This is a genomic window from Granulicella sp. WH15 (genome assembly GCF_009914315.1).
In the GTDB taxonomy this organism is placed as follows: domain Bacteria; phylum Acidobacteriota; class Terriglobia; order Terriglobales; family Acidobacteriaceae; genus Edaphobacter.
This window is the reverse complement of the sequence record NZ_CP042596.1, coordinates 1,493,558-1,608,900: the sequence shown is the minus strand read 5'-3', so window position 1 is coordinate 1,608,900 and position 115,343 is coordinate 1,493,558. Positions and strand designations below refer to the sequence as shown.

At 57.7% G+C, this 115,343-nt stretch carries 87 protein-coding genes (2 of these 87 running past the window's edge); 52 read left to right on the top strand and 35 right to left on the bottom strand.

Features of this window, described 5'->3' with window-relative positions; translation table 11 throughout:
- A protein-coding gene (locus FTO74_RS06730; RefSeq protein ID WP_162537453.1) for a hypothetical protein crosses the window boundary here: on the top strand, nucleotides 1-118 show its end. 704 nt of this gene lie to the left of the window's left edge; the window shows 118 of its 822 coding nt (coding positions 705-822); its start codon lies off the left edge, out of view; the stop codon is at nucleotides 116-118.
- 348 nt (nucleotides 119-466) lie between these two features.
- Here FTO74_RS06730 and FTO74_RS06725 read toward each other — a convergent pair whose 3' ends face one another.
- Together FTO74_RS06725 and FTO74_RS06720 are read right to left on the bottom strand one after the other, a co-directional pair.
- A complete protein-coding gene (locus tag FTO74_RS06725; RefSeq protein WP_162537452.1) occupies nucleotides 467-1,525 on the bottom strand; it encodes a TIR domain-containing protein in 1,059 nt (352 codons plus the stop codon).
- A 125-nt stretch (nucleotides 1,526-1,650) separates the two neighbouring features.
- Nucleotides 1,651-1,968 (bottom strand): hypothetical protein, encoded by a 318-nt coding sequence (locus FTO74_RS06720; protein ID WP_162537451.1) that lies wholly within the window; start codon nucleotides 1,966-1,968, stop codon nucleotides 1,651-1,653.
- Nucleotides 1,969-2,516: 548 nt separating this feature from the next.
- On the opposite strand from FTO74_RS06720, the gene FTO74_RS06715 reads away from it, so the two are divergent.
- The 9 genes from FTO74_RS06715 to FTO74_RS06675 all read left to right on the top strand — a co-directional run bounded on the left by FTO74_RS06715 (nucleotide 2,517) and on the right by FTO74_RS06675 (nucleotide 12,189).
- Complete coding sequence (locus tag FTO74_RS06715; RefSeq protein WP_220399101.1) at nucleotides 2,517-2,786, top strand: helix-turn-helix transcriptional regulator; 270 nt, start codon at nucleotides 2,517-2,519, stop codon at nucleotides 2,784-2,786.
- 525 nt (nucleotides 2,787-3,311) lie between these two features.
- A complete protein-coding gene (locus FTO74_RS06710) occupies nucleotides 3,312-3,911 on the top strand; it encodes a nucleotidyltransferase domain-containing protein (protein ID WP_162537450.1) in 600 nt (199 codons plus the stop codon).
- The gene (locus FTO74_RS06705; protein ID WP_162537449.1) at nucleotides 3,880-4,332 is read left to right on the top strand and encodes a hypothetical protein; all 453 of its coding nucleotides are present in this window, start codon (nucleotides 3,880-3,882) and stop codon (nucleotides 4,330-4,332) included. Before FTO74_RS06710 ends, FTO74_RS06705 begins: the two co-directional genes overlap by 32 nt.
- Nucleotides 4,333-4,428: 96 nt before the next feature.
- Nucleotides 4,429-5,325 (top strand): hypothetical protein, encoded by an 897-nt coding sequence (locus FTO74_RS06700; protein WP_162537448.1) that lies wholly within the window; start codon nucleotides 4,429-4,431, stop codon nucleotides 5,323-5,325.
- A complete protein-coding gene (locus tag FTO74_RS06695; protein ID WP_162537447.1) occupies nucleotides 5,322-5,939 on the top strand; it encodes a hypothetical protein in 618 nt (205 codons plus the stop codon). The genes FTO74_RS06700 and FTO74_RS06695 overlap by 4 nt, the downstream gene beginning before the upstream one ends.
- Nucleotides 5,940-6,006: 67 nt before the next feature.
- The gene (locus FTO74_RS06690) at nucleotides 6,007-8,403 is read left to right on the top strand and encodes a DEAD/DEAH box helicase family protein (protein ID WP_220399100.1); all 2,397 of its coding nucleotides are present in this window, start codon (nucleotides 6,007-6,009) and stop codon (nucleotides 8,401-8,403) included.
- A gap of 6 nt (nucleotides 8,404-8,409) precedes the next feature.
- Nucleotides 8,410-9,951 (top strand): N-6 DNA methylase, encoded by a 1,542-nt coding sequence (locus FTO74_RS06685; RefSeq protein WP_220399099.1) that lies wholly within the window; start codon nucleotides 8,410-8,412, stop codon nucleotides 9,949-9,951.
- Nucleotides 9,952-11,157: a hypothetical protein gene (locus FTO74_RS06680; protein ID WP_162537446.1), complete on the top strand. Its 1,206-nt coding sequence runs from the start codon at nucleotides 9,952-9,954 to the stop codon at nucleotides 11,155-11,157.
- 15 nt (nucleotides 11,158-11,172) lie between these two features.
- A complete protein-coding gene (locus FTO74_RS06675) occupies nucleotides 11,173-12,189 on the top strand; it encodes a restriction endonuclease (RefSeq protein ID WP_162537445.1) in 1,017 nt (338 codons plus the stop codon).
- A gap of 44 nt (nucleotides 12,190-12,233) precedes the next feature.
- Here the strand turns inward: FTO74_RS06675 and FTO74_RS06670 are convergent, their stop codons facing one another.
- From FTO74_RS06670 to FTO74_RS06650, 5 genes are all read right to left on the bottom strand, one after another.
- A complete protein-coding gene (locus FTO74_RS06670) occupies nucleotides 12,234-12,443 on the bottom strand; it encodes a nucleotidyl transferase AbiEii/AbiGii toxin family protein (protein ID WP_255462540.1) in 210 nt (69 codons plus the stop codon).
- Nucleotides 12,436-13,032 carry a DUF6088 family protein gene (locus tag FTO74_RS06665; RefSeq protein ID WP_162537444.1) on the bottom strand — a complete coding sequence of 199 codons (597 nt, stop codon included), beginning with the start codon at nucleotides 13,030-13,032 and terminating at the stop codon, nucleotides 12,436-12,438. Before FTO74_RS06665 ends, FTO74_RS06670 begins: the two co-directional genes overlap by 8 nt.
- Before the next feature lie 95 nt (nucleotides 13,033-13,127).
- Nucleotides 13,128-13,841 (bottom strand): hypothetical protein, encoded by a 714-nt coding sequence (locus tag FTO74_RS06660; protein ID WP_162537443.1) that lies wholly within the window; start codon nucleotides 13,839-13,841, stop codon nucleotides 13,128-13,130.
- Nucleotides 13,834-14,343 (bottom strand): helix-turn-helix domain-containing protein, encoded by a 510-nt coding sequence (locus tag FTO74_RS06655; protein WP_162537442.1) that lies wholly within the window; start codon nucleotides 14,341-14,343, stop codon nucleotides 13,834-13,836. The genes FTO74_RS06660 and FTO74_RS06655 overlap by 8 nt, the downstream gene beginning before the upstream one ends.
- 206 nt (nucleotides 14,344-14,549) lie before the next feature.
- Nucleotides 14,550-16,232 carry a recombinase family protein gene (locus FTO74_RS06650; RefSeq protein WP_162537441.1) on the bottom strand — a complete coding sequence of 561 codons (1,683 nt, stop codon included), beginning with the start codon at nucleotides 16,230-16,232 and terminating at the stop codon, nucleotides 14,550-14,552.
- Between the two features lie 414 nt (nucleotides 16,233-16,646).
- Between FTO74_RS06650 and FTO74_RS06645 the strand changes: the two genes are divergently transcribed.
- Together FTO74_RS06645 and FTO74_RS06640 are read left to right on the top strand one after the other, a co-directional pair.
- Nucleotides 16,647-17,246, top strand: a complete 600-nt coding sequence (locus FTO74_RS06645; protein WP_162537440.1) for a transcriptional regulator — start codon at nucleotides 16,647-16,649, stop codon at nucleotides 17,244-17,246.
- Nucleotides 17,243-18,196, top strand: a complete 954-nt coding sequence (locus FTO74_RS06640) for a nucleotidyl transferase AbiEii/AbiGii toxin family protein (protein ID WP_162537439.1) — start codon at nucleotides 17,243-17,245, stop codon at nucleotides 18,194-18,196. Before FTO74_RS06645 ends, FTO74_RS06640 begins: the two co-directional genes overlap by 4 nt.
- 403 nt (nucleotides 18,197-18,599) lie before the next feature.
- Here FTO74_RS06640 and FTO74_RS06635 read toward each other — a convergent pair whose 3' ends face one another.
- The gene (locus FTO74_RS06635) at nucleotides 18,600-18,848 is read right to left on the bottom strand and encodes a hypothetical protein (RefSeq protein WP_162537438.1); all 249 of its coding nucleotides are present in this window, start codon (nucleotides 18,846-18,848) and stop codon (nucleotides 18,600-18,602) included.
- A gap of 155 nt (nucleotides 18,849-19,003) precedes the next feature.
- Between FTO74_RS06635 and FTO74_RS06630 the strand changes: the two genes are divergently transcribed.
- Complete coding sequence (locus FTO74_RS06630) at nucleotides 19,004-19,195, top strand: DUF1778 domain-containing protein (RefSeq protein WP_050061388.1); 192 nt, start codon at nucleotides 19,004-19,006, stop codon at nucleotides 19,193-19,195.
- Nucleotides 19,196-19,375: 180 nt separating this feature from the next.
- Here FTO74_RS06630 and FTO74_RS06625 read toward each other — a convergent pair whose 3' ends face one another.
- From FTO74_RS06625 to FTO74_RS06615, 3 genes are read right to left on the bottom strand one after another with little or no spacing between them, the layout of a single operon-like run.
- Nucleotides 19,376-21,343, bottom strand: coding sequence for a DUF3732 domain-containing protein (locus FTO74_RS06625; RefSeq protein ID WP_162537437.1), 1,968 nt, complete (start codon nucleotides 21,341-21,343; stop codon nucleotides 19,376-19,378).
- Nucleotides 21,340-21,825, bottom strand: coding sequence for a three component ABC system middle component (locus FTO74_RS06620; protein WP_162537436.1), 486 nt, complete (start codon nucleotides 21,823-21,825; stop codon nucleotides 21,340-21,342). Before FTO74_RS06620 ends, FTO74_RS06625 begins: the two co-directional genes overlap by 4 nt.
- Nucleotides 21,822-23,042 carry an ABC-three component system protein gene (locus FTO74_RS06615; protein WP_162537435.1) on the bottom strand — a complete coding sequence of 407 codons (1,221 nt, stop codon included), beginning with the start codon at nucleotides 23,040-23,042 and terminating at the stop codon, nucleotides 21,822-21,824. The genes FTO74_RS06620 and FTO74_RS06615 overlap by 4 nt, the downstream gene beginning before the upstream one ends.
- 338 nt (nucleotides 23,043-23,380) lie before the next feature.
- Between FTO74_RS06615 and FTO74_RS06610 the strand changes: the two genes are divergently transcribed.
- Nucleotides 23,381-24,466: an IS110 family transposase gene (locus FTO74_RS06610; RefSeq protein ID WP_162537434.1), complete on the top strand. Its 1,086-nt coding sequence runs from the start codon at nucleotides 23,381-23,383 to the stop codon at nucleotides 24,464-24,466.
- A 494-nt stretch (nucleotides 24,467-24,960) separates the two neighbouring features.
- Here FTO74_RS06610 and FTO74_RS06605 read toward each other — a convergent pair whose 3' ends face one another.
- A complete protein-coding gene (locus tag FTO74_RS06605; protein ID WP_162537433.1) occupies nucleotides 24,961-25,725 on the bottom strand; it encodes an SDR family NAD(P)-dependent oxidoreductase in 765 nt (254 codons plus the stop codon).
- Nucleotides 25,726-25,767: 42 nt separating this feature from the next.
- The gene (locus FTO74_RS06600) at nucleotides 25,768-26,967 is read right to left on the bottom strand and encodes an alkene reductase (RefSeq protein ID WP_220399098.1); all 1,200 of its coding nucleotides are present in this window, start codon (nucleotides 26,965-26,967) and stop codon (nucleotides 25,768-25,770) included.
- Between the two features lie 103 nt (nucleotides 26,968-27,070).
- On the opposite strand from FTO74_RS06600, the gene FTO74_RS06595 reads away from it, so the two are divergent.
- On the top strand, nucleotides 27,071-27,706 hold the full coding sequence (locus FTO74_RS06595) for a TetR/AcrR family transcriptional regulator (RefSeq protein WP_162537432.1): 636 nt from the start codon (nucleotides 27,071-27,073) through the stop codon (nucleotides 27,704-27,706).
- Between the two features lie 52 nt (nucleotides 27,707-27,758).
- Here FTO74_RS06595 and FTO74_RS06590 read toward each other — a convergent pair whose 3' ends face one another.
- Both FTO74_RS06590 and FTO74_RS19500 read right to left on the bottom strand, forming a co-directional pair.
- Complete coding sequence (locus tag FTO74_RS06590) at nucleotides 27,759-28,163, bottom strand: nuclear transport factor 2 family protein (RefSeq protein WP_162537431.1); 405 nt, start codon at nucleotides 28,161-28,163, stop codon at nucleotides 27,759-27,761.
- A gap of 86 nt (nucleotides 28,164-28,249) precedes the next feature.
- Nucleotides 28,250-28,762: a DUF5700 domain-containing putative Zn-dependent protease gene (locus FTO74_RS19500; RefSeq protein ID WP_220399097.1), complete on the bottom strand. Its 513-nt coding sequence runs from the start codon at nucleotides 28,760-28,762 to the stop codon at nucleotides 28,250-28,252.
- Between FTO74_RS19500 and FTO74_RS06580 the strand changes: the two genes are divergently transcribed.
- The 4 genes from FTO74_RS06580 (at nucleotide 28,692) to FTO74_RS06565 (ending at nucleotide 32,047) form a co-directional block, all read left to right on the top strand.
- The gene (locus FTO74_RS06580; protein WP_345934119.1) at nucleotides 28,692-29,207 is read left to right on the top strand and encodes a tyrosine-type recombinase/integrase; all 516 of its coding nucleotides are present in this window, start codon (nucleotides 28,692-28,694) and stop codon (nucleotides 29,205-29,207) included. The genes FTO74_RS19500 and FTO74_RS06580 overlap by 71 nt on opposite strands.
- Nucleotides 29,204-31,039: a tyrosine-type recombinase/integrase gene (locus FTO74_RS06575; protein WP_162537428.1), complete on the top strand. Its 1,836-nt coding sequence runs from the start codon at nucleotides 29,204-29,206 to the stop codon at nucleotides 31,037-31,039. The genes FTO74_RS06580 and FTO74_RS06575 overlap by 4 nt, the downstream gene beginning before the upstream one ends.
- The gene (locus FTO74_RS06570) at nucleotides 31,032-31,484 is read left to right on the top strand and encodes a DUF6262 family protein (protein ID WP_162537427.1); all 453 of its coding nucleotides are present in this window, start codon (nucleotides 31,032-31,034) and stop codon (nucleotides 31,482-31,484) included. Before FTO74_RS06575 ends, FTO74_RS06570 begins: the two co-directional genes overlap by 8 nt.
- A gap of 194 nt (nucleotides 31,485-31,678) precedes the next feature.
- Nucleotides 31,679-32,047: a hypothetical protein gene (locus FTO74_RS06565; protein ID WP_162537426.1), complete on the top strand. Its 369-nt coding sequence runs from the start codon at nucleotides 31,679-31,681 to the stop codon at nucleotides 32,045-32,047.
- 881 nt (nucleotides 32,048-32,928) lie between these two features.
- Here FTO74_RS06565 and FTO74_RS06555 read toward each other — a convergent pair.
- Nucleotides 32,929-33,909: an SDR family NAD(P)-dependent oxidoreductase gene (locus FTO74_RS06555; protein ID WP_162537424.1), complete on the bottom strand. Its 981-nt coding sequence runs from the start codon at nucleotides 33,907-33,909 to the stop codon at nucleotides 32,929-32,931.
- Nucleotides 33,910-34,025: 116 nt separating this feature from the next.
- Between FTO74_RS06555 and FTO74_RS06550 the strand changes: the two genes are divergently transcribed.
- The 5 genes from FTO74_RS06550 to FTO74_RS06525 all read left to right on the top strand — a co-directional run bounded on the left by FTO74_RS06550 (nucleotide 34,026) and on the right by FTO74_RS06525 (nucleotide 41,823).
- The gene (locus tag FTO74_RS06550; RefSeq protein WP_162537423.1) at nucleotides 34,026-34,604 is read left to right on the top strand and encodes a TetR/AcrR family transcriptional regulator; all 579 of its coding nucleotides are present in this window, start codon (nucleotides 34,026-34,028) and stop codon (nucleotides 34,602-34,604) included.
- 596 nt (nucleotides 34,605-35,200) lie between these two features.
- On the top strand, nucleotides 35,201-35,776 hold the full coding sequence (locus FTO74_RS06540) for an RNA polymerase sigma factor (RefSeq protein WP_162537422.1): 576 nt from the start codon (nucleotides 35,201-35,203) through the stop codon (nucleotides 35,774-35,776).
- Nucleotides 35,769-37,520: a hypothetical protein gene (locus FTO74_RS06535; RefSeq protein ID WP_162537421.1), complete on the top strand. Its 1,752-nt coding sequence runs from the start codon at nucleotides 35,769-35,771 to the stop codon at nucleotides 37,518-37,520. The genes FTO74_RS06540 and FTO74_RS06535 overlap by 8 nt, the downstream gene beginning before the upstream one ends.
- Before the next feature lie 36 nt (nucleotides 37,521-37,556).
- A complete protein-coding gene (locus FTO74_RS06530; protein ID WP_162537420.1) occupies nucleotides 37,557-40,889 on the top strand; it encodes a TonB-dependent receptor in 3,333 nt (1,110 codons plus the stop codon).
- 103 nt (nucleotides 40,890-40,992) lie between these two features.
- Nucleotides 40,993-41,823 (top strand): glycerophosphodiester phosphodiesterase family protein, encoded by an 831-nt coding sequence (locus FTO74_RS06525; RefSeq protein WP_162537419.1) that lies wholly within the window; start codon nucleotides 40,993-40,995, stop codon nucleotides 41,821-41,823.
- 197 nt (nucleotides 41,824-42,020) lie between these two features.
- Here the strand turns inward: FTO74_RS06525 and FTO74_RS06520 are convergent, their stop codons facing one another.
- Together FTO74_RS06520 and FTO74_RS19670 are read right to left on the bottom strand one after the other, a co-directional pair.
- Nucleotides 42,021-43,322, bottom strand: a complete 1,302-nt coding sequence (locus tag FTO74_RS06520) for an enolase C-terminal domain-like protein (RefSeq protein ID WP_162537418.1) — start codon at nucleotides 43,320-43,322, stop codon at nucleotides 42,021-42,023.
- A 414-nt stretch (nucleotides 43,323-43,736) separates the two neighbouring features.
- Complete coding sequence (locus tag FTO74_RS19670; protein WP_255462539.1) at nucleotides 43,737-44,051, bottom strand: multicopper oxidase domain-containing protein; 315 nt, start codon at nucleotides 44,049-44,051, stop codon at nucleotides 43,737-43,739.
- Between the two features lie 99 nt (nucleotides 44,052-44,150).
- Between FTO74_RS19670 and FTO74_RS06510 the strand changes: the two genes are divergently transcribed.
- Nucleotides 44,151-44,987, top strand: a complete 837-nt coding sequence (locus FTO74_RS06510) for a DUF1080 domain-containing protein (protein WP_162537416.1) — start codon at nucleotides 44,151-44,153, stop codon at nucleotides 44,985-44,987.
- Nucleotides 44,988-45,081: 94 nt separating this feature from the next.
- Here the strand turns inward: FTO74_RS06510 and FTO74_RS06505 are convergent, their stop codons facing one another.
- Nucleotides 45,082-45,873, bottom strand: coding sequence for a tetratricopeptide repeat protein (locus FTO74_RS06505; protein WP_162537415.1), 792 nt, complete (start codon nucleotides 45,871-45,873; stop codon nucleotides 45,082-45,084).
- Nucleotides 45,863-46,645 (bottom strand): hypothetical protein, encoded by a 783-nt coding sequence (locus FTO74_RS06500; RefSeq protein ID WP_162537414.1) that lies wholly within the window; start codon nucleotides 46,643-46,645, stop codon nucleotides 45,863-45,865. Before FTO74_RS06500 ends, FTO74_RS06505 begins: the two co-directional genes overlap by 11 nt.
- A 485-nt stretch (nucleotides 46,646-47,130) precedes the next feature.
- Here FTO74_RS06500 and FTO74_RS06495 point away from each other — a divergent pair, with 485 nt between their 5' ends.
- The 6 genes from FTO74_RS06495 to FTO74_RS06475 all read left to right on the top strand — a co-directional run bounded on the left by FTO74_RS06495 (nucleotide 47,131) and on the right by FTO74_RS06475 (nucleotide 52,084).
- Entirely contained in the window at nucleotides 47,131-48,417 is a 1,287-nt protein-coding gene (locus tag FTO74_RS06495) for a hypothetical protein (protein WP_162537413.1), read from the top strand.
- A gap of 268 nt (nucleotides 48,418-48,685) precedes the next feature.
- A complete protein-coding gene (locus tag FTO74_RS06490) occupies nucleotides 48,686-49,165 on the top strand; it encodes a hypothetical protein (RefSeq protein WP_162537412.1) in 480 nt (159 codons plus the stop codon).
- Nucleotides 49,166-49,525: 360 nt separating this feature from the next.
- Entirely contained in the window at nucleotides 49,526-50,287 is a 762-nt protein-coding gene (locus tag FTO74_RS06485; protein WP_162537411.1) for an alpha/beta fold hydrolase, read from the top strand.
- A gap of 38 nt (nucleotides 50,288-50,325) precedes the next feature.
- Entirely contained in the window at nucleotides 50,326-51,048 is a 723-nt protein-coding gene (locus FTO74_RS06480; protein ID WP_162537410.1) for a hypothetical protein, read from the top strand.
- A gap of 83 nt (nucleotides 51,049-51,131) precedes the next feature.
- The gene (locus FTO74_RS19665; RefSeq protein ID WP_255462649.1) at nucleotides 51,132-51,284 is read left to right on the top strand and encodes a hypothetical protein; all 153 of its coding nucleotides are present in this window, start codon (nucleotides 51,132-51,134) and stop codon (nucleotides 51,282-51,284) included.
- Complete coding sequence (locus FTO74_RS06475) at nucleotides 51,221-52,084, top strand: alpha/beta hydrolase (protein WP_255462616.1); 864 nt, start codon at nucleotides 51,221-51,223, stop codon at nucleotides 52,082-52,084. Before FTO74_RS19665 ends, FTO74_RS06475 begins: the two co-directional genes overlap by 64 nt.
- On the opposite strand, the gene FTO74_RS06470 is transcribed toward FTO74_RS06475, so the two are convergent.
- The 3 genes from FTO74_RS06470 to FTO74_RS06460 form a co-directional block, all read right to left on the bottom strand.
- A complete protein-coding gene (locus FTO74_RS06470; RefSeq protein WP_162537408.1) occupies nucleotides 52,069-54,693 on the bottom strand; it encodes an AMP-binding protein in 2,625 nt (874 codons plus the stop codon). The genes FTO74_RS06475 and FTO74_RS06470 overlap by 16 nt on opposite strands.
- A gap of 125 nt (nucleotides 54,694-54,818) precedes the next feature.
- Entirely contained in the window at nucleotides 54,819-55,640 is an 822-nt protein-coding gene (locus FTO74_RS06465) for a family 1 encapsulin nanocompartment shell protein (protein WP_162537407.1), read from the bottom strand.
- On the bottom strand, nucleotides 55,633-56,718 hold the full coding sequence (locus FTO74_RS06460; protein WP_162537406.1) for a Dyp-type peroxidase: 1,086 nt from the start codon (nucleotides 56,716-56,718) through the stop codon (nucleotides 55,633-55,635). The genes FTO74_RS06465 and FTO74_RS06460 overlap by 8 nt, the downstream gene beginning before the upstream one ends.
- Before the next feature lie 354 nt (nucleotides 56,719-57,072).
- Here FTO74_RS06460 and FTO74_RS06455 point away from each other — a divergent pair, with 354 nt between their 5' ends.
- Both FTO74_RS06455 and FTO74_RS06450 read left to right on the top strand, forming a co-directional pair.
- Complete coding sequence (locus FTO74_RS06455) at nucleotides 57,073-58,143, top strand: LacI family DNA-binding transcriptional regulator (RefSeq protein WP_255462538.1); 1,071 nt, start codon at nucleotides 57,073-57,075, stop codon at nucleotides 58,141-58,143.
- A gap of 172 nt (nucleotides 58,144-58,315) precedes the next feature.
- Nucleotides 58,316-61,894, top strand: coding sequence for a glycoside hydrolase family 38 C-terminal domain-containing protein (locus FTO74_RS06450; RefSeq protein WP_255462537.1), 3,579 nt, complete (start codon nucleotides 58,316-58,318; stop codon nucleotides 61,892-61,894).
- Between the two features lie 284 nt (nucleotides 61,895-62,178).
- Here FTO74_RS06450 and FTO74_RS06445 read toward each other — a convergent pair whose 3' ends face one another.
- Both FTO74_RS06445 and FTO74_RS06440 read right to left on the bottom strand, forming a co-directional pair.
- On the bottom strand, nucleotides 62,179-63,111 hold the full coding sequence (locus FTO74_RS06445) for a glycerophosphodiester phosphodiesterase family protein (protein WP_220399095.1): 933 nt from the start codon (nucleotides 63,109-63,111) through the stop codon (nucleotides 62,179-62,181).
- Nucleotides 63,112-63,200: 89 nt separating this feature from the next.
- Nucleotides 63,201-66,665 carry a TonB-dependent receptor gene (locus tag FTO74_RS06440; RefSeq protein WP_162537404.1) on the bottom strand — a complete coding sequence of 1,155 codons (3,465 nt, stop codon included), beginning with the start codon at nucleotides 66,663-66,665 and terminating at the stop codon, nucleotides 63,201-63,203.
- A 282-nt stretch (nucleotides 66,666-66,947) separates the two neighbouring features.
- On the opposite strand from FTO74_RS06440, the gene FTO74_RS06435 reads away from it, so the two are divergent.
- Nucleotides 66,948-68,300 (top strand): hypothetical protein, encoded by a 1,353-nt coding sequence (locus tag FTO74_RS06435; RefSeq protein ID WP_162537403.1) that lies wholly within the window; start codon nucleotides 66,948-66,950, stop codon nucleotides 68,298-68,300.
- A 99-nt stretch (nucleotides 68,301-68,399) separates the two neighbouring features.
- On the opposite strand, the gene FTO74_RS06430 is transcribed toward FTO74_RS06435, so the two are convergent.
- Complete coding sequence (locus FTO74_RS06430; protein WP_162537402.1) at nucleotides 68,400-69,209, bottom strand: SDR family oxidoreductase; 810 nt, start codon at nucleotides 69,207-69,209, stop codon at nucleotides 68,400-68,402.
- Between the two features lie 91 nt (nucleotides 69,210-69,300).
- Between FTO74_RS06430 and FTO74_RS06425 the strand changes: the two genes are divergently transcribed.
- The 3 genes from FTO74_RS06425 (at nucleotide 69,301) to FTO74_RS06415 (ending at nucleotide 70,782) form a co-directional block, all read left to right on the top strand.
- On the top strand, nucleotides 69,301-69,948 hold the full coding sequence (locus FTO74_RS06425) for a TetR/AcrR family transcriptional regulator (protein ID WP_162537401.1): 648 nt from the start codon (nucleotides 69,301-69,303) through the stop codon (nucleotides 69,946-69,948).
- A gap of 57 nt (nucleotides 69,949-70,005) precedes the next feature.
- Nucleotides 70,006-70,146, top strand: coding sequence for a hypothetical protein (locus FTO74_RS06420; RefSeq protein ID WP_162537400.1), 141 nt, complete (start codon nucleotides 70,006-70,008; stop codon nucleotides 70,144-70,146).
- Between the two features lie 180 nt (nucleotides 70,147-70,326).
- Nucleotides 70,327-70,782, top strand: a complete 456-nt coding sequence (locus tag FTO74_RS06415; protein WP_162537399.1) for a cupin domain-containing protein — start codon at nucleotides 70,327-70,329, stop codon at nucleotides 70,780-70,782.
- Between the two features lie 74 nt (nucleotides 70,783-70,856).
- Here FTO74_RS06415 and FTO74_RS06410 read toward each other — a convergent pair whose 3' ends face one another.
- Nucleotides 70,857-74,249, bottom strand: a complete 3,393-nt coding sequence (locus tag FTO74_RS06410; protein WP_162537398.1) for a TonB-dependent receptor — start codon at nucleotides 74,247-74,249, stop codon at nucleotides 70,857-70,859.
- A 328-nt stretch (nucleotides 74,250-74,577) separates the two neighbouring features.
- Here FTO74_RS06410 and FTO74_RS06405 point away from each other — a divergent pair, with 328 nt between their 5' ends.
- The gene (locus FTO74_RS06405; RefSeq protein ID WP_162537397.1) at nucleotides 74,578-76,170 is read left to right on the top strand and encodes a carboxylesterase family protein; all 1,593 of its coding nucleotides are present in this window, start codon (nucleotides 74,578-74,580) and stop codon (nucleotides 76,168-76,170) included.
- 55 nt (nucleotides 76,171-76,225) lie between these two features.
- Here FTO74_RS06405 and FTO74_RS06400 read toward each other — a convergent pair whose 3' ends face one another.
- Both FTO74_RS06400 and FTO74_RS06395 read right to left on the bottom strand, forming a co-directional pair.
- Nucleotides 76,226-78,364 (bottom strand): PQQ-binding-like beta-propeller repeat protein, encoded by a 2,139-nt coding sequence (locus FTO74_RS06400; protein ID WP_220399094.1) that lies wholly within the window; start codon nucleotides 78,362-78,364, stop codon nucleotides 76,226-76,228.
- A 340-nt stretch (nucleotides 78,365-78,704) separates the two neighbouring features.
- Nucleotides 78,705-80,213, bottom strand: a complete 1,509-nt coding sequence (locus FTO74_RS06395) for a hypothetical protein (protein WP_162537396.1) — start codon at nucleotides 80,211-80,213, stop codon at nucleotides 78,705-78,707.
- 531 nt (nucleotides 80,214-80,744) lie between these two features.
- On the opposite strand from FTO74_RS06395, the gene FTO74_RS06390 reads away from it, so the two are divergent.
- Nucleotides 80,745-82,475 (top strand): purine nucleoside permease, encoded by a 1,731-nt coding sequence (locus FTO74_RS06390; RefSeq protein ID WP_255462536.1) that lies wholly within the window; start codon nucleotides 80,745-80,747, stop codon nucleotides 82,473-82,475.
- A gap of 494 nt (nucleotides 82,476-82,969) precedes the next feature.
- Complete coding sequence (locus FTO74_RS06385) at nucleotides 82,970-87,121, top strand: TonB-dependent receptor (protein ID WP_162537395.1); 4,152 nt, start codon at nucleotides 82,970-82,972, stop codon at nucleotides 87,119-87,121.
- 512 nt (nucleotides 87,122-87,633) lie between these two features.
- Here FTO74_RS06385 and FTO74_RS06380 read toward each other — a convergent pair.
- Nucleotides 87,634-88,563 carry a ribokinase gene (locus FTO74_RS06380; RefSeq protein WP_162537394.1) on the bottom strand — a complete coding sequence of 310 codons (930 nt, stop codon included), beginning with the start codon at nucleotides 88,561-88,563 and terminating at the stop codon, nucleotides 87,634-87,636.
- 381 nt (nucleotides 88,564-88,944) lie between these two features.
- On the opposite strand from FTO74_RS06380, the gene FTO74_RS06375 reads away from it, so the two are divergent.
- From FTO74_RS06375 to FTO74_RS06330, 10 genes are all read left to right on the top strand, one after another.
- On the top strand, nucleotides 88,945-89,784 hold the full coding sequence (locus tag FTO74_RS06375; protein ID WP_220399093.1) for a transketolase: 840 nt from the start codon (nucleotides 88,945-88,947) through the stop codon (nucleotides 89,782-89,784).
- Nucleotides 89,781-90,749, top strand: coding sequence for a transketolase family protein (locus FTO74_RS06370; RefSeq protein ID WP_162537393.1), 969 nt, complete (start codon nucleotides 89,781-89,783; stop codon nucleotides 90,747-90,749). Before FTO74_RS06375 ends, FTO74_RS06370 begins: the two co-directional genes overlap by 4 nt.
- 5 nt (nucleotides 90,750-90,754) lie before the next feature.
- Nucleotides 90,755-92,248 (top strand): glycerol kinase GlpK, encoded by a 1,494-nt coding sequence (gene glpK, locus FTO74_RS06365; RefSeq protein ID WP_220399092.1) that lies wholly within the window; start codon nucleotides 90,755-90,757, stop codon nucleotides 92,246-92,248.
- The gene (locus tag FTO74_RS06360; RefSeq protein ID WP_162537391.1) at nucleotides 92,241-93,764 is read left to right on the top strand and encodes a sugar ABC transporter ATP-binding protein; all 1,524 of its coding nucleotides are present in this window, start codon (nucleotides 92,241-92,243) and stop codon (nucleotides 93,762-93,764) included. Before glpK ends, FTO74_RS06360 begins: the two co-directional genes overlap by 8 nt.
- Nucleotides 93,761-94,807 (top strand): ABC transporter permease, encoded by a 1,047-nt coding sequence (locus tag FTO74_RS06355; protein ID WP_162537390.1) that lies wholly within the window; start codon nucleotides 93,761-93,763, stop codon nucleotides 94,805-94,807. Before FTO74_RS06360 ends, FTO74_RS06355 begins: the two co-directional genes overlap by 4 nt.
- The gene (locus tag FTO74_RS06350; protein WP_162537389.1) at nucleotides 94,804-95,751 is read left to right on the top strand and encodes a D-ribose ABC transporter substrate-binding protein; all 948 of its coding nucleotides are present in this window, start codon (nucleotides 94,804-94,806) and stop codon (nucleotides 95,749-95,751) included. Before FTO74_RS06355 ends, FTO74_RS06350 begins: the two co-directional genes overlap by 4 nt.
- A gap of 18 nt (nucleotides 95,752-95,769) precedes the next feature.
- Complete coding sequence (locus FTO74_RS06345) at nucleotides 95,770-97,185, top strand: L-fucose/L-arabinose isomerase family protein (protein ID WP_255462535.1); 1,416 nt, start codon at nucleotides 95,770-95,772, stop codon at nucleotides 97,183-97,185.
- Nucleotides 97,186-97,342: 157 nt separating this feature from the next.
- On the top strand, nucleotides 97,343-99,718 hold the full coding sequence (locus tag FTO74_RS06340) for a hypothetical protein (protein WP_162537388.1): 2,376 nt from the start codon (nucleotides 97,343-97,345) through the stop codon (nucleotides 99,716-99,718).
- A complete protein-coding gene (locus tag FTO74_RS06335) occupies nucleotides 99,715-101,091 on the top strand; it encodes a hypothetical protein (protein WP_162537387.1) in 1,377 nt (458 codons plus the stop codon). The genes FTO74_RS06340 and FTO74_RS06335 overlap by 4 nt, the downstream gene beginning before the upstream one ends.
- 37 nt (nucleotides 101,092-101,128) lie before the next feature.
- Nucleotides 101,129-103,627, top strand: a complete 2,499-nt coding sequence (locus tag FTO74_RS06330) for a glycoside hydrolase family 95 protein (RefSeq protein WP_162537386.1) — start codon at nucleotides 101,129-101,131, stop codon at nucleotides 103,625-103,627.
- Nucleotides 103,628-103,709: 82 nt separating this feature from the next.
- Here the strand turns inward: FTO74_RS06330 and FTO74_RS06325 are convergent, their stop codons facing one another.
- Nucleotides 103,710-107,291 (bottom strand): carboxypeptidase-like regulatory domain-containing protein, encoded by a 3,582-nt coding sequence (locus tag FTO74_RS06325; RefSeq protein ID WP_162537385.1) that lies wholly within the window; start codon nucleotides 107,289-107,291, stop codon nucleotides 103,710-103,712.
- Between the two features lie 245 nt (nucleotides 107,292-107,536).
- Nucleotides 107,537-108,430: an IclR family transcriptional regulator gene (locus tag FTO74_RS06320; RefSeq protein ID WP_162537384.1), complete on the bottom strand. Its 894-nt coding sequence runs from the start codon at nucleotides 108,428-108,430 to the stop codon at nucleotides 107,537-107,539.
- A gap of 225 nt (nucleotides 108,431-108,655) precedes the next feature.
- Between FTO74_RS06320 and FTO74_RS06315 the strand changes: the two genes are divergently transcribed.
- Both FTO74_RS06315 and FTO74_RS06310 read left to right on the top strand, forming a co-directional pair.
- Nucleotides 108,656-110,281, top strand: a complete 1,626-nt coding sequence (locus tag FTO74_RS06315; RefSeq protein WP_162537383.1) for a DUF5060 domain-containing protein — start codon at nucleotides 108,656-108,658, stop codon at nucleotides 110,279-110,281.
- A 74-nt stretch (nucleotides 110,282-110,355) separates the two neighbouring features.
- The gene (locus FTO74_RS06310; RefSeq protein WP_162537382.1) at nucleotides 110,356-113,112 is read left to right on the top strand and encodes a hypothetical protein; all 2,757 of its coding nucleotides are present in this window, start codon (nucleotides 110,356-110,358) and stop codon (nucleotides 113,110-113,112) included.
- Nucleotides 113,113-113,200: 88 nt separating this feature from the next.
- On the opposite strand, the gene FTO74_RS06305 is transcribed toward FTO74_RS06310, so the two are convergent.
- The 3 genes from FTO74_RS06305 to FTO74_RS06295 form a co-directional block, all read right to left on the bottom strand.
- On the bottom strand, nucleotides 113,201-114,130 hold the full coding sequence (locus FTO74_RS06305) for a carboxypeptidase-like regulatory domain-containing protein (RefSeq protein ID WP_162537381.1): 930 nt from the start codon (nucleotides 114,128-114,130) through the stop codon (nucleotides 113,201-113,203).
- 176 nt (nucleotides 114,131-114,306) lie between these two features.
- The gene (locus tag FTO74_RS06300; RefSeq protein WP_162537380.1) at nucleotides 114,307-115,302 is read right to left on the bottom strand and encodes a glycoside hydrolase family 43 protein; all 996 of its coding nucleotides are present in this window, start codon (nucleotides 115,300-115,302) and stop codon (nucleotides 114,307-114,309) included.
- Nucleotides 115,299-115,343, bottom strand: partial view of an SUMF1/EgtB/PvdO family nonheme iron enzyme gene (locus tag FTO74_RS06295; RefSeq protein WP_162537379.1) — the final stretch only. The gene runs 2,331 nt beyond the window's last position; the window shows 45 of its 2,376 coding nt (coding positions 2,332-2,376); the start codon falls outside the window, past its right edge — the gene reads right to left on this strand; its stop codon occupies nucleotides 115,299-115,301. Before FTO74_RS06295 ends, FTO74_RS06300 begins: the two co-directional genes overlap by 4 nt.

Sequence of the window (115,343 nt, the reverse complement as noted above, 5' to 3'; positions counted from 1 at the left end):
GAAGTATGTAACGTGGGCGCAGGGTATCAAGGTGCGTGACGTGGAGGGAAAGCCGGAAGACGTTCGATTAATGGGTGTCGAATCAAAAGTCCCGAAAATCGCGATCAAGTACAAATAACGTCGTGTATACCGTGGTACATGGCCACCGACAATGGTTTTCCTAGATAATCGACCTGCCGTTCCGAATTCTCCAGAGAAGCCAGATCAGCGGAAGGGAAATCGGCGATGCGTTACTCGCCGTAGTACAACATGCTTGGAAAATCATCGCGAACTGATCCGAGCGCCCGGTTCCGCAAGCGAAGCATTTCGCAGAATCGTGTCGTACTTGACTGCACAGCTGATGCTTCAGGCGATTGATCTTCAGGCGAAGATCGCGCTGGAGTAAGAACGGAAGAAGGCGATGGCACACAACCTCGAATATGCGGGTCGCGGCCTTGGCCTTGACCCATCAAAGGTAAAATTCCACTTATTTCCGGCGGGCTATGGATTTTTCGAACTCTTGATGGAACTGTACATAACGCTTCCACGAAATCTCGTTGAGTTCGTCGATATCGATCTCCAAGTAGTTTGTTCTGACATATCGCAGGAAGTCTTCGATTGCCTTGTGGAGGTCCTTGATGCCCCTTTCAATCGCCGCCCATGCCTTTTCCTCGTCTTTTGTCCATGCACGGTTAGGCGGTACGGTAAAGATATAGTGATCGCCGCCTACGACTCGCTCATATCTCGTTCCAAAGCTCGTGGTGCGCGACCAAGCGGAATGTATTGCGTCTATAAGAGCGAGTAGATCGTTGTCGAAAATATGAAATAGTTTTGCCGTGCGGACTCCATGAAACCCCTCATAGAAGTGGAGCACTCTAGCGGGCATGACTTTAGGAGCCTCGTCGATATGCTGCTCGAGAGTCGGCCAGTGGATGTTTTCAAGTAACCAACGAAGGTTTTTCACATCTCGCTGTCTTCGGGTCTGCTCTGGGGTCAGTTGACTCATTTCTGAAGGTTTCTTTGGATCATCCCTGATGACGGCCACGATCGCCTCGGTCAGTAGGACTATTAAAGGGGCATACCCGCCCTTCTTTGGAACTGATGCTTCTGCCAATTTATAAGGGGATGCGCGATGGCGGTCGAAGTCAAAGGGCAGGTCCTGAGGAAAAGCCCCGAAGGATTCATTGAAAAGCAGGACGACTCGATCCCATCCCAGTTGCGCCACTGCATACCCCAATTCAAAAATAACATTTGGGTTGGCGCTGCTCTTGGGATGTCCAGCCGATGCCTTGTAGATCGGTGTGACATCGCATACGAAAATATCGCTGACTGCAATCTTTCGTAGGATTGTGTCGGGGATATTTGGACTGCCTGAGGTTCTTTTAGTGGCTTCATCTATCCGGATCGAGATTTCCCGGTCGGATAAATCAGCCTCCGCATTGGAGCTTGCAGTTCGAAGCGCGGTCCGTATCGCCTGGAGGTTAGTCGTTTTGGGTAGATCGCTCTGCCATGAATAGAAGACAACGATTTCGATCTCATCTGGCATCGGTGACTTTACCTCGACCGTGGGAATTGGAGTGTGTTGTTCAATCTGTTTCTATCTCCATGAAGGATATCGCAGGAATCCTCGCATTTTTATGCGGCACAAGCGGATCATAAGGAGAAGGTGACTTAGAGGGCCAATCCAAGTCCTTCAGACAGCTTTGGCCTCGACGTCGGGGTCCGTTCTTGTCCCACGCTGGCAACGGGGCTCTGGACTTTGTTAAAGTCAACCGCCGAAGCCTTGCTCACATTATGGCTGAGGCTTTCGGCGAGCGTGGCCGCGTCATTCGTGAAAAGTTGCGCGTCGTGCGAGGCCCGCGAGACGGAAACGTAGGCAAAGCGCGGATTGAACGTCGTCATCAGCGTTTGAGCGCCGGAGAAGTCCATCGTTCCCTGGGCATGGGCAACGCCCGCGAAGGCCAGCGCAACGAGCGTCGGTCCTATCACACGCGCTGCGCGAAGGAGTGTTGGTTTGGAAAAGGGTTGCGGCCACCTTTTAGGGCGGGGATTGGACGACCGATTGAGAGGCTTTTACAATCGGAATGCGCGGCGGATTCTGAGCATGTATGCACCTCCGCTGACCGGATGTGGTCAGCTAGGCGCAACGCTAAGGGCAGCCTACAGAAACGTCCAATAACTTCTAGGGAGAGCGTTATTCCATTTGGGAATGACGGTGCTTCGGGTCGTGCAGAGAATGCCTATACTTCGTAATCGCGGATGACTTGGGGAGTCCCAACGCCACCCTTAAATAAGGTTCCTTTCACAGCGACCCGATAGGAGACGGAGCTGGAGAATGATGTGCCGTCCGTGAACTCGATAAGCGTTTCGCATCCGTCTACGTCATCCTCATATATTTTGAGTGCCTTGATCGTTTTGCCTGCGACCTCGGCGCATTCCACATAATTTCTCGGCACTTCTACCTCCTGGAAAGAATTCGATGCAAACAACACTGCCCCTTATTAGGGGATTCGTCAAGCGTTACCCACACTTGAAAGGTGAAGAAGCAGAAGAAGCCTGAGACTCGAATCTCGCGCAAGGGGAGGACAACGCCCCATCAGGCTCTCTACGATAGGTTTCTTGAAAAGCTGATTTCGGCCCGCGAGGAAGCGGGTCTGACGCAGCGTGAAGTCTCCGCACGCATGGAAAGAGCGCATTCCTTTCTCTCCAAATGCGAGACAGGCGAGCGCAGCATCGAAGTATTTGAACTCATCCAACTTGCTCAGATATATGCGAAGCCTCCGCAATACTTCCTGGACCCTGATTAATTAACTATCGAGCATAGGGGCGGGGACGGAATTAGTATTGTGTTAATTGCCACGGTGCTCCGACCCGAAGTAAAGAAAAGCGCCGCACGAGGCGGCACTCTTCGGTGACATGACTCGGCGGAGATCAGAGAACCGAGCGTCCTGTGCGAATGGGGCGGTGGCGTCGTCCCATAACTTGCGATATCCATTGCCCGCACTCAGTCCGGATTGCTCGGGTTCCCTTTACAAGGGCGGAATCGGTACTCCTGAGATCATCCGCGATTATGAACTCTAGCCGTCACAATCGACCTCCCGCCGATGCAGACCTGCCAGCATCACCCTCGTTGTCGGGCGACCGTTCATTCCAGATGTTAGGACGGATGCCACTGGGAATCCTCGGGGAAGTTCGGTTCACAGTAGACGATAAGCAGTTCCGCCCGCGCAGGCCTTGGTTGGTAAAATCCATCTGAGCCTTGTTCTTGGGGGAGTAGACGCCATGCAATTAGTCTTGACTTGATACGCCGAATGCGTAAATATATACGCAGGATGCGTAGCTCGCCCATTCTCGACGCACTCTTCCCGGAGATCCGGGCGAAGATCCTCGCGGCGTTGCTGCTCCAGCCTGAGAAGCGTTGGTTCCTCACGGAACTGGCCCAGCATTTGGGCACTCAGCCCTCAAGCCTCCAGAGGGAGGTTGAGGCTTTGAGCAGAGCTGGTCTCCTGGAACAGACCAAAGATGGTCGTCGAGTTTACTTTCAGGCTGACACAAATTCACCCGTTTTCTCTGACCTCAAAGGTCTCCTTGAAAAGACCGCAGGGCTCGTTCCTATCCTCCGAGAAGAGGTGGAGACCTTTGGCGAGCGCATCCAACTCGCCTTTCTGTATGGCTCGACGGCACGGTCCGAAGAGTCGTCGGAGAGCGACGTGGACCTGATGATCGTGGGCGATGTGGGCTTGTCGGACCTTGTGCCTTCGCTGAGGAGGGCCGAACGACGATTTGGAAGGCCGGTCAACCCCACCGTGTATTCGTTCAAGGAGTTCAAGACGAAAGCAAGGAACCACGACCACTTCTTAACAGCGGTACTGCGCGGCGCAAAAGAGTTTGTGAAAGGCGATGATGGCGAGTTGGCAGCAGTGGCTGGCTAAAGGTGACGTCAAGACGCACCAGACCAGCAAACAGGAAATCGACAATCTTCGAGCCCTGATCACACGTGATCTGGCTGACGCCGCTTTAGTCGCATTGTCGGCAGACCGGCGATTTGCTACGGCCTACAATGCAGCTCTGCAAGCAGCAACGATTGCGATCGCTTGTTCTGGGTATAGGGTCAGTGCTCGATCAGGACATCACAAAGTGACCTTTGAAGCTGCGGGAGCTGCCATCGGTGACGGCGCCACTGCGCTCGCAGATTACTTTGAGACCTGCCGCAGAAAACGGAATGTCATCGACTATATGACTTCTTCCGTAGCAACTGACACGGAAGCGGAGGAAATCAGTAAGAAGGCAAAGGAGTTTCATTTGGTAGTAGAAAATTGGGTGCGGCTCAAGCACTCCTTCCTCGCAATCTAATCATCCCTGCACCCGTTCATGTCGGATGCTTCATCAACCGCGCCGCTTGATAGCTTGGAGTTCACACCAGAGTCTTAGGCTTAGAAGAGATCGAACATGCCGAAAACACCAGCAACGCCCAACAAAGCTGTGCGCCTAGAAGCATTTGATATACAGGGTCATAACGGCGCTGAGCCCTTTGACTATGTGGCTTTCTTTGACTTCATAGCTCAACAGGATTCGAAAACGAGAAGAGAAACCGTAGCGGATCGCTTCATCGCAGTCCCTAACTTCACAAGGTACGAGGGTCAGTATGGATTCGTCGCTTATGCGGGATCTACCGATCGCTCGTTTCTCGTCCTCGATTTGGAAGAAGAAACAGAAGAAGTTAGGCAAATCGAGAGAGGTAAAGTGATAGCAACGAGGACGGTCGGTCTCATCGATCCCGTTGCACGTCGAGTCATTGTGCAATATGTGCATACCGGTGTCCGAGCTACCCAGATTGCAACGCTCTTTGAAAAGCTAGCTCGGATTCGATCAAAAGAATTTGAGGGGGCTACGCTTGAGTTTGCGCCTACTCCTGGTCGCACATTTCGGCAGGAGCTTGCTGCGATGAATCGGATACAATCCGCGTCTGTTACTCTCACTCGGCCAAACATCGACTGGAACGATTTCAGCAATGCCGCCAACTCACTAGCTGAAGACACAAATGCGCATAACATCACGGTGTCGGCAGTAGCCGGTCGCAATCAGTCCTTATCGAAGACAAAGGGCCTTATTCACACGATAACCGAGGTCATTTCACAGGTTGAAGATGGGGCTAAGAGCATCCTTAAGGCCGTAGTCATAAAAGGTATGAGAGATAATGAATCGGCGCTGACAACACTAAATCTCACAAAACACATTGATGCGAGGATGGTCAAAGTTCCGCTAGAGAGCGACGGTTTGCCAAATCCAGGTGCAGTGACAGAAGCGTCGTTAGCCTTCATGAATGATCCGAAAGAGGGGTCATGATAACTGACATTTTCACAAAGGGTATCTTCACCGTTCTTTGGAGCTTCTACAAGAATGCTGTCGAAAGCCGCCTGAAAGAGATCGTCCTAAGCCAGGAGATATTGTTGGCTGTCGTTATTGGCGGAGTCTTCAGTTTCGCAGGCTCATCATATTTTCCAGAGTCTGCAAAGATCGTAGACGTATCACTTGGATATTTGGCTTATGCCGCAATCGCCTTGGGCTTTTGTGTTGGTGGCGTAACAATCGCGCTCACATTACCCGACAGGGATTTCGTTGTGATGCTAGCGACGCTCACTATTCCTAACAAGAAGGGCGACGCGCTGTCTGGGCTCTTCTTCGTTTTTTGTTGGACTGCAATCGTACATTGGCTTTCGGTGATTCTTATTCTAGCTGTTCTTGTCACGTCAGGTCATGCGGACGGCAATCTGTTTGCAACCAGGACTCTCCACGGACGGATCATTTTGGGGACATGCATCACGCTTTGTCTATATGCCCTAATGCAATTCTTGATCACAGTATTAACGCTCTGGCAGGTCGGTTCCGTGTATATCCGTAACTTGCAGAAGGGCGCAGCATCCAAGCAAAACTCGTCTGTAGTTTCCCCTAATCATTGAGATCATTTTGCCTAGCAAATAGTGCCAACTCCAGAAAGGCTGTAAGACTGCTCATTACCATGCACTCTTGGATAAAACTCTAATGGCCCATACCGAAGCAGATACATGCCGCCAATTCGTCCTGCCGCGTCTTTATGCGGCGCAGTGGAACGATACTCAAATAGCAGAACAGCGCACGTTTACCGATGGACGAATAGTGATGGCCGGAGAGACTCCCGTCAGGAAGAAGCAAAAAAGAGCCGACTATCTTCTTCGTTATACCCGTGATTTTCCGCTTGCCGTTGTGGAGGCGAAAGTCGTTCATAAGACGGCCGGTGACGGGATGCAACAAGCGAAAGATTACGCTCAGATACTCGGCCTCCAGTTTGCCTATGCTACGAACGGTAAAGAAATCCTTGAATTCGACTTTCTGACTGGCCTTGAGACGAAAATCGTCGACTTTCCTACGCCAAAGGAGCTGTGGGACCGCCTCAAGGCTTCTCAGCAACTTTCAGAAGAGAACTCTGAAAGGCTGTTGACCCCCTCTTATCAGATATCGGGCAAGCCGCCTCGCTATTACCAAGAGATTGCGATTAACCGTACAATCCAATCCGTGTTGCAGGGCAGCAAGAGGAATCTGCTCACGCTTGCGACAGGTACAGGCAAAACGATGGTAGCGTTCCAAATCGCTTGGAAGCTTTGGAGCGCTCGTTGGAACAAGTCTGGGGAATATCGTCGGCCCCGTGTGCTATTCCTTGCTGACCGTAACGTTCTCGTAGATGAACCCAAAGACAAAATGTTTGCCCCCTTTGGGGATGCTCGTCACAAGATTGAAGGGGAGGCAGTTTTTAGTCGGGAAATGTATTTCGCTATTTACCAAGCTTTAGCAGAGGACTCCTCACGACCAGGCTTGTACCGGGAGTATGCCCCAGATTTTTTCGACCTCATTATCGTGGATGAGTGCCATAGGGGAAGTGCGAGAGACGAAAGCCGCTGGCGCGAGATTCTCGAATACTTCGATAGCGCATATCAAGTTGGAATGACTGCAACTCCTCTCAGAGACGACAACAAGGACACGTACAAGTACTTCGGCAATCCCTTATACACATACAGTCTTGGGCAAGGGATCGATGATGGTTTCTTGGCACCATATCGCGTTCACAGAATAGTTTCCACAGTGGACGCTGCGGGTTGGAGGCCAACTCAGGGAGAGCGGGATCGGTATGGACGTGAAATTCCAGATGCACTCTATGGAACGCCAGAATTTGAACGCTTGATAGTTCTGAAGGCTCGCACTGAAGCGATCGCAAAGCATTTAAGCGCCTTCATGCAACAGAATGGTGTCTTTGCGAAGACGATAGTGTTCTGTGTTGATCAAGAACACGCCGATGAGATGCGACGAGTATTGAGCAACCTAAATCCCGGGCTGTTACGGCAACACCCAGACTACGTGGTGAGGGTGGTCTCGGATGAGGGTCCAATCGGCAAAGCGCACTTAAGCCACTTCATGGAACTTGAGACTGAAACGCCCGTTATAGTCACGACTTCACAGATGCTAACCACGGGAGTTGATGTCCAAACATGCAAGAACGTCGTCATCGTGAGAACGGTGAATTCAATGACAGAATTCAAGCAAATTATAGGGCGAGGAACACGGGTCCGTGAGGATTATGGCAAGCTATTCTTTGACATTCTTGATTACACGGGGAGCGCCACAACGCTTTTTGCTGACCCTGCTTTCGACGGCGAACCTGCTCTCATAACCGAAGAGGAAGTTAATGGAGAAGGCGAGGTGATTGACGGGCCTCGCATAGTTGGCGATGAAGATCCTGATGAGAATGGCGAAGAGCCTGAACCTGTTCGCGAAGACCCGAATCCGCTAGATGACGGTCCTATTAATGCGGCACCTCGTAAATACTACGTCGATGGAACGGCCGTGGAGATTGCTACTCACCTTGTTTACGATCTCGATGCTGAGGGACGACGGGTTGAAGTCAGAAAACTAACTGATTATTCTGCCGAAACAGTTCGTAAACTCTATGAGAGTCCACTCGACTTGACAACGCGGTGGTCTCTTGCGGCTACCCGTGCTGAAGTGATTGGTGCTCTCCAAGAGCGAGGCATAATCCTAAAAGACTTAGCGCTTGCCGCAGGGCAACCAGAGGTAGATCCGCTCGATCTTTTATGCAACCTCGCATACGATACGCAGCTTATAACGCGCAAGCAGCGGACGGAAGCCTTGAAATCCAATACGCAGTTCTTCACCAAATACACCGGAGAAGCTGCCGTTGTACTGATGCAGATTCTTGAAAAGTATAGTGAATTTGGTGTCGCAGAGTTTGACATGCCAGATATCTTCAAAGTGCAGCCGCTGTCCGAACACGGGAACGTGACCGAAATCGCGGCCATCTTTGGCGGGACTGATCAGCTAATGCAGGCTGTTGAAGAATTACAAACTCTGCTCTACACCTCGCAAACAGAATAGGACAAATTGAAACGATCTGCGAAAAAACTCGTTACGCCAAACACTACAGCACAACAGCTGTCCACGGTCATAGCTGCTTGCCGGAAGATCATGCGAAAGGACAAAGGTCTATCCACTGATGTCGAGCGGCTACCCCTTCTGACATGGGTAATGTTTCTTAAGTTTCTGGATGACATGGAATCCTTGCGCGAGCAGGAGGCTACCCTTGCCAAGAAGCACTTCTCTCCTGGTATCGAAGCACCCTACCGGTGGCGAGATTGGGCCGCGCAACTTGACGGAATTACGGGCTCAGAGCTCATATCCTTCATCAGCCAAGACAAGACAATGCGCCCTGACGGCAAAGAAGGACCCGGACTGTTCGCCTATTTGCGTGCGCTCCAAAGCAGAAACGGTGATCGCCGGGACGTTATTGCCCGCGTGTTCAAAGACACGGTAAACCCAATACGCAATGGCTACCTCTTACGGGACGTAATCAACAAAGTGAATGAAATTCACTTTACATCCCGAGATGAGGTTCATACGCTTAGCTTGCTCTATGAATCGATTTTACGTGAGATCCGCGACGCAGCTGGTACAAACGGGGAGTTCTATACACCACGTGCCGTTGTGAAATTTATGGTAACGGTGATTAATCCGCTTCTAGGTGAGAGTGTCCTCGATCCGGCTGCTGGTACGGGCGGCTTTCTAGTCGAAGCCTTCCAGCATCTCGTCCCCCAGGCGAGACGCGCTCAAGACTTTGCGTCCCTCCAACGGGGAACCCTCTTTGGTGTCGAAGCGAAGCCTCTACCGTACCTGCTATGTCAAATGAACCTGCTTCTTCACGGAATTGAGTACCCGGACATCGATCCCGAAAACGCTTTGCGATTTCCCCTCCGTGAGATTGGTGACAAGGAACGCGTCGACATCGTACTCACGAACCCGCCGTTTGGTGGGGAGGAAGAGCGTGGCATCTTAACGAATTTTCCTAGTGATAAGCAGACTGCCGAAACCGCGCTGCTGTTCTTGCAGCTAATCATGCGAAAGCTTAGAAGACCTATTCGAGGTGCTAAACCTGGACGGTGTGGAGTCATCGTGCCAAATGGGTTCCTGTCGGGAGAAGGAGTGGCGGCTCGGATCAAAGATGAGTTGCTGACAGACTTCAATCTTCATACAGTGGTGCGACTGCCGAACGGTGTGTTTTCACCATACACCCCGATTCCTGCAAACCTGCTGTTCTTTGATCGATCAGGTCCCACGAAGGACATTTGGTTCTACGAACAGCCGTTACCCGCTGGGAAGAAGAACTACTCCAAAACCGCACCTATCCAGTGGTCCGAGTTTGGTCCTTGCTTAGCGTGGTGGAAGAAGAGAAAAGCAAATAGCCAAGCATGGAAAGTGTCCGTCGATCAGGTACGTGCGGATGGCTTCAATTTAGACCTGCAGAACCCAAATCGCCCCAAAGGTCCCGAACAGCTCTCTCCAATTCAAATCATTGATTCACTCCTAGAAAAGGAGCAACGTGTCGTTGAACTCCTAAAGGACATAAAGCAGATGGTCGCAGGATCATAGATGATGAAAGCAGAATGGCATAAAATTACGTTTCGAGAATTTCTCGCACCCAATCTGCGTCCCATAGACCTGCGGCCCGACCAAGATGCCAATCTGGTCGGTATGCGTTGGTATGGCGAAGGCCCTTTTCACCGTGAACTCAAAGTTGCCACAAAGATAGCGAAGAAAAGCCATTTTGTGATTCACGCAGGTGACGTTATTTATAACAAACTGTTCGCGTGGAAAGGCACTTTCGGAATCGTTTCACAGGATCTCAACCAGATGTTTGTGTCTGATAAATTTCCCACCTATACGCTGGATGAATCGAAGGTCTCCGCCAGTTACTTGCGTTGGTACTTTCGTAATCCAGAACTTTGGGAGCAGGCGAGAATCAAGTCCACTGGATCAGCCGCGATATCACGGCTGACGCTCAACCCGCCTAAGTTCCTTGAACTCTCAATTGTTGCTCCTCGTGAGTTGACGGAGCAAAAACGCATAGCAGAAATCCTGGATTCTCTAGCGATGAAGAGGGACGAAGTGCGACAAATCAAGGCGTCTGCTTTGAGTGAAACACAAGTCTTGACGCAAGTAGTCATCTCAGACCTCCTGAAGTCGCTCAATCGATCAGGGCGCCTGGCTGATGTACTAACAGGTCCACCTCGCAATGGATGGTCCGTCAAATGTGATAACGCAGAGGGCGGAACTGCCGTGCTTGCTTTGGGCGCTGTTACTGGTTTCACTTTCAAGCCAGATGCAATCAAGTTCACCTCAGAACCGACACAACCGGGCGCTCCCTATTGGCTTACACCTGGAGATCTGCTTTTAACCCGCAGCAATACGCTTGAGCTTGTTGGACATGCGGCTTTGTACGACGGCCAGGTTAGCCCGTGCATCTATCCCGATCTGATGATGCTTTTACCGGTTGACGAGCAATTGGCTGATAAGAGATTTGTTTGGTATTGGCTACAGACCACACCAATCCGGCAGTTTATTCGGCTGAAAGCTAAAGGTACAAGTCCCACGATGAAGAAGATCTCACAGCCCATCGTTAACGCCATTCCGTTCCCATCTAATCTGTCGCTAGAGGAGCAACGGCGATTTGTTGATCTGATCGACGAACAGTTGACCTTGGTAAAACAGATGCAGTGGGCTTATGGAACATGGGAGAGCGAACTGGAAGGCATACTTCCGGGGATGCTTTCCAAGGCGTTCGAAGGGCTGCTTTAGGGCTGATAGGAGACTATGAAGAAGATTTGGATGGTGCGAGCAGGAAAGTCAGCTGTGTATGCGCCGGATTTCCTCGCCAAGAAAATTACGGCGATTGGCTGGGGCCTAATCGGAAGCCTTGAGCAAGTGCATACAAGGGATGAGATCTCTTCGTTGATCAGTGACTCTTTCCCGGACTACAACAGATTTCGAGTCGCAAATGCGGCAGGACAGGTATTTCGCTTCCGCGAGGAACTGGTTCTTGAGAGTACCGTCCTCATGTACGAGCCTGCCACTCGTCTATATCGCGTGGGAATAATAAAGGGTGACTACAAGTTTGATCCAAATGCAGACGAGGAACTCCGGCACACAAAGGCTGTTGAATGGTCGCATGTCGTCAGTAGAGATGTGCTCTCTCCACAGACTAAGAATTCGCTCGGATCTATAGCCACAATTTTCTGCATCTCGGAGGAAGCTGCTCAAGAAGTTCTTTCGCGGTCCGAGACCTTGAAGGAGCTAGAGGCAGCTGCTCCCCTAAGTGGTACCGTTGAGGGTCAGAGCGAAGTGAAGGATAGTGAAGCCGACATCCGAAGGGACATCGAACAACGCGCTCTTGAATTTCTTCAGGATAGGTTAGCTAGACTCGGATGGGATGAGCTGCAGGATCTGGTAGCGGGTCTCTTGAGGGCAATGGGATATAAGACTCAAGTATCACTTCCTGGCGCAGACAGAGGCCGCGATATCGTGGCTTCGCCTGATGGGTTTGGCTTCCAAACACCACGGATCATTGTTCAAGTTAAGCACCGGAAAGGAACAACCGGCGCGCCGGAAGTCCGAGCCTTCTTAGGCGGACTGAGACAAAACGATAACGGGCTGTACGTCTCCACCGGCGGTTTTACACGAGAGGCTAAGTATGAAGCCGAGCGTGCCAACCATCACCTCTCGCTGCTTGATATGGATGGGTTTGGGAGGTCCGTAATGGAGCACTACGACGTGATGGACGCAGAGAGCCGTGCCCTTCTTCCTTTGAAGAAGATTTACTGGCCAGCGTGAGCTGAATAAGTGGCTGGCAACCCGAGGGTACACAAGGATGGCTGTTAAGGGGTAGCCTTGTACGTTTTTGAGAGGGCCGTCCCGCCTTTGAATACCAGATGGCTCCCGAGCGGAGACTCAAACAGAGTCGAAAGAGCCCAAACAACCCAGACATCCTTCTCCAAGAGAGAGCCTGGGCGCCCCGAGGCAGAGGCCGCTACACGAAGGGCATCCGCCTTGTCCTTCGCACTCAGTTGGAGAAAACTCTCAGGCATACGTGGCACTTCGACTCAATGCGGTTGCCAGCCATCCGGGGAACAACGAGATATGTTCGTTGACCTTTCGGAGGTCGGATCGTGGAACCTTGCTCTCGATCTCTTTCAGCACTTCATGCACTCGCTCTGGGCCAGCCCATGCAAGGGCGCGGACGATTTCTCCGGCAGGTTCCTTGGCGAGGGCAAGTTGCCAGGAGGCGGCGTGCTGTAGCTCAATGATCTGTTTTCCGAGCGTGAGCTTTCGGGTTTTACCAGAGGTCAGATAAACCGTGCGGACGGGAACCTGTGTCGTCAAACCAAGTGCGTTCGCTGATGCTGCGGCGGAGGGAACAATAGTCTCCCCACGCTGGGAGGATAGTTCTTCGATCACCTTCTCTGGTAAAGGGGCGCTACTCCCGAAACGAGTGACAACGGGCGAGACATAGATTCCCCGACCAGCTCGCAGTAGCTGGCCTCGGCGGGCGAGCCGGGAAAGCGACTGGTCAATGGCTGGCCGCGTTCCAAGATGCAGCAGCATCCTGGCGCTCACCGGCGCACCCTCGGGGAGGGTTGTGACTCGCTCCAAAATGGACTCTGTCAATCTTTCCATGTCTCACCTTCTGTCAGAAATTATATAGCAATTTCTGACACTTTGAATGTGACTATTCCATCGTCCAACCGTAGGGGATGTTCTGAGAGGGAGCGCTAGCTATAGGAACTTCTTCGGCTATCGTGCAGGCGTCCATCAGCGATTGAAGCGAGCCGTTCTTGGATCAGAGGGACTCGCTCGCTATCCAGGACGAATCCCGGAAGCACATCGAGAAAACGAGATTCCGCAAGCAGAGTCTTTGCCGCTTCCGCAAGATAATCTCGAAGCGCTTGCGGAGATTCGGCGATCTCCTGAAGCAAGGTATCCCGTCCTTCAATAATGGCAACAAAGTCTTCAAGATCGTGACTGGCCTGGAAATCCATCCTGCCGCGTCCCCGAAATGCTTCCATCTTTGTCCCCATGAAGAACGGCGCAGTAATGACTCGGATCGATTGTCCGCTAGGCAGAGCGACCATGAACGCATGTCGAAGCGCAGGCTCATACCAGATGTTGGTGAATCCGAGGACTTCTTCGTTCAAGGCCAGCACATCCAGAGTCAGAGCGCCGTTGTGCCAGCGACAAGTAAGAGGATTTTCCCCTGCGTCTTCTGTGAAGTGGGCCTCGCGCAGACGTTCTGAGAATGCGATGTAATCCGCATACGTGACAATCTCAGCAATCACATCGACATCGTTGGTACCGCGAATGGGAGCGGCGCCTTCGTCGGTAATCAACAGCCCTAACGTGACACCGCCGACGAAAACGATCTCATCCAAAAACGGCGCGAGTTTGTGGACTGCATCCTCCAGCAATGGCAGGTTAGGATCAGGCATTCAGTTCCTTCCCGAGAAGTTCGACCGCAAGGTTCTTTTCGCGCGTTCTTCCGCTACGGATGGCATCGGAGAGTGCGAGAACGCTGTAAAACTTGGGATCTCGAAGCGCGGCTTTGGGTGCGCCTGCATAGAGAGGCGCGAGCGAAATTCCTCGAATCTTTCCCCCCGCAAAAGGCCAAACCGGAGGAGGCTCACCATCCTCCAGAAAACGTGACTTCAAGGGTTCCGCTGCGGCGGCGGTAGGGACGCCACGAACCAGAGAACCCCTTACTGGTGGAAAGGCGTATTTCATTCCATGAGTCAGAAATTCCATGAGCGCGGACCGATTCACTCTCTTTTCACTCCCGGACATGTAAAGCAGACCCGCATCCGCACATCGCTTCAAAGCCTTTGACACCTCGGAGGGAGAGATGAAGAGGCTTTCCGCCAGGCTTTTGGATGGCACCTGCGGCTCATTCTGAATAGCGAGTTTTAGGAGAAGCGCGATATCTTGTCCCTGCATGAACTCATTGTAGGGTAAATTTCCAATTTGGAAATTGGAAATTTGGGTCGGGGAGAACGTCCATCGAACGAACGTTGGGCGGAAAACCCAACCGGCAAAATTCACTCCCAACTGACTCCCAAATGGGTGTCCAGAGGGTACTTTTCGATACTTCCGGGTAGCCATTCATGCTGTAAAGTCTTCACTTTACGCGAGTTCCCGGTCACTCATAACCCAAAGGTCGTAGGTTCAAATCCTACCCCCGCAACCACACGAATTTGCCGTGACGTTGTATCTCCGGCAAATATCTCCTTTTCGCTTCCCAGCAGATTCCAGCTACCTTCCGCCACATAATGTGGCTTCACATCCGCATTTCCTTCCTTCGGAACCATCCGAATCTCGGAGACATGCTTCAGTAGTTCTTTTCGGGCTGCCACGGCGTCGCCGGACAACAGCGTGCGAAGGTCTCCCAATCTTTTCGTCACGAAGCTGCGAATGTCCGACAGATGGGCGTCCACGGAATTCTCCCCTCCCGCCAGAAGCTGGTCGGTAATATCCCGCAATTGCTGCTCGCGCTCGTGGATCGCCTCAATGAGAAATGCCGAGGGGCCTGTTTCCGCCGCAGTCGCCGCCAGCCGCCGCAGCTCGCCTTCGAGTTTCTGCTTCCGCTCACGCATCTGAGCTAACTGGTTGGTGAGATTGGCAAACGCGTTCTTAACGTGGTTGCCGAACTCATCCAGAACGTACTCGATGGCCTCGCGCTTCAGAACCTGATTCTGCAACTCATCCAGCAACCGCCCTTCGAGCCAATCCCGCCGCACCGTGACCGCATTCGAGCAGGTCCCGCGATTGAAGTGCTGGGAGCAACCGTACTTCGGATAGTGACCGTAAGAACCATATCCGCTGACGATGATCAGGTTGCCTCCGCATACGCCGCACTTCAGGATGCCACTGAGGAGATAGGGGCTTGTGGCAGAACGCGGTATCAGAACTCCTCCACTCTTTGCTCCTCCATAGGTGGCCATCAGAGTCTTCTGACGATCCTGCACCCGCTGCCACAATTCGTCGCTGATGATCTGAAGCTCGGGATGAGAGACGATACGCCACTCACTCTCAGGCCTCGGGCGGCGCACCCGTTTGTTTGTGCCGGGAGTTTTCACGAAGCGGGAGCTGTTCCATATCACCTTGCCCCTATACAGATCCCGCCTGAGCATCTCCCGGATGCAGGTAAAGCACCAAGTCCCAAACCGCTTGTCGGATCTCGGTCTGGGGGGTGGGACGCACTCGTGGTTCAAAGTCTTCGTAATCGTCTTGAGCGACTGGCCCCCCGCCGACATCTCGAAGATCCGGCGCACTATCGCTGCTTCGCCCTCGTTGATGACCAGTTGCTTGCCCGTTGTGCCGGGTACAGGTACTGAGTCATAGCCGAAGCAGCGCCCGCCCGTATGCTGGCCGCGCAGCATCAGACCTTCGAGTCCCCGGTGGGTCTTCTTCGCAAGCTCTTTCACATACAGGCTATCCACCATGCCGTGGACAGTCACCAGAACATGCGCCTGTTCGTTATCCGAATCGATGCCCTGACTGACCGCGATCAGCCGAATACCGGCAAAGTTCAGCCGCTCAAAGAAGGTCAACGCATCCTTCGTGTTCCGCGCTAAACGGCTGCTGTCGTCGAGCAGGATGATGTCGAAGGGACGCTCAGGAGAGAGCGCCGCAGTCAGCAAGCGGCCCAGTCCGGGACGATCCGCACCGACGCCACTTAACGCTTCATCTGCGTAGACGTGTTCTTCGAGAAAGGTAAACCCATGTGAATGTGCGTATTCGCGGCAGATCCGAAGCTGGTCCTCGATCGAGCGAGGACTCTGAAGGTCACTGGAATAGCGGGCGTAGGCGGCGCAGCGAAGGGTCATGGTTTTCCCCCTGTCTTAGTCGGAAGGTAACTCTGAACCGCCAGTCATCGCAAGTCGATTCTGCTTCTCAATTTCGGCTATATATTCCCGTACCAACGCAGGGATGATGACGTTGTCCAGCCATGATTTGAGATCGGGATCGAGCCGTTTTCCGAGACTCTTGGACCGGACAGAGCGGTGTTGCCGCTCCGACTCAGCGCCCTTCCCGTTCTTGGTGCTTTTGGCTTCCACGCAACTCCCCAGGAATCCCCTGCTGAAAGGAAGCGTAGAGCGGACAGAAAGCACAAAACGTGGAAAAACTTTCCATCAGGTGTCCTGAAAGGACACCGTTTGCTGCCTCGTGAGAGTAGACACTGAAAGAACAAAACCTATATAGATTTTAATAAGTGTTTAGGTTTTGATAGAATTACTCGTATGAGCAGAAAGGCCGAACATATCGGAGCATTTGTCCAGGAGAGAACCCTCGTGCGCTCAAACGAGCTGAAGGGCCTTCCTGCTTCGCGCTCCCATCTCTGGAATCTAGCGAAGGCGGGCAAGATCGAACGTGTCGGCCACGGACTCTATCGCTCAAAGGAAGCTCCTCTATCGGCCTACGAAACGCTGCTCGAAACGGCAAAGAGAGTTCCCCGCGGAGTCCTTTGCCTTTCTTCCGCGCTGCGATACCACGAACTTACCAGCGAAAATCCTTTTGAAGTCTGGCTCGCCATCGAACGCGGATCATGGACTCCCAAGATGGATTATCCGCCGGTTCGCATCGTCCATTACTCCAAGGCAACTTTCGAGTTCGGCATTGAAAGCCATTCGGTCGATGGCGGAACCCTGCGCGTTTACAGCCCGGCGAAGACCGTTGCGGATTGTTTTAAGTTCCGCTCCAAAGTCGGCATTGAAACAGCCATTCAAGCTCTTCGCGCGGCCTACCGTGAGAAAAAAGCGTCTATGGACGATCTGTGGGATGCCGCAAAGGTCTGCCGGGTCGTCAATGTCATGCGGCCTTATATGGAGTCCCTCATTTGAGCAAAGCAATCCCCGCCAATACAGCTGCATCTGTGAAGCAGCGCCTGTTGAACCGGGCCAAAGCACAGAAGGAAGACTTCAATCTTCTTTTAACGAAGTATGCGCTCGAACGAATTCTCTACAGGATCAGCCAATCGGCCCATAAGGAGATATTTGTCCTCAAGGGCGCTCTGCTTTTTGAGCTGTGGACAGAACAAACGCACCGCCCCACACGCGACGCCGATTTTCTGTCGCAGGGAGAGAACAGCCTCGAACGATTCCAGAAGATATTCCGAGAGATCTGCGAGCTGAAGGTTGCAGATGATGGGCTTCGTTTTGATCCTGCCTCTGTCAAAGCCGAACGCATTAAGGAAGACCAGGATTACGAAGGCATCCGTGTAACTTTTCTTGGTTATCTCGAAGCCGCACGCCTTCCTGTCCAAATTGATATTGGATTTGGAGATGCGATTACCCCTGCTCCAGTTGAGACTCCATTCCCGACGCTTCTGGAATATCCCGCACCTCTGCTCTTCGCTTATCCTCGTGAAACAGTTGTCGCGGAAAAGTTTGAAGCATTGGTAAAGCTTGGACGCGCCAATACGCGGATGAAGGATTTTCACGACCTGAGAATCTTGGCCAGCCTCTTCTCGTTTGATAGTCAGGCACTCTCAGAAGCTATTCGACGCACCTTCGAAAGAAGAAAAACAGCAGTGCCCATCGGCGCATTGCCAACCGCTCTCACCTCAGAGTTCTATGAGGATGAAACGAAACAGAAGCAGTGGGATGCGTTCATTTCAAAGAACAAGCTCTATATCGACCCCATCCCTCTTCGGGAAGTGATCGCCGCCATCAGTTCATTTGTGCTGCCGATTCTGCCTCCACCGGCTCCCCAAGATTTGCCCGACCTCCAGTGGGAGCCAAGCGGCCCCTGGATGGCTATGCCAGCACATTCCACCACGACAACCGAGTGAATGAATGCCATCCGTGGCTCGCTGGAAGGCTGCGCTTCCACCTTCGATCGGGCTCATTTCAATTCGCGACGCACTGCGTCGCGAATTGAAATGAGCCGACGCTGAAGGCTTCTCCATACCTTCGCTTACGAGGTTGGCAGTGGAGATCTAACCGTGTGCGACCCGTCCTCGCTCTCGGAACAGTCTGGAAGACGAGGGCACACTTTGTTCCCAACAACTCCAGCAAGAGTTGAACTCGGAAGCCATCAACTTCCGAGATGCTTCCGAGCTCTTCAAACCCATTCGCAAGCTGACACGGCCTGATCTACAAACCCTCAAAAGAGTGAGGAGCTACCAAGGCGATGTTGTGCCGCATCTGCGTCCCAGCAGGCAGAAGCAAATAGTCCGCAGGCTTGCCCCTGCACTATTCCAGGTGTTCCGAGCTGGACAGCACCTGCACCTGACCCAACACCTTCAGTTCCATGATCTCGACACTTGGCTGGCGGTTTCGCACATAGGCAATCACTTCCTCCAGGCTGAGTGCAGCGAATATCTCTGTCGCGGTTGTCGTACTTCCATCCTCCGCGACCTTCTCACCCTTCAGTTCCACCAGAAGCGACCTGCGCGGATGATCTGACAAGGGGATAACTTCCCGATCCTTGCTCTTTGCCATAAAAACTCCTTGTGCAGCAAAAGAACGGTCCCGATCCGAGCATAGCCATCGGAACGCGGGAAACGATGAATTTGCTTTAAAACCCTCCAAATCTCATAAAAACGATTTGTCGCACAATACCTCTGTTATGTAGTGCGGTAGTACCATAACAGTCGGTGGCCAAAGAGGAACACATTCCTTCCCGGCGCACCGGCAAGACCTCGCTTGGAGCGAAAGTGTTTTCCTACTACACCCAGGAAGAACGGAAACTGCTGGAGAAGGCGGCAAAGTTGGAACGCCGCAGTCTCAGCAGTTTTGTCGCCCTCGCCGCACTCGACCGAGCGCAAAGGATCATTGCCGGCAAGTAAGCACCCGTACAACTGGTCACCGAACTTCCAGATTTATAATGCTACCATTATGTAGTGTTGCCGTCCCCTGCCTATGGATGAGCGTATCGGCCTGTACTCGCCAGTTGAGATCGGCGTTGGTAAACACAAGCCGATTTATAGGTAGCAATGCGCCTGTACTCGGCGCTGATGTTTATTTGACTAGGCATCCGCTCGTAACGGCCAATCCAGCGGAATCAGCGCTTTGCCCGATCCCTTGGTCCACCTCTCCCGAGTGGCGTTTTTATAACGTTGATCGTCCGCAAAGTACGCGTGTTCAATCAATATGACCTGCAAGCCATCTCGTCGGGCCGTCTCTTTGAAGAGGAAGTCAACATGCTTTCTCATTGCTACGATGTCTTCATCTTCACTTCCGCCGACGATTTCAGCCTCGTCCCTGTCTTCGTTCTCCGATTTGCTCGGGAAATAAGGTCGGCTGATTTGGTCGAAGACTAGGATTCCCGGGACTGGTGCTTTCACGTGTTCGAAGTGATGCTGGAGCGCGAACGCTAATGCAATGTGCACGGCCAGATAGTTCTGGTCCGAGCCAACATCGGTCATTCGTAAAAGCACATTCGTGCCTTGCTCAATGATTGAGACGTCCGGCCTGCGGGAGTTGAAGAACAGGCGTGCTCCCACACACGGATCAACGCTCGGAAGGTCTGAAAACGCTGTCGAAGCATAGCCAGAGATTTCGCCTTCTGCAATTTGCAGTCGTGTATCTCTCTCTTCGCGTCCGACGCGTGCACGGAGCTCCTCAACTGATTCACGCAGAGTGTCCAGATTGGAGATAGCATACGTCGGCACACTATCGACCAACTGCAAAAAGAATGAGATTTTGCCCAAGACGTGGGCTCGGGCTTGCGCTGCGGTGGCCAGTGATCGAGCCGACTCATTGGCACGGATGATTCCTGCTATTTGAGCATCGATCGTGCGAAGCTCGGCGTTAGTTGTAGCGAGACTCACATCCACAGATCGATCATGCTCAACGAAGGTAGGCCGCACACGATCGACCGCCGCGCTCTCGGCTCGGATGGTCGCGAGAGTGCTTTGTAAGGCTGTAGCGCTTTCCTTCCCTTTATCTGAGGGACTCGAGCAAATAGGGCATACCGTCGGAATCGCGTCGAGTTTCAGATGTTCCGCTAGCTGGAGCTTTTCGCGTTGACGTGTAATCGCATCACCCGCATCACTCGCGTCTCGCAGCGCGAACTTCGCGGCTCTCGACTGTCGACGCAAGTCGGCCAGTCGATTTAGCGTCGCTTGGCGCCGATCCGTCAAGGTTGTCAACTCATCCTCGGGGATGACGTTGCCGCTCGGCACCCCAATGTCGTTCACACTCCTGAGAGTGCTGATAAGTGTCCTCTCAGAAGCGGTCTCGTCGACGGCTGCGGCAATGCCAAAACGATGTGCTTCGGACAGAAGAGCGAATGCGTTTTGCTTAGAGCTGCTCTCCTCGCGGGAGCGAGCGAGCGCCTTTGCTTCTTCGCGCTCTAACGCCTTCTCAAGTTGGCGCAATCTTTGAAGTTCAATTGCCGCAGCTTGGTCCACAACTCCCAAGAAGTACGGCATTGACGCTACGATATCCCGGGCTTTCTCGGGATCTTCGAAGCCGTGAAGCAAAATCGTCTCGCTGTAAATGACCTCTTTTGTGACAAACAAATAAGGCGTAACGTGCCGGACTGTTGCTCTTCCCTTGACCTCGCCGAAATTGTCTTGTGAGCCGACGACGTCGTCGATACCGAATGCACTCTCAATAAAGCGCTTTGCTGCGTTCACGGGCGCAGGCCCTTCAAACTCCTCCACCTTTGCTGGTAATTTTAGATTCCGGCCGGCGGTGCAGAACATGTGAGTACTTGTCGCCTGACCAATGGGAGGAACCAGTCTTCCAACAATTAGTTCTTGTTGGCCACGAACCCACTTCACGCCCACTGCGATACAGCGCCGACGGACATGCGCCGGAAGCTCACAATTCTTTGAACCCAAGCAGTAGTCGATGGCTTTAATAAGTGTCGACTTCCCTGTACCCGATGCTCCCGTGATGATATTTACCTGATTGACTTCGAAGTTGATCTCTCGTCTTTCCCCTGTCACCCCTAGAAAGAAAATCGTTTCAATGTTCCATCGGTTCATACGGTTAACCCCAAAGATTCAAAGGTCGAACGGGAAGAGCCTTCAGCTGCAAACCAATAGCCAAGACGGGTAGCCCTCTTGATGGCATTTCTCGGTTGCACCGAGAGCGCCTTCTGGGGACCTTCTTTGAGTTTGTTGCTGCCGAGCCGGAGCCGCGAGCTCGTATCCAGTGAAATAACTCCTGCGAAGCAGGCGAAGCGAAGTCCTTCGGTAACGATGTTGAGACTTTCATTGATCCTTGACGTCAAACCGATCTGCACAACCGGGGCGCGCCCTAGCCATTCGATGAGTCCCGTACTCTTGTTTGTTCCTTCGAAAGTGGTTTCCAACTCACCAGATAGAGCTATGGGTATCGACGCATATGTTGTGACAAGCTCGGGTCCTTCGCTACGGATAGAGCTAAACGCAGTGACGAAAGCAGCAATCACATAAGCGCAGAACGCGGGATTGGTTTCGGAGTAAATGTCATGCGTGACGCTCACTTTGCGTTTCCTTCCTCTAACCTATCTTCGAACTCTGGATGCCACCCAACTTTGAGATTCACGGCAAGGATTTGCATGCTGCCTCGCACATAAGAGGCCGTCAGGCTAGGCTCAATTGGTCTTATAGAGGTTGGAGCGCCTTCGTGAGACCAGCGGAGAAGGTTCAAGCCAGCTACCTCTTTGGAGGCTTCGTCCTTTGTCTCACACTCTTCCTTGATTGTGCTGTGCCGATCGGACCAATTTTCCCCGAGAAGTTTGTCGTATGCATCGATTTTGGTCGCATTCCCTGCGTTTGCCTCAATCCACCGTGAGCGCTGAGAACGTGCGCGCCATTCTTCCCGAATAGCCTTTGAAAAATCACTTTTCAGACCTTTGACTAATTTGATTTGGCGAGTGAGCATTCCATCTGGTTGATAATCTTCAGGCGGCTCCAACTGTTCGAAATCTACGGAGAGACTCTCTCTCTCGAGTTCACCAACGACCTCGACAATCCGACTCTGAAGTTCAAAACGTGTGATGACCCGGTTCCTTTTTCCGCAAAGGGAATAGATGATCTCCCGGTTCCACCACGCGACAAGTTTCTCGGCCACGATAGGACGTTGCTCCGCAGGCAAAATGCCGAGTCCAGCCTTAATTGCCGGTTCGATCTCTGCAATATTCAGGCTTCCGGGTGCGAGGCGAATTCGCGAGCACAAGCCTAAGCGCGTGGTCTCCCCGAGTTCCAGGAATGCCAGGCAGCCAGCTGCTCTGTCAGCATGGGGCAATTTCTCTTTCAGGCTTTTGGCAAGGTCGCGGTCGTCCTTGACTCGTTGTGCTTCTTCAACCATCGCGGCGACGAGCGCGTTGATGTCAGGCGGATTTTGAAGTAAAGACTGGAGCGAATCATCCTGAGGGACGGAAGCTACCGTGATCAGATGCAGCGTCGTTTCGGGAAGAGAGATTTCATCAAGAATGTCGATCCAGACTTTGATGGTTTTCCAGAATGCACGCGACTTGAGGCTAATGGGTGTTGGCGTCTCTGAAAAAGAATGTTTCAACTGGAAAAGCAGTTCCTCGCCATCTGTGGTGAGCTGAACGTCATCCAACTGCTCAACAGAAACGGCGGCAAGGTCAGTACTCTGCTGGAATAGCACAAGGAGCGCAAAGAGCGCTTGATAGTAGAAGCCAAGTGCTGAGGCTTCGGCGGAATGGGCAGCGCTCTGCGGAAAATTACTCATCGGGCAGACAAGGCAAAGGCTTCCTTCAAAGGAGGAGCTTCAAAATCAAGTAGTTAGTGATTACATAATCAAGAAACTTTATCATTTCGATTCCTGCGCGTCCAGATGAAACCGCCAATCAACTCTGATGTGGTGGGCAAAAGGCCGAAGTGAGCGTTCCGGCCTCGCATAGTTCTGACGAGAAGCACATTCTCTTGCCAAGGATCGGATTGGCCATCGCCTACAGCCATCCGATGAGGAATTCCGTATAGCTATAAGCCTATATGCGCAATATGTGCTTGGGTTGCTACTGATAAATGGGATGAGCAGGTCCTCCGCAGGAGGAGCAGACTGTTCCCATGAAGAAGCCAACGCACCACCTCATCGCGGAAGCACCCCGGAAGCGTGGCCAGGTAGAGCTGACGATCGGCATCGACCTTGGCGACGTTTGGAGCCATTACTGTACTCTCAACCAGCAAGGAGAAGTGATCGATCGAGGCCGCTTCAGGACCACAGCGAAGGCGATCGATAAGTGGTTCACCGACGTGCCTCATGCCCGAGTGGCGATGGAGGCCGGCGTGCATTCGATCTGGATCAGCGAACAGCTCGAACAACTGGGCCACGAGGTGATCGTCGCCAACGTGCGTGAGTTGCGGGCGATCTCACACAGCGATCGCAAGAGCGACGATGTAGATGCGGAGAAGCTGGCGCGTTACGCCCGACTCGATCCTGAGATTTTGCGACCGATCTCTCACCGCACGGTTGAACAGCAGGAAGCCCTCACTTTGATTCGTGCTCGCGAGCTTCTGGTTCGACTGCGAACAGCGGCCATCAACGCGGTTCGAGGATTAACCAAGGCTTGCGGCCATCGTATGCCCGCATCCTCCACGAAGTGCTTCGCTCAACGAGGCCAAGCCGCGATGCCGCCAGGGCTGAAGCTGGCACTGGGTCCGGTTCTCTCACAGATCGCGGAGATGACGTTGAAGATCAAGCAGTATGACCGAGAGATCCAACGCCTAACTCAGACCGAGTATGCCGAGACCCAGTCCATGATGACGATTCACGGGGTCGGCCATATCACTGCTCTTACGTTCGTGCTGACGCTTGGCGACAAGACACGATTCGGTCGAAGTCGAGATGTGGGTTGCTACCTTGGGCTACGACCAAAACGCAGCCAGTCCGGCGAACGCGACCCGCAACTCGGCATCACCAAGGCTGGCAACGCATATCTTCGAAGTCTGCTGATCGAGTGCGCCAACCACATCCTGCGACCACATGGCCGGGACTCAGCACTTCGACAGTGGGGCCTGCACCTGGCAGCCCGTGGAGGCAAGCAGGCGAAAAACAAGTCCGTCGTGGCGGTCGCACGCAAGCTTGCCGTCTTACTCCATCACCTCTGGAACACACAGGAACCCTACATCCCGTTCTATCAGCAGGCTGCATAGAGTTCACCCGTTGCATCGACACCGCGTTCCGATGACTGCGTCGGCGTTTTGGTCTTCCAAGTCCGTCTGATAAATGGCAGCATCGACTCTCCTCTCGAACCCCAACCGGCACCGAGCTTCGATCACGATCAGCTCATCAGAGTGCGAATACAAACCCGGTGGAGAGCAACAACAACCGCAACGACAACAGCAAAAGCAAAGACCCTGATAAGGAAAAACATTGACATCAGTGACCTGCTCATACAAACGCTCTTCTCATCAGTTGTGATCTCTATGAGTGCAAAATCGCCGATGCACTCATCGCGCATGTTGATTACTTCCTATATGCCGACTTATGAGGACGAACCCGGCTCGGTGAGCGCATTGGCGATTTGGCATCAGCTGAACTTTTAGAAATTACCGTCTGAATCGCCGGCTGACCAGCAATAACCGTTCCCGGTAGTCATGTACAGAAGGCGCTCCATTTGAATTGCCGGCACCTCCTATGGTGTGCATCATGATAAGGAGATGCTGGAGAACAGGGCCACCATCTGCTCATTGAAGCCATTTACGAAGGCATGTTCTGCGGGGCCAGGATTGGCGCGCAGCGGCTTCGCGACTTCAACGAGAATCTCATCGGCATCGGTTCCCAGTATCTGCAGTGTCTCCTCGGTGAACTGATCTAACGGCATTGCTGCCTTGGCTTCCTGGCTGTTCATCAGCTCCGTGCGCACCCAGGGAGGTGCAATCTCAAGCACGCGTACGCCGCTTTGCTGCAACAAGAACCGCTGCGAGAGGACATAGGAATGAAGCGCAGCCTTTGTCGCTGAATAAACGGCTGTCAGAGCAAGTGGAACGAAGCCGAGTACGGAGGTGTTGTAGATGATGGTGCCGCGCCGGCTCTTGATCTGGTCGATGAAGGCGGAAGTCAGACGGATGGGCCCGAGCAGGTTGGTGTCGACAGTGGACGTGAGCAACTGATCGTCGATGGTACCGGCGGCCTGATCTGGAAGCATGATGCCGGCATTGTTGATCAACACGTTCAGTTCGGGGTGTTCGGCGATCAGTTTTGTTGCGACGGACTGAATGCTCTTTGGATCGGCGATGTCGAGCTCGACCGCTTCGATGCCGGGGTTGGCGGCGACGACTGCATCGAGATGTCCTTTACGCCGCCCCGAGATGATGACCTTGTTGCCGCGTTGATGGAGCGTTTCGGCGAGGGCCCGACCGATACCAGAGCCGCCGCCAGTGATGAAGATTGTATTGCCAGTGAGATTCATGATCTCTCCTTTGATCTACTTTGTGAATGGGTTGTTGTTGAATTACTGAGCCGATAGCATGTGCGCGGGATAGTCGGAGTAACCCTTTGGCCCGGATGCATAAACAGTGCTCCAATCGACGTCAGCAAGTGGTGCGCTCGAACCGAACCGTTCTACAAGATCGGGATTGGCGATGTAGGGGCGGCCGAAGGCAACGAGGTCCGCTAGACCAGCTTTGATCAGGCGATTGCCGCGTTCCTGCGTCATGTTGACGTTCGCGATGAGAGCGCCCCGGTAGATCGGACGGAAGTGCTCGAACATGCCGTCGCCCGTCAGCTTCTCAAGGGGCGTGCCGGAGAAGTCCGTGGTATTTCCCATGAGGAGCAGGTGAGAGAGGCCGTAGTCGTTCAGTCGCGTTACGGCGTAGTCGATGGTGGGAAGCGTCTCGTCATTCGCGGCGAAGGCGTTGGCCTCATGCATCGGGCTGATTTTGATGCCGACCCTGTTGGCCTCGACTTCGACGAGCACGGACTCGAGAACTTCGAACAGAAAGCGGGTCCGGTTCTCCATACTACCTCCGTACTCGTCCGTACGGCGATTGGTCGCGGTGTTCAGGAACTGCGCGATCAGGTAGAGGTAGTTAGCCAGGATCTGGACTCCATCGAACCCAGCGTCGACCGCATTACGCGCGGCCTGTGCGTAGTCACGGATCGTTGTCCTGATCTCTTCACTGGTCAACGGGCGGGGCGCAACAGTCGGCTTGCGGCCGTCCCTGGTGACGGAGACCTGCCCGGGATCTACGTCCGATGCCGAAACGGGGAGAGTGCCGTCGCGCAACTCTGGATGAGACATTGCGCCGGTATGCCAAAGTTGAGCAACGATGTGACCGCCAGCCTTGTGAACAGCGTCGGTGACGAGCCTCCATCCGCGGACCTGTTCTTTGCTCCAGAGGCCGGGTGTGTCGGCCCAGCCAAAGCCCTCGGGGCTGATTGCGGTGGCCTCCGCAACGATGAGGCCACCGCCGGCCCGTTGGGCATAGTACTCAGCCTGAAGGGCGGTGGGTACGTGATTGTCGGGGTGGGCGCGCATTCGCGTAAGCGGGGCCATCACGACGCGGTTGCGAAGGCTGAGATCTCCCATGCGAAAGGGAGTGAGAAGAGGTTGCACAGGCGGGGCCGAGGCCCGTGGTCCGGCTGCTTCGTGGGCGAGGAATGATGAACTCATAGGCTCCAGCTTTCCGGAGATCACGATTGTGATCGCCATTGTCGTAGTAGATGCGCCATAGCAGAGAGACGATTCCGATCACCATTGTCTTTTTGAAGAAGGATTGATACGTTTATTCCAGTACGGCCCAGGGAGGTGTGGAATGGGCGTTACGAAAGAGATGGCCGCCGAGAATCGGCAGAAGATTCTTGCAGCCGCAGAACGGCTGTTCCGCGAAAAGGGCGTCGATGCGGTGGGTCTTACGGAGCTGATGAGGGAGGCCGGCTTTACGCAAGGCGGCTTTTACAACCATTTCAAATCCAAGGAGGCTCTGGTCTCAGAGGCGCTGGAAAGGGCTGTTGAAGAAGGGGTCCAGGAGCTAAGTGATGCGATTGCCAACTCGCGGGCCAAAGGTATCGATCCTCTGACGCGGCAGATCAACTGGTACCTCTCTCCAGAGCAGAGAGATGACATCGAATGCGGATGCGCGATGGCTGGCTTTGTCGGCGATATTCCGCGGCTGACGAAAGAGGCGCAATCCTCCTATGCCGAGGCATTAGAGCAGACGTTTGAGCGGATAGCGGAGATGATCCGCTTTCAAAAGCCGACTCTTTCGAAGAAAGGCGCGCATAGAAGGGCGATTGCCCTATACGGCCAGATGGTCGGCAGTCTTCTGCTATCGAGAGCTGTCTCGTCCGGCAATCCGAAGCTTGCGGACGAGATTCTCAAGCAGACGCAAACGGAGATTTTTGCCGATCTTTACAAAGCTGCCGGAAGCGCGGAGCGGAGAACTAAATAATTGGACAAGCGCCAAGGGAGATTTGTGCCAAGTTACAGACTAACTAGACCCTTCAATACATAGGAAACGTGTCACCGAACATTGGCCTTCCACTCTTCGATTGCTGGCTGGTCGCCTCATCCTGGATGACGTCCCAATGCTCAACAAGGATGCCGTCTTTCATGCGAAGAATATCAGCCGCAATCCAGTTCACGGGTGCCCCGAATCCAGAGAATCTGCCATGAATGATCACGAAGTCCCCTTCTGCTAGGATCAGCCCGGCTTCATACCTCAACGTCGGAGGAATGCCTTTGATTAGATCGAACAGCCCATCCCTTCCAGGCTCTATGTGCGCGCTGTGCTGGATATAGTCAGGCGACCAATACTGTTCTGCCGCTGCGTAGTCGCGTTTGTTGAAGAGCGTATCGAATGCTTCCAGGACGATCGCTTTATTCTGTTCCGGTGTGGTCCTCGACATAACAGTTGTTCTCCAAATCTTTCATCAGTATTTGCTTGCTTCAATGACTTTGCCGTTCGGCGCCAGATCGCGGAAAGGGTGGTGTCTCACTTACACCCTCTCGCCAAAAGGTCGGCTGCGTTCACCGTGTTTGGCCCAAGTTTGGGATGGTCTTTATCCATCCCGTATTGGGGTAGCTGCGTGTAGCGCAAGACGAACTTGTAGGGTGGAAGCTTGAGGAATGCCGCGAGGCCATCTGGGCCGTCATCTTCGACGATAGATTTTGCCATCACATAGCCAATGTTGTAGAGCTCGCCGTGACCGTAGAACCCGACATCATAAATGTCGTCGTACGGAACAGCTTCGGTTGCGTTCAATCCCGCCACGGAAAGTTCAAGCAACGTCGCGCTGTTGTTGATGTGCGTTAGCCCATCGTGGAGATCGGCTAGCTGCCTGATTGCGACCTCAGAGTGGGACTGAGGCAGCGCCGATATGTCTTCGACATAAGTAGCCGATCCTTCTTCATATAACTTTGCGAACAGTTGCGCCGTGTTTGTGCAAGCTTGCTGCGAGAGCGGAATGCGTATCGGCCAGGCACTTGGTCTGCGGCACGCTGACATACGCTCGTTCGATAAAGAGATAGAGATCGTTCCGCACTCCAATCTAAACGGGGCGCGCACGAAGTCACGCAGTGCCTATGTGGTGCACGTCTCCAAGGAAGCGATGGCACTGTATGCAGACTACCTGGTGCATGAGTACAGAGAGGCCGCACATGACTATGTCTTCGTGAGCTGGTGGGGCGGCCGGATCGGCGCTCCGATGAGCTATGCGACAGTGATCGACCTGTTCCGCTCTCTTGGAACAAGAACTGGCCTGAAGGTGACTCCGCACATGCTCCGACACACTCACGCGACTGAGTTGTTGCGATCTGGTTGGGATGCCGCTTACGTGCAAAAGCGGTTGGGCCATGCTCATATCCAAACCACGACGAGCATCTATGCGCATCTGTCTGGAGAAGACATGGGAGAGGCGTATGCGCGCTATCTACGGGAGCGTGCGCGATGAGCCGTCGAACTGCGCACTGGAATCCCGCCAAACAGCGCCGCCTCCTCGCCGAGTCGCAAGGCTTCTGGAACGATAATCTCTGGGACATGCACAGCAGCCCCGTGGAGGGGCTATCGCCTAAGGCCAGTCAACGCCGGCTGCGCTTCGGATGCAAGTCGTCAACGATCAATGGCGAGTTGAAGTATGTGTTCTGGAAGAAGTTCGTTGAAGGCCAATGGAGAAGCACGCAGGAACTGACCAGAGTCCATCTGATGGTGAAGTGGCTCAACAGTCTGAATCGGCTTCCGGGGTCGTTTATGGAGCATGACCTGGAATGGTGGAGACGATCTTATACAAGCTATCTGAAGAAGCGTGGAATGTATCGGATGGGAACGACGCGCCGCATGGATGGCGATCAACAACCCCGTGTAACGCCACGCGACAGCGCCTATATCAGCACGTTGCGCCAAGCCTATTTAATGCTGAGTGATGCTTACGATGAACGTCCCGAGCAGGAGAAGGATATCTGGGATCTTCGCCGGCTATCGATGCTGCACAATCCCACTCTATCTCCTGGACCGCTGAACTTCCTGCTGATCCAACAGTCGTGGCTGCGTGCGGCAGCTAAATCCTTCTTGTCCTACTGTCTTCCGATCTACGCCGAGGGAACGTGCCGAACTCGGTTGAAGGCAATAGTCTGCTTCTCTGAGTTCCTCGCAGCGGAGAAACCACGCGCCACCGTTCGTTCAATCACGCGCCCGCTGCTGTTGCGCTACATGGCTTACCTTCCGGGTCGCGTATGCACAGGGACGAGGAAGAATCACATCATCAATCTTCGAACGTTCCTCGAACTGGCCCATCGTGAACGATGGTTGGCGGCTGGACCTGAGCGACTAATCCATGATGAAGAGGTTCCGCAGCCCGAAAAGCGTCAGCCTCGATATATCCCTTCCACGGTGCTGGACCAGTTGAACCAGCATCTTCACGAGTTAAAGCCATCATGGATGCGGATGGTACTGATCCTGCAGGAGTGCGGGATGAGAATCAACGAGCTGCTACAACTCCCTATTGACTGTCTGTCGCAGGATGCGCGCGGTGTCTTCTATATCCGCTACCTCCAAGGCAAGGTACGGCGTGAAAATACAATCCCCGTCTCCCAAGAGATCGCGCGTGTCGTGCAGGAGCAACAGGACGCTGTACGCGACCAAGGAAGAGTGGCGACGTTGTTGTTCCCGAACGATCGTGGTCGTCCCGCTCGCCAGGCCAGCTTCTCGCAGGCGATCAATCAACTGGCTTACGTCCACCAGATCAAAGATGCGACGGGAAAGCTGTTCCGCTTCCAGTCGCATCAGTTCCGTCACACGGTGGGAACGCGGATGATCAATCTCGGTGTGCCGCACCACATCATCCAACGCTATCTGGGGCATAAAGGCCCGGAGATGACCAGCCGCTATGCCCACATCCACGACAGCACGATGCGCGAGAAGCTGTCGGAGTATCTTGCAGGAACACTGGTCGATGTCACTGGCAAGAAGGTGGTGGAGAACACGGCGAACGATACAGCGGAGCTGCAGTGGTTCACTCGAAACGTGCTCGCGCAGGCGTTGACCAACGGCTACTGTGCGATCCCGACAGTCGCCGGTCCATGTCCTCATCCGAATGCCTGTCTTAACTGCGCCCACTTCCGAACGGATATTACCTTCCTCGACGTTCATCGATCAGAGCTGCATGAGACCGAGCGAGTAATCGCCAAAGCGGACGCGAATGGCTGGATGCGACAAAGCGAAATGAACCAGCGAAAGCGGGAGAACCTGGTGAAGATCATCACGTCACTGGAGGTGGCACATGCTTAAGAACACAATCGGCCTCCAGCAAAGCGCGCAGCACAGAAGCCAAGCTGCAATGGAAAAGGCACAATCGGCCATCCGTCATATGCAGGCAGAAGAAGTACCGATCAACTTCCGCACAGTCGCCGCGCGGGCCGGGGTCTCCACGGCATGGCTCTATAAAACAAGGACGCTGCGTGACCGCATCATGAGGCTGCGCAGCGTTCCCAAGACACCAGTCGAAAACGCATCCAAGGATCGCCGCTCCCTCTCTCAAGACCGCGTGATCGCCACGCTGCGACTCCGCATCAAGCAACTCGAAGCAAAGAATGACGAGCTGAACAAACGACTAGAGCTTGCCTACGGCGAACTCGCAGTGCGTCCCTCAAACACAAACTCTGCACGTCGTGGACATATTCACGACGTGCAGGGCCCCAACAAAAGGAAGAAATCGCTTGACGACTATAGATAATTCGATTAACTGCCACTCCAACGCAGCGGTGTCGTCCAGTTCGACATTCGTCATCGGTACAAACGGCGATGGTTCTTCGGGCATGGTGTCCAAAGACACCTACCGTCACCTAATCAAGATGTTACATATCGAGTCTTAATATTTCCTGCGATGACGCTATGTATATTGAGGAGCACACAAACAAAGGAGCTCCATTGAAGCGCATTCTGCCCCTGCTCATCTTTTCGACGACGACCCTTCTCGCACAACCCGCTGTGCCCGGCACCTGGACGATCTCCGGAGACGTTCAGGGATATCCAATCAATGAGACCTGCACCTTCACGCAGATCGGTGATAAAGTCACCGGCTCCTGCGTGGACTCCGACAGCAAGAAGAGAGACACTACCGTCACCATCGACGGCCAGAAGATCATCTTCGTTCACGATGGCGAATACGAAAGCAAGCCTCTGACCCTGACTTACACCGGGACCTGGAATGATAAGGGCGAACTTAGTGGTGATATCGACGTAAAGCCTCTCGGCTACTCTGGTACGTTTACGGCGAAGCAAACAGATGCAAAGTAACTCGATGTCCCGATGTCCCGATGTCCCGATGTCCGCGAGGTCGTCTGATCGGCATCGCGATTCGCCTGTTTGCAATGGTCGCGACTCAGCAGCACCGGGAACGTATGAATCGCCCGATCAACGAGCGGTTGCGCGCCCTGATCGCAGCCTACAAGACGTTAGGAGGGTCTTTCACCAGCGACTTGACCGCCGATTCCACCCCATCATTGGCACTCCGCGGCGTTGACGGGCGTTTCGACGCGGCCATTGGACCTGAGTACAGGTCCTGATGCAGGGTTTCCTGGATGACCTGGTTGGTTACGTGAGAATCGTAGAAGTTGCTGGTATCAATGTGGTTGAGGCCCGAGGCGATGGCCTCGAGGAGTACCGCGATAGCCTCAGGGCGGTCACGTGGCGGGCCGAAAACGTGGGGGCTGGCGGGCACCGTAGCCAACGCGGTGGACGGTGAGCGTAGTGCCGGGAAAATTGAAAGTGCTGCCGAGTTATTTCGTCATCTGTATTCCTTATTTCTTCGAGTGGCTCGCTGTGATGTCCTGGTATGCGTTTAGACGAAGAAAACTTCAGGTCAGGAGTTCTCCTTTGGCGCAACGGGACGGTAAACGCGCATCTCGCCAGCAATGCGCGCTTTGGTCCGCCCCTGCCGTAGTGAGCGCGTTGGAAATGACGAGGAGTGGAAAGCGTTGAAAACCAAAATACTGGCTTTCCCCCTTCCCATTCCTATTGGAAATCTTTTCGGGTTTCCCATATTCCCAACGTTAAGGTGGCGGGAGATATCCGTCTCTTAGACCGGGCCTAGCCTGCCTTTGACCAACACGAAAGCCACCCTCCACGGTACAAAACGTAAATCATCTTCCCGGCGCTCTCATCGTCTCGCTCGCTGTTTACGCGAAAGTTTCACCAACCAATTCTTCGCTCTTCGTCCAAAGAGCCTTGGCGTTCTCCGGATCGAGAGCGTAGCCGCGCACTCCTTCATCAAGCAGGCCAAGCGCAGCATCATCTGCGACGACATCACTCACATGGCAGTTCTCGCAAAACCGTCCTCCGGCCTCTTCGGCGGTCGCAATAATAGCTGCCCATACTGAAGTAGCTGCTCCCTGAGGAATTGTTTTGAATTCCAACGGTCCTTTACCCGCAGCTGCGGCCTGTTCATTAATCTGTTTAACCATCAGTTCCAAGTGTGCCGGGTCCATGTGGCGGGCAAGCTCTGTCTGTATACCTCCCGGGTGTACAGCCGTCGCGCGGACCCCGCGCTCTCGATGGCGCTGATCGAACTCGACGGCGAAGAGAATGTTCGCGGTCTTCGAGCGTCCGTAAGCCACGAAGGGTTCGTAGGGCGTTGTCTCAAAGTTGGGATCGTTCAGATCCACATTGCTGAAACGGTGCCCCGAAGAAGAGAGATTGACCAGGCGTCCTCCATCCTTGATTAGCTTCGCGATGCGGTTGACGAAGACGAAGTGGCCCAGGTGATTGGTCCCGAATTGCGTCTCGAATCCGTCCTCCGTCTTGCCGAACGGCGTCGCCATGACACCGGCGTTCGCAATAATCACATCGAACAGGCGGCCATCAGCAACGAGCTTGTCCGCAGCGGCGCGCACGTTCGTAAGGCTGGCAAGGTCGAGTTCGAGCAACTCGAAACTCGTGCCCTTGTCCGCAGCGGTTTTACTGACTTCCGATGTCGCCCGCTGTGCTTTCTCAAGATCACGCGCTGCACCCACAACATCTGCGCCATGTGCCACCAACGCACGCGCCGTCTCTACGCCGATACCTGCAGAGACTCCCGTCACTAGAATCCTCTTGCCCTTCAGATCGACACCTGCAAGGACCTCATCCGTTGTAGACTTTGCTCCAAATTTCGCTGCCATACTATGCTCTCCGATCACAAATCTTTGACATCGGCCTCGGCCTGGAATAAAACGGAATCAATCTCCGTTATGCAAAATAGATTACCGGAGAGTTTCTCCGGATTCAGAAAAGCTCGATGAAAACTTCAATCTCACAGAAAAGCCCTCGCAAACCGCGGGCCGACGCGCAGCGCAACCGTGAACGGATTCTCAGAGTTGCAAAGCAGGTCTTCACGCGCCGCGGTGCAGAGGCCAGCATGGACGAGATTGCGAAGCTCACCAAGATCGGGCCGGGAACGCTCTATCGTCACTTCCCTACGCGCGATGAACTGCTGGCGGCTGTCTATATCAGCGAAGTCGAGAAGCTGGCTGAAGCACAGAGAAAGTTCTCCGCCGAGTTGACTCCGATCGAGGCGCTGCGGGCTTGGATACTGGTCTTCATCGACTACATTGACGCAAAAAGGATCATTGCCCCTGCATTAAGCGCGATGGCTTGCGGCCCGGCGCATGTATATCAGCAGACCACCCGTGTCATGGAGGAAGCTGCCAGTGCTCTTGCGAGCCGAGCCGTCGCTAGTGGAGATCTTCGACCAGATGTCGACCCGATGGACATGCTGCGTGCCATCTATGGCATCTCCAGCGCGGGCAGCACAGACGATTGGCCCGTGAAGGCGCGACGTTTCGTGGACATTCTCATTCAGGGCTCCCGACCTTAACGACCTGACTGCTAGATGGCCCTACGCGGGAGAGGTACGGGGCTAGAGTGCTCGAGGTGTTCCCGGCGGCCCTGGCAAATCAGTGAACGTAAGTCGAATGCCACTGCAGTTCCGAGTCCGGTGAGCGCGTTGGCAATGTGTTACTGATCGGGACTCCGACTCGATGCCAACATCCGAATCGCTGATAATTCAAGAGTTGATCCGAGCAGTCTGATGCGGACAACATTACTGTGTATTTCTATCTCAACGATCATTTTCTATGATCGATCTCGAATATCTTCGAGCATTTCTCGCAATCTATCGAAGCGGGTCTGTAACCAAAGCTGCGGAGTATGTTCACCTCTCACAACCCGCCGTCTCCGGGCAGCTTAAGTCTCTCGAACAACGGATCGGGCGCACACTGTTTACCCGGACTCCGCGGGATTGTTCCAACCGCAGCCGCACACGACCTGGCACGGTCGATCGCACCCCAGTTCTGGTTCCATCGCCTCTATGAAAGTTCGATGACAGACCCGAACTTTCATACCCTTCATTTGTCTCTCCAGTAACAGCACAATTGAGCTTGGCAATTTGAGTAAGGAAGAATCTGTCCCGGTATGGAGAACGAAAACAGTGCGTTGTTGCGGTCTCACCTGAGCCTCTTCGCTACAGAAGAGCGCAAGGGAGCGGCCCATCGCGCCCGCGTGGTCGAGCTGTTTCGTGAACTGCGGCTACCACTTTATGGCTACCTTGTCTGCATTGGCCTTACGCCGCCTGAGTCGGAGGATGTAATCCAGGAGAGTTTTTTGCTGTTGCACCAGCAGTTCGACCAGGGCACAAAGATCGCTGACTTCCGCTCCTGGCTGTTTCGAGTGGCGCATAACCTGGCGGTCAACCTGCAGCGGTCGTCGCGGCGCTTCCTACAGAATGAGGAGGAAGAGACGGTCGAGAGAATACAGGAGGAGCCAGGTAAGGGGCCGACGCCAGAAGATTCCTACCTCCAAAAAGAGCTGGACCAGAAACTAGATCATTGCATGATGCAGCTTACCGACCAACAGAGGCAATGTTTGCAGCTGCGTGTTGAAGGATTGAAGTATCGCGAGATTGCTGCAGTGATGGGGATCAGCGTCTCCAGCGTCTCAGAGCTGATGCAGCGCGCCATCGTTCGCTTAACGGGGGCGCTCCATGAATAAGTTTACGAGCTGGCTCCTATGGAGTGTGGACAAGCACCCGAACGACGAACAGATGGTTGCGTTTATTAATGGCGAACTTACTCTTCGCAAGCATGCGACGGTCGCTCACCATCTGGAGGGCTGCTGGAAGTGCCTTGCACGGAAGAAACAGATGGAAGAGACGGTCTTTGCCTTGGTGGAGCGGCGCGAACGACGGCAGCTTCCACACCTGCCTCCTTCTGACGGTGCGGAAGGACGCCTGGTTGCATTGCTGAACGAGCAGAGCATTCGAAAAGAACAATCCTCACGAAACCATTTTTTACATGGCCTTCGGTTATTCCTGCCCTCCTCTATGAATCCGGTTTTAGCAAGCATTTTGGTTGTTACCCTGGCGTCGGTCACGCTGTTCTTCATCTGGCAGCAGGCGGCAACATCGCTGAGCGCCTCCGATCTGTTGGGGAAGGCGATGGCGAATGAGCATGCATCCGCCGAACGCGCGCAGCCTGGAGTGGTTTATCAGAAGCTGTCCATCCGGCGCGGCACACATACTATCGAACGCACGGTTTATCGCGACTTGCAACGAAAGCGCATGGCCAAAGTGCAGCATCTGGATGAAACTGCTACGGCGATGAAGCACGCGCTGGAGGCTGGTGGCGTGAGTTGGGATGAGCCACTTTCGGCCATTGACTACAACCGTTGGAGAGATAATCAGCGCTCTGCGACGGACCATGTGAAGCAGGCCGGAGATGGACTGGTAAGCGTAATCACCAGCCTGCAGGATGGGCCGATCCTGCAGGAGTCGCTGACGATGCGAACCTCCGATTTTCATCCGGTGCGGCGCACGATTGAGACTCGCAGCCAAGACACGCTGGAGATTGCCGAGCTGAGTTACACCGAGCTGAAGTGGGGAGAGGCAAATGAAGCATTGTGGAAGCCGCTCTCTCCGATGCTGCATGGAGAAAGTCAGCCCGAGTTGAGCCTACCGACAAGAGGTTTGCTGAGCAGCGACCAGCTCGATGTCGCCGAGTTGGAAGCAAGGCTTGTTCTGAATAAGCTGAACGCCGATGCCAGCGAACAGATTGAGATCAAGCGATCGAGGAACGCGGTGCATGTGGAAGGCATCGTGGATACCACGGAACGGCAGCGCGCTCTGAGCGCCGGGCTGCGACAGGTAGCGCATGTCGTTCCCTCAATTCTGAGTCTGGAACAACTCAACGCGCGCCACAATGAGGAGTCCGGTGCGGCCGCGATTCGTGAGAGCGCCGTAGCGGCGCAGTCCGGGCCGCTTGAAGAGTTTTTTCGCGAAAGATCCAGAAGCGCAGAGGAGATGGGCAGGGTTTCCAACCAGCTACTCAGCCTATCTCTTGAGATTCAGCGAGAGGGTAATGCTCTTGCGGAGCTCAACCGGCGCTTTCATGGGGATGATGAGCTGGATCCGTCGGGGCGCTCCGCTCTGGCCCAGTTACTTACCAACCACTCCTCGATGCTTCGAACCGCTCTGCGTTCGGAGATGGAGATACTTCATTCGATCTCGCTCATACCCGAGCAGAGTACCGAAGATGGGCAAACCATAACATCCACAGCCATCGGTCTGATGGACCAAAGTAAGCGCAATGTGGCTTTGTGCAGAGAGCTTATCTCTTCGAGCAACTCCTCTCCTCGCACAGCGCAATCGATAGCCTCTGAAATGGCTAAGACCCTTCACTTACTGAGTAGGAATACGGTCTTACTCGCTGCGGAATCAAACTCCACTCACTACAAATAACCTTTCCCAGAATCATTAACTCCACGGAGACAAGCAATGCTTAAGAAAGTAGTGCGCATCATAGCGGCTGTAGTCCTGCTGGTTAGTGGGTTTTCGGCGGCTGCACAGACGACGGCGCAGTTTTCCGGACGAGTAAGCGATCCGCAAGGAGCGATCGTCCGAAACGCGGAGGTCCGTGTTGTGAACCAGGCGACCGGCGTGGAACGCAGGATGACGACCAACAATGACGGCTTGTATACCGTACCTTTCCTGAACCCCGGAATGTACCAGATCTTTGTACAGGCCGCTGGATTTTCAACGACCTCAAGCGAACCGATCACGATCAATGTGGGCCAGTCGCTGAGCTTCGATGTTCAACTGCGCCTGATGAGCTCGCAGCAGCAGGTGGAGGTCGCGGCCAGTGTGCCTATCATTGATCAGACAAGTTCATCCCTGGGCACGATTGAGACGACACAGCGTATCGTCGATCTTCCTTTGAATGGCCGTAACTTCCTGCAACTGGCATATTTGGGCGCCGGAGCAAACCAGGGCGCGCAGAACAATGGTCCACTGCGCGGCACGACCGACAACAACAGACCGGGAATCCAGGTAGCGGTCAACGGTCTTACCAGCTTCGATAACAACTTCCTTTTGGACGGTGTCGACAACAACGAATTCGGACAGGGCACTCTGGTCATTCAGCCTGCACCGGACGCTATCCAGGAGTTTCGCGTGGAGGAGAACTCTATGCGGGCGGAGTTCGGGCGGGGAGGCGCCGCGGTGAATGTGCTGCTCAAGTCGGGCACGAACAAATTTCATGGTGGGGTCTATGAGTTTATCCGTAACGATAAGCTGGATGCGCGGAACTACTTCGATCCGCAGCGACCACCGTTCCAGAGAAACCAGTTCGGAGCCTTGCTGGGCGGGCCGATTCTTCATAACCGCACCTTCTTCTTTGCAGACTATGAGGGAGAACGAATCCGTCAGGGTGTTTCGTATGTGAGCTCGGTCCCTACGGTCCGTATGCACGCGGGAGATTTTAGCGAGCTGAAAGCGAATCTCTATGATCCGCAGACGACCAATGCTGTGAGCTCGCAACGCGCGTTGTTGAATCCAAACAATCCGTTTGTGATTCCATTGAACCGTATCGACAGCGTTGGACAGGCCGTCCTGAATGTTCTGCCGTTACCGAACCTTCCCGGCACGGTGAATAACTATGTGTACACGCCGAAGCAAGTTACGAATGGAGACCAGTTCGATGCTCGCATCGACCACAACATCCGCGAGACGGATCAGCTTTTTGGACATGCGGCTTTGCAGGATGTCCGCTTTCTGAAGCCTGCACCGCTAGGGGAGGCCGGAGGCTGCTGCCAGGGGTTCGGAAGTAACATTGATGGCCGTGAACAGAGCTACGCCATCGGCGAATACCATGCCTTCAGCAAGAACATTACGAACGATGCGCACTTTGCCTTTCTGCGCTGGCAGATCAATACGCAGCATCTGGATGCGGGGCAGGATCGCTCGCAGCAGCTGGGGATTCCCAATGCAAACCGTGGAGGGAACCCTTATTCCACAGGACTTTCGCTGTTCACACTCTCCGGCTATACCTCGTTTGGCGATTCGAGTTATGTTCCTGAGATTGCCACCGACGACACGTACCAGATCGCCGATATTGTGACTTGGTTGAAGGGGCGTCACGCCTTCAAGTTCGGTGGCGACTTCCGCTATCTCTCCAGAAACTTTTTCCAGGCGGAAGCTCCCTTTGGAACCTTCTCCTTCTCCGGCCAGTACACGCAGAATATCGCCACTGGAGATGGCGGCAGCGCGATTGCGGACTTGTTGCTGGGTATTCCTGTGAGCAAGTTGCAGGACAACCTGGCCAGCATGGACAAGACCAACATGAGGGAGTTTGATACCTTCTTTCAGGATGACTGGAAGATCGCTCCCGGACTTACTCTCAACCTTGGCTTTCGTTATGACCTTTACTCACCTGTAGGTGGCAGGGTAGGTAACTTCAACCTACAGACGGGAGTTGTCGATAATAACTTCGGACCGAATGCTATCCCCAATGCCGGTGTAGCGTATGACAAGACCGACTTTGGACCGCGTATTGGATTTGCTTATTCGCCGCAGCGTCATGGAAACATGGTGATACATGGGGCGTTCGGCATCTTCTACTCTCCTGAGGGCAACATCTTCAACGACCTTGGCGAGAACCCTCCTTTGCTGGAGCTTTACTCGGCGGCTTATAGCCCGGCGCAGATTCCAGAAACGGCACAGCTACTGCGGTCAGGATTTCCTGCGACGCTTCCGGCGATCGATCCTCTCCATCCGACCGGGCAGGTGAAGACGAGCGGGCCGCAGCGACTTCTTCCGCGCATCACGGAGTGGAATCTGGGTCTTGAGAAAGAACTGCCAGGAAGCTGGGTAATGAGTCTTGCATATGTGGGCACGCAGGGGCAGCGCTTGTGGGATAACGAGGCGAGCGATCTGAACCAAGCTCCTGTACCGCTCGACTCAAACTTCGGTCCTGCTCCTAACTACGGACGGCCTTATTTCAAGGTAGATCCTGATCTAAGCGATATTCTTACGATCGACTATCCGCGATTCAATCTACACTTCAATGCGCTCGAAGCCAAGCTACAGAAGAAGGTTTCCAATAGTTTGACCATGCTTGCTTCCTATACATGGAGCAAGGACATTGGAACAAGTCACGGAACAGCGGGCACTTCGGTGCAGAACTCCTATAACACCAATGGCGAGCGGGGTTATGTGGAACCCGATTTCCGTCATCGCTTCACCATCAGCTATACCTACAAGCTTCCGTTCGGTAAAGGACGCCAGTTCGGCGGCAACATGGGACGGGGTGCCGATCTGGCCCTCGGCGGATGGGAATTGAGCGGAATTACTGTGGCACGCACGGGCGAGCACGCGAAAGAAGGCACCTCTCACGATTACACGAACACGGGAAGCTTTGGTCCACGGCCCGATCAATTGGGTAACCCTGCGGACTTCTCCATCGATCCGACGGATCAAGCACGGCTCGGATGCACACCGGGCAAGAGGACGCTGGCCTGCTGGTACAACCCGGCTGCGTTTGCGATTCCCGCACTCGCCCCTGGGCAGACCTTTGCCCATAACTTCGGCAATAGCTATGCGGGTTCGATCGTCGGTCCTTCGCAACTCAACTTCGATCTTGGGTTAATGAAGAGCTTCCGCATTGTTGAGGAGCAGCAATTGACGTTCCGGGCTGAGATGTTCAACGTGGCTAATCATGCGCAGTTTCAGATACCTAACACTGTGCCGGATGTTCCGGGTGGAGCTTCGATCTCGTCGACCCTGCCTGATAACCAGCGCGAAGTGCAGTTCAGCTTGAAGTACATGTTCTAGTGCAGGCCGGGAAGCCTTCGACATGCGTTATACGGCGTTGTCGAAGGCCACCCCGGTACTTACCAGCCAACGAAACAGCTAATAATTTCGATTGGAGTCGATTATGCTTTTTGTATTTTCTAAGTCTTCTCTGAGAAAGATTCCTGTGGGCCTGATGTTTGCCGCGCTGATTGTTACGGCTCCGTGCTTTGGGCAGGCAACGGCAACAAATGGCGCTCCCCGAACGATTATGACAAGCGCCCATCGCGGCGAACACACGCACCATCCGGAAAACTCAATTCCCGCTATCCAGGGGGCAATTGATGCGGGTACGGACTATGTCGAAATTGATGTACGTACTACATCGGATGGCCAGCTTGTGCTGATGCACGATCCTTCGGTCAATCGCATGACTAATGGTAAGGGACTGGTAAAAGACATGACCCTTGCTGAGATCAAGAAGCTCGATCTGGGCGCGCGCTTTCCCGGGCAGTTTCCTGGTTTGCAGGTGCCTACCTTCGACGAAGTGTTGGCGTTCTGCAAGGGTAAAATTGGCATCTACGTCGATACGAAGGATGCCACGCCGGTGGACCTGGTCGCAGCGATTAATCGGCACGATATGGGAAAGCATGTGATGTTCTGGTCGGAACATCCTGATTTTCTGAAGCAGATCGCTACATTGCAACCTAGCTGGGTGCTTATGCCGGAGGCGTTCAATCCGCAAAATGTGCACAAGCTAATCGACATGCTTCATCCACAGTTGCTGGGCGCTGATGAGCGCGACTTCAATACTGCGACTATTGCAGCCGCAAAAGAGGTCAATGTAGGAATTTTTGTCGATCGCCAGACGGAGAAGGAGTGGCAGGACGCGATCGACAACGGGGCTGTCGGGATTCAGACCAACTTCCCTGAGGAACTCACAGCGTACTTGCGTGCCCATGGATACCATCAATAGGCAAAGATGCGGCTCTTGTGTGGAACAAACAACATACGTGCAGGTACAACTCATCTGTCACGTACCCTGGTGCCGCGCTCGTCGATCTAGCGCCCGTCGACGAGCGCGGTACCGGCACATTTACAGTCTGTCGCCAGCCATTCAGCGACGACGAAATGGTAAATAACGCGACCATTGATCGTTTTGAATTCTGACGCTCAATGGTCGCGGGCGGAGCCGTCGACTGCATCCCACATCTCCGGGAACTTCCATTCCGGGATACCGCGCTCGTTGTCGATGAGGTTGTCATCAAGCTCGATGCCGAGCCCCGGCCCATCCAGATTGCCCTTCAGGATGATGTTGCCCTCGGTCATCACGAACGGCTTTTTGATGTAGCTCCTCCCCATGGGGCTGCGCTGCACATTGGGCGGCCCTCCCGTCACCGCCTGCAGCGACGGCACCTCATGCGCGAGGAAGTTCGGGATCGACGCCGCCACGTGCATCGAGGCGGCGAAGCCCACCACTCCTTCCTTCGAGTGCGGCAGCATATCGGCGTAGAAGGCCTCCGCAAGCGTGGCCACCGCCTTTAACTCGGTAATGCCGCCCACATGCGTGACGTCCGGCTGCAGCAGTTGCGCCGCGCCGGCCGTCAGCAGATCGCGGAACTGCCACTTGGTTACCATGCGCTCGCCCGTGGCGAAGGGGAACGCCGTTTTCTTAGCCATCTCCGCCATCAAAGGCAGGTTCTGGAACTGGATCGGCTCCTCATAGAACCAGGGGCGGAAGGGCTCGAGTGCCTTGATGATCTCCATCGCGGCGGGCGGCTCATGATCGCCGTGCATCTCGATGCCCAGATCGAAGTCGGGACCGATGAGCTCACGGATCGCCTTTACCTTTTCGACAAAGCCGTCGATGTAGTATGGGCTCTCGGACGAGCGCGACAGTCGGCCTCGTGTGCGCGAGACGCTGGTCTTCATCGACCGGTAGCCCTCGGCGAGCACGTGGGTTTTAGTTTCTTCGACGCTCTCGGCCTGGCCGTAGCACTTGATGCGGTCGCGCGTGGGGCCGCCCAGAAGGTCGTAGATGGGGACTCCCAGAGCCTTGCCCTTGATGTCCCACATCGCGATATCGACCGCGCCCAACGCGGAGGTGAGGACGATATCGCCGCGATAGAACGCGTGCCGGTAGATCGCCTGCCAGTGGTGTGCCGGGCGGCGTGCATCCTTGCCGATGAGGTAGGGCTCAATCTCCTTGATGGCGGCGACCACGGTGGGGATGCGTCCCTCCACCGTGCCCTCGCCAATGCCGGTGATACCGGCGTCGGTGTGCATCTTGACGAAGATGCTGCGCAGCGAGTTGACCGGGATAATCTCGAGTCCGGTTATCTTGATCTCGTCGCGGGGGTCGGCCAAAGCGCAGGCGTGATTCACCGGCTGTGCGCCAAGGTTGCGCTCGCTCGCGAGCAGGCCACCCACGCCCATAGCGGCGGTCTTCATCCAGGTACGGCGTGAGTGAGTCATCGACGATTCCCCCGCGTGATTTCCAGGAAACACTATCACGTACGCCGTCAGAACGTCATCCTGCAGCGTACTGGCCCGCAGTGAGGGCTGAGAACTTTTCGGTGAATATACTCATGCCGCCAACACGGAAACTGTCATTGGAATCCTGCCCCCCAATTAGTTCTGATAAATGGATGAGCGGGTCACCCAGAAGGAAGAGACTATTCCCCCATGAAGAAGCCAGCGCAGCACCTCATCGCGGAAGTTCCATGCAGACGGTCAGAGGTCAAGACGACCATGAAGCTGGAGCGTACGCGTTGCATTCTGCGAAATCGCACCCTTCGAAGAGTTTCTCTGCTGTACGACTTGCTCCTTCGTGCTTCTAAGAGCAAATTGCTGCGGTTGCCATGTAGGCTTATTGCTGGCCTACTGTTCTCACTGAAAACGGATCTTCGCCATCACGCCTTTATCTTCATGCTTGAGAAGATGAGAATGACAGACTGAGACACCCCGAATGATTGGGTCCGTAAAGTCCATGATGAGGTCGCTGGACTGGCCCGGCTCGACATTCGCTGTGTCCATCCATTTCGGATCACCGATGGATATTCCGTCTTTCCGTAAGCAAGAAAGTACACCTGATGAATGTGAAAAGGGTGGATCTCGTGTGTAAGTATGCCGTAAACGGGTCCCTCCTGCTCTCCCCAAAACACCGACTTCAGAACCTTCTCGAAGAGAAGAATAGATCCCCATAAACGCTTCTCATTCACTGGACCTCACAGAGTAAATCAGGTTCTCCGTCCGGACCTTCCCGAGCAATTCATCCTCGGGCAGGTGTATGCTCATCGCATCATGAAGCACGCCTCGCCGCTGTCCCAAATGACGCTCTTTTTGCTTGCAGCCACCACACTTATGGTGGGATTGCCGTCCTGCGCCCAGGTTTCCGGCGTCAACAAGCCAAAGCACGAAGACACCGAGTTCTACCAGCCGGTTCCGCCCGTGGTGACTCCGGCAGAGACCGTCGGCATACCGCCGTCCGACGCCATCGTCCTCTTTGACGGCAAAGACACGCAGCAATGGGTTGCCGCCAAGGACGGTATCACTCCCGCCGACTGGGACGTTCATGATGGTGTGATGACCGTGAAGAAGGGCGGCGGCGGTAACATCCAGACCAGGCAGAAGTTCAAGGACTACCAACTCCATCTGGAGTGGAAGATTCCCACCAGCATCGAGGGCGAGGGGCAGGCGCGTGGCAACAGCGGCGTCTTCCTTGCCTCAACCGGTCCCGGCGATGCAGGCTACGAGCTGCAGATACTCGATAACTACAACAATAAGACCTACACCAACGGCATGTTGGGGAGCCTGTACAAGCAGGCCACACCGCTGGTCAACGCCGCCCGCAAACCCGGCGAGTGGTCAAGCTATGACGTTGCCTGGACCGCGCCGCGTTTCAACGCTGACGGCACCGTGAAGACCGCTGCTTTCGTTACCGTCTTCGAAAATGGCGTACTGGTCGAGGACCACTTCCAGCTCAAGGGCGAGACACTTTATATTGGCCAGCCCTTCTACAAGGCTTACGACACCGCACCCATCAAACTGCAGGCCCACGGCGACAAGAGCGAACCTATAAGCTTCCGCAACATCTGGGTGCGCGAGGTGAAGCACTGGGACGTCGAGCCTCACAACTGAATCGTTCATTGAACTTCTCGCCAGCGCTCCCCTAAAGACGGTATTCATAGTCGGTCGGACGCAGCATTCGATCGGGAGGAGATCGATATCGTGTTCACACTGCGTCACGGTACTCGCGTCGTTTGACTTCTCGGAGAGCCTCTTCGTGTCCCTGAAGAGCTGCCTGACGCATCCAATGCCGGTACAGGGTATAGTCATGCTCGACGCCCAGACCAACCTCATAGAGATAGCCGAGTCGGAACTGGGCTTCAGAGTTACCGTGATCGGCCGCTTTGCGATACCACGCAGCGGCCTGCGTATAGCTCAGTGGGACGCCCTCGCCAAGATAGTAGAGGTCAGCCAGCTTCTGCTGCGCCTCGGGAAAGTCCTGAGCAGCGGCCAGGCGATACCAGTAGGCAGCTTCCGTGTTGTTCCGCTCGCACCCTTCCCCTTTGCGATACATCAGGCCGAGATTATATTGCGCCCAGGCAAGGTTACTGTCGGCAGCGCGCTGGCACCATGCGAACGCTTCAGCAAAGCTATTCGCTGCATAGTGACGGAAGCTGAGGTTGGCCTGCGCATAGACGTGGCCCTGCTCGGCGGCCTTGCGCTCCCAATAAGCGGCCTGGGTATCGTCCTTCGATAAGCCCTTACCTGTGTCGTACATTGTGCTCAGGATGTACTGCGACTCGACGTGGCCTTGCTCGGCTGCGAGCTGGAAGTTGGTTGCGGCTTCGCTGAAGTTGCCGACGTTGTAGTCGATTGCGGCCTGCCGATAGTGCAGGTTGGAAGCTGCGTTGGCTGCGTCGCGGCGACCACGGGCGATGATGCCGGAACGAGTGGAATGCAGCGACAGCGCGGCTCCGGTAGGCACGTGTTGCAGGCCGGTTTGGGGTTTATTTTCCATGGGCGCGAATCTGGCGGTCGACGAAATCGAACCGATACTGGGCCTCGGCGATCTGCTCGCGGAGGCTGGTGGCAAGCTCGGCCAGCAGATCACGGAGTTCGAGAGCGGCGGCTTTCGCATCGAGATGCAGTTGGCCGAGCTCACTAGTGACCAGCGTCTGTTCCTCAGCATCGAGCGTCGCGATATCGCGCTCCGCGTGCTGAATCTGGCGTGTGATGCGAAGAAGCTCGGCAGCAGCGCCTTCGCCGACGATAGAGGCGTTGATCTCGCGATAATCGTCAAGAATACGCTGAAGAGCTGTGGTATCGCCGCAGCTATAGGCCTGGTTGGCGCGGACCATCAGCAGGGTGAAGTGTTTCTGCTCGGCGTCGTCGCACGCGAAGTCGGGATGTATGCGCCTGGCAACTTCGCGGAAGAGTGTCTTGAGACTAGGTGGCGGGTCTAACTCTTCAGCCTCATGGGCATCGCTGAATGCGGCATCATGGGTCTCCTGCGCGCGCTGGCGGGCATCCCGAGCTCGCCGCCGGGCAGAGGCGGAGTCATAGAGATCAACTTCGCGCTCAGCGATGCGTGCTTCAAGCTCATCAAGTTCCGCATACAGAATACCGACCTGACGAAGGTAACGGCCTTCGAAGGTCTTTAGTTCGGCGCGGATTTGAGCAAGCTCACATTCGCGCTCGGCGAGTGCGGCGCGAACAGCGGCAAGCCGCTCGCTCCTGTCGCGGAGAGCAGCGGCGTCCGGAGTTTGCTGGAGGATAATTTCGGTTGGCATGAGGCTTCTCGTCAATGGAACCTCTAGTTTAGAAGAAATCGTATCGAGTCGCCGCCATTGAGCTATTGACATCCACAAACTCGCTTCCACTCGCCTACACGAGTACTGTGGGCCACCGTCTCGATTGCGGAACGCGGCCCAACCGTGACTTTTCTGCAAGACGACTAGCATCGGCGATTTAAACATTCGACAGGAACAGCCAGCAACTCTGTCTGATGTGCAGAGGCTTATCTTCCGGCTTAACAAGCGGGTGTATCCATCCAGCTCGATTCTGGTTAGGCTACTTCGGCTGCTGCCTTACGAGATGAAATAACGGCATCCGCTTCCCTCCTGATGTTCTTGAGGTGGTGAAAGCTAGAGGCACGGAGAACGTGAATATTTTACGACTGAGCGCCTTTTCAAGAGGAAGTTACTCCGCCACGTGTGCAAGAATGTTGTGCAGTTGCAGCACACTCGGCCCGGACCTTTGAAAATTGGAGATTTCTATGGCGTTGTCCGATGCTGTCATCGAAGCATTGAGTCCGCAGGTTGAGCAGCAGACGATAAAGCTGGTGACCGGCTGGTTGAAAGACAATAAAGAGATAGCGGCCACAATCGCATCGTTGGCGCTGGGAGGTAACGGACTCTCCTCCGCCGTGGAGTCGATGCGGTGGCTTGCAACAAAGATCACAGACGGGAAGACTCCTCCGACCGATCCGACTTCCGCTCTGAATCTTCTGCCGATCGAACAGGCCTCCGAGGTTGTGGGAGCCTTTGCTCTAACGGAGCGTCTTACCGGAGCTGAACCCGGCCGAAATCTCAGAGAAGTAGATGGCAAGCTCGAAGTCGTTCGCCCCGAACGACGGCTCGGCCTTGGCGTCACTCGCGTAAACGGCCGACCGCATCCGATTGTGTTGCTTGCCTCCGGGGGTGACAAGCTTCCCGATTGGGCGACGCGTGATCTTGGCAGTCTCCCTAAGACGCTGGTCGTAGGCCAAGCTGCTGCGACAATTCCTCAAGACAATACAAAGCAGCCAGCTCTTACCGTGCCGAAGAATCAGCATCGCCCAGGCCGATCCGTGGGCCACCATCGCTATAATGCGGGCTCGATCGGCGCCTATGTACGCGTGGAAGACGACGAATTGGAAAGACCTGTCCTCGGGTTCCTGAGCGCGTCTCATGTCCTGAGCGAGATGGGACGCGCAAGCCGGAAGGATCGTCTACTGAGTCCTGGTTATCCGGACTGCGGGCCCATTCGCGACGGAAAGTTCACCTATGGCACCCTTGCACGTTGGAGCGAGTTGATTCACTACGCTACGGCCACACAGGCGGATCTGATCGTGAATCGCGCGGACGTCGCCCTTGGATATCTCGACGATGACACACTCAGGGTAAGTAACGAAGTTCCCGACCCGAACGCCCCATCTAAAGCCCTTCTCCCTATGACTGATCATATGACCCTCGTCCAAATGCGGGACCACACCAAGCAAGAGGTCTTCATTGTCGGGCGCACTACTTCGTTCGGGCATGGAACCCTGGAGGCAACCGATATTCTCGAGTTTCCCATCAAGATGCCGAACGGCAAAAACTATATGTTCGGTGGTCTGGCCCTTGTCCAATCCTCCGATCCCGAGCGCCGATTCTCTCAGGGCGGCGATTCCGGTGCCGTGGTCTATGCCCTCAAGGGCAATCAGTGCAAGGCCGTCGGGTTTATCGTCGGCGGGAGCGAGACTCATAGCTATATAGTTCCCGCCGACCTCTGCCTCACCGCCATGGAAGCGAGTTTGCTGTGAACTCCTCCCGCGAGAACGAGATGTATGAGGACGTGCTTGCGAAGAGAGGTCGATTGTTGAAATATCTTCGGTCGAAGAATATTTCTGGAGTCGTGAGTGTCGCCATGACAAAGCAGGACAACCTTTTGGCGTTACTCGTATTGACGGAGTCAAGTTTTACCGGGACTGTCCCGGAGCGCTTCGAGGGAACGCCGGTGGTCGTAGCTTCGACCAAACCCGCGTCGGCCCAGCTTAGAGCTTTGACAACAGCCTAGTCGGAGGAGGAACGATGGATCTCAGCAAACTCTCGAACGAAACATGCGTAGCAGTGTTGGCACAGGTCGGAGAAAAGTATGTCAAGAACGCAGGCTACGATGCCCGTACGGTAGACAAGATGGTAGACGTGACAGTTCGCTCGGAGGTATCCAAGCTGCCGGACTGGTATTCGGATCCCACACAGTCAATCGATACCACAGGACCACTCGCACGAAGGCTGCTCGAGGAGATGCTGGACTCAGGCGATGAGCGGCTTGCGACACTGGTTCAGAACGAGATCAGACAGGCCCAGTCTCAGGTCGGCAAGGCGCAAATCGTAGACCTCCTGGTGGGAGGTGGGTTTCTAATTGCCCTTGCAGTGATCTCCAAACTCAAATACAGCAAAGATAAAGGATGGGAACTCGAGCCAGGGTTTCCGCAACTGGCAGAGGTGTTAGATAAGGCAGGAAAGTTGGTGGAGAAGATTACGGGGGGCTCCACAAATCCTGCCTGACACCCCGCGAATATTCTTCGACTGTGTCCACCTTCCCACTCCGGGAACGTGCTCTCGACGTAATACGGAACGCCGTTGCCACACCAGCAGACTGAAGCATTCGTGCGCCTCAGCACCGGCTCCCCTTTTCCGATCAGGTCCGTACCCGTCTTCAGAGAGATCGCCACGTCCTCTTCCTGCATCTGCTTGTAGTGATGATGCTCGTTACATCGGCTAGCTCTTGGCCAGCCCCAGTTACCATGTCGCAGGTAAAGAGGAAGATACTTTATGGATCGGGACGTCCCGATCGTCTTCCAAATAGAGCGACGTATGGAACCCAGGACGAAGATGGAACGTGGGAACTCACAACTTTTATCGTGGATGCTGACCGCGGTGAGTGGTGTACTGATGCTTCGCGACCGAGTATGTGGCGTGACGCAGCGCCTGCGCAGGCATGACGCGAGACAGGAGTTTTTTATCGCGAGCGGAATGCGAACACTGTCATGCGCATATGTACCTGGCATCCAGGGAGGGCCGGCCATCCTGCTGTGTCATGGCATCGGCGAAACCATAGAGCACTGGAGTGCGGTCCAGGCGCTCCTCTGTGACCATGGGATTGGGTCGTTGGTGTTCAATTACTCAGGCTATGGAAAGAGCTCAGGCCAGGTGCGCGCGGAACATTGTGATGAAGATCTTTTCGCTGCGTACGCGGAGCTGCGGCATCGGGTTAGCCCGGAGACACCAGTGTTTGTGCTGGGATTTTCCCTGGGCAGCGGGATTGCAGCGCACGGAGCGAGCGCGCTGCGACCTCCCGTTGCGGGTCTATTTTTGTGTGAAGCCTTTGATTCATTTCGCGAGGCGGCGTGCGCTGCCGGTGTGCCGCGATGGCTTGCGCATGCGGTACCGGATGTCTGGGTAACTGTCGCCGCGGTGGAACGCATTCAGATGCCTGTATGGGTGGTGCATAGCGATGGTGACCGTCTATTTCCGCTGGAGATGCCGCGAAGAATCGCAAAGGCCGCTGGCCCCTGGGGCGAACTGATGGTGGTGAAGGGGCTTACGCACAATGAGCCGTACCTGACCGCTGCGGAGACGTACTGGCGTCCCATCATAGAGCGGATGTCGGTACATCGAAGAGATTGAAAACAGCTACTCCTGTTATGAAATCGTGCAATGATCGTATGAAGACTATGACAACCCTGCGTCGCGTCGAATATGCCCATCAGCGCAAGATGCGTGAGAGCAATACACGCATCTATCGTGCGGCGCACTGGCCGCTCTGGATCTTTGTATTCTTCCTTGCGCCCGGACCACTGGTCTTCGATCTATTCGCTGGCCGTGGGAATCGCTGGAACATCCTGTGGCTCATCGTCGTGCTGATCGGGACAGGCATTGCGGCGTTGCGCGGGCGGCTCCCAGGCGCAGAGCCGGGGCCGTACATCCTGCGCTTTACCGAAGATCGCCCGAATCCGCTCTACCGGCGCGTCTGCTATACCTTCGGTTGGAATGCCGCGCTCAACTTTGCGTTGATGAATCTGCTTGGTCTTATCATCGCCGTTACGACAGGACATTGGTACATGCAGCAGATCTATGCGCATGTGTACACACCGGTGCTGGCGTTGATCGTGCTGCTGGGAGCGGCAGGTGTGCTGCCGCGCGTACGCCGCTCGACCAAAGGCGAAGGTTGGGAGCGGCGTTATTTCTATGGAACCGTGTGGTCAGTCACGTTAGCCCAGGCTGTACTGCTTATCCTTTGGAAGACACTGCCACGTTCCCATACATCGGATGTGACAGAGATTGTCGTGTATTGCGTCGTGCTGCTAGCCGTCGGCTTGGCAGCTGCCGCAGGTCTGTTGCCGCGCACGCGCCCCATTCTGCCGGGAGAGTCGATCGTTGCGGATTGAGTGGGTCGCGGCGACACTGGCCGCTGTGCTTGTTGCCGTAGCAGGAGTGGGATGGATCTTACAGCGAGCCGGTCTCAGGCGGGATGCTCGACGATATCCTCCCGCAGGCTTGTTGCTCCCACGCGGCGACCGGCATCTCCATGTCGTTCGGCGGGGAGACGGGCAACCTGCGGTGGTCTTCGAAGCAGGGCTGGCAGCGAGTTCGGCAAGCTGGGCGCGCGTACAACCGCTGGTGACTTCCTTTGTGAGTTCCGTCAGTTACGACAGAGCGGGGCTGGGCTGGAGTTCTCCGCGTACGTCGCCTCCATCTCTTGCTCAGATGCTTGAGGATGTACACGGCGTTGTTGCCTGGGCAGGTGGTGGCGAGCCCGTCGTGCTAGTCGGGCACTCGTTCGGAGCATTGCTTCTGCTCGCGTTCACGCGGCATCATCCAGAGCTGGTCGCCGGTCTGGTTCTGGTGGATCCAGTATCGCTCTCGACCTGGTCGGACTGCTCCTCTGCCGACCAACACCGGCTACAAGTTGGTGTGCAACTCTCGCGACGCGGGGCCTGGCTCGCAGAGTTTGGAATCGTGCGCGCGGCGCTTGCTCTGCTGTTGAGCGGAAGCCAACCGTTTGCGAGGCTCATCGGCCGTCGCGCTGCGGGACGCGCCGCCACGACGCTCGAGCGACTGACAGGCGAGGTAGGCAAACTACCCAAGGAGCTGTGGCCGGTGATTGCGGCGCATTGGAGCCGCCCCCACAACTTTCGCGCGATGGCCGATACGCTGGAGGCTCTGCCTGCCTATGCCAACTCAGCAGACCACATCCTGCTGCCAACGGAGCTGCCGGTCGCCATTCTCTCAGCCTCTTCTGCGACAGAAGACGAGCTGCGCGAACGTTATGGTTGGCTGACAGGGCTACTCAAGACAGAGCACACGATCTTGCCGGAGACCGGGCACTGGCTGCACTTGGAGCGTCCAGTGGAAGTAGCGGCGGCTGTGCGATGGTGTGTGGAGCAGTCGCAGCTGAGCAAATCATCTTACGCTTCGGACTGAAGCCGCCTGACGCTCTCCTCGAGCTTTACGGTCAGTTCCGTGGGGCCTGTCTCCTCTACCACAGGAGTGGCTTCGCCAATGCGTACTTCCAAGCGCCCTGAGCGAAACCACTGAGCCTTCTCCGTTCGCAGCGCACCGAGCCCGATCAGCGCCACCGGCACTACCGGCACGCGCGACTCCTCAGCCAGCAGTCCAATACCCGGCCGGAATGGATGCAGCTTCCCATCCTGGCTTCGGGTTCCTTCCGGAAAGATCAGCACAGAGTATCCCCGATCCATCGCCTCGCCCGCGTGCGCAAAGCTCCTGCGAAACCCACGCAGCCGAGGCAATGGAAAGACATTGAACAACGCTGTTACCAGCCAGTACGCCACTGGCGCCAGCAGGTTGCGCAGCGCACTCCGCTGGCCTCTCCCCCGCCGAAAGCTCAGCAGCATCTCACCCGACATTGCAATCGCCACACGACGCCGCAGCCTCCCCGGCAAGGCATACAGGATCAACGCTCCATCGTATGCGGTCACATGATTCGCAATCACCAGCACTGGCCCTTGTGGTAGTCCCCCTGTTGGCCGCACCACCCGCGGCGCAGCCAGCAACCAGACCAGAGGCCTCATCACAACTTCGACAAACACAACGCGAATGGCCTGAATCGGCCATGTCCACGGCCATCTAGGATACCAATGCTCGGACACTGCGGTCTCCATCTGCGACCGAGGCAGCACCTCTGTCGCTTTGGCTGGGGACGGTGCGGCTGGAGGACCATACGCTGCGCTGCTGCTCGCTTGCAATGGCAACTCCGACGCAGCACCCTTCTCGATCACCGCTCGAAGCTCGCCCAGTGTCTGTACCGTGGCAATCGCATCGTCCTCGAGCTCCAGCCCCAGCCGCGGCTCTAGTGCCGACTGCAACTGCACGCGCCCAAGGCTATCCAGATGCAGATCCTCCGATAGCCGCAGGTGATCAGGACCGTTCGAGAGATGTTCGCCTGTCACCTCCGCAATCATCTTCAGCAGCATGTCCCCTTCCCTTGTGTCCGCTGAAGCTCCGCTCTGTTGTCTCGCAAGCATCGAGCAAGCCCACTGCCCCATCCTCCTGCGCAACAGCTTTCCCGTCGAGGTATATGGAAACTGCGGCTCCTGCCACTTCAGCACGCGGCGGATCTTCTGATACTCGGCCAGTCCCTGGTTTGCCTGACTGACTGCGGCCTGCAGCTCTTGCTCGCCTCCCGAAAAGAGCACAACCGCTACCGGCTCCGCACCTCCCGCCAGTTCGCACGGAACCACCACGCATCCGCGCACGCCCGGCTGCTTCGTCATTGCCTCTTCGAGGTCGGCAGGATGCACATTCAACCCGGCACTCGTGACAATCACATCGCCTCTTCTGCCGAGAAACCGCAGCTCACCGGACGCATCCTGCGCCGCAAGGTCGCCCGTGGCCAGCCACTCCCCTACGCGCAGACTCATCGCTCCGTTCTGCCACGTCGCCGCAGCCAGCATGTCACCGCGCACCAAGATCTCGCCCTCGTCGCTGATCCGCACCTCCCGCCCCGGGAGGGCCTTCCCTATGGTCCCGCGTCCGATGTGAAACGGATGATTCAACGTCACCAGCGCAGCCGTCTCCGTCATGCCATAGCCCTGAATCAGCGCGAAACCAAGCCCACTCCAGAAGCCTTCAAGCTCTGCCGGCAGTGACGCTCCGCCCGAGATCGCTGCCCAGAACTTCCATCCCAACGCACGGTGCACCTGCCGGAAACGCCACCAACGCTTCCATATCGAAAGCCCCTTCGCCTGCTCCAGCTCATCGGCCAGATGCGCGAATCGGCCCAGCAGATGCACTCGAAGAAGCTGCAACACTCGCGGCACCGCCACCAGCACCGAGATGCGCTCCTCTCGTATCAACTCCGTCATCCGAACCGGATCGAGCTGTCTGCCGAAGTGAACCTCTGAGGCCAACAACGGAGGCACCCACAGTCCCATGAATTGCCCGAAGACATGGCTCAGAGGAAGGACATGCAAAAACCGCAGCGGATGCACCCACCGCTCGTACTTCCGATACTTCGCAATCTCGTTCTCAATCGGTTGCAGGCTTGTGAGCACGTTGCGGTGCGTATGAACAATGCCCTTTGGCTCGGATGTCGTGCCGGAGGTGAAGACAATCTGAAACGCTGACTGTGAGGTGACAGCATCACTTACGGCGAATAGCGGCTCTGCAGGCATCTGCGCCATCATCCCGGAGAGCAGCAACTGCGGCACTTCAACCGCAAGGGAATACAACAGGCTTCGGTCGCCAACGATTAGCTTCGCGCCAACATCCTTTACCACACGCTCAGCAAACTCAGTTGATCCGGTTGCATCGAGCGGGACTACGACCACTCCACGCAGCAGACAGCCAAAGAAGGCACCGATCCACTCCGCCGAGTTCTCCCCCCACAGCACGACACGTTCCCCCGCTGTGATCCCGCGTCTTTCAAGCTCGGCGGCAAACCGCCCAGCCAACTCGGCCAACCCGCTGTACGTCGTGGCGTAGCGTCGATTGCCGCGATGCTCCACCACCGCTATCTCCGCGGCGTGCCGACGGAACTCCTCTACGAGGCTGGCAAGATGAGCACGCACGCCTTCATGATAGCCGTTCACCGGACAGCATGAAACACAACTGCCTCCCACTGCCTCCACTCACGATGCACCTGCGTCCTGCAAACACCTGGCCTCTGATGGAACGAAGCTACCGTCTCAGAGATTTACTTATCTTGAGAAGTTTTTTGTGACGGCGATAACGCAACCCCAGCTTCGGTAGTGAGCACCCGGAAGACGAACGACTCCTGAAGATACAGTTGTACGGCAGAATCGGTATGGCTGAGATAGCCGATCGAAACATCCTGCCCGATGTTGAGTTCGAAGTCACCACCCCGGGTTGTCAGAACAAACGCGCCTTCAATCGCAGGTGCCCATATCAGGTTGCCATCCACGATGCGCTTTACGTGCTCAAGCACGGGATATCCGTGATCGCGGGTTTCGGCGAGCGCAGTATATTCGTCGGCACCCAGCACCACCGAGTAGGGTCCATTGACGCCCACCAGCCGCAGTTGGCTCAGCGCATGGGCAACCGCATCCGGATAATCCCGCACATCCGCAGGCAGAGTCTCGATGGGATTGCTGGTACCCTCCCGAATACCCTGGATACCCGCGTCCTGGTATCCGTTGAAGATCGCCCGATCTTCCGCAAAGGCCAGCTTCTTCGCGGCGTCCTTCGCAGGCTGCCAGTCGGAGTCGTCGGAACCGCGTTCCACATCGTCGATGGTCTGACGCGACAGCTCAAACGGAACCCGCAGCTCTACCAGCGGCTTCACCTCGCGTTGCCTTGCGAGGATACCCTCTGCCGGAGCGGAGATTGACTTAAGATGCCCCGTCCCAACTCCGGGCAAAGCGATCCCTTCCGGCGAAGGAACATCCACGATACGTCGTCCGGCCAGATAACGCTTCAGAGTTCTGGTTGTCTCTTCCTCAATCTGCGCCCATGCTGAGTCAGAAATCGGTGCAAGTTCCCGGTGGAGGTTATTCATCTTTCTCTCCCTTGAGTGATCCTATCTTGAGTGATGTGTCGTATCCGGCAACCGGCTTGGATGCGGGCGCGGACGAAGGTGGCTCGGCTGATGAAGTTTCTGCGCTCTGTGAGACGGTCGGTGCATCGGTGGAAACATTGTCGAGAAATGTCCCTGTAGGCACGAAGAACAGACTACCCGTCACGGGGTGGCTGAAGTCGAGCAGACGGTCATATGTTCCGGGCGGACGCCCGATGAACATGTTCTCGAGCATGGTCTCTGTGATCCGTGGCGTGCGGCTGTAGCCGATAAAGTATGTTCCAAACTCGCCATGGCCCGGACGCCCGAAAGGCATGTTGTCCCTCAGGATCTGCAGTTGACGCCCGTTCTCTTCGATATTCGTGAGCGCATTGTGAGCATAGGCAGGCTTGTCCGCGTCGCTCAACTCCACGTCCGAGAGCTTTCGACGACCGATGATCTTTTCCTGCATCTCCACTGGAAGCGTATTCCACGCCTTCAAGTCGTGAAGATACTTCTGGACGATGACATAGCTGCCGCCTGCAAAGGCCGGATCTTCACCGCCGACAATGGCCGCCTCGCGCGCGACATCTCCTCGCGGATTCTCCGTGCCATCGACGAACCCCATTACATCGCGATCATCGAAATAGCGGAAGCCATGCACCTCGTCGGCCACGGAGACCACATCCCCAATGCTATTCATGATCTGCGTGGCCAGTTCGAAGCACAGATCCATGCGTTTGGCACGAATGTGGAAGAGAATGTCTCCCGGTGTGGAGACGGCATGTCGTCCTCCGGAATGAATCTCCCTGAAAGGATGAAGCTCGGCAGGACGCGGCACTCCGAAGAGCTTGTCCCAGGCATCCGATCCGAATCCGGCAACGCAGGTAAGGCCAGCCTCTACATCGCGAAACTCCACCGCGCGAATCAACCCGGAGAGCCCTGCACAAAACTCGCGCAGACTCGTGTAAGCATCCTCGTCCTGACGGATTCGCAGCACCAGAAAGATCGCCGACCGCGTGAGCGGACCAACCACATTCTGCGGAAGAACAACCTCGTTAAGCTCGCTGGGAGTATCCATGTCTTCAACAATCTTAGTCTGCGTCTATGTTCCCACTAGTATCGCATCGAGCCCCCGGCAACACCAGGAAATAGCAGGCTTAGAACTGCCCACCATTCCTTGACGACAAGCCGATACCCTAATCTCTTAAGAAACGCTGACAAATCGGCATTGATCGTTTCCGCATCGATCTGGAACGTACCAACAATTCGGCATCCCATAAAATTTAGCAGTTATGGATAAATGCAGTTAGCAAAGCCAAACTGAGATCTGTTATGTGAAATTTGTTTTGGCATCGTTGCCACAATATAACGCAATACCGGAACAATCGTTAGTGAGAGGGAGCCCATCCGCCGGATGCCGTATTCTGATGGCGTGAAGCGACAACACACAGAGCGTGTTCCCACGATTCGCGAAGTAGCGAAGCTGGCACGCGTCGGATTGATGACAGTATCGCGGGTTATCAATCATCACCCCTCCGTCCGACCGGCGACACGCAAGAAGGTAGAATTGGCAATTGCCGCGCTCGGATACCAACAGAACGAAGCCGCGCGGTTGCTGAAGGGGCAGCGGGCACGCATGATCGGCCTGATCGTGCCCGACCTGTCGGATAGTTTTTTCGCCTCCTGCGCGCATACCGTACAACACATGGCACGGCAGCACGATCTGATGACGTTGATCGTTGCCTCCGAGCGAGATGCCGACCTTGAGGTTCAGCAAGCGGAGCTGATGGCAAGCCGTATGGTCTCGGGGTTGTTGATCGTCAGCTCCACCAGGCAGGGAGATGAGCGCCTGGGCCGGTTGCAGAGCTCCGGTCTACCGATCGTCGCCTTTGATCGCCCCCTGCCCGGCCTGGAAACGGACTCCGTCGTTATAGAGAATCGCGCAGGCGCACAGGAGGCAGTCGAACACCTGATCGCGCATGGCCACAAACATATCGCCTGCGCCGGTTACGACCAGGAGGTCTACACCATATACGAGCGCATTCAGGGCTACCAATATGGGATGCAGAAAGCAACGCTGAAGCCGCAGATCGGACTAGGGCTCCTGACCCTTGACGACGTGCGGAGCTGGCTCGGCAAGGTGCTCACCGGGAAGAACGCGCCCACGGCAATCTTTGCGCTGAATCATCGGACATCCATATTCGTTCTGCAGGCGCTCACCGAACGCAATATCAAGATTCCGGAACAGGTCGCCCTGGCGGGCTTTGACGATTTCGATCTGTCCAGCGTCATTCGGCCCGCGCTTACGACCGTGGCACAGTCCCCTGTTGAGCTTGCGCAACGTGCTATGGGCCTGCTTCTCCAGCGCATCCATGCTCTTCAGGCACAGACGACTTCCGCGAAGAAGATGGACCAGAACACGACTCCAGCCAAGATCGTCCTGCCCGCTCGTCTGATTGTGCGTCAGTCCTGCGGCAGCCATCCGATCAACATGAAGACTTGAGAAAAGTACCACCGTGGTATCGATGTTTATCGGTCACAACAGACGTATCAGGCACCTTCCGGAGCTTCCCTGCTCCCCAAAGATTATTGCTCTACATTCGTGGTATCGTTATCACGCTAAGGCTCAAACAGCCTGAAAAAACGATACAACGTCGCTCGAAGGAGACGAAAAGATGAGGAAGAGGCGGCCACATAGCTTCTCGGCAAGAGTATTACGACGCAGCGGCCATCGCGCGTGTTTTTATGTCCCTCTTTCGCTGGCGCTTGCCGCAACCGCAACCCGGGCTCAGACGATGCAAGCGCCCGACATCACCAAGACGCCTACGCTGTATGTCGTTCCCTACGCTCACCTCGACACGCAGTGGCGCTGGGAGTTTCCGCAGGTCATCAGCGAATATCTCTTGAAGACCATGCGCGTCAACTTCGACTACATGGATAAGTATCCGCACTACGTCTTCAACTGGACCGGCTCCAATCGCTACCGGCTCATGAAGGAGTACTACCCGGACGACTATGCCCGCCTCAAAGGATACGTCGCCAAAGGCCAGTGGTTCCCGGCAGGTTCGTCGGTCGAAGAGGGCGATGTCAACCTGCCCACGGCGGAGGGTATCTTTCGCCAGGTGCTCTACGGCAATACCTACTATCGGCATGAGTTCGGCAAAGCCAGCAACGAGTACATGCTGCCTGACTGCTTCGGCTTCCCCGCCTCGCTTCCAGCCATATTGGCACACGCAGGCGTAAAGGGCTTTTCGACCCAGAAGCTGAACTCCCAATGGCAGCCTGCGCCCCGCATCGGCGGAGCGAACTCGCCGGAACAGACGCCCGAGGGCATTCCCTTCAATGTTGGCGTCTGGGTTGGTCCGGATGGCAGCCGTCTGGTGTCTGCGCTTAACCCCAGCGATTACAACCACAACGTCAACACGGACCTGACCCGTAACGACGCCCCGATTACCTTCCCCACTATTTCGCAGACCGAGCTAGATGCGCTCACCTCAAGGCAAAAGCGCTCTCTCCAGCGGATAAGAAACCAGAAGGAGCCGAATTGGCCTGAGCGTATCGGTCTGAACGGCAAAGTAACCGGGCTGTTCGCCGACTACGAGTACGTGGGCACTGGCGATATCGGAGGCGCCGCCGAGGAGACCTCCATCAAGCTTCTGGAGGCTATCGTTCAGAAGGAGCAGATCAGCCTGCCGGCGCTTCCGGACTTCGTGAAGGCGCCACCCATGCCGCCCGTTCGTGTTGGCATGGGCCCTGTCCACGTTGTCGTATCGGCCGCCGATCAGATGTTCAACGACATCAAGCCCGATGAGACAGAGCGTATGCCAACGTACCAGGGCGATCTGGAGCTGATCAATCACTCGGCCGGTTCGCTCACCTCGCAGGCCTACCATAAACGCTGGGTGGCGAAGAACGAGCTGCTTGCCGATGCCGCGGAGAAGGCCTCACTGGCCGCTGCATGGATGGGCGCTCAGCCCTACCCGCAAAAACGCCTGAACGATGCCTGGACCCTTGCCCTTGGCGGCCACTTCCACGACACAGCCGCGGGGACTGCCACACCGCGCTCCTACGAGTTCGCCTGGAATGATGACGTTCTCACCGCGAACCAGTTTGCGGGCGTCTTTACCAGTGCCACGGAGTCGGTCAGTTCGGCGCTCGACACGAGCGGTCCCGGTACGCCGCTTGTGCTCTTCAACGCGTTGAACATCGCCCGCGAGGACGTAGTGGAAGTCGCTCTTCCCTCTTCCATGCAAAGCTCCGGAACGATGCACGTCGTATCTTCCACTGGGGAGCAGATACCAGCGCAGACCGCGGACGGCAAGGTGCTCTTCGTCGCCAAGCTGCCCTCTGTTGGCTATGCGGTATACCATCTTGTGCCCGGCGCTGCCTCAAGAACGAGCGACGAATTGAAGGTAACGAGTTCTTCGCTTGAGAACTCGCGATACCGTGTGCAGCTTAACTCCGATGGCGACGTCGCAAGCATCTTTGATAAAAGCCTGAAGAAGGAGCTGCTCGCGGCTCCTATCCGTCTCGCGCTGTCCCACGACACCCCGCAGCAATGGCCCGCGTGGAACATGGACTTCGACCAGGAGCAGGCCGCGCCGCGCGCTTATGTGAGTGGACCTGCCAAGATCCGCGTGAAAGAGAACGGCCCTGTTCGCGTCTCGATCGAGGTCGTCCGCGAGAGCGAGGGTTCCAGGTATGCGCAGACGATCAGCCTGGCGGCGGGTGATTCCGGCAATCGTGTCGAGTTCGCAAATGTCATCGACTGGCGTGGCAAAGAAGAGAACCTGAAGGCATCTTTCCCTCTCACAGCCTCTAACCCCAATGCAACCTATAACGAGGACGTCGGCACGCTCCAACGCCCCAACGCGATGGAGCGGCAGTTCGAGGTTCTTTCGCATCGCTGGATCGATCTGACGGATAAGAGCGGCAGCTATGGGGTCACCCTTCTGACTGACGATAAGAATGGCTCAGACAAGCGGAACGACAACACCATTCGCCTTACCCTGCTGCGCTCGCCCGGCATTAGCGCCAAGGGCGCCTCATACACTGATCAGGCCAATCAAGACTGGGGGCATCACGAGTTCACCTTCGGTCTTGCCGGACACGCAAACGGCTGGCGCGAAGCACAGACAGACTGGCAGGCATACCGGCTGAACGACCCGGTGCGGGCCTTCTACACCGCCAGCCATCCAGGCTCCCTCGGTAAGCAGTTCTCGCTCCTGCACCTCGACAACTCTCGTATTCGCGTCCTCGCTCTCAAGAAGGCGGAGGACAGCGATGAACTCGTGCTGCGCATGGTCGAGTTGGACGGCAAATCTGCACCCGGCGTCCATGTCCGCTTTGCTGCGGGCATCAACTCCGCACGCGAGATCAACGCCCAGGAGCAGCCGCTCGGTGAAGCGACGGTCACCGGCGGTGAGTTAGTCACCTCTTTCGGCGGCTATCAGCCGAAAACCTTTGCGTTGCGCCTGACCACACCGCCTGCCACTGTCTCCGCGATTGCCTCGAAGCCGGTACCGCTTCCCTACGACCTCGCCACAGCGACGAACGACGATAGCGAAACCAAGGGCGGTGGCTTTGACGGCAAGGGCGACGCCTATCCGGCGGAGATGCTTCCAGAGCAACTCTCTTACGACGGCGTAGAGTTCCAACTCACACGCGCCGCCACTGGCACACCCAATGCAGTCGCCGCCAATGGCCAGAGCGTTGCATTGCCGGTTGGCGACTTCAACCGCGTCTACATCCTCGCCGCTGGCGACGGCGACCAGCAGGCCCAGTTCCACATCGGAGGCAAAGCCGTCACGCTCAACGTGGAGAACTGGGGAGGCTTCATCGGCCAGTGGGACACTCGTCTCTGGAAGGGCACGCCGGAGAGCTGGGCAATATCGGCCCATCATGCCGTCTGGCCTCCCGCAAACCTGGATCAGAGTGAAGCGGAGCGGCCTTCGCCGCACTTCCCCGAGGATTATCTTGGGCTGCGGGAGGGCTTCATCAAACCGGCTTCCGTCGCCTGGTATGCCTCGCACCACCATACAGCGGCGGGCCTCAACGATCCCTATGCGTATTCCTATCTCTTCGCATATACGTTGGACCTGCCACCCGGAGTTCGACAACTGACGCTTCCCAATAACAGCAAGGTGCGCATACTCGCCGTTTCGGTCGCGCACAACGGCCCCACGGTCGCTCCGGCACAGCCCCTATTCGACACGCTCCAGCATACCTTGGAGCCGAAAACGTCAACGAAGTAGCCGCCGGATTGGACGCCGTGAACACTCCGGCGTCCAACCCGAGAATGATCACCGCGATTTGATAGAAGCTTCGGCAAGCGGCGGCGGCTCCAGTTCAATATCATGCTGCAGCACAGCTTTGGTCTGTAGAGCGAGCAAGAGAAGCCTCCGACCGAGATCGTGTAACCTCCTGCGGGCCATTGCCATTGATCTTTCAAGACTCATAGAAATTCTCTGGTGTGGACACCGCAACGAAACAAGCGTGAACCCAGTCGAACAGGGTGCCGACTGGGTCCCATAGAGAGCTATTTGTGCATCGCGGCTCGAAATTCGAGCAATGCTTCGGGACGATCGGTCTGGAAGATGGAAATTCCATTGCGATACAGCCATCCCCATACGGCGTCCGGGTCTTTCAGCGCGTCATTGTCGCCGCCGATGCCGATGCAGGAACCATCACCTAATGTGTTGTTGAAGAGCTTGATTCCGTGCTGCCGTCCCACTGCAGCGATCTTCGGTACATCCTCCGACTGCATGTGCGGCAACTCGAAGGCCACAGGTTTGGCATTGGCCGCTTGCCGCTCTGCCACCGCCACGATATCACTGCCTTTTGCGTTAAGTACCGGCACAAATGGCACCTTGTTGAACGGAGCGATGGCGGCCAGTGCAGGGCTGGCGATACCTGCTCGCGTCTTGACCGTGACGAGATCGGCGGCTCCTGCACGCAGAACCGCGTCGACAACTTCGGCGTAGATCGGGGCCTTTACATCAAGATTGAGGGTAATGCGCCCCTTGGCTGCCTTGAGCATCTCGTCCAGGGTGGGTACGTGCTCGTCGGTCAGCGGTTCCGCATAGCCACCCAAATTTTGACGCAGATGCAGCTTGCGAACTTCGGCCAGCGTCATCGTCGAAATAATGCCATGGCCATCAGTGGTTCGATCAACACTTTCGTCATGGATCATGACAAGGTAGCCGTCAGCGGTCATGTGGACATCCGTCTCCATCATGTCCACGCCCATGACGACACAGCGCTCCAACCCCAGTAGAGAGTTTTCAGGGGCGTAGCCAAAACCATGCTTTGGCGCGGGATCATGGCAGCCACGATGAGCGACCACAGCAATGCCTTCATTTGAAAAGGCAAAAAGGCTACTGACAGAACCTCGCTTGACGTCCTCAGCAACGGACGGCTTAGGAAGAGAAAGGACGAGTGCTATTGCGAGAAGTATGCGGCGATTGATCACGGTTCTGATTCCTTCTTACGTCGTATGGGCCGATTTCATGATGGTACAGCCGGCAGGTTCGCTGCCGGCTCTAGGATGAAGAGCGCACGTCAGAATGCGAGTCGCAGAGCGAACTGCACCTGACGTGATGGATAGGCACTCGAAGCGGTGTAGGTACCGAAGTTAGCGCCATCGGTGACTGAGCTGTCAGGATACTGGAAGTTGGTTGCATTCAGGACATTGAAGGCCTCAATGCGGAACTCGATGTTGCTCGAATCCGACCAGAGCGGAACGGACTTGTGCAATGCTAGATCAAGCTGTCCAAATGCAGGCCCGCGCAGATCGTTGCGTCCCGCATTGCCAAAGTACTGGCTTGGTGTCGGAACACTGACCTGACTGGCGAGCAAAGTTCCGCTGAGTGCGCTCCCCGTCTTCACCCAGTGAGACTTCGGCGCATACACCGCCTTCGCAGTGCTGACGAGGTTCGGACGGACAGAATAGACCTCGCTGGTGCTGGATACCACATTTTGAGCGGAGGGGGTGTAGGTCAGGTTGATCGGCAGACCGCTCGTGACCACATTGATCGCCGCGAGCTGCCAGCCTCCCAGCACAGCCTGCTGCCACGCTGGAGCACTCTGACCGAACATTCTTCCCTTCCCGAAGGGCAGGTCCGCAATGATGGACAAGGTGTCGTTCAACGGCTGATCGTAACCGGATGGGCCACGATCTCCTGTCGGATTGTAGCGGTTGACCAGCGCGCCGTCACCACCATACGTCTCAAGATCGGCAGAAGCATTGTTGAAGGCGCGTGACCAGGTGAATGAGTTGATGAGATAGAGTCCGTTGCTGTAACGGCGCTCGAGCTTCGTCTGCAGCGAATTGTAGATCAGATATCCCTGGGGCAATGCAGTCAGGATGTTCGTAAAGGTGGAGATCGGCCGCCGTTGCTGCTGCGTCAAGCATCCAACGCCGGTGTTGCAGCTGACAGGCTGCGTTGCACCCTGGTTGAAGTCAGTGAGAACAGGAACGTGGACCCCGTGGCTGCCGACGTAGGAGACCTCGAGAGTGGTGTTGCTCATCAACTGCCGCTGCACCGTGAGGTGATATGCCTGGATGTAAGCCGCCTCAAAGTTACGCGGGATATAGCGGGTCTGCGCGGCCAGCGTCGAGAAGTTCTGCGCCGAGGCGAAGTTCGTCTGATAGCCCGACTGCGTCGTACGGAAGCAGGTGCTGGGGTTCTCGGTGAGCGAAGTGCAAAGTGACTGGGTCGCGCCGCTCACCTGGTGCGGCGGAGTCTGGTTGATCGTCGCATCCACGATGTAAGGTCCGTTGTAGCCAAGCGTGCTCTCTCCTCCGAAGCGGAAGTAGTGCATGTACCCGATGCCATAGCCGCCCCGGATCACCGTCTTCGGGTCTACCTGATAAGCGAATCCGAAGCGCGGTCCCAGATCCTTCTTATCCAGATTGATCAGAGATCGGTTGTACAGCGATCCTCCGGAAGCCTGGACCAGCGTATTAGTCGTTGGATCGAAGTTCGCCAGATGGTTGTTCTTCTCCCAGTTCGGCGTCACCAACTCGTAGCGCAGTCCAAGATTGAATGTCAACTTATCGCTGAATTTATAGTCATCCTGCACATAACCCATATACCAGCGGCGTTCGTACTGAATCGTCGCAAGATTATTCAGCTGATAGCTGTTGCGAGCGCCGACCAGAAAGTCAGCCAGGTTGTATGCCTGGATGTGTGCGGCGTCGGTCGCCTGGGTCGCAGTCGCACGGCTGAACTGACCGCCATAGAAATCTTCACCGAACTGCGGGTGGAAGTCCGATATGGCCATATTGAGGAACCCGTACTCCCCTCCCACCTTGAAGCTGTTGCGACCTTTGAGGAAACTGTAGTTGACCTTGGGGTTTGCGACGTAGGGATTCGTAAACTGCGGGTTTGTCGTCTGACGCCCAAACTGAGAGTACCCGGTGACAGCCTGACTGTTTAGACCACCATTGATGCTCGGATCGCTCGGAATATTCGGGATGTTGAAGTCCGCGAGCAGATTGTCTGCGCCAATGTTGATCGGCGCTTTGCCGCTGGTCGTCCAGGTAAGGCCAAGACGGAGCTGCAGAATCGAACTCGGCGTGGGAGTGAAGTTATAACCACCCGCAATCTGCCGGGTATAGGCATAGAGCGTTCCATTGCTGTTTCCTCCGGCGAGCCCCGGAATATTAGGTGCCAGAAAGTAGACCCACGAGTCTTGGCTGTAGCGTGCGAAGGCGGTCGACCTCGGGCTGATGTACGCGTCCAGGCGGCCATCACCTTTGTTCACATTCGTTGTATTGGCAGGGGTAGAGACGAAATTGTTGCCGCCCGCCGCGACGACTGCGTTTGGAGCCGCGTCCGACTGAAGGATGCTCAGCACCTTGGCCGCAAACGGACTTTGGTCGGATGACGGGATCTTTCCGTTCGTATAAGCCGCGCCGGTGATTGGATTCACCAAGGGAATGGGATTGCCGCTCGCATCCGTGAAGATCCCCTGCGCCTGGGCCGCAGTCGGGACCACTGCAGTCGTGATCGCTCGATTGACGACCCGCAGCCCCTCATAGTCCGCGAAGAAGAAGAGCTTGTCCCGCTTAATGGGGCCGCCAATCGCACCACCGAACTGGTTCTGTACCAACGTTGGCTTTACTCCGTTGCCGATAAACGGGCCATAAGCGTTGAGCACGGTATTGCGGAGGTAGTCATAGGCGACTCCATGGAACTGGTTCGTTCCACTGCGAATCGTCGCGTTGATGATTGCGCCGCCAGCCCGGCCATACTCGGCGCTGTAATTGTCGGTCTCAACCTTGAACTCCTGCACGGCATCAGGCGACGGAATGATCGCCTCATTCGAATAGCCTTGGTTCGCGCTCTGGTACGCATTGTTGTCGATACCATCAAGCTGAAAGTTGTTGGTCATTGAATTCTGGCCATTGACGTTATAGGACGCATCGCGGCTCGGGACCGAGAGCGTTTCGAGTAGCGATTTACGCACGCCCGGAACAAGGGCTGAAAGATCGGCGTAAGCGCGGCCGTTTAGCGGCAAGTTGACCGCTTCACGGTTCTGCACCGTCTCACCACGATCGCTGGTATCGGTTTCAAGAAGAGTGGCAGCTCCAGAGACGGTGACTGTCTGTGAGTTCGTGCCAATCTTAAGCGCAAGCCCAACACGCTGCCTGGCACCCACGTTCACAGTAAACCGGCCGGTGTCCGTTTTTTCAAAACCAGCCGCGGTAACCGTAATCGAGTACTCTCCCGGCTGGACATTCGTAAATTCGTAGTTACCGCTTCCGTCGGTTTGCCGTGTGACGGTTACGCCCCTTGTCACACTGAGCAGAACAACGGACGCGGATGGCACCGCTGCTCCGTCCGGATCACTGATTGTTCCGAGCACGCTCGCGGTGTCGAACTGTGCCCGCGCGGGCATTCCACCCATCAGCAGGAACACGAGCATGATGACCAGAGCGCCGGTTGCATTTGAAGCGCACTTCTGGACGAACGCGATGGACAGTTCGATTTTCGTTCCAAGGACAGTTTTGATCGGCATGCGACGGTCTCCTCTTGCTGGTGCTAACTGGGAAAGCTTTACTCGATGGCCGAACTCTAGCCAACGTTTCTCTCCCCGCGCAGTCAATTCGCCGCAACATCATTGTTAAGAGGAATATCTAATCTGTTTTCTGGCATTTACCTCGCATTTACAGAAGATGTCTTGCTCACTTTTATCCTCGATTTAACAGGCCTCCGAGATGCAAAGCACGGCTAATTGCCATTTACGAGATATTCATATCGGACGTGTGTACTGGGAATACCGAAATATTTCCGGCCACGTATGAGCCACAGCTCCGCCCAACTCGAGACAGACTCTGTCGGCGTTGACGACCCGCGCTGGGAGCTCGTGGAACGAATCGTTGTATCGCCTTCTTTTATTAAGTCGCCTCGGCTTTGCAGCTTCCTGAGATACATCTGCGAACTAACCCTGCAGGGACGCGCAGACGAAATCAACGAGTTGAACATCGGCGAAGCTCTCTTTGCCCGCGCTCCGAACTATGATCCTTCCATCGATGGCATCGTGCGTTCGCATGCGAGCCGCCTCCGGCAGCGATTAGAGCAGTACTTTAGCGAGGAGGGCGCGCACGAGTCGATTCGTCTGTCGATCCCAAAGGGAGGCTACACTCCGGTGTTTGAGCCGCGCCCAGGTCCTTTCGTCGAAGAAGAGATCGTTCCATTCCCTCCTCTACTGACGAACGTCAGTGCTGCAGTCGTTTCGCCAGACACAGCAACTCCCGCTATCTCAACGCCCTGGATAGTTCGAGCGCTCACGCTGGCGCTGACCATGGCGTGCATTTCAATCATGTACCTGGTCCTTCATCAGCGAACAGGTCCCATTGCAGTGCCGGTCACTGCAACGAAACATCCTCTCTGGAGCAGCCTGTTCGGACTGGACCACCCCACGATGATTGTGGCTTCGGACACGGGTTTGACGAGTCTGCAAACCATCACCGGGAAAAATGTGAAATTAGCCGAGTACCTGAACGACGATTACCGAGATCACATTAGTCTGCCAGGTGGAACAACAATTGAGGTTGCGCGGACATTGGCGTCGCGACGTTACACCTCCATCGTCGACCTCAATATCGTCACCAAGCTCTACATGCTCCCCGGGATCCCCTTGAATCGGATACAAGTCCGTTATGCGCGGGACGTTCGTCCCAATGATTTCAAGAGCGGACCCGTCATCATGTTGGGAGCGCAGGAAGGGACACCCTGGGTGGAGCTATTTGAAGACCGGATGAATTTCGTCTTTCGGCATGATCGTCAAAAGCACTCATTCCTGGTCTTCAACCGATCACCGCAGCGAAATGAGCTTTCTCAGTACGACTCCGATCAGGCAGACCCTCTGCATAAGGTGTACGGGTTGATTGCATTACAGCCCAATCTCGAAGGCTCCGGGCAAATTCTTCTCCTCGAGGGAACGTCCATGGCTGGAACCGAGTCAGCCGCGGATTTTATCTTCGATGATGTTCGGCTTCTGCCATTCCTGAACAAGATCAAGAACGAAGATGGCTCCCTACCCTACTTCGAACTCCTTCTTCAATCCAATAATATGAATGGAAATGCATCCAAATCCGAAATTCTCGCATATCGGATTTCATCAAGCTCTCAATCAGCAGCATACCGTTGAAATTCACGATGGCTGGTCCGGCACCTGTTTGGATCGGCTTGCCTGTCCCTGAAAGCTGAGTCAGGTTCTGTGAAGACCAGGCATCCTGCTGTATCTCTGCTATCGGTCGAATCCCATACTTCTGGATACGTGAGCCACGAGTGCAGTCGTTAATCCGCGTGGCAGGATGCGACTGATCCAGGTTGACACGCGGGTGCTTAAGCGGCCCGGATACGATACGACCTTCCCCCGAGAGAAATCATCCAATGTGCGGCGCGCGACGCTTTGGGCTGAGTCCATTTTCTCCAATTTAATTGAGGTAGGGCTCTGCACAAAAAACTCCGTCGCCGTCGGTCCGGGGTTCGCTATCATCATGCGCACGCCAGATCCCTTGAGTTCTTCCGCCACGGCCTCGCTGAACAGAAGAACGAACGCCTTCGTTGCGGAATAGGTCGCGTTGTACGGGACAGGTTGAAATCCTCCATTCGAGCCAATATTGATAATGCCGCCGCTTCCACGCGCCACCATCTTCTTTCCCAAAACATGAGTGAGTTCCACGAGGCTCTGCACGTTCACGACAACGGGAATCAATTCCTCACCGAGCGGTCTGCTGAAAAATCTTCCGCTGTAGCCGACAGCCGCATTGTTCAACAATAAGTCGGGCTGAATCCCAATCCGCTCAAGTCCTTCGGCAATCGTCGAAGGCGCAGACATGTCTCCCAGATCCGCTTGAATCACCTCAGCGCGCACCTTGTAGTCGCGTCGCAGAGCTACGGCAAGCGTTTCCAACTCGGCTTTAGAGCGCGCTACGAGCACAAGATTCGAGCCCCTGGCGGCAAGTTCTTCTGCATAAGCCTTACCCAGTCCCTTGGACGCCCCCGTTACAAGAGCGAACTTTCCTTTGTAGTCGAACCTGGTCCGCCGGGTCATGTTGAGGAAGCCTCCATGCGACAACGATCAATGTCGCTACAGCGACACTAAGCGTTGTCGTATGATGTGTCAAGACATCTTGTCTTTCGGAGTGACGTTGAAAACTTGGGAGGACAATGACCCGAAAGCCTCGTTGATGAAGAGGAAGCGTGACCTGATCGTGGATGCCGCACGGGAGGCGTTTCTGAACGGTGGGTACGCGGATACTTCGATGGACAGCATCGCGAAAGGCGCTGGCGTATCTATTAAGACCGTCTATCGCCACTTTGAGAACAAGGACGATCTTTTTATTGCAGTGATGAAGGCCGCCTGCTCCGCAGAAGCTCATGACGAGTCGTCGGCACAACGCAATTGGCTCGAAAAAGCTCCTCGCGTTGGCTTGAATCTGGCTGCGATTGAATATCTTCGACACGCATTGTCCGCGGAGCAAGCAGCGCTCTATCGAGTAGTATTACGCGATGCAGGACGGTTTCCAGAACTTGGGAAGCGGTATTCGGAAGAAGTCATCCAAAATCGCAATACGCTTATCATGGAGTACCTGAAGCGATGGGGTTCTTCGCAAGGATGGAGAATCAAAGACCTACTTGGTGCTGCGAACACCTTCGCTGGGCTGTTGCGTTCGGGGTGGTTTGAATCGGTTCTGCTAGGAACAGCAGCCATTGACGAGGCTGCGCTGTTGCAGCACGCGAAGACCGGAGCGGCGCGGATGCTCATTCTGATCGAGTCACGAACGCTGTAGCCAGGTTCGACGAGATTAGTAATAACAAGTCGTCTTGTGTTTCCTAATACGCTGTCGATGAGTGACTTGGCAATTTATCACTCGTTGAGACATATCCTCGTCACCGAAGCATTCAGCAGCTCGACACCCTTCGCCTTCGCCAGCACCGTCCCCCACAGCGGTAACTCACCCGAGGATCAGGTCTCGCTCAAGCGCTGACTCCATCGTCCTCGACTCCGCCTCATGCATCATCACTGTCGGCTCCGGGTCCCTCGCGCCTTACATCTACACAGCCACGGCTTCTCTGCTCACAACCTCACCTTACTGCCTACATCTTGAAGAGCGATCTATCTCTATTGTGCCTAGCCCTATCCGTCCCAGACGAGTACCATGATCGTCATGGAAAATCTCTCTCGTCGCGATCTCTGTACCGCGCTCGCCGCCTTCGCCGCATTGGGTAACCACTCCCTGCAAGCCCAGGCTCTCACCGCAACCGATTCCGTCCTCTCGCACTCCGTCGGTTACAAGTTCGAAGACCTCCACGTTAACCGCCAGCCCAACGGATACGAGACTCGCAACATCCTCCACGGCAAGCTACCCACCGGCGAACTCGTCGACATTCACGAGACCGTGCTGCCACCCGGCCAGATCCCACACCCACCCCATCGCCATATCCACTCCGAGTTCACCCTCATCCGCGAGGGAACACTCGAGTTCCTGAACGACGGCAAGCCCGAGATCGTCGGCGCCGGTGGAGTCATCTTCGCCGCCTCCGGTGTCCTCCACGGCTGGAAGAACATCGGCACCACACCCGCAAGTTATTTTGTCTTCGCTGTCGGCGACACTAAGGTCTAATATTTCTAAAAATAAAAGCAAATAAATAGGACTTACTCGATCGAGTAAGTCCTATTTATTTGCTTCCGAAAAACCTAAAAGCTGATCGTCCCAGCCAGTTGTAGCGTACGTCCCGGAGCAGCATTATTTCCCGCCGCCGCCGAAGTGCTCGTCCCTGTAATCTGTCCAAAGCTCGAGCTAGTCATATCCGTGCTCGGGTTCGAAAACGTCGGATGGTTGAGTGCATTCAGTGCGTCGACACGCAACTGGAAGTTCACCGACTCATGAATGGGGAAGGTCCGGAAGACCGACGCGTTGAACTGCACTTGTCCGGGACCACTATAGACGTTCTTGCCGACATTTCCCTGCGTGGGTGTCTTCACTCCTTTGATGATGACGCTCGGCGGTGCCACGAACGCCGTCGTATCGAACCACGCGTGCCCCGCGCCAATTCCCTTCAGCTTGTGGAAAGGAGCAACCTGATTCGGCGTCTGCGTCGTCCCCGGAGCATTCAGCGCGGAGCTGCTCGCTGAGAAGAAGAGCGGCGTGCCAGTCTGCATCCCGAGTAGTGAACTCACCTCCCAGCCGCCCGCCAGCTTCGATGCGATACCATGCTGCAGCATCATCTTGTTCTTGCCGAAAGGAAGCTCGTACACAAAGCTTTCTGCATAGGTGTTGCGCGTATCCCATGCCAGTGGAGAATAGTCCCGGTGTGGGTCGATGTAGAAGTTATATGTCGCAAGTCCACCGCCTGTGGAGTTGAACCCCATCGCCTTCTGCCACGCAAATGACGAGAGCCATGTAAACCCGCTCGCGAAGCGATGTTCCACCCGCGCCTGTAGCGAGTTATAGTTTTCGCTTGTCCCCTTGGGCAGTAACTCCGTTGCGGCAGTACGTCCGAAGGACGCAAACTCCGGTTGGCCCGCAGCGCCTGCACCGATAGTCAGACCGGCATTCAGATTATAGTTACCCGGAATATGACGTCCCTGATTCCCGACATAAGCCAGCGTCATCACCCAGTTATGCCCCAGGCTCTGCTCTACAGCCACGTTGAACGAAGCTACGACGGGATCGTGATAGTTCTTATTCACCGAAACCCAGCTTGAGTTATTAAGCGTAGGACCCGCAGCTATTAGAACAGAGCTTGGAATAATTCCGTTCGATGGAATGGTTGGAGTAGCAGCCGTGGGGAACCCCTGCGCCAGAGTCACCGGTGCAGCAATGTAACTGCTTGTCGAATTAATCGAAATATTCTGTTTAACAGGATAGTTATAGGCATAAAACTTATCCGGAAAGGGAGAACTAGCCACACCGAATCCACCTCGCACCACCAGCGAAGGATTGGCACGGTAAGCAAATCCGACACGTGGTTGAAAGTTCTTCAGGTTCTTGTTCACCCCAAGATCCATCGGAATTCCGCCGTATCCTACCACCGAGAGGCTGTTATCCGCAGGGTTGTACTGCGAAAATCCTCCCTTCGCCTTAGGTGTCGGCGGAGCGTAGTACTCCCAACGAAGGCCATAGGTCAGCGTCAACTTGGACGTTGCCTGCCATGTATCCTGCGCAAACAGGAAGTACATCTTCTGCCGGAATGACGCATCGTTGACATTGATATCGATGCCTGCGCTGCTGATCTGATCGAGCAGAAAGCTCGCCATGTCGTTGCCATAGCTAGTCGTTACGCCCGGAGTGCCAGTCTGCCCATCGGCATAGACATACGCGCCTCGTGTGCCAAAGACCTGGCCCTGAGTAATATCATCGCGAATGGCGCGGGTCTCGGCTCCGAACTTCAGAGAATGATTCCCCAACACCTTTGTTACATTCAATACCCCATCAATATTCGTCTGTGGATCGGTCTCCGGGATGAACGCCTGGTAGCCCACGATCGGTGCCGAGTAGCCATTGATTGTAAAGTTCGGAATGCCGCTGCTCGTCAACCCATTGTTGATGTTCGGAATACCCAGATCGTTTGCCGTATTGAGTCCATAGTCGCTGGGCTGCTGCACATTATTGAAGTAGTTCACGCCAAAGCGCCCCTCTGCAAACAGGCTAGGCGAAAAAATATGCGTGTACTCCACCGCGGCCACCCAGGTGGTATCGGTTCCGATCCCCTCATAGCCACCGGCGGAAGGTCCGCCTGCGTTACCAAAGGCAGGATGCTGATTCGTATCGACAACCTCGCGGCTGTAGCGTCCCGTAAAGTGATCTTTCTCCCGAACGTTCTGGTCGACCTTGATGTCAAAGGTGTTTGATATCTGGCTCAACACCACCGACTCCTGGAAGTTACTCGTATTGCCCGCGCCCGGAATATTGGGTAGCGGAATAAGAGCCAGCACACTCTGCGGAATCTTCACCAGACGAGTCTGCGGAATCACATTCTTGGTCCCGATCGGTATTCCCTGAGAGAGGTTCGAGCTATCGGAGACGAACTGAGTGCGTCCCGTACCATCAGGATTTCCTGTTGCAGGATCATAGATCGGAGTCGGACTCGTCCGCAGATCGCCCGCCCGGAACGCCGCGCTCGGAACGCTGAATAGGCTGTACACACTGCTCACATTCGAGTAGCGCAAAAAGTCCCCAAAGATAAACGTCCGGTTTTTGAAGATCGGCCCGCCAAATGTCCCACCATCGTAGTTGTTCGTATAACGCGGAAAGATACCCGTACGGTTGAAGTACGTCCGTGCCGCTGTCGCACTCACACCGTTGTACGCATACGCCGATCCATGAAATTTGTTCGTACCCGACTTCATCGTCACGTTCGTCACCGCGCCGCCAGCGCGCCCAAACTCCGGAGCATAATTCGCTGTCTCGACGTCCACCGTCTGGATCGCCGCAGCCGGAGGAATATACACCTGCAGCAGGCCTCCACGCTGGTTGTCGTCCACACCCTCTACCTGAAGGTTGTTCACCATCTCCGACTGGCCATTCGCATGGAACGACATCGAGTTTTGCGAGTCGAAGAATGCCGAGTGATCGTAGATCGGCGTCGACATACCCGGCACCAGTTGTTGCATGCCCTGGAAGTTACGATTCGACCCCAGCGGCAGATCCTCAACTTGCTTTGTCTCGAACTGCGTGCTGATATCGGACCTGTCTGTCTGCAGCAACGGCGCCGAGTCGGTCACCGTGATCGACTGATCCACCGACCCGGTCTGCAGCATCACGTCCAAACGTGCTGTCGTATTCACCGACACCGGCACGTTCTTCGTCGTCTGCGTCTGGAACCCCTGCATCGTCACGGTGACCGTATACACCCCTGGCGGCAAAAACGTGAATTGGTAGTTTCCGCTGTCGTTCGTCGTCTGGGTCAAGGACGCTCCGGTCTGCTGCTCGGTAATCTTCACCTGTGCATTGCTGACCGACGCCTTCGCGGGGTCGCTCACTGTTCCAACAAGAGTGGCAGTCACAGCCTGGCCAAAGGCTGAAAAGGAACCGCCCAGCATCAGGGCGGCGAGTATCACGATTATCTTGAGATTGCGCACGGGCATCTTCTCCTGCAAAGTCTTTGCACAGTGACGAGATGAATCCTTGAAAGGCCAGGGCAACACGTCCTGATCGCCTTTACAGAAGGAAGCAAAATATCTCTTTACTGAGCGGCGCGATAATAGGCATATGGTCAGACCATCGTCAAGACGAAAATAAAATATTTCATTTTGTCATTGACCCGCTACACCCAAACGCCTGCAAGAACAAATACTGCTATGCCGTCATTTGCACGTTCCTGTACAGTGTCAGTCTGCATGCAGCCCATCCCGTGCATGACAGACTCACCAACTCGCAAGAGCAAGTTTCTCGCTAACAGAAAGATTCAACTCCATGCCGATTAGAACGCTACTCCGCGTTGCGGTCATCGCCTTCGCCTCCGCACCTCTCCTCGCTGCTCCCCCTGCCTCCCCCAATCCCGTCGTCTCCATCGAGAGCGGCACTATCCAGGGCACACTCGAAAACCATCTTCTTGCCTTCAAGGGCATCCCCTACGCCGCGCCCCCCATCGGCGACCTCCGCTGGCGTCCACCCCAACCGGCTCCGCGCTGGACCGGTACGCGCCCCGCAACCTCCTTCGGCCACGACTGCATGCAGCTCCCCGCACCTAGCGAGGCTGCGCCTGCGGGCACCACAAGCCCATCCGAAGATTGTCTCGTCCTCAACGTATGGACACCGGCCAACGCAGCCCACAAGCACCTTCCCGTCATGGTCTGGATCTACGGCGGAGGCTTCGTCAACGGCTCCACCTCCACCCCCATTTATAACGGCGCCAGCTTCGCCCGCGACGGCGTCGTGTTTGTCAGCTTCAACTACCGTCTCGGCCGCTTCGGCTTCTTCGCGCACCCCGCCCTCTCCCGCGCCGCCGGCTCCGAGCCTCTCGGCAACTACGGCTACATGGACCAGATCGACGCGCTCCGATGGGTCCAGCGCAACATCGCAGCCTTCGGCGGAGACCCGCGCAACGTTACCATCTTCGGCGAATCCGCCGGTGGTTCCTCCGTCCAGATGCTGCTCGCATCACCCGCGTCCGACGGTCTCTTCCAGAAGGCCATCATCCAGTCAGGCGGTGGCCGTGATAGTGCCCATCCCCGTCACGTCCTCGAGGCCGACACCAAGCCCGGCGACCCGCCCTCCGGTGAGTCTCTCGGCCTAACCTTCGCCAAATCCAAAGGCATCACCGGAGACGACGCCACTACCCTCGCCCGTCTCCGCGCCCTCCCTGCCGACGTACTCGTCGGCGGCAACAACATCCTCACCCGCCGCGTCGACCCGTCGCTCAACGCCACCTTCCCCGGCCCCATGGTCGACGGTCACATCGTCGTCGAGACCTCCGAGGCCGCCTACCGCGCCGCTCACCAGAAGAAGATCCCCCTCATCATCGGCGCCAACGACAACGACCTCGCCTATTACACCGGCGATACCGTCGACGCACTCCTGGCACCCTTCGGCGCAGCTCGCGAACAAGCCCGAGCCGTCTACGACCCCGACCACACCAACGACGTACACACTGTCGGTCTGCGCGTCGCCGCCGACCGCGCCGAGATCGAACCCGCCCGCTTCGTCGCCCGCCTCCTCACCCAGCAGGACCAGCCTGTCTACCTCTTCCGCTTCTCCTACGTCGCCGCCTCCATGCGCTCCGAGTGGCCAGGAGCCACCCACGCCTCCGAGGTCCCCTATGTCTTCGAGACGCTCAAGGCCCGCTACCCCTCCACCATTACTCCCCACGACGAGTCCATCGCCAACCTAACCCACGCCTATTGGGTCAACTTCGCCAAGACCGGCAATCCTAACGGCGACCACCTGCCGCACTGGCCCCTCTTCACCCCATCGCCGGATCAGATCTTCAACATCACCGACCAGGGCGCTATCCTCGAACCTGACCCCTTCAAAGCCCGTCTCGACCTTACGGAACAAAGCCACTAAAGGCTGCCCTATCGGACAGACCGGAGTCCCTGCACACGTAGAACGGCACCAAGTGCTAAGGCAGCGCGAACGCTACGTACACGCCTCCCGTCGGGAGCTTAGGCTCTCTTCCGCCTCCTGCCGCGATCACCACATACTCTTTGCCGTTCACCTCGTACACCGCTGGCGTCGAGTTCGCCGGATATGGCAGCGTCGCCTCCCACAGCAGCTTGCCGTCTTTCTTATCAAACGCCCGAATCTTCTTATCCAGCACCGTCGACGCAATAAAGATCACGCCTCCCGCAGTCAACACAGGTCCCCCATAGTTCTCCGACCCCGTATCCTTCAGCCCCTTCGCCGTCAGCTCCGGATACTGCCCCAGCGGCACCTTCCACAAGTACTCGCCCGTATTCAGGTCCAGCGCATTCAGCGTCCCCCACGGAGCCGCCACCGCGGGATACCCCTCCGGATCCAAAAACTTCTTATACCCTGTCGTGTCATACCGGTCCGGCCCCGCAGCCACCTGCTTCGCCTCGCCGTTCAACACATAGTTTGCAACAGCCTTCCTCTGCTCCTCCTTCAAGCCCGGAAACGGCGGCATCCTCCCCCGCCCATGCTCGACGATGTCCATAATCTGCGCGGCAGTAAACTTCTCCTCAAGGTTCAGTAGCGACGGAAACGCCGGAGGCGACCCCGCACGATTCTCCTGATGGCACACACTGCACTGCGCCTCATAGGTCGACTTCCCGCCCGATCCGCCCTCATGCTTCACCAGCGACTCGGTCAACCCCACATCGTTCGCATTGATATAAATCACATGCGTCGCCGGGTCGAACGCCGACCCACCCCACTCCGCCCCGCCGTCCCATCCCGGCATCATCATCGTCGGCTTACCCACCGTGTTCGGGTAGTACATGCCCTTGCTTACCATTCCCTTCAGCTGCTCCACCGCCCACTCATGCGCCTCCGGAGTCCTCTCGGTCAGGTCCGCCTCGGTTACAATCTGCCGCGCAAACGGAGCCGGTTTCATTGGAATCGGCTGCGTCGCCGACGTGACCTCTCCTGGAACATCGCTGGCAGGAAAAGGTCGCTCCTCAATCGGAAACAGCGGCGTCCCATCCAGCCGGTTGAACAGATACAGCCACCCCTGCTTCGACGTCTGAGCTACCGCTGGCACCTCCTTGCCGTTCCGCTTTACGGTTACCAGCGTCGGCGGCGAATCGAAGTCCCGATCCCACAGATCGTGATGCACTCCCTGGAAGTGCCATATCCGCTCCCCCGTCTCCGCCTTCAGAGCCACCAGCGAGTTCGCAAACAAATCGTTCCCTACCCTATCCACGCCATACCAGTCCGTCGCCGAAGAGCCAGTCGGCACATAGACAATCCCCCTCTCCCGGTCGAGCGTCATTCCGCACCAGTTATTCGCCGCGCCGCTCGTCTTCCACGCATCCTTCGGCCACGTCTCATAGCCGAAATCACCCGGATGCGGAATCGTATGAAAGATCCACCGCTGCTTGCCCGTATGCACGTCGTACGCCCGTATGTCACCCGGCGGCGCCGGTAGCGACTCCGGCGTAGCATCTCCCACAATCAGCAGGTCTTTATAGACCACCGCCGGACTTGTCATCGACAGCGACATCGTTGCCACATCACGCCCCAATCCCTCGCGCAGGTCGATGCGTCCCTTCTCCCCAAACGTCGGAACCACCTTCCCCGTCGCCATGTCGATCTCGTAGACGAAGTTCGTCACCCCGGCGATCAGCCTCCGCTCCTTCCCGTCCGTCCAGTACGCCAGCCCTCTCTGCGGCCTCGTACCTATCACCCCTGAGTCGAACTTCCACACCAGCTTCCCCGTCACCGCGTCCACCGCAATCACCTGCTGGGTCGGCGTATACGCATACAGCACTCCATCGAGGATCAGCGGATTCGTCTCCAACCCACCCTTCTGCCCGGTATCGAAGCTCCACACCTGCTTAAGCGTCGCCACGTTCGCGGTATTGATCTGCTTCAGCTTCGAGTAGTGGCTTCCACCCGGTCCACCGTTATACTCAGCCCAGTCCGTCTGCCCCGCCTTCACGGCCTTGTTCTTCACCTGCGCACTGCCGGCCACCGCCATCGCCAGCACTCCCACCGCGCAGGCGACAAATCCCATACGCCCCAAAACACTCCGATTGATCTTCACGATAGCCTTCCACGTTCCTTCGCCGAACTGCATTGCAGCACACCAATCTCCTTACACAACAGCGCAAGGAGGCATGATTTCGTGGAGCGATACTAATCATATGGTCAGACCACGGTCAAGATCGGGTCGCGCGACTCCGCCTCTAGCCACCATCGTGGAGGTGCCGCCGAGTATCTCAATTGCAACCAGCTACGCTTTCCCTTCAACCCATGAGCTTGAGGTCGTGCTCGCTTCAGAGGCTTGCTTGCATCCTTCACCTGCAATGGAAAAACAGGATTCTTCCCAAGTTCGATAAGGCCTCAACCCCTGATGTCATATCAACTCATCGCAGCGTGATCGATGAATAGGGCAGACTCTCATTCCGTTGGACATTTCAGTTGATCCAGGTGACGCGTTGCGATGTCTTTGCGAAGGTAGAAGCCCCATTTGTCCGGCATACCGACCGCAGAATCCGGCACATAGCAGTAGGCGTACTCCCCGTTATTTTGCTATTGGATAAAAGATAGGGAGCATGGGTTAGGGAATTCGCTCTTGTCTCCGGGCGAGTGGGGTCGATTGGACCGCCTGGAACGATCGCTTGCGGATTCCACTTGTCCAGGGTTTTGCTGACGTTCCATTTGTTGTGCCCAGGCATTCCGCCGGGATTGGTTTTGAGCGTCGCGATCGATTCATCCGCCAGCCCATTGAAGTCAGCAATTTCAAATCGAGGCAGATCGTAGCTGACCCCAAGATGAAAGAATCCGATGGAGCCGTCCCCGGGCGTCAGATTGCTTGCAATCCATTGCGAAATGAAAAATTGTTGTGCGGTCAGCGACTCATAGAACGAATTCTGTGTGACGACAGCGCTCTTGTGGCGTTGCGCAATAAGAGAAGCCAAGCTGCCCAGGACGACTACCGTCATGAAGGCGAGGAACGCGCGAAACCCCGCCGTTGTGTGCTGAGAGGGCGAAGCGGAAGGTTGACGCAGGTACATCGGGGCGATGTCCAGCAGTTCTACCAGCCGACGTTTGGATGAGGAGAACAACGCGGGGGATGAAACGGCGATCAGGACTGCCAGTACGCATACTGGCGACCAAATCATTCGCGCACCGCCTAGCCAGTCGCTGTTATACAACGCGATAGCCGCTGTCACCAGGCAGCAACTGATAACGATGAGGCCTTTTGCTCTGGGCACCGTGGTTGAGAAGGCGAAGTAGAAGACCGTCAACATCACCAGGAGTGTCAGAACGCTGTAAGAGAGGAGTCCATTCGCGACGATGTATTTGAGGATGTAGCCAAGAGAGGGTGCGGCGCCGAACTTGAGTCTCGCGGTCGTCGGTGTGAGATGGCCAAACTGATGGAGATTCAGAGCGAGAGCTGCACCTACCAGCACCATGTACGGGGCTGCTCCGAAGAGGATGAATTGGCGGGACCTTGTGGCTAAGTAAAGGACTGCGAGAATTCCAAGCGAAAGGATGAGGCCGTCTGGCCGGCACAGCGTGCCGAGAACCAGAAGAAAGGATGCGGCCAACATTCTGCGGGAGGTCATTCCGGGCTGCAAGGACAAGGCGGTTGCGAATGCCAGGAAGAATCCCTGAAAAAGGTGATCCCAGCCATTGAGAGCGAACATGAGGTTGGTCGAGGTAGACAGGAGCAATAACACGAGAAGCAATGCGTTGGTGGTGGAGCGTGAATACCAGACGATGATCGTCGCTGTACCCGCGACAGAAAAGAGGCCTAACAGTGCATAGAAAACAATAGCGACATTCGGTCGAAGCAACTCTAACAAACCGGCAAACAGATACGGAGCGATATAGGACGTCGATGGCTGAGCTACATCAATCCGGTTGAACGCCGGTATACCTCGCTCACGCAGAATATAGCCGGTTCTGAGGATGATCATGACGTCGTCGGAGAGGCGAACGGGCGATGTGAGGTGCTGCCGCGGTGGCTCAGGCTGAGACGTGCGGGCAAAGTCATAGATGTCTGGCCAAGTTGCGCATGCAACTGTGAAAATACATGCGAAGACAAACGTGAGGACAGCCGCAAGTCTTTTGTCGTTTGCGACGCGAAGGAGGCCCAAGACCGAGTTATTTTCGCTTTTCACAGTATTCCCCTACACGTCTCTTAGCGAAGACGGTTGCGACGGTTCTCGCCCGTATCCCTGAGGTATCGTTAGCGGGACCTAACGAACTTTATTCGAAACCGGGCACCCAAGTTGTCATGGAAAGGTCAATTCATAGGGGCGGTTCGTCGAGTAAAGCAGCGGAATGGATATGTTGAGGAACTACGGATTCTTTCCCCGGTGTTAGCTGGCTGCTTGAGGTTAAAAGTAAATCCCTCTTCAACCGATTAAGGAAATTGCCAACAACTCAGCCCCGCAAATTACATCTTCCTGACAACTTTTTCTCGTAATGATTGAACAATGAGACCCATGTCACTCCGCCGATCGGCGGCATGGATCGAGGTGCGGGTGTTTGGTAAAGTAAATTCCTTCCTGAAACGATATGCTCCTGGTTTTCAGCTTCTGCTGACGAGTGTTGCTCAGCGGATGAGACTTTCATTGCCGAAGATGCTTTGGGGAAGACCTGTCTGGACGCATTCCAAGTTGTGGAACCATGTCGTGTACGGCAAAAGCCCTCTGCATTGGATCACCCGGCACCTGAAACTTGACGATGTCTTTTTCGATGCCAGAGCGCATCAAGATTCGCTACCGATGGCTGCGGTGCGGCTAACTGGACGCACTGGCAGGGTGGTGGCGCTTGAGCCAGAGACCTACTCCTTGAGAAAAAAGAATTGGGCTTTGAAAATAGGTTCCTGCCGAAGTATCTGTAATAGAACAGATCCCTCAAGCTGCTTCCTCCAGCTTCAGATGGAAAATATCAAGCGCGCCCCGAGTCTTTGTGCTTCAGTCTTTCTCGCGATGTTCGCGACCACCGTTTGCGCTCAAACTCCTGTGAATCCCTGGCCGATCCGCGCAGTGGTGATCGTAACGTCCGAAGTCGGCAAAGACACTGGTGACGCTCCGGGCGAGTACCAGTTCTGGGTTGAGCGAGAGCATCTGGATGAGGTGCTCGAATTTCAGGGTGGCCCGAACCTGCCAGAGGGGCAACATCCGTTGCGCACGAACCAGGACCACACCATTCTCGGGATGCTGAGCGGTGCCACTCTAGCCAATGCGACCGCGAGCACGATGTTGCTTGGGCTCGATCCACGTTTCGACTTAAGTCATGCATACATCCTGATCAACGGCGCCGCAGGCGTCGATCCAAACTGGGGCTCGATTGGATCCGCTGCATGGGCTCGCTACGTTCTCAGCGATGTAGCTCGCGAGATTGATGCGCGCGAGATACCCAAGGAGTGGCCGTATGGCTGGCTGCCAATTTGGGCGCGCGAGCCAAATCAGCGCAATCCGGGTCCGCCGCGCCAGGGCGACCTATCCAATCTCTATCCGCTGAACGAGAATCTAGCGAACTGGGCTTACGAGCAGACCAGGGAAATCAATCTGGGCGATGACACAGAGTTGAAAGCGTTCCGCGCTGAGTACGTCGGTTTTCCCAACGCTCAGAGGCCGCCTTTTGTAGCCCTGGGCGACACTTTCTCCTCCGACGTCTTCTGGCACGGCAGGATCATGACTCAGTTTGCTGAAGACTGGGTACACCTGTGGACTGACGGCAAAGGTGCCTTCGCCATGACCGATATGGATGACGTCGGCTTTATGACGGCGATTGAGCGGCTCGGGCGAATGCACCGCGTCGATCCGCAGCGAGTGATGGTATTGCGGACCGCGTCGAACTACTCGATGCAGCCGCCTGGGCATGATGCCGTTCAGTCGCTGACCAGGTCGTATTCCAACGGTCGAATAGCGGCGGAGTCAGCCTGGCATTGCGGGTCGATTGTGTTGCATAGAATCCTGGCCGACTGGCCAAACACTTATGAACATATCCCGGAAGGCGTTCCTATAAGGAAACGCACTGAATACTCCGCAGCCAAACCCAATGCCGTAGGCAAGATTCGAGAGCTTTGGTTTGAATATGCCCGAGGCAGGACGCGGGAGTTCTTGTTTGTATTGGTTGTGTTCGTGGTGGGACTGCTACTGGGCATCGCGTTGAGTCGGCTCATACCGCGGCCCAATCGCTCGAAAACTGCACAGGTCAAGGCCTGAGCGGCGGGTCGAATTGCGGTGCCCGGAGGCTCCCCTCACGATGCCTACGGCACAGTAGCAAATGGCATTGGCATGTCTACTCCGCCCAGGCTTCATCGCCGGTACGCGCAGGCGCACTCCGGCGCGAAACCTCATGAAATCATGAGCTAAGACCTCATCGGAATTTGTCATCGATTTGTCGTGCCTTGCCTTGCTCTATTCATGACGGGACGTGTGTCTTTTCAGCAATGAAAAACATGGCGGCAAACCAATGATCGGCCGACGGTTTCTTCAACCTTCACACCAAGGTTCTTTGCAAACCGTAACCATACGTTCATCGTAGCGTGTCATCTTATTTCGTACTGAATCAATCTGTTAACTATCTATACCGTGCCCTTGCGGAATATGAACTGACACCGATTCGTTTTACGACAGAGCCCCTGACCGACTGGCGAGCAGACTGTAACCGCTCGTTATGCCACGGAAGCTCGACAAACACTCAGGAGACCAACTTCATGCGGAAGATTCTTACCCTAGTGCTGTGTTCTGTCCTGGCACTCTTTGCAGCAGCAGCGAATGCGCAGCAGACACTCGGCTCCATCAATGGAACAGTCCTCGACGCATCAGGTGCAGCAGTTCCGGACTCGACCGTCACCATCACCGACGCCGATATCAACGTGACGCGCACCACGCGCGCCCAATCCAATGGATTTTTCCAGGTCTTCAACCTTCCGGTGGGCACCTATAAGGTACAGGTCAGCCACGATGGCTTCGACACCACGCAACTAGTCGGCATCGGGGTCCAGGAGGCGAGCGCCGCGACCGTCAAGGTCACGCTCAAGGTCGGGGAGGTCTCCACAACGGTCGAAGTAACCGGAAGCCCGCTGCTCAACGCGACCGACACCACCAACGGCTATACGATGGATCAGACGCAGATCGCCTCGACCCCGCTGGCGACCGGAAGCTTTACCCAACTGGCCGTGCTGGCGCCGGGCGCCAGCGCCGAGTTACTGGCCGGAGTGGACACCAACGCGGGTCTCGGCAACCAGGCGATCTGGGCCAACGGACAGCGTGACACCTCGAATACCTTCCAGTTGAACGGTGTCGATATCACCAACCTCTTCAACGGCAAGACGACCAGCGGTGTCGAGTCGCAGCGTGTTCAGTTCAACATCGGCCAAAGCTCGGCGATCGGCGGCGAGAGTCAGACCGGCACCTCGGTATACGGCTCTAACGGAAACAGCCTGCCGACGCCTCCTCCCGAGTTCCTGCAGGAGTTGCGTGTCAACACCTCGATGTACGATGCCCAGCAGGGCGCGACCAGCGGAGCGCAGATCGACGCCAACATCTCTACGGGAACAAACCATTTTCATGGTCAGGTCTACGGCTCCATTGCCAATAACGCGCTGAACGCCTCTCCCTTCTTCTTCAAACAGCAGGCCGAGTTGGCACAGATCGGTGTGGGTGCGTTTCCCCAGTCGCTGGCCAACCCGGCGCTGCACCGCTGGACCACCGGCGGCACACTGGGAGGTCCGATCATCAAGGACAAGCTGTTCTTCTTTATCGCATACCAACATCTGTACAGCTCTGACGAGTCGACTGGTCTGTCCCAGTTCAATGTTCCCTCCAACCTTACGGATGATCGCTCCGACGCTGCCCTGACCGCGCTCATCACACCGTGGAACCATAACAAGCCCCTCTCCGGCTTCGCCCTCGACCCGACGGGAATCGCGCAGAGCCTGTTCCGCGCCAAGCTGAACGGTCAGTACATCATCCCCTCAGCGCAGAACAATGCACCCTACGAGTTCGGAGTTCCCAACGTCACTCTGATCGGCGTCTCTTCCCTGGTGGGTGATCAGGCAACGGTCGCGATCGACTACAACGCCAGCAAGAGCGATCGCCTGTCGTTCAAGTACTTCTATCAGAACGATCCGTCGACTAAACCCTACGGCTTCTCCTCGCAGGTGGCCGGGTTCCCATCCAACAGCTATAACGGATCGCAGGTCGGAGTCATCGACAATACAATCACCATCGGATCGCACCTGAACTGGGAGCAGCGTCTGGGCTACGCTCGGATGGGCAGCTACACATCCTACAACCAGACCGTAACCAACGGAGGTGATCCCACCTTCGGGATCGCCAACAGCGCCCCGGGAGCTGCCGCGCTTCTGCCCAGCCTGAGCATCTCCGAGTTCGCTACCGGAAGCTCGGGTACGCCTTCTCTCAGAATCGGCCCCAACAGCACCTTCGTCAACACGGGCTACTTCCAGAACCGCCTGAATCCTTCGACCAACGTCATCTTCCAGTTGGGTAAGCACGCCATCACCGCGGGCGGCGGATACAGCTACACGCAACTCAACATCGAAAATAATCGCAACGCTCTGCTCTCGGCGACCTCAACCAGCCTCGCTACATTCCTCGAGGGACAGGTCAGGAGCTCGAGCGTGCTCGAAACTCTTCAGAACGGTAAGAACCTTGCCAACCGCTACTACCGTAGCAACGAGGCGGCCGCGTATGTGCAGGATAAGTGGCAGGCACTGTCGAACCTCAGCATCACCTTCGGCGTTCGTTACGACTACCACGGCGGCATGACCGAGAAATACGGCAACTTCTTCAACTTCGATCCCAATGCCTACGACGTGACCGGAACCGATCCGGCGGTTGGAGGATCGGGCTTCACCGTAAACAACGACGGCCTCGTGGTAGCAGGCAACAACCCGACTGCACCGACTGCCGGAACCAGCGCTTCTACCCTCACGGGCCGCCAGTGGGGCTTCGCGCCCCGCGTGGGCTTTGCCTGGTCGCCCAAGCGCGATAATGGCACCTTCGTGATCCGCGGCGGCGTGGGCATGTACTATGATCGCGGCGAGCTCTTCACCTATCTCTCTCCTCCGGCGGGCGGCTCGGTAGGTGGCCCCTTCGGAGTAACCCAGCAGTCGCCGCTGGTTGCCGCCGTTTCGGGCAACGGCAAGACGCTGCAGAACCCCTTGGGTACGGCGGGAGCCCTTACCTCCACGACCACCCCTCCGGCTCCCGGTGTCAATCCCGCGATTCAGAAGACGGCCCTGCAAAACCAGCTCAACTACATGACCTCGAGTGGTTCATTCGGCCTGAACTGCGGCGCGGTCGGCAATCTTGAAGATGACTGCACCCAGACGCCGCTTTATCTGGGAGCCTATGACAAGAACAACGTGCTGCCCTACACCATCAACTACACTTTGAGCATCCAGTGGCAGCCTCGCAACGACATAGCGGTCACGATCGGCTACACCGGCAATCGCGGGCGTCACGCAGTGATTCCGATCCCCTTCAACGAGCCGCAGCAGGCCACGGCTAGCAACCCGGCGATGATCCTCGGCAAGACCTCCCACTCGAGCGGCGAGAATACGACCTACGGCTATAGCGTGCTGAATGGCGACACGAGCTGCGGCAAGTATGACGATCCCTGCCCGATCAAGTCAGAACCATGGTCGACCTATGACGGTGGTAACTCGGACTTCCGCGTGCCATATGTGGGTTATAGCCCGTACTCGGCTCTCTTCGAGACGGTCGGCAACTCAGCCTACGACGCGCTCGAGACTCACCTCGAGAAGCGCATGTCACACCATGTTGCGTTCGGAGCGAGCTACACGTGGGGCCACGCGCTCGACGAGCAGAGCGACATCGGCCTGTTCTTTACCGGCAACGATCCTGCACACCTGAAGAACTCGTATGCCTCGGCCGACTTTGACCGGACGCATATCTTCGCAGCCAACTTCCAAGTGCTGATCCCCAACGCAGCCCCAAAGCATTCGCTGATCTCGTACCTGACCAACGACTGGGGCCTGACAGGCATCGGCATCCTGCAAAGCGGCCAGCCCTACTCGCTCTATGAGTTCAACGGAGCCGTCGCGAGTGCTCAGCTTGGTTACTTTCCCAGCTTGATCAACCCCGTGCTTCCCATCGCCAACCCCAAACAGCCAAACTCGGCACTCACCGGAAATTCAGGTCGGCTCCGCGGCGTAGGTGGTAGCTACATGCCCGCGATTGATCCGAACCAGATTGCGCTTCAGTACCTGCAGCCTGGCCAGAAGGGCGTCCCCACCGCAGCACAGGGTAATCCCAACGATCCTGTCGACGTGTACGAAACGGACTTCTCTCCGGTCAACCAGCGCAATATCTTCCGCCAAGCGGCACAGAAACGTCTGGATATCTCCCTGCGCAAGGACTTCCGGGTAACGGACCGGTTCACCCTGCGCTACGGCTTCAACGCCTTCAACCTGACCAACACTACCAGCATGGATATTCCTCAGAACGGGCCCCAGATCGCACAGCACGGGTCCTGTGCGACGTCCTTTGCCACAACCGACGATTGCGAATCGAACTATGAGAAGTTCGGCATGATCTACACCAACCGGGCCGACCAGGCATCCGCAGTTCAGGGAGCCGGTGCACCGGCTGGCGGAGGATCGGCTGGCTCGAACCTCTACCAACGTCCCTACACCAATGGAACTTCGGGCAAGTCGACCATCATTCCTACAACGCTGCCGCTTGGCGTGAATGGCTGTACCGCAGCGACCTCAGTCACCTCAACAACCTGCGCGAACAACGGTGCGAACTTCGGTTCCGTAACCGGCGCAATCGGCAGCAGTCGCATCATCACCATGGACCTGCACGTGGTCTTCTAACCAGCAGCACAACCCAACAAAGCGAAGGCCTCGGAGCGATCCGGGGCCTTCCTCTTTTTGTGTGGATTACAAAATCGGTATAGTCCCACTGAAGCCATCGCCAAATCCGATGCCTCCCGGCGATGCACACGTATTGGCCGCAACGCCATCCACCGTAAAGGAATTGCCCTGGGTGCGTTGGCCATTCACCTTGAACTTGGTGGAGCGACAGACACTCTCGAGGCAATTTGCAATTGACCACAACAGGGAGGACCGCTTACCGCCCCACTTCCTGCTTGTTATTCGCCCTCGTCAACGATGGAGAAAGTCGTCGCGCTGAAATATTTTGACCTGAACGGGTTCGATAGCCTCTGCCGTGACTTCATAGGATGTCTTCGCAAGAACAGCGCTCACCCCAATACATCACATGGTTTCGCAATTCACACCAACAGGGTTTTGCCATCCCGCGAAGACTTAGTCCGCTTCACAGCCGGAGCAGAGTACAAAAACACCGAGCGCTGCCATTCTTTCAGCTACCTGGAGACAGAGACCAGAAAACCTTCGATCTCCGACAGGCAAGGGAGCGACGCAATCGCACCGTGGCGCGTGACTGAGAGCGCAGCAGCGGCCACGCCGAAGCGAGCAGCCTCCACAGGTCCCGCACCACGCGCCAAAGCCGCCGCCATAGCTCCATTGAGCGCGTCGCCCGCGGCGGTGGAGTCAACCGCATCGACCACATAGCCGGGAATCAGTTCTCGCAGTCCGTCGCTGGTCGCCAGAAACGCGCCCTTTGCACCAAGCTTCAGCAACACATTTCGCGGCCCCATCGCGAGCAGCCTTTCGGCAAACCCTCGCAACCCGGAAGCCTCGGCGGGAACCGGAGCGCCCGCCAGCAAAGCAGCCTCCGTCTCGTTGGGCGTCAGCCATGTCACCCCGCGCAGATCCTCCAATGCCAGCGGCCGCATTGGAGCCGGATCGAGCATCACCGGAACCCCGGCTCTCGCCGCGTGCTCCAACAGCGCACGCAAGACCTCCACCGGAGTCTCCAACTGGGTCAGCACCATGGCTGATGCCGCAATGCGGTCCCGTTGATCGTGCAGATCCTCCGGCCGCAGCTCGCCGTTCGAGCCCGGCATCAGGACGATGCTGTTCTCCCCCGCCTCCGTGACCGTAATGAGCGCGATACCGGATGGTCCAGCGACAGCCCGGATTCCGGTCGTGTCCACACCGGCGTCCGAGAGCGTCGCCAGCAGCGTGTGCTCGAAGCCATCGGTGCCATGCCGCGCGATCATCCCGACCCGCGCTCCCGCAAGCGCCGCAGCCACAGCTTGATTAGCGCCCTTCCCTCCCGTGTGACGCGAGAAAGCGGAGCCGGTCAGAGTCTCACCAGGCTGCGGAAAGCGCGGCACAGTAGCCACCAGATCGAGGTTCAAGCTGCCAATCACCACTATTTCCTGTCTCATATCTCGCGTGCCGCACCTCTTTGATCTCTCTGAACTCTAGTGCCTGGGCTTTACAAGCGACAACTCGCCCTGCCCGGGCAGATCTCCAATAGCTATTTTTCCGGTTCCGCAATGCGGTCAAAAAGACATAACCCCGAGGCGTTCACGCTGCCCACGAGAAGAGATTAGGTAAAAACATTTCTTTCATATCCGACCATTAATATTCGCAAGACACATGCATCCTACCCTCTCCTTATCCAGAAGATTCGGACTCCTTCCAGGCAGAACAACTGTTCTAAGTCGGAATACACAGCCAGGATCTACTTCGCGATTGACAAGGACACAACCGCCATTGAGCATGGGCCGCAGGAAATCCCAGCAGTAGGAACAGCGAGAGAGATTGTGAGCGCGAAGAGTTCGGAGCAGAAGGAATACCTGCAACAGGCCGCCGCCGAAGTTCGGATGCGGTCGCTCGAAATGGTGCATCACGCCAAGGTCGGTCACCCCGGCGGAGACCTCTCTTCGACCGATGTGCTGGTGACGCTCTACCTCAGCGTCATGCGGCTCGACCCCGCGAACCCCGGCTGGCCGGACCGGGACCGTTTCATCATGAGCAAGGGCCACTGCTCGGGCGCGTTCTACGCCACCTTGGCCAAGGCCGGCTTCATCCCCAGTTCCCTGCTCGACACCTACATGGACCCGCTCTCGAAGCTGAACGGGCACCCCGACCGCAATAAGGTTCCCGGTGTCGAAGCCAACACCGGCCCGCTCGGCCACGGCATGCCCATCGCCGTAGGCAACGCGCTCGCGGCCCGTATGAAAGGTGCCGCATGGCGAACCTTCGTCCTCACCGGCGACGGCGAGTTGCAGGAGGGCAGCAACTGGGAGGCAGCCATGACGGCCGCCAACTATAACCTCGACAACCTCGTCCTCATCGTCGACCGCAACCGCATCCAGCAGGGCGACTTCACCGAAAAGACGATCCGCATGGACCCTCTGCGCGAGAAGTGGGAGGCCTTTGGCTGGGCCGTCGCCGAGGTCAACGGACACGACATCGCGGAGCTGCAAAGCGTGCTGGGCTCTGCCCCGCTCCAGCCCGGCAAGCCCACCTGCGTCATCGCCAACACCATCAAGGGACGCGGAGTTTCTTTCATGGAGAACAAGCCCGAGTGGCATCACGGCGTCCCCACCGCAGCCCAGTTGGAACAGGCTTGCACTGAGCTGCTGGGGGTGGCCCGATGAGCGCCGAAGCAACCGTACAGGCTGGCCTCTTCGACTGCCGCGACAGCTTCGCAGCAACCATGGAAGCGATGGCCGCAGCCGATCCGCGCATCGCCGCCGTCGTCAACGACTCGGTAAGCTCCACCAAGCTCAAGGGCTTCCGCAGCAAGTTCCCCGAGCGCTTCGTCAACGTCGGCATCGCCGAGCAGAACATGGTGGGCGTCGGCGCGGGTCTCGCCAACGGAGGCATGATTCCCTTCGTCTGCGGAGCCTCATGCTTCCTGACCGCACGCGCGATGGAGCAGGTCAAGGTAGACCTCGGCTACGCCCGCAACAACGTGAAGCTCTGCGGCATGTCCAGCGGCATGGCCTACGGCGAGCTTGGCCCCACGCACCACTCCATCGAAGACCTCGCCTGGACGCGCGTGATCCCGAACCTCACCGTCATCGTGCCCGTCGATCCAGTCGAGACCAAAGCCGCTCTCCTGTGGGCGCGAGACTACGTAGGCCCAGTCTTCCTCCGCCTCAGCCGCCTGCCCGTTCCGGTGCTGCTACCCGAGGACTACGTCTTCACCCCAGGCCGCGCCGTGCCGATGCGCGAGGGCACGGACATCACCATCGTGGCCAACGGCGTGCTGGTCTGCCGCGCACTCGAGGCAGCAGAGAAGCTGGCCCAGCGCGGCATCTCCGCACGCGTGCTCAACGCCTCCAGCATGGCTCCCATAGACCGCGAAGCGATCATCAAAGCAGCGAAGGAGACACGCGGCATCGTCACAGTCGAGGAGGCTTCCATCTACGGCGGCCTCGGCGGCGCGGTGGCGGAGATCCTCGCACTCGAGCACCCAACGCGCATGAAGATCCTCGGCGTACCCGGCGTCTTCGCCCCCACCGGCTCGGCCGAGTTCCTGCTGGAGCACTTCGGCCTCACCGCCGCAGGCATCGAGACAGCCGCCGTCGAGCTGTTAAACGGGGTCGCCGCAGGATGACGTCCATGATTCTGGCGATCGACCAGGGCACCACCAACACCAAGGCGTTGCTGGTCGATCGCGAAGGTCAGCCGCAGGCGCGCGCATCGGTTCGCATGACGATCTCGACGCCGCGCTCGAACTGGGTCGAGCAGGATGCGGAGGCCATCTGGCAGAGCGTCCTTGAAGCCGTGGCCGCGTGCCTCCAGCTTGCACCCGGCGTCGCCGTCGCCGGAGTCGCCATTTCGAACCAGCGTGAGACCGTCGTGGTCTGGGATCGCCTCACCGGTAAGCCCCTTGCCCCAGCAATCGTGTGGCAGTGCCAGCGCTCATCGGCCATCTGCGAGCAGCTTCGCCGCGACGGCCTCGAGCCTCTGCTACGCGAGCGCACCGGCCTCGGCATAGACACGCTCTTCTCCGCCAGCAAGATGCGCTGGCTGCTCGAAAACATTCCCGGCCTGCCCGAGCGCGCCTCCACAGGCGAGGTCTGTTTCGGCACTATAGACAGCTGGCTTATCTGGAAGCTCACCGGCGGCAGCGCCCATCTCTGCGACGCCAGCAACGCCTCCCGCACACAGCTTCTAAACCTCGCTCAAGGCGACTGGGACGAAGAGCTACTAGCGATCTTCGGAGTGCCCCGTACAGCTCTGCCGCAGGTCCGCGACTCCAGCGGCGTCTTCGGACGCTGCAAAGGAATCATCGGTCTGGAAGGCGTCCCCATCGTCAGCGCCATGGGCGACTCCCACGCAGCCATGGCGGGCCACGGCTCCTACGAGCCGGGCACCGTGAAGGCCACCTACGGCACCGGCTCTTCCCTGATGACGCTGCTGTCCGCGCTCGAAGCTCCCCGCCATGGCGTGGCTTCCACCATCGCGTGGTCGTTGAACGGCAAGCCCCAATACGCTCTCGAAGGCAACATCGCCATGACCGGGGCAGGGCTTGCATGGGTCGGCGAGTTCCTCGGTCTCGCCCAACCTGTAGAGGATGCGGCCACACTCGCCGCGTCCGTCTCCAGCAGCGAAGGCGTCTACCTCGTACCCGCGATGAGCGGCCTGAGTGCGCCCTACTGGGACGGCGAAGCCAAGGGCAACATCAGCGGACTGACCCGCACCAGCCGCGCCGCTCATCTGGCTCGTGCCGCCGTCGAGTCCATCGCCTACCAGATCCGCGACGTCTTCGACGCGATGGCCGCAGGCGCGAGCTGCGATCTGCCCGAACTACACACCGACGGCGGAGCCACCAAGAACGACACGCTGATGCAGTTCCAGGCCGACATCCTCGGCAAGCCCGTCGTACGCGCCGGATGCGAAGACCTCTCCGCGATGGGAGCCGCTTTCTTCGGTGGCCTCGCCCTCGGCTGGTGGACCACGATGCAGCAGCTTACCGCGATGGTCCGCGACGCAAGCACCTTTACTCCGACGATGGCCACAGCGGAGAAAGACCGCCTCTACTCAGGCTGGAAGACCGCCGTAGCGCGAACCCGCCTGCGTGCATCCTCAGAGGAGCAGCCGCATGAGTGAGCCGCAGCAGGATGTGGTGCTCGAAGCCCGCAACGTCTCCAAGCGATACGGCGGCAACCTCGCGTTGAACGACGTCACCTTCCGCGTACGGTGCGGCTCGGTCAACGTGCTGATCGGCGAGAACGGCGCGGGCAAATCGACCCTGATGCGCCTCCTTGCCGGAGCCGAGCAACCTTCCTCAGGCGAGATATTCAAGGGCGGCCAGCAACTCGAGATGCGCTCCCCGCGCGATGCGACCGCCGCCGGAATTGCCATCGTCCACCAGGAGCTTTCCGTCCTCGGCAACCTCGACGTCGCCGAAAATGTCTTCGCCGGACGCGAGTTGGTGCGCTCCTCGATACTGGTCGACCGCACTGCACAGGAGACAAGCGCCGCCGCCGCGCTCAAAGAGCTGGGCAAGCCCATCGCCGTGCGCGGCCTCGCCGGAGACCTCTCACTGGGCAACCGGCAGGTCGTCGAGCTGGCGCGCTCACTCGCGCACGGGGCCGACGTCCTCATCCTCGACGAGCCCACCTCTGCCCTCAGCGCAGCCGAGGCCACCAGCCTCTTCCACGTCATCGCCGACCTGAAGGCACGCGGCGTGGCCATCGTTTACATCTCGCACCGTCTCCACGAGCTGCTCTACCTCGGCGACTACTTCACCGTCATGCGCGACGGCCGCATCGTCGGCGAGGGTGTGCGCGGCAGCGTCGACCGCCAGTGGATCGTGGAGCGCATGAGCGGCCGCGCCTTAGTTCATGAAGAGCGCCCCACCCGCATCCTCAACACACAGCCGATGCTCGAGGTCTCCGGAGTCTCCATCAAGATCGCAGGCCAATCCACAAGCAGTGGCGTAAACCTCACAGTCGGCACAGGCGAAATCGTAGGCATCTACGGCCTGCTCGGCTCGGGTCGCACAGAATTACTCGAGACCCTCGCGGGCCTGCGCAAAATGGAGTCGGGCACCGTAACCCTCGCGAGCCAGAAGGTCTCCCTCCGCTCCGTCGCCGAGTCCATCGCGGCGGGCATCACCCTTGCGCCGGAAGATCGCCAGCGCGACGGCCTCGTGCCCGCCCTCTCGATCCGCGAGAACATGAGCCTCGCCTCGCTCGAAGAGTTCGCTCCGGGCGGCTGGCTGCGCGGCAGCGCCGAGTCCGCACGAGTGCGCGAGTTGGCCATCCAGATGCACCTCGCCGCCCACGACCTCGAGCTACCCGTCACCACGCTCAGCGGCGGCAACCAGCAGAAGGTCGTCCTGGCCCGCTGCCTGATGCGCCGCCCCAAAGTTCTGCTGCTCGACGAACCCACACGCGGCGTCGACGTAGGCGCGAAGGCCGAGATCTACCGCACCCTGCACACGCTCGCCGCCAAGGGACTCAGCATCCTCTTCGCCACATCCGAGATCGAAGAGGCCCGTCTTCTCGCCGACCGGATCGTCGTCATGGCGCAAGGCCGCTTCACCGCCGAGTTCGCAAACGCCGACGCCACCGACGAAGCTCTCTTCGCAGCCGCAAGCCCAACCATGGAGGCTGCGTGAGCACCCCGAACCAACCCCGATTCGCCTCCCTCGTCCTGCTGCTCCTGAAGCTGCGCGCCGTGCTTGTGCTCTTCGCGCTGCTGGTCGCCTTCTCCATCCTGACGCCCAGCTTCCTGACCACGAACAACCTCTCCATCCTGGCCAAGCACGTCGCTATCAGCGCCATCCTCGCGGTCGGCATGACCTTCGTCGTGCTGGCCGGAGGCATCGACCTCTCGGTCGGCTCCATCGCGGGCCTCTCGGGCATGGTGGCGGGCGGCCTGCTCACGGTAGGAATCGCCGGTCACGTCACAGGAGCCGTACCCGCCGCCATCATCGCGCTGATCGTAAGCTGCCTCGTCGGCCTGCTGAACGGTGTGCTCGTCTCCCGGCTCGGTGTCGCCCCATTCATCGCCACGCTGGGCACCATGTACATCGCGCGCGGCACGGCCCTTCTGCTCTCGCAGGGCAAGACCTTCCCCAACCTCGCAGGCACAGCCGAGCGCGGCAGCACCGGCTTCAGCGTCATCGGCCAAAGCTTCTTCCTCGGCGTCCCCCTGCCCGTCTGGCTTATGATCGTCATCACCGCGCTGGCCGCAGCCGTGGCCACACGCACCCCCTTCGGCCGCCACGTCTACGCAGTCGGCGGCAACGAGCGCGCCGCACGTCTCGCGGGCATCCGCGTGGAGCGCGTCAAACTCCTCACCTACTGCTTCTCGGCTGTCTGCGCGGGTTTAGTCGGCCTGGTCATCGCCTCGCAGCTCGAGTCGGCCCACCCCGCCACCGGCGAAAGCTTCGAGCTGAACGCCATCGCCGCCGTCGTCCTCGGCGGCACATCGCTGATGGGCGGGCGCGGCTCCATCGGCGGCTCGCTCATCGGAGCCTTCGTCATCGGCGTGCTGGCCGACGGCCTCGTTATGCTCGGCGTCTCCGAGTTCTGGCAGATCGTCATCAAGGGTGTCGTCATCGTCCTCGCCGTCACGGTCGATCAGCTCCAGACCAAGGTGCAGTCGCGCATGACTCCCGTAACGCCCCGCGCGGAGCGGAGCACGGTGGCCGCGTGAAGACCGCGAAGGCTTTCGCCTGTACGGCCCTGTTGCTGCTGGCCGGATGCCATTCGCACGACACCCGCCGCCTCGTCGCCATCATCGTCCCCTCGCAGGACAACCCCTACTTCAAGACCGAGGCCGACGCAGCCGCGGCTCGCGCGTTGCAGCTCGGCTACCGCGTGCGCGTCGACGCCCACAACGACGACGCCTACCGGCAGGACAACCTGATCGACGCCGCCATCGCCAGCAACGCCGCCGTCCTCATCCTCGACAACGCGGGCTCCGACGCCTCGGTCTCCGCCGTCCGCCGCGCCGCGCAGGCGGGTATCGCCGTCTTCCTCATCGACCGTGAGATCGCCGCACACGGCTTTGCCAAGGCCCAGATCGTCAGCGACAACGACCAAGGGGCACGCCTCGTCGCAGCCGAGTTCGTGCGCTCTATCGCGGCTGATACAAACGGCAAGCAGGCCGAGTACGTCGAGCTGCTAGGCCGCGAGAGCGATACCAACGCACAGGTCCGCACCAAGGGCTTCCACGCAGTTCTCGACCAATCCCCCGCTCTCGTAAAGGCCGCCGCACAGTCGGCAAACTGGAGCCAGTCCGAAGCCTTCAGCAAAACCGAGACGATGCTCCAAGCACACTCCGGCATACGCGGCATCATCGCGGGCAACGACACCATGGCGCTGGGCGCAGCCGCAGCCATCAAGTCAGCCGGTCTGCACGGCATCAAGATCGTCGGCTTCGACGGCAGCCCCGACGCGGTCGAAGCCATCAAGTCCGGCGAGATACAGGCCACCGCGCTGCAACCCGCGGTGCTCATCTCGCGCATCGCCATGGACGAGGCCGATGCGTTCCTCAAGACCGGCTCCACCGGCAAGCCCGAGATGCAGGTGATCCCCTGCGACCTCGTTGTCCAGGCCAACGCCGCACAGTACGTCAACTTCGAAAAGAGACAGTAAGCAATGGAGGGTAGCAGCATGATGGGTGTACAGGGTATGACGCTGGGTGTGATCTTCGGCAATCGCGACTTCTTTCCTGACGGCCTCGTAGCCGAGGCGCGCAAGGACCTGCTCGAGGTGCTCGCAGGCATGGGCGTAGCCGTCGTCGCCCTCACGCCGGAACAGACCAAGCTCGGCGCAGTCGAGACCTGGCAGCACGCTGTACTCTGCGGCAACCTGCTGCGCGAGGCCAAGCAGCGCATCGACGGCGTACTCATCTGCCTGCCCAACTTCGGCGATGAAAAGGGCATCGCCGACGCGCTCCGCCTCAGCGAGCTGACCTGCCCCATCCTCGTCCAGGCCTGCCCCGACGACCTCGACCACTTCGGCCTCGAGCGCCGCCGCGACTCCTTCTGCGGCAAGATCTCAGCCTGCAACAACCTCCGCCAGTACGGCCTCAAGTTCACCCTCACCCGTGACCACACCGTCGCCATCAAGTCCGACCGTTTCCGCGAGGATCTAGTCGAGTTCCTCGCCGTCTGCCGCGTGGTCAAGGGGCTGCGCCGCGTCCGCATCGGCGCTGTGGGCGCTCGCCCCAACGCCTTCAACACCACCCGCTACAGCGAAAAACTCCTCGAAGCCGCAGGCATCAGCGTCAACACCATCGACCTCTCCGAGGTCTTCGGCCAGGCCGCCGAAATCGGCAGCGCCGACCGCCGCGTCGTCGAGCGCATCGACTCCATCAAAGCCTACGCCGACAGCTCCGCCGCACCCGATGAGAGTATGCTCCGCATGGCCAAGTTCGCCGTCGTCATCGACGGCTGGATGGAGGAGCTTGGCCTCACCGCCACCGCCATCCAGTGCTGGAGCAGTATGCAGAAGAACTACGGCGTCAACGTCTGCACCATCATGAGCATGATGAGCGAGCAGATGCTGCCCTCGGCCTGCGAGGTCGATATCGCGGGCGTCGTCAGCATGTACGCTCTGCAACTCGCCAGCGGCCGCCCCAGCGCGCTGGTGGATTGGAACAACAACTACGGCAACGATCCCGACAAGTGCGTCTTCTTCCACTGCGGCAACTGGGCCAAGGACTTCCTGCCCGACATCCGCATCGGCACCGCGCCCATCCTCGGCACCGTGCTCGGCGAGGCCAATACGGTCGGCGCACTCGCCGGACGTACACCCGCTGGCCCCGTCACCTTCGGCCGCGTCAGCACTGACGACACCTCGGGCATCATCCGCGCCTACGTGGGCGAGGGTCAGTTCACCGACGATCCCCTCGACACCTTCGGCACCAAGGCCGTCGTCGCGGTGCCCCGCCTGCCGGAGCTGATGCGCTACATCTGCCGCAACGGCTTCGAGCACCACGCCGCCATGACCGGAGCGCACTGCGCCGGAGCCGTCACCGAGGGCCTCGGCAACTACCTGGGCTGGGAGATCCTAAACCACGGCTAGAAGCAACAGCAACAACGCCCTCACGCCGGGCAGGCGGCACTTCGTGCGGTTCTCGACGCTTCGCGTAAAAGCCGTCAATCCGGAACTTACTGTACTGAAGTGAAAATTCCTTGTAGACTTCCCCAGAAAACACTCCTCGTTCGGAAGAGAGTCCGCATTGAATTCTGCCCCATGCCGCCTGCTTTGCCTGAGCGCCGCCACCCTGCTGCTGGCCGCTCCCTCCTGCCTGTCACAAGCCACAGAACTGGGCATTGACCACCACTTCCAGAACACCGACGCCCAAAGCCTCATCGGCCTCCCCATGGGCTCGCACAAGACCACCGTCGAGAAGGATGGCTCGCTCAAGTGGTCGCAGTGGTCGCTCAAACGCAAGCCGCTCGATGTCCCCATTGGCTTCTCCAGCCAGATGGACGGCGCGCTGGCCATCGAGCCCTTCGCCACCGGCAGCGGCGCGGATACCCGCCTCAAGACCACCTCGCAGACGCTCTACAAGGGCCGCTACCCCTTCATCGTCTCGAAGCTCACAGGCGGCGGCCTCACGCTCGAAGAACTAGCCTTCTCCGCCGATCCCGAAGCTGACCCCGCCGTGGACCCCAGGAACGGCTCCGGCACCCGCGGCCTCGACCTCATCAAGCTCACCTTCACCAACGAAGGCTCTGCCCCCCAAAGCTTCGCGCTCAAGCTCAGCGGCCGCGAGCGCAATCTCCCCGGCCACGTCACGGGCCATGCCCTCATCTCCGGCTCCGGCGAAGACGTAGCCCTCGTCGCCGACAACGGCGGCGCCACCGAGACCACCGAAGACAACGGCCTCACGCTGAACCTGAAGGCCACCCTCGCGCCGCGCCAGACGAAGACCATCTGGCTCCGAGTCCCCTACGAGTGGTCCGCTAAGCGGAACTCCGAGCTGACCACCCTCTCCGGCGACGCCCTGCTCCAAAAAGCCGCCGCCCAGTGGGATGGCATCTGGTCCCGCGGCACACGCATCCACTACCCCCAGCAGGTCCTCAACGACTTCTTCGACTCCTCCCTCGCCTACGTCCTCATCCTCACCGAGTACGACGCGCAAGGCGACCTCTGGGCGCTCGACGGCCCCGACGTCTACCGCCAGTACTGGGGTCGCGGCGAGTACTTCCAGGCCCGCGCCCTCGAGGTCGCCGGACACCTCGCCCCCGCACGCGAGTCTATCGAACACGCCTTCCGCATCATGATCGACGACGGCGAGTGGGACGGCCCGCCCACCAGCGGCTTCCCCGCCTGGGACAACACCGGAGGCAACGCCGGAGCCGTCTGGGACTACTATCTCTACACCCGCGACAAGACCTGGCTGGCCAAGGCCTACCCCTACCTGCTCAAGTCCTCCGAGTGGATTCACGCCCATCGCGAAGAGACGCAGCTCGAAAACGTAGCGGGCATCCCCACCGGCGCGAAGCCGATCCACCGTATGCTCACCGGGGCCAAGTGCCGTCCCGAACCAGAGCCCGAGCTGAAGCCCGGCGAGAAGACCTACTGGTACGGCCTGCTGCCCTGGTCCTACGGCGACTCCGGCCTGCCGGAGGGCCATAGCTACTCGCACAACTTCCTCGCGGCCTATGGGGTCCGCGTCAGCGCCGAGGCCGCCCGCGCCCTTGGACGCACCGAAGACGCCGCCTGGCTCGACAAGGAGTACAGCTCCTTCGCCGCCGCCATCCGCGCCTCGGTGGAGCGCTCCGTCACGCTCGAAAAGATCAGCCCCGCGTACCTGCCCGCGCAGCCCACCCGGCCCGACGCCGCCTACTCCCAGACCTTCCTCGGCATCTGGCCCACCGGCCTCTATAGCCCCAACGACCCGCTGGTCACCGGCCTGCTCACCCGCATGGAGAAGGAGGAGGTGCAGGGCCTGCCGACCAACGTCGCCTGGGCCGGTCCTGCGGGCGTGTGGCCCGGAGAAGCCATGAACATGAGCGAGACCTACCTGCTCCGCGACGACGCGAAGAAGAACGCCGAGATGCTGATCGCCGCACTCAACCACTCCTACACCACCAACGTCTTCAAGGAAGAGATCCTGACCGACGTGACCCGCGAGCGCGCCTGCGACACCCCGCACAGCAAGCGCCAGAACATGGAAGGGACCGGCGATATGCCCGAGGCCTGGGGCAACGCCAACGCCGTCGATCTGCTCCGCGACAACCTGGTTCAGGAGCGCACGGAGATGCCCTCCACCATCGACAGCAAGACCACGCTGCATCTCCTCCCCGGCCTGCTGCCCGAGTGGATCTCCAAACCCGGCGACGTAGTCAGCATCGACCGCACCCCCACCACACTCGGCACCACGGTCTCGCTCAAGCTGGAGCGCACCTCGGCCACAGCCATGCACCTCAGCTTCGCCCCCGGCGCAAACGCCCTCGAGACAGTCATCGTCCACCTACCCGTGCCCGAGGGCGCAACTCTCAAGTCGGTCACGGTCGATGGCAGCGCCGCGCATCCCGCCGGACGTCTGCTCACCCTGCACCACGTCTCCAAGCCCACCACCGTCACCTTCGAGTTCGCCCGATGAACCGCCGCCACTTTCTCGCCACACTCGCCGCCATCGCAGCCGCGGCCTCGCTACGAGCACAGTCCCCCAACGCCACGCTGACCTTCCAACCCGGCCCCAGCGGCCCCACCATCCCGCACGACTTCACCGGCCTCTCCTACGAGTCCGCCCAGCTCGCCAACCCGACCTTCTTCTCTGCCGCCAACAAGCCGCTGGTCGCGCTCTTCCGTGGCCTCTCGCCCTCGGGCGTCCTGCGCCTCGGCGGCGGTTCCAGCGAGTACACTACCTACTCGGACGCCGACCCCACCGGCCCGCCGCCCTTCGAGGTCTTCGGCCCCGATACGAGCAAGACGGTCAAGCACGGAACCATCACCTCAGCGCTCGCCCTGCGCAATCTACGTGCCTTCCTCGACGCCACCGGCTGGACCTGCATCTACGGCCTCAACCTCGGCCAGGGCACCAAGGAGAACGCCGCCGCCGAGGCCGCAGCCGTTACCCGCATCCTCGGCCCGCGCCTCCTCGTCTTCCAGATCGGCAACGAGCCCGACTCCTTCCGCAAGCGTTACCGCCCCGCCGAGTACGGCCCGGAGGACTTCCTGAAGGAGTGGAATACCTTCCACGACGCCATCGTCGCCGCCGTACCCACCGCAAAGTTCGCCGGCCCCGACATCTCCAACAAGTTCCCCTTCCTGACCGCCTTTGCAGCCGAGGCACCCAAACACCCCAACGTCCTCTTCCTCACCGGCCACTACTACGCCATGGGCCCGGCGAGCAACCCCAACGCCACGCTCGACCAGCTCTTCGAGCCCGATCCCAAGCTGGCCACTATCCACCAGCACAATCTCCCCGCCATCGAAGAGGCCATCAAGACGGCCAAGCTGCCCTTCCGCATGAGCGAGGGCAACTCCTGCTGGGATGGCGGCAAGCCCGGCGTCTCGGACACGCTCGCCTCGGCCCTCTGGTGCGCCGACATGATGCTCCGCTTCGCCCAGATGGGCTGGGTCGGGGTCAACCTGCACGGCGGCGGCAACGGCTTCTACACGCCCATCGCGGGCACGCCCTCCACCGGCCTCACCCGCCGCCCGGAGTACTTCGGCATCCAGTTCGCGCAGACGTTTGTGGGCGCAACCTTTCTGCCCGCAACCCTCACCGGCGCAGGCACCCGCGCCACCGCCTACATGCTGGAGCAGCACGGCAAACACCGCTCCGTCATCTTCAACAAGCAGGACACGCCGCTCACCGTCGAGCTGCCTTCACCACCCAAAGGCAAAGCCCTCACCCTGACCGGCCCCGGCTTCGACAGCAAGGACGGCATCACGCTAAGCTCGACCCATCTGCCGCATACCCGCACCCTCACGGTCCCGGCCCGCACCGCCATCAGCTTCGAGCTATAAGTAAGTCCGGCACCGAACCAGCATGTAAGGAACAACGATGAAGATCGAATCCCACCGTCTCTCTCGCCGCACCTTCCTCGGCAGTACCGCTGCGCTGGCGGCCACGCTGGCCGAGCGCCGAGCCTTTGCCGCCGCCCCGCCGCACGAGTCTAAAGAATCCCTCGATTACCTCCTCCACTTCGAGCAGCCCGCCTCCAAGTGGCCCAATGCGCTCCCCGTCGGCAACGGTCGCCTGGGCGCGATGGTCTTCGGCAACCCGTCGCTCGACCGCGTGCAGCTCAACGAAGAATCCATCTGGGATGGCGAGCGCCGCGACCGCAACAACCCCCGCGCCGCCGAGTCCGTGCCCAGGATTCGCGAGCTGCTCTTCGCGGGCAAGATCGCCGAGGCCGAGGAGCTGGCCAAGTCCGACATGCTCTCGATCCCGCAGCGGATGCCCTGCTACCAGACGCTCGGTGACCTGCGCCTCGACTTCGCGCCGAGCAATCTCACACCGGACGTGCAAGTCGAAGATTATCGGCTGGAGTTGAACCTAGACACCGCCATCGCCTCCACCAGCTTCCGCCACAACGGCACCGCCTACCGTCGCGAGATCTTCAGCTCCCACCCCGACCAGGTCATCGTCGTCCGCCTCACCGCCTCCGGCCCAGGCAAGCTCTCCTTCACCGCGAAGCTCGACCGCCCGGCCCACTTCACCACCGGATCCGTAGGCTCAAGCCACCTCTTCCTCGCGGGCGAGGCCATCCCGGTCAACGACAACCCCGGCCAGCCCGTCAAAGAGAACCCGGTCGGCATCAAGTTCCACAGCGAACTGCTCTCGCTGCCCGAAGGCGGCAAGGTCACCAGCGACGACGGAGTCCTCGCCGTCACCGACGCCTCCTCTGTCACGCTCCTCATCGACTGCGCCACCAGCTACCGCTTCCCCGCGGGCCTCGACGCCATGAAGGCCGCCGTGGCCAAGAACCTGACCGCCGCCAGCCGCCGCCCCTACGCCGACCTGCGCGGCCGCCACATCGCCGCACACCAGCGCCTCTTCCGCCGCGCCGAGATCCGCCTCGGCGACGACCCCAACGCCCACGTTCCCACCGACCAGCGCGTCCAGCACATCAAGGACGCCGGCGAAGATATCCACCTGCTCCCCATTTACTTCCAGTACGGCCGCTACATGCTCATCTCCAGCAGCCGCCCCCACACCCTGGCCTGCAACCTGCAAGGCATCTGGAACGAGTCGGTCGATCCGCCCTGGGGCAGCAAGTACACCATCAACATCAACCTGGAGATGAACTACTGGCTGGCCCAGCGCGCCAACCTGGCCGACTGCCACTGGCCCCTGCCCGATCTGATGCAGCAGATGTCCGGCCCCGGCAAGATCACCGCAGCCAAGTACTACAAGGCGGCTGGCATCGTCGCCCACCACAACACCGACATCTGGGGCGACACCGGCCCCATCGACGGCCTCGGCGGCGGCATCTGGGCCATGGGCGCGGCGTGGCTCTCGCTGCACCTGTGGGAGCACTACGAGTTCTCGGGCGACCTCGAGTACCTGCGCCAGACCGCCTACCCCATCCTGCGCGAAAACGCCGTCTTCCTGCTCGACTACCTCGTCACCGCGCCTGAGAGCACGGCCTACGCGGGCTACCTCGTCACCGGCCCCTCCTGCTCGCCCGAGAACAAGTACAAGCTCCCGAGCGGCAAGTCCTACAACCTCTGCATGGGGCCGACGATGGACCTCTCCATCACCCGCGCCGTCCTGACCCGCGTGGTCGAGTCATCCAAGCTGCTCGGCAACCCCGACGCCGACCTCGTCTCCCGCGCCGAAGCCGCGCTGGCCAAGCTGCCGCCCTTCCGCATCACCCACGACGGCCGACTGCAAGAGTGGCCCGAGGACTTCGCCGACCAGGAGCCAGGCCACCGCCACATCTCGCACCTCTTCGGCCTCTTCCCCGACGACCAGATCACCCTACGCAAGACCCCCGAGCTGGCCCGCGCCTGCCGCGAGACGCTCGACAAGCGCCTGGCAGCAGGCGGAGGCAGCACCGGCTGGTCTCGCTCCTGGATCATCAACTGTATGGCCCGGCTCGAAGACGGCGAGGCCGCCTACCAGAACGTCCTCCAGCTCTTCCGCCAGTCCACGCGCCACAACCTCTTCGACGTCTGCGGCCTCAAGGAAAACTCACCCTTCCAGATCGACGGCAACCTCGGCGGCCCCACTGGGCTCATCGAGATGCTGCTGCAATCGCACGACGCCGTCGTCCGCCTGCTGCCCGCGCTGCCGAGCGCGTGGCCCGAGGGCAGCTTCCGCGGTCTCCGCGCCCGCGGCGGGCTGGAGCTGGACCTGACATGGAAGAACGGCCGAGCCACCCAAGCCACGCTCCGCTCCACGCTCGCCCGCACGCACACCATCGCCATCCCCAAGGGCCAGCAGATCGCCGCCATCACTTCGGGCGGCCACAAGATCGACCACGCACTCTCGCCCGACGGCCTGCTGCAACTGAAGGCCACCCCCAACGCAACCTACCTCATCACCTTCGCTTAATCCTTGTAACAGTTTCAGTAACAAACGAAAAACGGTGGCGGGATGCACATCGCATCCCGCCACCGTTTTTGCTTTACCGCTGTTAGAAGATGATATGCACACCACCCTGAAGTTGACGGTTCGTATTCTGCTGACCGCTGATCTGCCCGAACGCAGTACTCGTCGGACTCAGATTCGGTGCTGCGAACTGTACTCGGTTGAATGCGTTGAATGCATCTATACGCGGCTGAATCTGGATCCGGTCGTAGATGTGAAAGTTCTTCATCGCCGAGAAGTCCCAGTTGTTCGTCACGTCCGCACGCAGGGGCCCAATCAACGGGAAAGTACGATTGTTATACGCATTCGGCTGCACATTCGGGTTATATCCTGCCGAACCCACGGTATTGTTGCAGGCCGCCGCAGGGTTGGTGCAGGTCCGCGTATCGAAGACCGACGTATTGAACGCCAGCCCATTCGGGTTATGCGGGTTGTTCTTGAAGTCGTGCCAGTCGCCGTTATAGATCACGTTGCCCCAGCTATATGGAGTACCCGAGTCGAAGCTCCAGATCGCAGAGATCTGCCATCCGCCGACGAACTCGTCCACCAGCCGAGAGTCCTGGTTCAGAAATCTCATCCCCTTGCCGAAGGGAAGTTGATAAATCCCTGTCAGGTGCAGACTGTGCGGAAAGTCCGAAGCGGTCTCGCCATACCAGAGTGGTCCACCCGGATTGAGTTGCGATTGCGCGCCCAGGTTGCGCGAATACGTATAGTTCACGTTGAACTCAAGCCCATTATCCATCCGCTTCTCCAGCCGAATCAGCAGCGCGTTGTAGTTCGCACTTGCGCCGGGAATCAGTTGCTCTGTCACGCTCGAATACTCCGAATTAGGCCATAGCAGCGCCGATTGACCGATCGTGCTCGATGTATTCAGTGAGGTCGTCGCCGCAGGTCCAGCCGTCAGCGTGCCCTTGTAGGGATTCGCAACGTTGGGAGAGTAAGCTGCCGTCGCCACAGGGTCGTAGTACCTCGACTGGCTCAGGTACTGCACCGGCACTGCACCGCTGCCAGCATTCACCGAATTCGAGTACGACTGATGCACCTGGTGGTTATTGATGTATCCCACATCCAACATCCAGTTCTTGCCGAACTGCTGCTGGATATCGAAGCTGCTCCGCTCCGAGTAAGCCACCTTCACATTCGGGGCATAGAACACGATCTTATTGCCCAGGTTCGTGTTGACTCCCAGAGATGAGCCCACAGGCTGCTGGATGGGGTTCGATGTCGGGAATGGATCAGAGAGTGTCGTCGCCACCGACTGGTAGTTATCCGGGGTAAAGATCGCCGACGTTGTCTGCGAGTATCCGTAGGTCTGGCTGCTGTAGTAATCGTTGAAGGGATTATCGAAGATACCGAAGCCCGCCCGAATTGACGTCTTGCCGTGGCTCCAGTCCGGCGAGTATGCAAAGCCCACACGAGGCCCAAGGTAAGCAGCAGCCGTGTGATACGCGTTCCGGTTCGACGGCGTTGCATAGATCAGCCCTCCCGTCGGTACGAACTGCGACACCGGCAACAACGACGGAGATTTAGCATAGGCAGCCGCTGCGGCGACCGATCCGATATTCACGATCGTCGGATCCCACCCCGTCGTCATCCGGTTACCGCTCTCCGTGATCGGCGTCTCATGCTCCACGCGCAGCCCCAGGCTGATCGTAAAGTTCGACTTTACCTTCCAGTCGTCCTGAATAAACATGCCCGCATACCAGTTGTTGTACTGGAACTTGGTGTTCACATCGAACGATCCGCTCGTCGGCAACCCCAGCGCCAGCAGCGCAAAATCGTTTCCAAACGGCTGTATGCTGCCCGTCGTACCATACGTCACAAAGTCATTCGCCGTCGAGGAAAAGGCATATGTACCATTCGCGTTGCCCGGCGACAACGTTGAATCTTTGTTGAGACGGATATCCGGCCCGATCTTGATCGTGTGCTTGCCCCACGTCTTGTTCAGACTGGCAAAGAACTGGATCGTGTCGAAGTACGCCACGTTACCGGGCGCGGTGCTCACGCTCGGAATAAGGCTGGTGTTATTGTTCTCCGTGAAAGTCAGCCGGGGGATTGCATGCAGTGTTGAGGTCGAACCAATATACTCCGGGAATCCCAGCGAGGTCGGGTCGGTTCCGAAGCTCGTCGGTTCAGACGTATTCACACTGCGGCTGAAACCAAGCCGCGTATTCAGGTTCAGCGTTGGGCTGAAGTTCTGCACATCGTCCAACGAACCGCCCCACAGCAGCACCTCGCCGGTGGTACCCGAAGCATTGTTGTGGAAGTAATTCCCTTGGGTGGTCAACGCAGTACTCCGGTGAATCTCGCCGAAGATCTTGTTCGACTGCGAAATGTTGTAGTCGATCCTCACTGCATTCGACTTGTAGTTATTCTGAGTCGGCTCGTCGGAGAAGAAGTTATTCGTCCCGTCCGCCTTTGTTGAGGGGCCGTTGTAGTTCGGCTCCGGGAAGTACTTGAAGTAGTTCGCCGCAACCGTATTGATGTTGAGCCCGGCATTTGAGAATTTGTTGCCCGGAATCGCTGCACGTGAAAACGTCGTCCCCCCTTTCGGCGACGTGGTCGCCGTGACCGCGTATGGGTTGTAGAGCTGGTAGCTCGGACTAATCGCCAGCAGAGCCGAGAAATCGCCCATCTTCTCCGCGTCAGTAGGAACGCTGGTGACCAGTGTCAAAGGCAGCGAACCAATATAACCTTCGAACGAGTAGAAGAAGAACAGCTTATCGCGTCCGTTGTACAGGTGCGGAATCCGTATCGGGCCACCGATCGTCCCGCCGAACTGGTTGAAGTGATTCGAGGAGGCTGCCACGCCCGCTGGCGTGTAGTATGGCTTCGCCGTCAGCGGCCGTGAACCGGCGTAGTACTCCGAGATGCTGCCGTGATAGTCGTTTGTACCGCCCTTGGTGGTAATGTTCACCGTACCGCCGGAGGTATCGCCGGTCGAGGCATCGGAGGAGAACTCATCCACGCGCACGGCGTCTACCGAGTCGAGCTGCGGGCTGTAACCGGCCAGGCGGCTCGAGTCCTGCATATTGGGCACGCCGTTCAGCAGGATCTCGTTCGAAGCCGAGTTGCCGCCGCCGAGCGAGAAGTCGTCCGCCGCGCTGTTGTCGAAGGGCCGCGTCTGCGCCTGCGAGTGCTTACCCTTCGAGACCGCGCCGTACTCATCGCGCGCAAAGCCCAGCGGAGAGCGGCCGTTGCTCGGCAGGTCCTGGACCTCTTCCGCCGTCAACACCTGGCCCGTCGAAGCCGTTGCTGTATCCACCAACGGAGCATCGCCCATGACCGTCACCGTCTGGTCCACAGCGCCGACAGAGAACACGATATTCTCCGTCACCGTCTGCTCAACCTGCAGGTTCAGGCCCCGATGAACGTACGTTTTGAACCCGGCTACCGTAGCGGTCACCGAGTAGGGTCCGGCCACCAGAAACGGCACGGTGTAATCTCCCGCATCGTTCGAGACGACCGTGGTCTTGGCTCCCGTGCTCGTATTCGTCACGATGATGAGAGCCTTGGGAACCAGCGCGCCCGTGGAGTCGGTTACATGGCCCGTAAGGGTGGCACGGGTTTGCTGCGCCGAGGCCGAGACGCAGGCCAGAGCCAGGAGAAGCGGTGCAATACGTTTCATACGAAAACTCCCGTTCATTGGTAAAAAACCATTCTTCCTTTGAGCGAACAACACTAAAGAAGCGGTCCAACCAGTGTCAACAGAATTATCGAAAGATAATCACAACAACTTGCGCCCAATGAAGATAATTTTCGGTGGACTTTCTGCCCATGCTCTCCGAACAGGCGCATGGCCTGCCGCAACGCCGGTCCATTGGACTCAGGTATCGCTACCGAATCCGGACGCGGCGCGGCCCATCCCCGGCACTAGCGCCGACCAGAGGCTCCCGTTCTTCCCTGCAACAGCTCCACGATGCGCGCCGCCGACTCCACCAGGGCGGACTGGATCTCCCGCTCCCGCTGCTTCGTCATGCGCATCGTCGGCGTGGACAGGCTGATGGCCGCCACAACCGGCTGCCCGGCAGTCCGCAATGCGGTACCGAAGCAGATTCCGCCGCGAATCGACTCTTCGCGGTCCGAACCGACGCCGGTCCGCCGAATCTCTTCGAACTCCTTGAAGAGCTTCTGCCGATCGGTGATCGTCTTCTCCGTCCGCTGCGAGAGGCCGTACACCTCCAGCATCCGGTCGGCCAGGGCGCGATCCTGGAAGGCCGTGATGACCTTGCCCATGGCGCTGCAGTGCGGCGGCAGCACGCGGCCGATCTTGTTGGTCATGCGGATCTCGTGGAAGGTCTCGATGCAGTCCAGCACGTGAATCCGGTCGTCGTAGAGGTACGCGACGCTGACGGTCTCGTTGAAGGTGTTGGCCAGCCGCTCGATCTCCGGACGCGCGATCTCTCGCACCTTGTCAGCTGCCTGCACCAGCCAGCCGAAGATCAGCTTCGGTGCGAGCTGATAAGTGCCATCGCGGTGCTGCTGCACATAGGCGTGCTTTTCGAGCGTCAGCAGCACGCGAAAGAGCGTCGTCTCCGGCAGCCCCGTACGCGTGCTGATCTCCTTCAGCGACAGCGGCACCTTGCCGTCAAAGCAGTCCAGCACCTCAAGCCCGCGGCCAATCGTGCGCAGATAGTACTGCTCGTTCCCGGCGGCTCCATCGTTTGTCGAAGCCCCCTCACCGCTCTGGAGCGCCCACTTGGGGATTCTCCTCCGCACAGACTTCTCCGCGGTTGCGGCCAGCGCCTTCGATGCTTTCTTCATCATCGGTTCCCTCGTTCCAAACCCGTACTAAACCCTTTGGAAGCTCCATGCTAACGCAACCTGTGCCAATCATTCTTTCAGTTTTTACCCTTTATTTCCATAATCACATTGACACTCCCAATCCACGTTGATAGAAAAGAGGTCTTCCGATCGCTGTCCGTGGCTGCCTTTGGCCCGCCGGCTGGAAAGTTCGACGTTCCCTCACTGGGCGTCCGAGTGAGAACAGACATGCTCCGTAGAGATCTCATCCGTTTCGGCGCTGCCTCCGTAGCTGCCACGCTTCAGCCCGCGCTGCTCTCTGCCGCCAACAAGTCCGCCAGCAAATCGCCGTCCCGCAGTAAGCCAGAAGAGTCCATCGAGCAGTGGGGCCTCTTCGAAGCCTCCTTCCCCGGCCCCACCACCGGCAACCCCTTCAAGGACATCACCCTCAAGGCCACCTTCACGCTCGAGCACCGCGCCGTCCAGGTCACCGGCTTCTACGACGGCGAAGGCACCTACCGCGTGCGCTTTATGCCCGACGCCCTCGGCCACTGGACCTTCGAGACCCACAGCCCCACGGCTGAGTTGAACGGCCACACCGGCGCGTTCGTCTGCACCGCGCCCACCACGCCCGGCAACCACGGCCCCGTCACCACCACGCGCCAGTACCACTTCCAGTACGCCGACGGCACGCCCTACTTCCCCTTCGGCACCACGACGTATGCCTATCTCTTCACCTCCGACCAGGCCGCAGCCGCCTCGCTCGCCGGGATGAAGGAGGTCCACTTCAACAAGAGCCGCGTCTGCGTAATGCCTAAGCCACTCGGCAAGGGCGAACAGATCCTGCCCTTCGTCCACACCGGCTCCGACTCTAACGGACGCGGCGGCACCAACGATCTCATCCGCTTCAACCCGGCCTACTTTCAATTGGTCGAGAAGCGCCTGCTCGAGCTTCAGAAGGCCAACATCGAGGCCGACTGCATCCTCTTCCACCCCTACGACGGCTGGGGCTTCAAGAACATGGGAGCCGAGGCCGATGACTTCTACCTCCGCTACGCCATCGCCCGTCTGTCCGCATACCGGAACGTCTGGTGGGCCATCGCCAACGAGTACGACCTGGTCAAGACCAAGACCATGTCCGACTGGGACCGCTTCTTCCGCATCACCCAGGCCGAGGACCCCTACTCGCACCTCCGCTCCATCCACCACTCCCGCGTCATCTACGACCACTCGAAACCCTGGTGTACCCACGCCAGTCTGCAAACGTACGACTTCGAGAAGTCGGCCAGCCGCCGCGAGGCCTGGGGCAAGCCCATCGTCCACGACGAGATCCAGTACGAGGGCGACGTGGATCGCCGCTGGGGCAACCTCTCGGCCGAAGAGATGACCCGCCGCTTCTGGCTGGCTACCGTCCGCGGCGTCTACGCCTCGCACGGCGAGGTCTTCATCTCCGAGACAGGCGAGTCGAGCTGGTCCGACGCGGGCCGTCTGCGCGGCGAGTCCGGCCCACGCATCGCCTATCTGCGCGCCCTCGTGGAGCGCATCACCAAGGTCGGCCTCAACGAGTACGAGGGAGCCTACTACCTCTCGGCGGGCACGCCCAACGAACTGATCCTCTACTACATGGACACGCACCGCCCCGCTCGGTACGACTTCCCGCTGCCCACCACGGCCACCTTCTCGGCCACCCTCATCGACCCGTTCGCGATGACCGAGACGCCGCTCCCCGGCACCTACTCGGGCAAGACACGCCTGTCGCTGCCCAGCAAGCCCTACCGCGCCGTCCTCTTCCAGAAGGTCTCCGACGTGAAGGGGGCTAAGCCAGCAACGACCAAGCAGCCCCTCGTCCCTGATAACGAGCCGGGCGAGCTGTAAGCCCCCGAACCGGGTGCCACTTCATCGCCGATGAAGTGGCACCGCCCGCTTCCGCCCCAACACAAAGGCCGCCCATGAAGATCCGTACCGCCCTGCTCTTCCTCTCGCTCGCCACCCCGGCCCTCGCGGCCCCGCACCTCCGTCTAGCCGCGAACCCCACACCGCGCGAGCGCTTCGCCGCCGAACGCCTGCGCACGGCCCTCAAGTCGCTCCCCGGCAACGAGCAGATCCTCATGGCCACCCGCATGGACCCGCTGCTGGCCCCCTACGACAAGCAGATCCCCGCCTTCTGGCCCGATGCCAAGGAGGCCTTCCTGTTGCGCCGCATCGGCAACACCATCATCGTCACCGGCTTCGACGCCTCGGGCGTCCTCTATGGAGCCGAGGAGCTGATCGACCGTATCAACGCGGCTCACACCCTGCCCTCTGAACTCGACTTCGAGGACCACCCCCAGCTCAAGCTGCGCGGAGCCGTCATCGGGATGCAGAAGCCCGAGCTGACCTACGAGAACGCCGAGTACGACTATCGCTACACGCCCGAGGAGTTCCCCTGGTTCTACGACAAGGCTGCGTGGACCAAGTACCTCGACCAACTGGCCGCGCAGCGCGTCAACTCGCTCTTCATCTGGAACGGCCACCCCTTCACCTCGCTGCTGAAGCTGCCCAAGTACCCCGAGGCGCAGGAGCTTCCGACCGCCCAGCTCGACGCCAACATCGCCATGTTCAAGTGGCTCACCGCCGAGGCCGACAAGCGCGGCATCTGGGTCCTGCAAGGCTTCTACAACATCCACCTCTCGCACACCTTCGCCAAGGCCCACCACCTGCCCTTCCACCTCTCCGCGCCCAGCGACATCTCGCGCGAGTACACCCGTTACTGCATCTCCGAGTTCATCCGCGAGTATCCCAACGTCGGCATCTTCATGACACTCGGCGAGGCCATGGGACCGCACTACGGCAAGGAGTGGATCACCAGCGCCATCATCCCCGGCGTGCTTGACGGCCTGGCCGAGCAGGAGAAGGCCGTGGGCCATCCCGTGCCGCCGCCGCCCATCGTCGTCCGCGCCCACGCCACCGATATCGAGGACGTGATGCCCGCCGCCAAGGCCATGTATCCCAACCTCGACACCATGTGGAAGTGGAACGGCGAGTCCTTCACCTGGACCAACATCCGCGGGCCGGTCAAGCAGCGGTTTGAGAAGCTCGTAGCCGGCTCGAACACCACCGTCGTCAACATGCACCTGATGTCGAACTTCGAACCCTTCCGCTGGGGCAACCCCGACTTCATCCGCCAGACGACGCTCAGCTTCGTCCGCCTCGGCATCGGTGGCGTCCATGTGTACCCGCTGCGCTACTGGGACTGGCCCAACGCCGCCGACAAGACCGATCCTCTGCTGAACCAGACCGACCGCGACTGGATCTGGTACGAGTCCTGGGCACGCTACGGCTGGAATCCCGAGCGCGACCCCAGGGCGGAGCACAGCTACTGGGCTGAACGCTTCGCCGAGCGATTTACCGACTCGCCTGAGTCGCACGTAGTGGCGGATCTGCCCGCGATGGGCGGAGGCACGCTGGCCACGCAGAACCACTTCACCGGCTCCGAGCCGACCAGGCTGACGGTCCAGCAACTGGCCACCGGCGAGCACCTGCTCTCGGCCTACGAGCTATCCGGCATCTGCGCCGCCAAGCTGCTGCCCCGCATCGGCATCACGGAGGGCAACCGGCAGGTGCTCTCGCTCGGTATGACCATGCCGCAGCTCATCGACGCCGCCCGCTACAACCCCGCCGAGACGCTCTGGACCGGCGACGCCCCCGACGGCGAGCGGCTGGACGAGTACGTCGCCAACGAGGTGAACCACAAGCCCCACCACGGCGAGACGCCCGTAGCCATCGCCGCCATGGCTGCCGAAAGCTCCGCTAAGGCGGTCATCGAGGCAGAGGCCGCAGCCCCCGGCATCAGCGCGGCGGCAAAGCCCGAGTACGAGCGCGTGGTCAATGATATGCGCGCCATCGCTGCCCTCATGTCCTTCTACAACCACAAGACCCAGGCCGCCGTCCTGGTGATGAAGTTCGGCTACGACCACGATCCCTCCGAGCTACAGAAGGCCCGCACCCTGCTGGCCGCCAGCGTGGACGACTTCGCCAAACTGAAGGACCTGACCGACACCACCTACCGCAACGCCGCCGGAATGCAGACCTCGCAGCGCCAGATTCCCGTCCGCGGCGGCCCGACCACGAACCACTGGCGAGACCTGCTGCCGGTCTACCAGAAGGAGCTGGCCACCTTCGACGTGCGCCTCAAGTCGCTTACCAACCCTAGCTCCGCAGCCGCGACCGAGGCTCCGAAGCAGCTTCCACAGGTGGGCTTCACACTCGCTTCCGGCGCGGGTGAGATCTTCAACATCGCCCCCGGCGCGAAGCTCTACACCGATGCGCCCACGCCCATCGCCACGGTCGCTCCGGAGCTGAACGGCCTCACCGGCATCCGCGTCTCGACCAGGCAGGAGGTGCCGATCCACTTTACGCTGGACAAGCCCGCGCAGATCCTGGTCGGCTTCTTCAAATCCGACTCGCGCAAGGCCATGAACGTCTCCCCCGCAACCGAGCAGTGGAACATCTTGCTACCCAACGCGGTGACGGTCACCAAGGGCCTGCCCATCACGGTCTGGACCAAGCCCCTGCCCGCCGGGGAGAACGACCTCGACCTCGGCAAGGGAGCGTACGTGGTCCTGGGATTCATCCCCGAAGAGACCCACGTGACGCCGCACATCAACTTCTCGACCGCAAGTTCGGATGGGCATCCGCCAAATTTGGACTGGCTCTTCGAGAACTAAGTAATGGAAAACCAAGCCAGCAGGAATAAAAAGGATAAGAATGGAATCTCCAGCTCGAATTCCATTCTTATCCTTTTTGTGGCAGCTTTCAGTTGTAGCCGGTTATCTGAATCTCAACTCCCACAGTGTCATGTGCGCCGACGGTTACTTCAGCAGAAGAGAACTCCCTCTTCCTTTGCGTATACCCGTCCTGGTCTGGTGGTGTCATCTCCCAAACGAACAGTCTGTAGCGGCCTGGCTGGGCAGGCCCTTCAAACGCTCCAAGGGAATCTACCTTGACCCCCATGCTGCCGAAGTCGTCGATCATACCCACGTCTCGAGCGAAATGGACATAAGTATCCGCCAGGTTATCCGGCAATGCGCCCGTCAATCTTCCTCGAACGGTGCGCCAAATCGGACGAGGGATACGCACTTCGATATGATCCAGAGTTTGCCCCATCTCGAGATCAAAAAAAACGGCATCCACCACATCCTGAACGTTTGGATAAACGAAATCGAAGATTCGTTCCTGCATCGCCCAAGGAGTTGTTTGAGGAGCGATAAAATGCTTTCGCAGAACTCCGGCGAATCGGAGGCAGTAGCGGCCCGGCCTCAGGGGCGGCGAAGCAAAGTGTCCGTCCTTATCTACAGCGTGGTCTCCTGAATCGCTAATGTAGCCTGATTTTCCTCTGCGATTGCCAGCCCTGATCAAAGTGAAATGGCAATGTTGCGGGGGAACGCCGTCTTCATCCAGAATCTGCCCCTTGATGAAGGCAGCAGGCGTCAAAGATATCCGCAGGTCCTCTATAGATGTTCCCTCTTCCAGGATGAGATCGCGGTACAGAGGGACGTAACGATCATCATAAATACCGAGGTTGTAGCCGCCCGGTGTAAGCGACCTAAAGGCGAAGCGTCCGAGTTCATCCGCCTGTGTAAGAGACTCTCCGGCAACACCGGTTCGAGTCAGAGTTACCTGGGGCGTGAAAAGAAGCTCTCCCGTCGCAGTATCGAGGATGTAACCAGCGATCGTTCCACTCATGATTAGTGCTCCGCATACATGATTCGGCGATCTGGAATCGCTGGGGCCAGTATAAGACCAGCTCGTGCGGACGCATCACAATAGAACGTGTTCTCGATTTCGACAAATAGCAATCGAAGCCATCCAACCCAACTCTCAGGCTGTATGTGGTCTCTTATCCGTCACAGACTCTGGGACTACCGCGTCGTGGTAGCACCAGGAGCATCGTGGCGAGCCAACAACCGCTGCGCCTCCTCCTCGGAGATCTTGAGGAAGCTGCCGTGCTTGGAAGCCTCGGGAAAGTGCATCTTGTCGTTGACGCTGGTCCAATGCACCCAGTCGCTCGTCGCCACGCCCTCATACCGCGCACGCGGCTGGCGGTAGTGGTCGTAGTAGACAACCCACTCGGAGCCAACCTTCGTCACCGAAGGCCCCTCGGACCAGCTCTCATTGATCGGCCCCGAGAGCGGTCCCCACGGACCTTCAACGCTGGGGCCGGAGGTCCAACGCTCCGAGTAGCGAAGCGGGTCGATGGACTGGTCCTTGAGGACCATCACCCAATCCTTCTTGCCGTGGAACTCGCGCGGGAACATCGTCGCGTCGATGACGACGAAGCCACGATCAAAGAACTTCTCCGGCTTCGAAAAGGTGACGAAGTCCTTGGTGCGCGAGGCCCAGATGTGGTTGCCCGAGGGATCGTCGCTGAAGGAAGAAGACCAGATGATGAGCCACTGATGTGCCTTCTCATCCCAGTAGGTCTCAGGCGCCCAGACGTTGTGGACCGTGGGAAAGTCTTTCATCATCGGCACTTCGGTCTGGGGCGAGAAGGTCATCAGGTCCGGCGACGAAGCCGTGCCCAGCGTGCTTCCCCGCCAGTCCCACGTCCACACCATGCGAAAGCCACCCTTGGGATCGCGGGTAAGGAAGACGTCGCGCATGATCTCTTTTGGTTTATCAGGCTTCAGCCAGGGCTGGCCGTCGTTGAGCGGAGTGAAGGTGTAACCGTCGCGGCTGAGAGCAAGATAGATGCCCTGCGAACCGGGTTCTTTGAAGTAAGCGAAGAGGGTGATGCCTGTATCTTCGTGAGCGGCGTGCACCGTCTTGTGCCGCGAGTGGGCCGCGTGAGCCGGAGCCTGTGCGCAGGCCGTTACGGAGATAGCAGAGAGAGTGAGTGTGCAGATCAGACGCTTCATTCGCCCTCCGGTGCGGCCAGCTTGTCGTTCTTCTTCTTGAT

Coding starts and splice junctions, on each gene's coding strand:
- FTO74_RS06725 (WP_162537452.1), bottom strand. CDS start 1,525: ATGCCAGATGAGATCGAAATCGTTGTCTTCTATTCATGGCAGAGCGAT.
- FTO74_RS06710 (WP_162537450.1), top strand. CDS start 3,312: ATGCGTAGCTCGCCCATTCTCGACGCACTCTTCCCGGAGATCCGGGCG.
- FTO74_RS06705 (WP_162537449.1), top strand. CDS start 3,880: ATGATGGCGAGTTGGCAGCAGTGGCTGGCTAAAGGTGACGTCAAGACG.
- FTO74_RS06700 (WP_162537448.1), top strand. CDS start 4,429: ATGCCGAAAACACCAGCAACGCCCAACAAAGCTGTGCGCCTAGAAGCA.
- FTO74_RS06695 (WP_162537447.1), top strand. CDS start 5,322: ATGATAACTGACATTTTCACAAAGGGTATCTTCACCGTTCTTTGGAGC.
- FTO74_RS06680 (WP_162537446.1), top strand. CDS start 9,952: ATGATGAAAGCAGAATGGCATAAAATTACGTTTCGAGAATTTCTCGCA.
- FTO74_RS06675 (WP_162537445.1), top strand. CDS start 11,173: ATGAAGAAGATTTGGATGGTGCGAGCAGGAAAGTCAGCTGTGTATGCG.
- FTO74_RS06670 (WP_255462540.1), bottom strand. CDS start 12,443: ATGCCTGAGAGTTTTCTCCAACTGAGTGCGAAGGACAAGGCGGATGCC.
- FTO74_RS06665 (WP_162537444.1), bottom strand. CDS start 13,032: ATGGAAAGATTGACAGAGTCCATTTTGGAGCGAGTCACAACCCTCCCC.
- FTO74_RS06660 (WP_162537443.1), bottom strand. CDS start 13,841: ATGCCTGATCCTAACCTGCCATTGCTGGAGGATGCAGTCCACAAACTC.
- FTO74_RS06655 (WP_162537442.1), bottom strand. CDS start 14,343: ATGCAGGGACAAGATATCGCGCTTCTCCTAAAACTCGCTATTCAGAAT.
- FTO74_RS06650 (WP_162537441.1), bottom strand. CDS start 16,232: ATGACCCTTCGCTGCGCCGCCTACGCCCGCTATTCCAGTGACCTTCAG.
- FTO74_RS06645 (WP_162537440.1), top strand. CDS start 16,647: ATGAGCAGAAAGGCCGAACATATCGGAGCATTTGTCCAGGAGAGAACC.
- FTO74_RS06635 (WP_162537438.1), bottom strand. CDS start 18,848: ATGGCAAAGAGCAAGGATCGGGAAGTTATCCCCTTGTCAGATCATCCG.
- FTO74_RS06625 (WP_162537437.1), bottom strand. CDS start 21,343: ATGAACCGATGGAACATTGAAACGATTTTCTTTCTAGGGGTGACAGGG.
- FTO74_RS06615 (WP_162537435.1), bottom strand. CDS start 23,042: ATGAGTAATTTTCCGCAGAGCGCTGCCCATTCCGCCGAAGCCTCAGCA.
- FTO74_RS06610 (WP_162537434.1), top strand. CDS start 23,381: ATGAAGAAGCCAACGCACCACCTCATCGCGGAAGCACCCCGGAAGCGT.
- FTO74_RS06605 (WP_162537433.1), bottom strand. CDS start 25,725: ATGAATCTCACTGGCAATACAATCTTCATCACTGGCGGCGGCTCTGGT.
- FTO74_RS06600 (WP_220399098.1), bottom strand. CDS start 26,967: ATGGCGATCACAATCGTGATCTCCGGAAAGCTGGAGCCTATGAGTTCA.
- FTO74_RS06595 (WP_162537432.1), top strand. CDS start 27,071: ATGGGCGTTACGAAAGAGATGGCCGCCGAGAATCGGCAGAAGATTCTT.
- FTO74_RS06590 (WP_162537431.1), bottom strand. CDS start 28,163: ATGTCGAGGACCACACCGGAACAGAATAAAGCGATCGTCCTGGAAGCA.
- FTO74_RS19500 (WP_220399097.1), bottom strand. CDS start 28,762: ATGTCAGCGTGCCGCAGACCAAGTGCCTGGCCGATACGCATTCCGCTC.
- FTO74_RS06575 (WP_162537428.1), top strand. CDS start 29,204: ATGAGCCGTCGAACTGCGCACTGGAATCCCGCCAAACAGCGCCGCCTC.
- FTO74_RS06570 (WP_162537427.1), top strand. CDS start 31,032: ATGCTTAAGAACACAATCGGCCTCCAGCAAAGCGCGCAGCACAGAAGC.
- FTO74_RS06555 (WP_162537424.1), bottom strand. CDS start 33,909: ATGGCAGCGAAATTTGGAGCAAAGTCTACAACGGATGAGGTCCTTGCA.
- FTO74_RS06550 (WP_162537423.1), top strand. CDS start 34,026: ATGAAAACTTCAATCTCACAGAAAAGCCCTCGCAAACCGCGGGCCGAC.
- FTO74_RS06540 (WP_162537422.1), top strand. CDS start 35,201: ATGGAGAACGAAAACAGTGCGTTGTTGCGGTCTCACCTGAGCCTCTTC.
- FTO74_RS06535 (WP_162537421.1), top strand. CDS start 35,769: ATGAATAAGTTTACGAGCTGGCTCCTATGGAGTGTGGACAAGCACCCG.
- FTO74_RS06530 (WP_162537420.1), top strand. CDS start 37,557: ATGCTTAAGAAAGTAGTGCGCATCATAGCGGCTGTAGTCCTGCTGGTT.
- FTO74_RS06525 (WP_162537419.1), top strand. CDS start 40,993: ATGCTTTTTGTATTTTCTAAGTCTTCTCTGAGAAAGATTCCTGTGGGC.
- FTO74_RS06520 (WP_162537418.1), bottom strand. CDS start 43,322: ATGACTCACTCACGCCGTACCTGGATGAAGACCGCCGCTATGGGCGTG.
- FTO74_RS19670 (WP_255462539.1), bottom strand. CDS start 44,051: ATGGGGATCTATTCTTCTCTTCGAGAAGGTTCTGAAGTCGGTGTTTTG.
- FTO74_RS06510 (WP_162537416.1), top strand. CDS start 44,151: ATGAAGCACGCCTCGCCGCTGTCCCAAATGACGCTCTTTTTGCTTGCA.
- FTO74_RS06505 (WP_162537415.1), bottom strand. CDS start 45,873: ATGGAAAATAAACCCCAAACCGGCCTGCAACACGTGCCTACCGGAGCC.
- FTO74_RS06500 (WP_162537414.1), bottom strand. CDS start 46,645: ATGCCAACCGAAATTATCCTCCAGCAAACTCCGGACGCCGCTGCTCTC.
- FTO74_RS06495 (WP_162537413.1), top strand. CDS start 47,131: ATGGCGTTGTCCGATGCTGTCATCGAAGCATTGAGTCCGCAGGTTGAG.
- FTO74_RS06490 (WP_162537412.1), top strand. CDS start 48,686: ATGGATCTCAGCAAACTCTCGAACGAAACATGCGTAGCAGTGTTGGCA.
- FTO74_RS06485 (WP_162537411.1), top strand. CDS start 49,526: ATGCTGACCGCGGTGAGTGGTGTACTGATGCTTCGCGACCGAGTATGT.
- FTO74_RS06480 (WP_162537410.1), top strand. CDS start 50,326: ATGAAGACTATGACAACCCTGCGTCGCGTCGAATATGCCCATCAGCGC.
- FTO74_RS19665 (WP_255462649.1), top strand. CDS start 51,132: ATGCTCGACGATATCCTCCCGCAGGCTTGTTGCTCCCACGCGGCGACC.
- FTO74_RS06465 (WP_162537407.1), bottom strand. CDS start 55,640: ATGAATAACCTCCACCGGGAACTTGCACCGATTTCTGACTCAGCATGG.
- FTO74_RS06460 (WP_162537406.1), bottom strand. CDS start 56,718: ATGGATACTCCCAGCGAGCTTAACGAGGTTGTTCTTCCGCAGAATGTG.
- FTO74_RS06450 (WP_255462537.1), top strand. CDS start 58,316: ATGAGGAAGAGGCGGCCACATAGCTTCTCGGCAAGAGTATTACGACGC.
- FTO74_RS06440 (WP_162537404.1), bottom strand. CDS start 66,665: ATGCCGATCAAAACTGTCCTTGGAACGAAAATCGAACTGTCCATCGCG.
- FTO74_RS06435 (WP_162537403.1), top strand. CDS start 66,948: ATGAGCCACAGCTCCGCCCAACTCGAGACAGACTCTGTCGGCGTTGAC.
- FTO74_RS06430 (WP_162537402.1), bottom strand. CDS start 69,209: ATGACCCGGCGGACCAGGTTCGACTACAAAGGAAAGTTCGCTCTTGTA.
- FTO74_RS06420 (WP_162537400.1), top strand. CDS start 70,006: ATGAGTGACTTGGCAATTTATCACTCGTTGAGACATATCCTCGTCACC.
- FTO74_RS06415 (WP_162537399.1), top strand. CDS start 70,327: ATGGAAAATCTCTCTCGTCGCGATCTCTGTACCGCGCTCGCCGCCTTC.
- FTO74_RS06410 (WP_162537398.1), bottom strand. CDS start 74,249: ATGCCCGTGCGCAATCTCAAGATAATCGTGATACTCGCCGCCCTGATG.
- FTO74_RS06405 (WP_162537397.1), top strand. CDS start 74,578: ATGCCGATTAGAACGCTACTCCGCGTTGCGGTCATCGCCTTCGCCTCC.
- FTO74_RS06400 (WP_220399094.1), bottom strand. CDS start 78,364: ATGCAGTTCGGCGAAGGAACGTGGAAGGCTATCGTGAAGATCAATCGG.
- FTO74_RS06395 (WP_162537396.1), bottom strand. CDS start 80,213: ATGATCATCCTCAGAACCGGCTATATTCTGCGTGAGCGAGGTATACCG.
- FTO74_RS06390 (WP_255462536.1), top strand. CDS start 80,745: ATGTCACTCCGCCGATCGGCGGCATGGATCGAGGTGCGGGTGTTTGGT.
- FTO74_RS06385 (WP_162537395.1), top strand. CDS start 82,970: ATGCGGAAGATTCTTACCCTAGTGCTGTGTTCTGTCCTGGCACTCTTT.
- FTO74_RS06380 (WP_162537394.1), bottom strand. CDS start 88,563: ATGAGACAGGAAATAGTGGTGATTGGCAGCTTGAACCTCGATCTGGTG.
- FTO74_RS06370 (WP_162537393.1), top strand. CDS start 89,781: ATGAGCGCCGAAGCAACCGTACAGGCTGGCCTCTTCGACTGCCGCGAC.
- glpK (WP_220399092.1), top strand. CDS start 90,755: ATGATTCTGGCGATCGACCAGGGCACCACCAACACCAAGGCGTTGCTG.
- FTO74_RS06360 (WP_162537391.1), top strand. CDS start 92,241: ATGAGTGAGCCGCAGCAGGATGTGGTGCTCGAAGCCCGCAACGTCTCC.
- FTO74_RS06345 (WP_255462535.1), top strand. CDS start 95,770: ATGATGGGTGTACAGGGTATGACGCTGGGTGTGATCTTCGGCAATCGC.
- FTO74_RS06335 (WP_162537387.1), top strand. CDS start 99,715: ATGAACCGCCGCCACTTTCTCGCCACACTCGCCGCCATCGCAGCCGCG.
- FTO74_RS06330 (WP_162537386.1), top strand. CDS start 101,129: ATGAAGATCGAATCCCACCGTCTCTCTCGCCGCACCTTCCTCGGCAGT.
- FTO74_RS06325 (WP_162537385.1), bottom strand. CDS start 107,291: ATGAAACGTATTGCACCGCTTCTCCTGGCTCTGGCCTGCGTCTCGGCC.
- FTO74_RS06320 (WP_162537384.1), bottom strand. CDS start 108,430: ATGATGAAGAAAGCATCGAAGGCGCTGGCCGCAACCGCGGAGAAGTCT.
- FTO74_RS06315 (WP_162537383.1), top strand. CDS start 108,656: ATGCTCCGTAGAGATCTCATCCGTTTCGGCGCTGCCTCCGTAGCTGCC.
- FTO74_RS06310 (WP_162537382.1), top strand. CDS start 110,356: ATGAAGATCCGTACCGCCCTGCTCTTCCTCTCGCTCGCCACCCCGGCC.
- FTO74_RS06305 (WP_162537381.1), bottom strand. CDS start 114,130: ATGAGTGGAACGATCGCTGGTTACATCCTCGATACTGCGACGGGAGAG.
- FTO74_RS06300 (WP_162537380.1), bottom strand. CDS start 115,302: ATGAAGCGTCTGATCTGCACACTCACTCTCTCTGCTATCTCCGTAACG.